Annotated in this window: 103 protein-coding genes (1 of these 103 cut by a window edge); 62 read left to right on the plus strand and 41 right to left on the minus strand. The window is 73.3% G+C overall.

What is annotated here, in order from left to right; genetic code table 11:
* Positions 1-130 precede the first annotated feature (130 nt).
* The 3 genes from LP52_RS08305 to LP52_RS08315 form a co-directional block, all read right to left on the minus strand.
* The gene (locus tag LP52_RS08305) at positions 131-2,032 is read right to left on the minus strand and encodes a glycosyl hydrolase family 18 protein (RefSeq protein WP_084723039.1); all 1,902 of its coding nucleotides are present in this window, start codon (positions 2,030-2,032) and stop codon (positions 131-133) included.
* 542 nt (positions 2,033-2,574) lie between these two features.
* Positions 2,575-3,240 carry a dienelactone hydrolase family protein gene (locus LP52_RS08310; protein WP_040272203.1) on the minus strand — a complete coding sequence of 222 codons (666 nt, stop codon included), beginning with the start codon at positions 3,238-3,240 and terminating at the stop codon, positions 2,575-2,577.
* Between the two features lie 112 nt (positions 3,241-3,352).
* Complete coding sequence (locus tag LP52_RS08315; protein ID WP_084723040.1) at positions 3,353-3,724, minus strand: DUF3140 domain-containing protein; 372 nt, start codon at positions 3,722-3,724, stop codon at positions 3,353-3,355.
* Positions 3,725-3,934: 210 nt separating this feature from the next.
* On the opposite strand from LP52_RS08315, the gene LP52_RS08320 reads away from it, so the two are divergent.
* Both LP52_RS08320 and LP52_RS08325 read left to right on the plus strand, forming a co-directional pair.
* Positions 3,935-4,357 (plus strand): four-helix bundle copper-binding protein, encoded by a 423-nt coding sequence (locus LP52_RS08320; protein ID WP_040272207.1) that lies wholly within the window; start codon positions 3,935-3,937, stop codon positions 4,355-4,357.
* Between the two features lie 56 nt (positions 4,358-4,413).
* Positions 4,414-4,827 (plus strand): ChaB family protein, encoded by a 414-nt coding sequence (locus LP52_RS08325; RefSeq protein WP_040272209.1) that lies wholly within the window; start codon positions 4,414-4,416, stop codon positions 4,825-4,827.
* 282 nt (positions 4,828-5,109) lie between these two features.
* Here the strand turns inward: LP52_RS08325 and LP52_RS08330 are convergent, their stop codons facing one another.
* Both LP52_RS08330 and LP52_RS08335 read right to left on the minus strand, forming a co-directional pair.
* Positions 5,110-6,213: a glycosyltransferase family 9 protein gene (locus LP52_RS08330; RefSeq protein ID WP_084723022.1), complete on the minus strand. Its 1,104-nt coding sequence runs from the start codon at positions 6,211-6,213 to the stop codon at positions 5,110-5,112.
* A gap of 66 nt (positions 6,214-6,279) precedes the next feature.
* Entirely contained in the window at positions 6,280-6,699 is a 420-nt protein-coding gene (locus tag LP52_RS08335) for a CBS domain-containing protein (protein WP_040272210.1), read from the minus strand.
* A gap of 338 nt (positions 6,700-7,037) precedes the next feature.
* On the opposite strand from LP52_RS08335, the gene LP52_RS08340 reads away from it, so the two are divergent.
* Both LP52_RS08340 and ctaD read left to right on the plus strand, forming a co-directional pair.
* Positions 7,038-7,265 (plus strand): DUF3040 domain-containing protein, encoded by a 228-nt coding sequence (locus LP52_RS08340; protein WP_040272211.1) that lies wholly within the window; start codon positions 7,038-7,040, stop codon positions 7,263-7,265.
* A 67-nt stretch (positions 7,266-7,332) separates the two neighbouring features.
* Complete coding sequence (ctaD, locus tag LP52_RS08345) at positions 7,333-9,009, plus strand: aa3-type cytochrome oxidase subunit I (RefSeq protein WP_040272212.1); 1,677 nt, start codon at positions 7,333-7,335, stop codon at positions 9,007-9,009.
* 499 nt (positions 9,010-9,508) lie between these two features.
* Here ctaD and LP52_RS08350 read toward each other — a convergent pair whose 3' ends face one another.
* The gene (locus LP52_RS08350) at positions 9,509-9,901 is read right to left on the minus strand and encodes a PPOX class F420-dependent oxidoreductase (RefSeq protein WP_040272213.1); all 393 of its coding nucleotides are present in this window, start codon (positions 9,899-9,901) and stop codon (positions 9,509-9,511) included.
* Positions 9,902-10,162: 261 nt separating this feature from the next.
* On the opposite strand from LP52_RS08350, the gene LP52_RS08355 reads away from it, so the two are divergent.
* The 11 genes from LP52_RS08355 (at position 10,163) to LP52_RS08405 (ending at position 24,986) form a co-directional block, all read left to right on the plus strand.
* Complete coding sequence (locus LP52_RS08355) at positions 10,163-10,531, plus strand: hypothetical protein (protein ID WP_040272214.1); 369 nt, start codon at positions 10,163-10,165, stop codon at positions 10,529-10,531.
* Positions 10,532-10,601: 70 nt separating this feature from the next.
* Positions 10,602-13,175 (plus strand): ATP-dependent Clp protease ATP-binding subunit, encoded by a 2,574-nt coding sequence (locus LP52_RS08360; RefSeq protein WP_040272216.1) that lies wholly within the window; start codon positions 10,602-10,604, stop codon positions 13,173-13,175.
* A 1,201-nt stretch (positions 13,176-14,376) separates the two neighbouring features.
* Positions 14,377-16,035, plus strand: a complete 1,659-nt coding sequence (locus tag LP52_RS08365; protein WP_040272377.1) for a carbamoyltransferase family protein — start codon at positions 14,377-14,379, stop codon at positions 16,033-16,035.
* Between the two features lie 3 nt (positions 16,036-16,038).
* A complete protein-coding gene (locus LP52_RS28325; protein WP_040272218.1) occupies positions 16,039-17,811 on the plus strand; it encodes an HAD-IIIA family hydrolase in 1,773 nt (590 codons plus the stop codon).
* Positions 17,808-18,854, plus strand: coding sequence for a glycosyltransferase family 9 protein (locus tag LP52_RS08375; RefSeq protein ID WP_052809600.1), 1,047 nt, complete (start codon positions 17,808-17,810; stop codon positions 18,852-18,854). Before LP52_RS28325 ends, LP52_RS08375 begins: the two co-directional genes overlap by 4 nt.
* Positions 18,851-19,876, plus strand: coding sequence for a glycosyltransferase (locus tag LP52_RS08380; RefSeq protein WP_238580795.1), 1,026 nt, complete (start codon positions 18,851-18,853; stop codon positions 19,874-19,876). The genes LP52_RS08375 and LP52_RS08380 overlap by 4 nt, the downstream gene beginning before the upstream one ends.
* Positions 19,873-21,117: a glycosyltransferase gene (locus tag LP52_RS08385; RefSeq protein WP_040272219.1), complete on the plus strand. Its 1,245-nt coding sequence runs from the start codon at positions 19,873-19,875 to the stop codon at positions 21,115-21,117. Before LP52_RS08380 ends, LP52_RS08385 begins: the two co-directional genes overlap by 4 nt.
* Positions 21,117-21,713, plus strand: coding sequence for a D-sedoheptulose-7-phosphate isomerase (locus LP52_RS08390; RefSeq protein ID WP_040272220.1), 597 nt, complete (start codon positions 21,117-21,119; stop codon positions 21,711-21,713). Before LP52_RS08385 ends, LP52_RS08390 begins: the two co-directional genes overlap by 1 nt.
* Positions 21,710-23,083 (plus strand): PfkB family carbohydrate kinase, encoded by a 1,374-nt coding sequence (locus LP52_RS08395; RefSeq protein ID WP_040272222.1) that lies wholly within the window; start codon positions 21,710-21,712, stop codon positions 23,081-23,083. The genes LP52_RS08390 and LP52_RS08395 overlap by 4 nt, the downstream gene beginning before the upstream one ends.
* 170 nt (positions 23,084-23,253) lie before the next feature.
* Positions 23,254-23,940 carry an SDR family oxidoreductase gene (locus LP52_RS08400; protein WP_040272223.1) on the plus strand — a complete coding sequence of 229 codons (687 nt, stop codon included), beginning with the start codon at positions 23,254-23,256 and terminating at the stop codon, positions 23,938-23,940.
* 53 nt (positions 23,941-23,993) lie between these two features.
* Complete coding sequence (locus LP52_RS08405; protein ID WP_040272225.1) at positions 23,994-24,986, plus strand: UDP-glucuronic acid decarboxylase family protein; 993 nt, start codon at positions 23,994-23,996, stop codon at positions 24,984-24,986.
* A gap of 147 nt (positions 24,987-25,133) precedes the next feature.
* Here the strand turns inward: LP52_RS08405 and LP52_RS08410 are convergent, their stop codons facing one another.
* A complete protein-coding gene (locus tag LP52_RS08410; RefSeq protein ID WP_084723023.1) occupies positions 25,134-25,973 on the minus strand; it encodes a SigB/SigF/SigG family RNA polymerase sigma factor in 840 nt (279 codons plus the stop codon).
* A 578-nt stretch (positions 25,974-26,551) separates the two neighbouring features.
* Between LP52_RS08410 and LP52_RS08415 the strand changes: the two genes are divergently transcribed.
* Positions 26,552-27,403 carry a glycosyltransferase family 2 protein gene (locus tag LP52_RS08415; RefSeq protein ID WP_040272383.1) on the plus strand — a complete coding sequence of 284 codons (852 nt, stop codon included), beginning with the start codon at positions 26,552-26,554 and terminating at the stop codon, positions 27,401-27,403.
* Positions 27,400-28,311 carry a glycosyltransferase family 2 protein gene (locus LP52_RS08420; RefSeq protein ID WP_040272227.1) on the plus strand — a complete coding sequence of 304 codons (912 nt, stop codon included), beginning with the start codon at positions 27,400-27,402 and terminating at the stop codon, positions 28,309-28,311. Before LP52_RS08415 ends, LP52_RS08420 begins: the two co-directional genes overlap by 4 nt.
* 35 nt (positions 28,312-28,346) lie before the next feature.
* On the opposite strand, the gene LP52_RS08425 is transcribed toward LP52_RS08420, so the two are convergent.
* The 7 genes from LP52_RS08425 to LP52_RS08455 all read right to left on the minus strand — a co-directional run bounded on the left by LP52_RS08425 (position 28,347) and on the right by LP52_RS08455 (position 37,709).
* Positions 28,347-29,051 carry a GAF and ANTAR domain-containing protein gene (locus tag LP52_RS08425; RefSeq protein WP_040272229.1) on the minus strand — a complete coding sequence of 235 codons (705 nt, stop codon included), beginning with the start codon at positions 29,049-29,051 and terminating at the stop codon, positions 28,347-28,349.
* A 640-nt stretch (positions 29,052-29,691) separates the two neighbouring features.
* A complete protein-coding gene (locus LP52_RS08430; RefSeq protein WP_040272230.1) occupies positions 29,692-31,014 on the minus strand; it encodes an ABC transporter substrate-binding protein in 1,323 nt (440 codons plus the stop codon).
* A gap of 58 nt (positions 31,015-31,072) precedes the next feature.
* Positions 31,073-32,155 (minus strand): branched-chain amino acid ABC transporter permease, encoded by a 1,083-nt coding sequence (locus LP52_RS08435; RefSeq protein ID WP_040272232.1) that lies wholly within the window; start codon positions 32,153-32,155, stop codon positions 31,073-31,075.
* Between the two features lie 2 nt (positions 32,156-32,157).
* Entirely contained in the window at positions 32,158-33,009 is an 852-nt protein-coding gene (locus LP52_RS08440) for a branched-chain amino acid ABC transporter permease (RefSeq protein WP_040272233.1), read from the minus strand.
* Between the two features lie 11 nt (positions 33,010-33,020).
* Entirely contained in the window at positions 33,021-33,743 is a 723-nt protein-coding gene (locus LP52_RS08445) for an ABC transporter ATP-binding protein (RefSeq protein WP_040272235.1), read from the minus strand.
* Entirely contained in the window at positions 33,736-34,530 is a 795-nt protein-coding gene (locus LP52_RS08450) for an ABC transporter ATP-binding protein (protein WP_040272236.1), read from the minus strand. Before LP52_RS08450 ends, LP52_RS08445 begins: the two co-directional genes overlap by 8 nt.
* 170 nt (positions 34,531-34,700) lie before the next feature.
* Positions 34,701-37,709, minus strand: a complete 3,009-nt coding sequence (locus tag LP52_RS08455; protein WP_394298193.1) for a helix-turn-helix transcriptional regulator — start codon at positions 37,707-37,709, stop codon at positions 34,701-34,703.
* Positions 37,710-37,986: 277 nt separating this feature from the next.
* On the opposite strand from LP52_RS08455, the gene LP52_RS08460 reads away from it, so the two are divergent.
* Positions 37,987-39,090, plus strand: a complete 1,104-nt coding sequence (locus tag LP52_RS08460; RefSeq protein ID WP_040272240.1) for a WD40/YVTN/BNR-like repeat-containing protein — start codon at positions 37,987-37,989, stop codon at positions 39,088-39,090.
* A 4-nt stretch (positions 39,091-39,094) separates the two neighbouring features.
* Entirely contained in the window at positions 39,095-39,424 is a 330-nt protein-coding gene (locus LP52_RS08465) for a MoaD/ThiS family protein (protein WP_040272242.1), read from the plus strand.
* 73 nt (positions 39,425-39,497) lie between these two features.
* On the opposite strand, the gene LP52_RS08470 is transcribed toward LP52_RS08465, so the two are convergent.
* A complete protein-coding gene (locus tag LP52_RS08470; protein WP_040272244.1) occupies positions 39,498-40,136 on the minus strand; it encodes a TetR/AcrR family transcriptional regulator in 639 nt (212 codons plus the stop codon).
* 84 nt (positions 40,137-40,220) lie between these two features.
* Between LP52_RS08470 and LP52_RS08475 the strand changes: the two genes are divergently transcribed.
* The 3 genes from LP52_RS08475 (at position 40,221) to LP52_RS08485 (ending at position 41,726) form a co-directional block, all read left to right on the plus strand.
* Complete coding sequence (locus LP52_RS08475; protein ID WP_040272246.1) at positions 40,221-40,961, plus strand: SDR family NAD(P)-dependent oxidoreductase; 741 nt, start codon at positions 40,221-40,223, stop codon at positions 40,959-40,961.
* 64 nt (positions 40,962-41,025) lie between these two features.
* Positions 41,026-41,391, plus strand: a complete 366-nt coding sequence (locus LP52_RS08480; protein WP_052809601.1) for a DMT family transporter — start codon at positions 41,026-41,028, stop codon at positions 41,389-41,391.
* Complete coding sequence (locus LP52_RS08485; RefSeq protein WP_040272247.1) at positions 41,388-41,726, plus strand: DMT family transporter; 339 nt, start codon at positions 41,388-41,390, stop codon at positions 41,724-41,726. The genes LP52_RS08480 and LP52_RS08485 overlap by 4 nt, the downstream gene beginning before the upstream one ends.
* A gap of 144 nt (positions 41,727-41,870) precedes the next feature.
* On the opposite strand, the gene LP52_RS08490 is transcribed toward LP52_RS08485, so the two are convergent.
* Positions 41,871-42,338 carry an NUDIX domain-containing protein gene (locus LP52_RS08490; RefSeq protein WP_040272386.1) on the minus strand — a complete coding sequence of 156 codons (468 nt, stop codon included), beginning with the start codon at positions 42,336-42,338 and terminating at the stop codon, positions 41,871-41,873.
* 350 nt (positions 42,339-42,688) lie between these two features.
* On the opposite strand from LP52_RS08490, the gene LP52_RS08495 reads away from it, so the two are divergent.
* Positions 42,689-44,449 (plus strand): serine/threonine protein kinase, encoded by a 1,761-nt coding sequence (locus tag LP52_RS08495; RefSeq protein ID WP_040272249.1) that lies wholly within the window; start codon positions 42,689-42,691, stop codon positions 44,447-44,449.
* Between the two features lie 106 nt (positions 44,450-44,555).
* Here LP52_RS08495 and LP52_RS08500 read toward each other — a convergent pair whose 3' ends face one another.
* The 3 genes from LP52_RS08500 to LP52_RS08510 all read right to left on the minus strand — a co-directional run bounded on the left by LP52_RS08500 (position 44,556) and on the right by LP52_RS08510 (position 49,526).
* Complete coding sequence (locus LP52_RS08500) at positions 44,556-45,566, minus strand: helix-turn-helix transcriptional regulator (protein WP_040272251.1); 1,011 nt, start codon at positions 45,564-45,566, stop codon at positions 44,556-44,558.
* Between the two features lie 54 nt (positions 45,567-45,620).
* Positions 45,621-46,694 carry an endo-1,4-beta-xylanase gene (locus LP52_RS08505; RefSeq protein WP_040272253.1) on the minus strand — a complete coding sequence of 358 codons (1,074 nt, stop codon included), beginning with the start codon at positions 46,692-46,694 and terminating at the stop codon, positions 45,621-45,623.
* A 1,833-nt stretch (positions 46,695-48,527) separates the two neighbouring features.
* Positions 48,528-49,526 (minus strand): LacI family DNA-binding transcriptional regulator, encoded by a 999-nt coding sequence (locus LP52_RS08510; RefSeq protein ID WP_052809602.1) that lies wholly within the window; start codon positions 49,524-49,526, stop codon positions 48,528-48,530.
* Positions 49,527-49,729: 203 nt separating this feature from the next.
* On the opposite strand from LP52_RS08510, the gene LP52_RS08515 reads away from it, so the two are divergent.
* From LP52_RS08515 to LP52_RS08535, 5 genes are all read left to right on the plus strand, one after another.
* The gene (locus tag LP52_RS08515) at positions 49,730-51,019 is read left to right on the plus strand and encodes an ABC transporter substrate-binding protein (RefSeq protein WP_040272254.1); all 1,290 of its coding nucleotides are present in this window, start codon (positions 49,730-49,732) and stop codon (positions 51,017-51,019) included.
* A complete protein-coding gene (locus LP52_RS08520; protein WP_040272256.1) occupies positions 51,016-51,984 on the plus strand; it encodes a carbohydrate ABC transporter permease in 969 nt (322 codons plus the stop codon). The genes LP52_RS08515 and LP52_RS08520 overlap by 4 nt, the downstream gene beginning before the upstream one ends.
* The gene (locus LP52_RS08525) at positions 51,981-52,892 is read left to right on the plus strand and encodes a carbohydrate ABC transporter permease (RefSeq protein WP_040272257.1); all 912 of its coding nucleotides are present in this window, start codon (positions 51,981-51,983) and stop codon (positions 52,890-52,892) included. Before LP52_RS08520 ends, LP52_RS08525 begins: the two co-directional genes overlap by 4 nt.
* Before the next feature lie 82 nt (positions 52,893-52,974).
* Entirely contained in the window at positions 52,975-55,347 is a 2,373-nt protein-coding gene (locus LP52_RS08530) for a beta-xylosidase/alpha-l-arabinosidase (RefSeq protein WP_052809603.1), read from the plus strand.
* Between the two features lie 406 nt (positions 55,348-55,753).
* A complete protein-coding gene (locus LP52_RS08535) occupies positions 55,754-56,701 on the plus strand; it encodes a threonine ammonia-lyase (protein ID WP_040272259.1) in 948 nt (315 codons plus the stop codon).
* Positions 56,702-56,761: 60 nt separating this feature from the next.
* Here LP52_RS08535 and LP52_RS08540 read toward each other — a convergent pair whose 3' ends face one another.
* Positions 56,762-56,998 (minus strand): hypothetical protein, encoded by a 237-nt coding sequence (locus LP52_RS08540; protein ID WP_052809604.1) that lies wholly within the window; start codon positions 56,996-56,998, stop codon positions 56,762-56,764.
* Between the two features lie 265 nt (positions 56,999-57,263).
* Between LP52_RS08540 and LP52_RS08545 the strand changes: the two genes are divergently transcribed.
* The gene (locus LP52_RS08545; RefSeq protein WP_040272261.1) at positions 57,264-57,704 is read left to right on the plus strand and encodes a TIGR03618 family F420-dependent PPOX class oxidoreductase; all 441 of its coding nucleotides are present in this window, start codon (positions 57,264-57,266) and stop codon (positions 57,702-57,704) included.
* A 108-nt stretch (positions 57,705-57,812) separates the two neighbouring features.
* Positions 57,813-58,829 carry a nitronate monooxygenase gene (locus LP52_RS08550; protein ID WP_040272263.1) on the plus strand — a complete coding sequence of 339 codons (1,017 nt, stop codon included), beginning with the start codon at positions 57,813-57,815 and terminating at the stop codon, positions 58,827-58,829.
* A 51-nt stretch (positions 58,830-58,880) separates the two neighbouring features.
* On the opposite strand, the gene LP52_RS08555 is transcribed toward LP52_RS08550, so the two are convergent.
* The gene (locus LP52_RS08555; protein WP_040272264.1) at positions 58,881-59,753 is read right to left on the minus strand and encodes an alpha/beta fold hydrolase; all 873 of its coding nucleotides are present in this window, start codon (positions 59,751-59,753) and stop codon (positions 58,881-58,883) included.
* Between the two features lie 164 nt (positions 59,754-59,917).
* Between LP52_RS08555 and LP52_RS08560 the strand changes: the two genes are divergently transcribed.
* From LP52_RS08560 to LP52_RS08570, 3 genes are all read left to right on the plus strand, one after another.
* Positions 59,918-60,838, plus strand: coding sequence for an oxygenase MpaB family protein (locus LP52_RS08560; protein ID WP_052809606.1), 921 nt, complete (start codon positions 59,918-59,920; stop codon positions 60,836-60,838).
* A gap of 16 nt (positions 60,839-60,854) precedes the next feature.
* Positions 60,855-61,076, plus strand: coding sequence for a DUF3099 domain-containing protein (locus tag LP52_RS08565; RefSeq protein ID WP_040272266.1), 222 nt, complete (start codon positions 60,855-60,857; stop codon positions 61,074-61,076).
* A 124-nt stretch (positions 61,077-61,200) separates the two neighbouring features.
* Positions 61,201-62,706, plus strand: coding sequence for an aminopeptidase P family protein (locus LP52_RS08570; RefSeq protein WP_052809607.1), 1,506 nt, complete (start codon positions 61,201-61,203; stop codon positions 62,704-62,706).
* Positions 62,707-62,856: 150 nt separating this feature from the next.
* On the opposite strand, the gene LP52_RS08575 is transcribed toward LP52_RS08570, so the two are convergent.
* Both LP52_RS08575 and LP52_RS28740 read right to left on the minus strand, forming a co-directional pair.
* On the minus strand, positions 62,857-63,525 hold the full coding sequence (locus LP52_RS08575) for a lysophospholipid acyltransferase family protein (protein WP_040272268.1): 669 nt from the start codon (positions 63,523-63,525) through the stop codon (positions 62,857-62,859).
* Positions 63,526-63,720: 195 nt separating this feature from the next.
* Positions 63,721-63,852 carry a hypothetical protein gene (locus LP52_RS28740; protein ID WP_274518795.1) on the minus strand — a complete coding sequence of 44 codons (132 nt, stop codon included), beginning with the start codon at positions 63,850-63,852 and terminating at the stop codon, positions 63,721-63,723.
* 104 nt (positions 63,853-63,956) lie between these two features.
* Between LP52_RS28740 and LP52_RS08580 the strand changes: the two genes are divergently transcribed.
* A complete protein-coding gene (locus LP52_RS08580) occupies positions 63,957-64,484 on the plus strand; it encodes an IclR family transcriptional regulator (RefSeq protein WP_449336607.1) in 528 nt (175 codons plus the stop codon).
* A gap of 226 nt (positions 64,485-64,710) precedes the next feature.
* Here LP52_RS08580 and LP52_RS08585 read toward each other — a convergent pair whose 3' ends face one another.
* Positions 64,711-65,640, minus strand: a complete 930-nt coding sequence (locus tag LP52_RS08585) for a serine/threonine dehydratase (RefSeq protein WP_040272269.1) — start codon at positions 65,638-65,640, stop codon at positions 64,711-64,713.
* A gap of 98 nt (positions 65,641-65,738) precedes the next feature.
* Between LP52_RS08585 and LP52_RS08590 the strand changes: the two genes are divergently transcribed.
* Positions 65,739-66,641 carry a LysR substrate-binding domain-containing protein gene (locus LP52_RS08590; RefSeq protein ID WP_040272270.1) on the plus strand — a complete coding sequence of 301 codons (903 nt, stop codon included), beginning with the start codon at positions 65,739-65,741 and terminating at the stop codon, positions 66,639-66,641.
* A 16-nt stretch (positions 66,642-66,657) separates the two neighbouring features.
* Here the strand turns inward: LP52_RS08590 and LP52_RS08595 are convergent, their stop codons facing one another.
* The 5 genes from LP52_RS08595 to LP52_RS08615 all read right to left on the minus strand — a co-directional run bounded on the left by LP52_RS08595 (position 66,658) and on the right by LP52_RS08615 (position 72,051).
* Positions 66,658-67,581: a Gfo/Idh/MocA family protein gene (locus tag LP52_RS08595; RefSeq protein WP_040272271.1), complete on the minus strand. Its 924-nt coding sequence runs from the start codon at positions 67,579-67,581 to the stop codon at positions 66,658-66,660.
* 169 nt (positions 67,582-67,750) lie between these two features.
* Positions 67,751-68,638 carry a carbohydrate ABC transporter permease gene (locus LP52_RS08600; protein WP_040272273.1) on the minus strand — a complete coding sequence of 296 codons (888 nt, stop codon included), beginning with the start codon at positions 68,636-68,638 and terminating at the stop codon, positions 67,751-67,753.
* Positions 68,635-69,585: a carbohydrate ABC transporter permease gene (locus tag LP52_RS08605; RefSeq protein WP_040272274.1), complete on the minus strand. Its 951-nt coding sequence runs from the start codon at positions 69,583-69,585 to the stop codon at positions 68,635-68,637. The genes LP52_RS08600 and LP52_RS08605 overlap by 4 nt, the downstream gene beginning before the upstream one ends.
* 58 nt (positions 69,586-69,643) lie before the next feature.
* On the minus strand, positions 69,644-70,975 hold the full coding sequence (locus LP52_RS08610; RefSeq protein WP_040272397.1) for an ABC transporter substrate-binding protein: 1,332 nt from the start codon (positions 70,973-70,975) through the stop codon (positions 69,644-69,646).
* A gap of 74 nt (positions 70,976-71,049) precedes the next feature.
* On the minus strand, positions 71,050-72,051 hold the full coding sequence (locus LP52_RS08615) for a zinc-dependent alcohol dehydrogenase family protein (protein ID WP_040272276.1): 1,002 nt from the start codon (positions 72,049-72,051) through the stop codon (positions 71,050-71,052).
* Positions 72,052-72,303: 252 nt separating this feature from the next.
* On the opposite strand from LP52_RS08615, the gene LP52_RS08620 reads away from it, so the two are divergent.
* From LP52_RS08620 to LP52_RS08630, 3 genes are all read left to right on the plus strand, one after another.
* Positions 72,304-73,227: a sugar-binding transcriptional regulator gene (locus tag LP52_RS08620; RefSeq protein ID WP_040272399.1), complete on the plus strand. Its 924-nt coding sequence runs from the start codon at positions 72,304-72,306 to the stop codon at positions 73,225-73,227.
* Positions 73,228-73,375: 148 nt separating this feature from the next.
* The gene (locus LP52_RS08625; RefSeq protein ID WP_040272278.1) at positions 73,376-74,872 is read left to right on the plus strand and encodes an acetyl-coenzyme A carboxylase carboxyl transferase subunits beta/alpha; all 1,497 of its coding nucleotides are present in this window, start codon (positions 73,376-73,378) and stop codon (positions 74,870-74,872) included.
* 163 nt (positions 74,873-75,035) lie between these two features.
* Positions 75,036-76,244 (plus strand): CaiB/BaiF CoA transferase family protein, encoded by a 1,209-nt coding sequence (locus LP52_RS08630; RefSeq protein WP_040272279.1) that lies wholly within the window; start codon positions 75,036-75,038, stop codon positions 76,242-76,244.
* Positions 76,245-76,313: 69 nt separating this feature from the next.
* Here LP52_RS08630 and LP52_RS08635 read toward each other — a convergent pair whose 3' ends face one another.
* Positions 76,314-76,763: an SPW repeat protein gene (locus LP52_RS08635; protein WP_040272281.1), complete on the minus strand. Its 450-nt coding sequence runs from the start codon at positions 76,761-76,763 to the stop codon at positions 76,314-76,316.
* Between the two features lie 218 nt (positions 76,764-76,981).
* Between LP52_RS08635 and LP52_RS08640 the strand changes: the two genes are divergently transcribed.
* From LP52_RS08640 to mmuM, 3 genes are all read left to right on the plus strand, one after another.
* Positions 76,982-77,638 carry a ThuA domain-containing protein gene (locus tag LP52_RS08640; protein ID WP_040272282.1) on the plus strand — a complete coding sequence of 219 codons (657 nt, stop codon included), beginning with the start codon at positions 76,982-76,984 and terminating at the stop codon, positions 77,636-77,638.
* Between the two features lie 52 nt (positions 77,639-77,690).
* Positions 77,691-78,542 (plus strand): urea carboxylase-associated family protein, encoded by an 852-nt coding sequence (locus tag LP52_RS08645; RefSeq protein WP_040272284.1) that lies wholly within the window; start codon positions 77,691-77,693, stop codon positions 78,540-78,542.
* A 95-nt stretch (positions 78,543-78,637) separates the two neighbouring features.
* Positions 78,638-79,528, plus strand: coding sequence for a homocysteine S-methyltransferase (gene mmuM / locus LP52_RS08650; RefSeq protein ID WP_040272286.1), 891 nt, complete (start codon positions 78,638-78,640; stop codon positions 79,526-79,528).
* Between the two features lie 10 nt (positions 79,529-79,538).
* Here mmuM and LP52_RS08655 read toward each other — a convergent pair whose 3' ends face one another.
* Entirely contained in the window at positions 79,539-80,222 is a 684-nt protein-coding gene (locus LP52_RS08655; protein WP_040272287.1) for a sulfotransferase family protein, read from the minus strand.
* A gap of 346 nt (positions 80,223-80,568) precedes the next feature.
* On the opposite strand from LP52_RS08655, the gene LP52_RS08660 reads away from it, so the two are divergent.
* From LP52_RS08660 to LP52_RS08670, 3 genes are all read left to right on the plus strand, one after another.
* Positions 80,569-81,216: an NAD(P)-dependent oxidoreductase gene (locus LP52_RS08660; RefSeq protein WP_040272289.1), complete on the plus strand. Its 648-nt coding sequence runs from the start codon at positions 80,569-80,571 to the stop codon at positions 81,214-81,216.
* A gap of 83 nt (positions 81,217-81,299) precedes the next feature.
* The gene (locus tag LP52_RS08665) at positions 81,300-81,953 is read left to right on the plus strand and encodes an HhH-GDP family DNA glycosylase (protein WP_040272290.1); all 654 of its coding nucleotides are present in this window, start codon (positions 81,300-81,302) and stop codon (positions 81,951-81,953) included.
* A gap of 53 nt (positions 81,954-82,006) precedes the next feature.
* On the plus strand, positions 82,007-82,291 hold the full coding sequence (locus tag LP52_RS08670) for a DUF2277 domain-containing protein (RefSeq protein ID WP_040272292.1): 285 nt from the start codon (positions 82,007-82,009) through the stop codon (positions 82,289-82,291).
* 135 nt (positions 82,292-82,426) lie between these two features.
* Here LP52_RS08670 and LP52_RS08675 read toward each other — a convergent pair whose 3' ends face one another.
* Positions 82,427-83,638, minus strand: coding sequence for a cytochrome P450 (locus LP52_RS08675; RefSeq protein ID WP_040272294.1), 1,212 nt, complete (start codon positions 83,636-83,638; stop codon positions 82,427-82,429).
* Between the two features lie 211 nt (positions 83,639-83,849).
* On the opposite strand from LP52_RS08675, the gene LP52_RS08680 reads away from it, so the two are divergent.
* From LP52_RS08680 to LP52_RS08695, 4 genes are all read left to right on the plus strand, one after another.
* Complete coding sequence (locus tag LP52_RS08680) at positions 83,850-84,821, plus strand: ABC transporter ATP-binding protein (protein ID WP_040272295.1); 972 nt, start codon at positions 83,850-83,852, stop codon at positions 84,819-84,821.
* Positions 84,818-85,672: an ABC transporter permease gene (locus LP52_RS08685; protein ID WP_040272297.1), complete on the plus strand. Its 855-nt coding sequence runs from the start codon at positions 84,818-84,820 to the stop codon at positions 85,670-85,672. The genes LP52_RS08680 and LP52_RS08685 overlap by 4 nt, the downstream gene beginning before the upstream one ends.
* Before the next feature lie 124 nt (positions 85,673-85,796).
* On the plus strand, positions 85,797-86,009 hold the full coding sequence (locus LP52_RS28025) for a helix-turn-helix transcriptional regulator (RefSeq protein ID WP_052809629.1): 213 nt from the start codon (positions 85,797-85,799) through the stop codon (positions 86,007-86,009).
* A gap of 330 nt (positions 86,010-86,339) precedes the next feature.
* Positions 86,340-87,341 (plus strand): DUF418 domain-containing protein, encoded by a 1,002-nt coding sequence (locus LP52_RS08695; protein ID WP_052809630.1) that lies wholly within the window; start codon positions 86,340-86,342, stop codon positions 87,339-87,341.
* A 40-nt stretch (positions 87,342-87,381) separates the two neighbouring features.
* On the opposite strand, the gene LP52_RS08700 is transcribed toward LP52_RS08695, so the two are convergent.
* The 5 genes from LP52_RS08700 to LP52_RS08720 form a co-directional block, all read right to left on the minus strand.
* The gene (locus LP52_RS08700; protein ID WP_052809608.1) at positions 87,382-88,713 is read right to left on the minus strand and encodes a Dyp-type peroxidase; all 1,332 of its coding nucleotides are present in this window, start codon (positions 88,711-88,713) and stop codon (positions 87,382-87,384) included.
* 86 nt (positions 88,714-88,799) lie between these two features.
* Entirely contained in the window at positions 88,800-89,342 is a 543-nt protein-coding gene (locus LP52_RS08705; RefSeq protein WP_040272299.1) for a copper chaperone PCu(A)C, read from the minus strand.
* A complete protein-coding gene (locus LP52_RS08710) occupies positions 89,339-89,983 on the minus strand; it encodes an SCO family protein (protein WP_052809609.1) in 645 nt (214 codons plus the stop codon). Before LP52_RS08710 ends, LP52_RS08705 begins: the two co-directional genes overlap by 4 nt.
* 260 nt (positions 89,984-90,243) lie before the next feature.
* The gene (locus LP52_RS08715; protein WP_157036269.1) at positions 90,244-91,329 is read right to left on the minus strand and encodes a sulfotransferase family protein; all 1,086 of its coding nucleotides are present in this window, start codon (positions 91,327-91,329) and stop codon (positions 90,244-90,246) included.
* Between the two features lie 16 nt (positions 91,330-91,345).
* Positions 91,346-92,002, minus strand: coding sequence for a DedA family protein (locus LP52_RS08720; RefSeq protein WP_169775355.1), 657 nt, complete (start codon positions 92,000-92,002; stop codon positions 91,346-91,348).
* A gap of 313 nt (positions 92,003-92,315) precedes the next feature.
* Here LP52_RS08720 and LP52_RS08725 point away from each other — a divergent pair, with 313 nt between their 5' ends.
* The 12 genes from LP52_RS08725 (at position 92,316) to LP52_RS08780 (ending at position 106,713) form a co-directional block, all read left to right on the plus strand.
* Complete coding sequence (locus tag LP52_RS08725) at positions 92,316-94,079, plus strand: fatty acyl-AMP ligase (protein WP_052809612.1); 1,764 nt, start codon at positions 92,316-92,318, stop codon at positions 94,077-94,079.
* Between the two features lies 1 nt (position 94,080).
* Positions 94,081-95,829 (plus strand): acyl-CoA dehydrogenase family protein, encoded by a 1,749-nt coding sequence (locus LP52_RS08730; protein WP_052809613.1) that lies wholly within the window; start codon positions 94,081-94,083, stop codon positions 95,827-95,829.
* A complete protein-coding gene (locus tag LP52_RS08735; RefSeq protein ID WP_040272300.1) occupies positions 95,826-96,962 on the plus strand; it encodes an acyl-CoA dehydrogenase family protein in 1,137 nt (378 codons plus the stop codon). Before LP52_RS08730 ends, LP52_RS08735 begins: the two co-directional genes overlap by 4 nt.
* A gap of 37 nt (positions 96,963-96,999) precedes the next feature.
* Entirely contained in the window at positions 97,000-97,284 is a 285-nt protein-coding gene (locus tag LP52_RS08740; protein WP_040272302.1) for an acyl carrier protein, read from the plus strand.
* Entirely contained in the window at positions 97,281-100,289 is a 3,009-nt protein-coding gene (locus LP52_RS08745) for a type I polyketide synthase (RefSeq protein WP_040272304.1), read from the plus strand. The genes LP52_RS08740 and LP52_RS08745 overlap by 4 nt, the downstream gene beginning before the upstream one ends.
* A 1-nt stretch (position 100,290) precedes the next feature.
* Positions 100,291-100,620 (plus strand): hypothetical protein, encoded by a 330-nt coding sequence (locus LP52_RS08750; protein WP_040272305.1) that lies wholly within the window; start codon positions 100,291-100,293, stop codon positions 100,618-100,620.
* Positions 100,608-101,648: a 3-oxoacyl-ACP synthase III family protein gene (locus LP52_RS08755; protein ID WP_040272307.1), complete on the plus strand. Its 1,041-nt coding sequence runs from the start codon at positions 100,608-100,610 to the stop codon at positions 101,646-101,648. Before LP52_RS08750 ends, LP52_RS08755 begins: the two co-directional genes overlap by 13 nt.
* Before the next feature lie 5 nt (positions 101,649-101,653).
* The gene (locus tag LP52_RS08760) at positions 101,654-103,594 is read left to right on the plus strand and encodes an HAD-IIIC family phosphatase (protein WP_157036271.1); all 1,941 of its coding nucleotides are present in this window, start codon (positions 101,654-101,656) and stop codon (positions 103,592-103,594) included.
* Between the two features lie 148 nt (positions 103,595-103,742).
* Entirely contained in the window at positions 103,743-103,982 is a 240-nt protein-coding gene (locus LP52_RS08765) for an acyl carrier protein (protein ID WP_040272310.1), read from the plus strand.
* A 1-nt stretch (position 103,983) separates the two neighbouring features.
* Entirely contained in the window at positions 103,984-104,760 is a 777-nt protein-coding gene (locus LP52_RS08770) for a 2-oxo acid dehydrogenase subunit E2 (protein ID WP_040272311.1), read from the plus strand.
* The gene (locus LP52_RS08775) at positions 104,747-105,883 is read left to right on the plus strand and encodes an alpha/beta fold hydrolase (protein ID WP_052809614.1); all 1,137 of its coding nucleotides are present in this window, start codon (positions 104,747-104,749) and stop codon (positions 105,881-105,883) included. Before LP52_RS08770 ends, LP52_RS08775 begins: the two co-directional genes overlap by 14 nt.
* Positions 105,880-106,713 (plus strand): thioesterase II family protein, encoded by an 834-nt coding sequence (locus LP52_RS08780; protein ID WP_052809615.1) that lies wholly within the window; start codon positions 105,880-105,882, stop codon positions 106,711-106,713. Before LP52_RS08775 ends, LP52_RS08780 begins: the two co-directional genes overlap by 4 nt.
* Before the next feature lie 127 nt (positions 106,714-106,840).
* Here LP52_RS08780 and LP52_RS08785 read toward each other — a convergent pair whose 3' ends face one another.
* The 3 genes from LP52_RS08785 to LP52_RS08795 all read right to left on the minus strand — a co-directional run bounded on the left by LP52_RS08785 (position 106,841) and on the right by LP52_RS08795 (position 110,159).
* Entirely contained in the window at positions 106,841-108,037 is a 1,197-nt protein-coding gene (locus tag LP52_RS08785) for a cytochrome P450 (RefSeq protein WP_040272312.1), read from the minus strand.
* A 13-nt stretch (positions 108,038-108,050) separates the two neighbouring features.
* The gene (locus LP52_RS08790) at positions 108,051-109,283 is read right to left on the minus strand and encodes an FAD-dependent oxidoreductase (RefSeq protein WP_084723031.1); all 1,233 of its coding nucleotides are present in this window, start codon (positions 109,281-109,283) and stop codon (positions 108,051-108,053) included.
* A gap of 156 nt (positions 109,284-109,439) precedes the next feature.
* A complete protein-coding gene (locus tag LP52_RS08795; protein WP_169775356.1) occupies positions 109,440-110,159 on the minus strand; it encodes an AfsR/SARP family transcriptional regulator in 720 nt (239 codons plus the stop codon).
* Positions 110,160-110,518: 359 nt separating this feature from the next.
* On the opposite strand from LP52_RS08795, the gene LP52_RS08800 reads away from it, so the two are divergent.
* Complete coding sequence (locus tag LP52_RS08800; protein WP_157036272.1) at positions 110,519-110,974, plus strand: hypothetical protein; 456 nt, start codon at positions 110,519-110,521, stop codon at positions 110,972-110,974.
* A gap of 177 nt (positions 110,975-111,151) precedes the next feature.
* Positions 111,152-112,336, plus strand: a complete 1,185-nt coding sequence (locus LP52_RS08805; RefSeq protein WP_040272314.1) for a low temperature requirement protein A — start codon at positions 111,152-111,154, stop codon at positions 112,334-112,336.
* A gap of 123 nt (positions 112,337-112,459) precedes the next feature.
* Here the strand turns inward: LP52_RS08805 and LP52_RS08810 are convergent, their stop codons facing one another.
* Positions 112,460-112,507 carry the 3' portion of a DUF1697 domain-containing protein gene (locus LP52_RS08810; RefSeq protein WP_040272315.1) on the minus strand. It continues 492 nt past the right edge of the window, so only the last 48 of its 540 coding nucleotides appear in the window; its start codon lies off the right edge, out of view; it ends in the stop codon at positions 112,460-112,462.

Consider the following 112,507-nt stretch of genomic DNA (forward strand, 5'->3'; position numbering starts at 1 on the left):
GCGGCGGGCGGGCCACGACGGATCCGCGCGAACGCAAAAGGGCGTGCGGCCGCCGCTGACCTCGGCGGTCGCACGCCCGAACGGGGACCGGGCCGGGAGGAGCGCCCGGGCCCCGGGGGAAGGCGGTCCGTCAGGAGCCGTCGAGGGCGCCGTCGATGGCCGCCATCAGGCTGCCTTGAGCGTCGTCGCCGTCCAGGGACCAGGCCATGATTCCGCCCAAGCCCTGCTCCTGGGCCCAGGCGACCTTCTGCCGCATGGCGGCGGGGTCGTCGTAGGTCCACCAGGTCGAACCGTCGTAGAGCCAGGCGGTGCCCGCCTCCTCGTCGCGGTGGAGCGTGAAGCCGCTCAGGTCCTTGAGGTTCTTGTAGTCGTCGATTCCGTTCTCGAAGGGGCCCTGCGCCGCGCCGTCGGCGGGCTGGTGCAGGCCGTCGCCGTCGGGGCCGGGGGATACGCCGGTCCAGCCGCGGCCGTAGAAGGGCACGCCCATCACCAGATCGGCCGGGTCGGCGCCGCGGTCGACGTAGGCCTGGACGGTCTCCTGCATGCTGTAGATGTCCGGTCCGGGGTCGCCGGGGATCGGCGTGAGGTTGGACTGGTGGTTGGCGGTGTCCTCCCAGCCGCCGTGGAAGTCGTAGCCCTGCACGGTGACGAAGTCGAAGTCCTCCATCAGCGGGCCGACCTCGTAGCCGGCCTCGATCTTCCCGGGGTCGGCGGCCATGAAGGAGCTCAGCTCGTACTCGCGGCCGTTCTCGGCCCCGAGGGCGTCCAGCTGGTCGCGGAACTCCTGCACGAGGGCGGTGAAGTTCTCCTTATCCTGCGGGCGGAAGGTGTTGTCGGGGTGGCCCGCCGAGGCCGGCCACTCCCAGTCCAGGTCGATGCCGTCGAACACGCCCGCGGCGGAACCGGTGCCCCCGGCGCCGTCGATCACCGGCAGGTTGCCGCGCAGGTACATGTCGACGCAGGAGCTGGCCAGCCGCTCGCGCGACTCGGCGGTCAGCGCGGCGTCGGAGAGGTTCTTCGACCAGGTCCAGCCGCCCAGCGAGATGAGCACCTTGAGGCCGGGATGCTCGTCCTTGAGCTCGCGCAGCTGGTTGAAGTTGCCGCGCAGCGGCTGGTCCCAGGTGTCGCCCTCGCCGTCGACGCTGTCGGCGGCGCCGAAGGAGCGGCCGTAGTCGGCGTAGGCGTCGCCCTCGCCCGGCTGGTTGGCCATGAAGCACTGGCCGTCTGCGGAGACGTTGGCGAAGGCGTAGTTGACGTGGGTCAGCTTCTCGGCGGTACCGCTGGTGTCCATGTCTTGGACCAGGTAGTCGCGGGCGTAGACGCCCCACTGGGTGAAGTAGCCGACCCGGCGGTCACCGCCCGGCCCGGGGTCCGTGCCGCCGTCGTCGGCCGGAGTCCGCACGGTCACCGGGTCGCCGGCGGTCGAGCGGTTGCCTGCGGCGTCGTAGGCGCGCACGGAGAACGCGTATTCGGTGTCGGCCTGCAGCCCGCCGACGGTGGTGGTCGTCGCGGTGCCGGTGGTGGAGGTCGCGACCTCGCCGTCGCGCAGCACCTCGTATCCGGCGACGCCGACGTCGTCGTCGGCGGCGTCCCAGCTCAGCGTGACGCTGCCGGAGGTCTGGTCGGTGGCGCGCAGCCCGGCGGGGGCCGAGGGCGCCTCGGTGTCCTCGGAGGGCGGGCCGCCCGAGCACGGGGCTCCGTCGAGAGTGCAGCTCTCGGGTTCGGTCGCGGTCACGCCGGCGGAGAAGGAGCCGTTGAATCCGACGCCGTAGCTGCCTCCGGCCGGTACCGGGGCGCCCCAGGCCGGCGGGGTGACCGTGTAGGCGCCGCCGGATTCGTCCATCTCGGCGTTCCAGATGCTGCTCAGGGAGGCGCCGTCGGGGAGGCTGAACTCCAGTGTCCAGTCCTGCAGGGCGCTGTCGCCCTCGTTGACGATGGTGAACTGGCCGCTGTACCCGGTCTCCCAGGTCTGGCCCTCGGTGTAGACGACGGTGATGTCGGCGGCGTCGGCGGCGGCCGGTGCGGCGAACATCGGGGTCGCCGCGAGCGCGGCGGCGAGGACGGCCGCGGCCGCTGGTCTGATGCGGGGGATCTGCACGTGCGTTCGCTCCTACTTCGTCGAACGGGGCGGGGGATGGGGTCCGGATGCCGAGCGGCTCCGAGGCCGCTCGCCGGACTGTGCGCCGGTGCGCCGGGCAGGGGCCGGGGTCGGGTGACGGCGCGTTGGCGTACGAGGGCGGCCGGTGCGGGAGGAAGGTTCGCTCATCGGGACTCCCGTCGATTCCGCTTTATTTTTAGGAAACTTAACTATTAGTTTTTGTCCATGGCAATGGTCGCGATCGGCGGAAACGATCGCGGAGCGCGTTCGGAAAGCGACCGGACCGGTCGATGATCAGCTCAGGTACGGGCCGCTGCGCACCGGTCGACGGTGGTGGCCGAATCCGGCCACGGCTGTTCCTTGACGGATCCGCCGTTGTGGGGACGCTCAGGCCGCCGAGCGCGGGGAGGGGGAGGGGCACGGGCGGCGGCCGCGCGCAGGCGCGCGGCCGCCGCCCCCGGGAAACGTGATGGGGCTCAGGCCTGCCCGTCGGCGCGTGTCCCCAGGTGGTCGCGGAACCAGGCCATCGCCGCGCCGGCCACCTGCTCCAGCGCGCCCGGTTCCTCGAAGAGGTGGGTGGCGTCGGGGATCAGGTGGACGTCGTTGAGCACGTGGAGGCTCTCCGCCGCCTGGAAGGAGACCCGCACGATGGGCTCGTCGGCGCTGCCCGCGATCATCAGCACCGGAGCGTCCACCTCGGCGAGCCGGTCCTCGGCCAGGTCCACCCGGCCGCCCCGGGAGACCACCGCGCCGACGCGCTGCGGGCGCTCGGCCGCCGCCCGCAGCGCCGCCGCGGCACCCGTGCTCGCCCCGAACAGGCCCACGTTCAGCCCGGCCGTCTGGGCGTCTTCGCTCAGCCAGTCGATCGCCGCCGTCAGCCGCCGCGTCAGCAGACCGATGTCGAAGCGCAGTTCCCGCGTCACCTGGTCGACGCGGTCCTCGTCCTCGGTGAGCAGATCGATGAGCAGGGTGGCGAAGCCCGCCTTGTTCAGCGCGTCGGCGACCTCCTTGTTGCGAGGGCTGTGCCGCGAGCTCCCGCTGCCGTGGGCGAACAGCACCACGCCGGCGGCCTCCGGCGTGGTCGCCAGATCACCCGGCAGCTCGGCCTCGCCGTCACGCACCGCAACACTTCGCACGTCCATGTCCCGTCCTTCCCCGGTTTCGTCGAGCGGGGCCGCTACCGATCGGCAGCGGCCCGAAACACGCGGTGCCGCGCACCGGCGCTCTCAGCTCGGCGCGCGGCTACTGCGGGCCCTAGGCCCCGGGCCCTTCCTCCGGGCTCGTGGGATCGGGGCGCAGCGGATCGTGCCCCAGCGTCATCAGCTCGTGGCGCCAGCGCTCGTCGTGCTTGTCGACGGGCTCGGCCAGCAGCCGGCCGGCCCGCTGTACGACCTGGCGCATCGTGTCGACGTCGTCGCCGGTGAGATCGACCTGCCGCTTGTCCAGGATCTCAACGATGCGCCGCCCGATCGGGGAGACGTCCATGGACGGATCGGCGGAGAAGCGGTCGGGCCCCGAAGCGTCGGTAAGCAGCCACCGGCGCAGCTCCTCACTGCTCATGTTCACCGTGCCGTGGAACTCCTGCCACAGTTCCGCCGTCTCGGGATCGAGGTGTTCACGGGCCACGTCGACCTCCTCGGATCGCGTCATCGACCGCGCGCGGGGCGCGCGTATCGATGGCCCGCTACCTGGAGGGGCCGTGCCCCAAACCCCCGCGCAGGGATGTGGCGGGCGGCGGCGCGCCCCTGCCGCGGGGTTTGCCGCCCGCCGATCTCGGTAGCGGCCGGACCAGACCAGGCCCCGCCACCGCGAGAGAGTGGAAGAGGTGCTGTGACTATGCCGACCCAGACCGAAGAGTTCCTGCGCAGTCATCCGCGTGACGTCGGCGTGGCCGACGTGGACCTGCTCAAGACCACGGTGGAGCGGCTGACCGCGTGCTCCCAGTCCTGCACGGCGTGCGCCGACGCGTGCCTGGGCGAGTCCGACGTAGCCGGACTCGTGGCCTGCGTGCGGCTCAACCTCGATTGCGCCGACGTCTGCTCCGCCGCTGAGCGGGTGCTCACCCGGCGCACCGAGCCCGACCCCGAGCTGCACCGCGGCCTGCTGGAGACCGCGATCCTCTACACCCGGGCCTGCGCCCGCGAGTGCGAACGCCACGCCGACAAGCACGAGCACTGCCGCCTGTGCGCCGACCGGTGCCGGCTGGCCGAGGACGCCTGCCGGCAGATCCTCGCCCACGTCCAGGAACAGGCGCGGTAGCGGCCGACGAGCGGGGCCCGCCCGGCCCCGGCGCGACCACGGGAAGGAGACCCGACATGCCTGCGCGAGACGAGCTTCCGGGCACCCTGCAGCGTTCGCCGCGTGGGGCCCAGGAGACCTGGATCAAGGCCCACGATTCGGCCGTCGACACCTACGGGGAGGGCGAGCGGGCCCACCGCGTCGCCTTCGCGGCGCTCAAGCACGAGTACGAGAAGGTGGGCGACCGCTGGAAGCCGAAGGAGGACCGGGGCCCCTCCGACAAGCAGGCGGCCAACCCCAAGGCCCCCAAGCAGCGGGGCGGCGACGAGCCCACCGCCGGAGGCGTCGACGCCAACGCCAGCAAGGAGCACCTCTACGAGCGTGCGCGCGAGGTCGGCGTCGAAGGCCGCTCCAAGATGAACAAGCGCCAGCTGGTCGAGGCACTGCAGAAGGCCAGCCGCAGCAAGACCCGCGAGGCCCGCCGATCCTGAGTGACGGCCGAAGGCCTGGACGCCCCCGCCACGCGGCCGCTCGATCCGGCGCCGTCCGGGGCCGCAGCGGACCGGACGGCGCCTCGGCGCGCGCCCGACGCGGCGTCCGGGCGAGCGCGCGGGCCCCGCACCTCCGCGCGCCGCCCGCGGTGCCGCCGGGCTCTGCGGGTCGGCCGGGCGGCTCCTCCTGCCCCCGAGGTCCTACGACCAGAAGGACCCGCCCCGCTTCGCCGGTACCACGGCACCCGTGCGACCCGATGAAGGCCCGGCTACCGCAGCCGGTCATCGGTGAAACGTGGCGGGTCCCGCTTTCCGCGTCTCGGCTGAGCCCGGCGCCGGTCGACGCGCCTGGGGCACCGGGGCCGGGCGGGGCCCTGGCCCGGCGGCGGGTCCGCTGAACGGCCGGTTCTCCGCCAGAGTCCGCTCGGCGGCCGCCACGACCTCGGAGACGCCGATGCGCAGCAGTCCGGGATCGCAGGTGCCGCCGTGCGGGTCGCCGCCCTCGCCGTACCACAGGACCGCGTGCCGGGAGGTGTCGATGCGCGGTCCCCACAATCCCGGATCGACGGGCCCGAACAGCACGACCGAGGGCGTGGAGTAGGCGGTGGCCAGGTGGGCCGTGCCGGTGTCGCCGCAGACCACCAGCGCGGCTCGGGCGACCAGGGCCGCCAGCTCCGGCAGCGCGGTCCGCCCGGCCAGCACCCGCTCCCGCCCGATCCCGGCCTCCTGTGCGACCTCCAGCGCCAGCGGCCGCTCGTCGGCCGACCCGGTCACCACCACCTCCAGGCCGCGGTCGGCGAGGTGGCGCGCCACAGCGGCGAACCGCTCGGGCGGCCAGCGCCGCGCGGGAAAGGCCGCCCCCGGATGTACGACGACGGCGCCGGCAGGCTCGGCCCGGGCGCGGGGAAGGGGCAGCCGCAGGTCGCCGGGATCGGCGCTGACGCCGTAGTAGGCGAGCAGGCCGCACCACAGGTCGACGTCGTGCGTCCCCTCCGGCCACGGGGGGCCGGGGTGGCCGCCCGCCTCGGGGTGGGCGTGGGTCCACAGCCGCCGAGGGGCCAGAGCGCGCAGCGCCCGCACCGACTCGGGGCCGCTGCCGTGCAGGTTGACCGCGGTATCGGGCGGGCGCGCATAGGGCCATGAGGGTGTGGCGGGCCCCTGGGTGGGCAGCAGCGCCCACTCCAGGCCCGCCAGAGCCAGCAAGTCGGCGTGTGCGGACGGCGCGGCCACGTGCGCGCGCCATCCGGGATGGGCGCGTTCCAGGGCCCGCAGCGCGGGAACGGCGGTGAGGAAATCACCCAGTCCCAGCGCTCGCAGCACAAGCAGGCGCGGCCGCGCTCCTTCGCCGCTCGGCCGTGTTTCCGCGGCCGGTGCCGGATCGCTCATGGGCGCGCCGCTACCGCAGCGCACGCGGCGCAAACACGGCGGGCGCGGCGCGCCCCCAGAGCGCGCTCAGGTGTTGGCCCGGCTCCCGCTGATCACGGCGAGGACCGAGGCGGGGTCGCGCTCCACCGCCAGGTCGCCCAGGGACACCACGCCCACGGGGCGGCCGCCGTCGATCACCGGCAGGCGGCGTACCGCGTTGTCCCGCATGGTGCGCACGGCGTCGTCGATGCTGTCGCGCGGCCCGACGACCGCCAGCCGGTCGCTCACGGCGTTGCGGGCGGTGGCGCGCGTGCAGTCGGCGGCGTCGGCGACGCAGCGCACCACGATGTCGCGGTCGGTCAGCACGCCCAGCACCGAGTCGTTCTCGGTCACCACGACGTCGCCGATGTCCTTGTCGCGCATGATCACGGCGACCTCGTGCAGGGTCGTATCCGGGGAGACGGTATAGGGCGGCTGGGTCATGATCTCGTGGACCTGCTCGGCCATCGGAACCTCCTGCGTCGGCTGTCGGGACACGAGTCCGCATCCGGCGGCCCGCGGGAGCCGGGCGCTGCCCGACCGGCCGACTCGGCGGCCGTGCGCACGGGCCGCTGCTTGCCTCGCCTTCGCCACTACCGAGGCCCCCTCCCTTCAAACCCGCCCGTGCCGTTCCCGGACCGGCGGCCGGGGGGCTGCAAGAATCCCGATCCGGGGACCATGCGCACAGTGGCGCTGCGCGGGTCGGCCGGATCCGGCGTTAAGCCCGCGGGGGCGCGGGTAGCGGCGCGCCCGCCGGTCTCGTACGGGCTCGGCGGCATCCCCGGAGACGACGCGCAGGAGGAGCGATGGCCCTCGACCCCAGCGAGAGGGCGAGACTGCAGCGGATCCAGCGGCAGCTCGTACGGGAGGACCCCGAGTGCGGGCGGCGCCTGCGCGACTACTCCGCCCGGCTCGCCGACAACGCCGGACCCGCCGGACCCGAACCGGTCCCCTGGGCCGGTGTCCTGCTGGTGTGGGCGGCCGTTCTGGCGGCGGCGGTGATCCTCGTCGCGGCCACGGCCGCCGGCGTCTGAGCACCCGTGCGGCCGCTGCCGCACCCGAGCCCCCGCCCCCGTGCCCGCACCGACGAACGGAGCCCGCATGACCCAGACCGAGCCGGAGCGCGAGGCCTCGGCGCAGCACGGTCCGATCGCCGCCGGATCCACTCTGGTCGGCTGGATCTCCTCCACCGACCACAAGGTGATCGGCAAGATGTACCTCATCACCTCGTTCGGGTTCTTCGTCCTGGCGGGGATCATGGCGATGCTGATCCGGGCCGAGCTGCTGTGGCCGGGGATGCAGGTGATGAGCCACGAAGGCTACAACCAGCTGTTCACGATGCACGGCACGCTCATGCTGCTGCTGTTCGCGACACCGCTGTTCGTCGGGTTCGCCAACGTGATCGTGCCGCTGCAGATCGGCGCTCCCGACGTCGCCTTCCCCCGGCTGAACGCCTTCAGCTACTGGCTGTTCCTCTTCGGCGGCCTGATGGTCGTCGGCGGGTTCCTCACGCCCGGCGGCGCCGCCAGCTTCGGCTGGTTCGCCTACACCCCGCTGTCGGACGCGGTGCGCTCGCCGGGCCTGGGCGGAGACCTGTGGGTGATGGGCCTGCTGGTCTCGGGCCTGGGCACGATCCTGGGGTCGGTCAACTTCATGACGACCGTCGCGGTTATGCGCGCACCGGGCGTGACGATGTTCCGGCTGCCGCTGTTCACGTGGAACACCGTGTTCACCGGGGTGCTCGTGCTGCTGGCGTTTCCGGTGCTGACCGCCGCGCTGGCCGCCCTGGCCGCCGACCGCATCCTGGGCGCCCAGGTCTACTCCAGCGAACACGGCGGGGCGATCCTGTGGCAGCACCTGTTCTGGTTCTTCGGCCATCCCGAGGTCTACATCGTCGCCCTGCCGTTCTTCGGGATCATCACCGAGGTGATCCCGGTCTTCTCGCGCAAGCCGCTGTTCGGCTACCTGGGCATGGTCGCCGCCACCATCGCGATCACCGGACTGTCGATGACGGTGTGGGCCCACCACATGTTCGCCACCGGCGCGGTGCTGCTGCCGTTCTTCTCGTTCATGTCCTTCCTCATCGCCGTGCCGACCGGCATCAAGTTCTTCAACTGGATCGGCACCATGTGGCGCGGGCAGCTGACCTTTCCCACGCCGATGCTGTTCGCGGTGGGCTTCCTGGTGACGTTTCTGTTCGGCGGGCTCACCGGCGTCATCCTCGCCTCGCCCCCGCTGGACTTCCACGTCACCGACTCCTACTTCGTCGTCGGCCACTTCCACTACGTGCTTTTCGGCACCGTGGTCTTCGCGATGTTCTCCGGCTTCTACTTCTGGTGGCCCAAGATCACCGGCAAGCTGCTGCACGAAGGGCTGGGCAAGGCGCACTTCTGGTCGCTGTTCGTCGGATTCCACGCCACGTTCCTGGTGCAGCACTGGCTGGGCGTGGAGGGGATGCCCCGCCGCTACGCCGACTACCTGCCCTCCGACGGGTTCACCTGGCTCAACGTGATCTCCAGCGTCGGCTCTTTCGTCCTGGGCGCCTCGACGCTGTTCTTCCTGTGGAACGTCTGGCGCACGGAACGCACGGCGCCCATGGTCGGCGTCGACGACCCCTGGGGCTACGGCGGTTCGCTGGAGTGGGCCACCGGCAGTCCGCCGCCGCGCCACAACTTCACCGCCCTGCCCAGGATCCGCAGTGAACGTCCGGCCTTCGACCTGAAGTTCCCGCACGCCGACCGCTCATCGCAGGGGCAGGGCGATGCGCCCCGAAGCTGAGGCCGTGCGGCGCGGTCGCGAGTCGGTGCCGGGAGGACCGGGGGAGTCGTCTGCGGCTAGAATCGGCGTGGCCGCCGACCCGACCCGCGCGCCCAGCACCGCCGGTGCGAACAGGGGCGCGCCCGCGAGACCGGGACGGACGGTCTCGCGGGCGCGGTCGTGGCGCCCGGGGGCCGGTCGGCGGCGCCCCCGCGCAGGGTACCGGGGGAGCCCTGACCCTGCTCCGCGCTCGGCTGGGGAGCCGGCGCGGCCTACGGGCCGACGCAGTGCCGCGCCGGTAGGAGCCACGTGGGACGCCTACCGACGCGCTCGGACTCTCCGGCGCAGGACCGCTCGCCCTCATTTGGTTGAGGATTTAACGACCCGCGCGTGGTGGCCATTCTAGCGGCGCAGAACCCCGGCTTCAGCCATGGGGCGGCACTTCGGCGACCGTGCCCGAAACGCGCCGAGCGGGCCGGGACGGCTGCGCCGCAGCGCGTCGGCGCCCCTCGGGGCGCGGTCACTGCTTGGTCGCGTGCTCCGGCCGCACCGAGATCACGATCCGCTCCTCGCCCGGGACCGCCCAGGGGTAGTGGTCCTCGTCGAGGTAGCGCTTGGCCAGATGGTCGATGAAGGCGTTGCCGTCGTCCTCCTCGATCGACTCCACCCGGCCGCGGACCTCGACGTAGCGGTAGGGGTCCTCGGGGTCCTGCACCGACATCGAGATGCGGTCGTCGCGCAGTACGTTTCGGTACTTCTGCCGGGTGCGGGTCTGGCTGAAGCGGACGTGTGCACCGTCCCAGTCGATCCACACCGGATTGGCCTGCGGCTCGCCGCGGGGACCCAGCGTCGCCACGTGCGCGAAGCTGGGCTTGTGGAGGATGTCCTCGCGGTCGGCGGGGATTGTGCCCATGCGGCTCCTTTCAGAGACGGGTTCACGCTTTTACCCGCTAACACACTAGGCCCGGCGCAAACGTCGCGGCGCTCCGGGCGTGTGCAGCCGGATCGCGCTTTTCGCGGGGCCCCGCGGAGCGTGCTCCGCCCCACGCCCGCCCCGCTGTTTCGCCGCCAGGGCACCGGGTAGCGGCGGCCGCGAGGCAACCGCGGCGCTGCGGAGCATCGCCGCAGCGCGACCGCCGCCGAGAAGAGAACGCGGGGAACGGAGTGATGTTCCATGTCCGCTGAGCGGAACACGCCGCCGATCGAGGGTTACGAGGGCTTGCCGATCGGAACCCTGCAGCACCGTGTCCGCGCACTGACAGAGGAGCAGATGCGCGATCTCATCGCCTACGAGGAGCAGCACGCCGACCGGCCCAACGTGCTGGAGATCCTCAAGTCGCGACTGACCGAGCTGGAGAACGGCGCCGAGCCCACAGAGGGGGACCAGAGCTTCCATCCGGAGACCCCGCAGGCGCCCCGCGGCGGCTCGCAGGTCAGCACCGGCGGCCAGGCACCCGTGGGCAACCCGCCCCCGCACGGCGTCCCCGCCCAGCCGGCCAAACCCAAGGGCGACAACCCGCCCGGTCCGGGAAACAACAGATGAGGAGTTTCCCGACCGATTCCCACCGGGGCGCCCGCAGGCTGGGCGTCCCGTTCCATGAGGAGGTCCATCGATGACACACGACTTTCCTCCGGGAGGCGGAGGCGGCTACGATCCGCGCTCCTTCGAGGAGTTCCTCGCGCGTTTCTTCGGTCCCGGGGGCCAGCGCCGCGCCTCGCACCGCGTCGACCTGTCGAAGCTGATGGACACGCCGTCCCGGGAGGTCGTGTCCGAGGCGATCGCCCGTGCGTCCCAAAGCGACGGGACCGACCTGGACGCCGCGCACCTGCTGTGGGCGGTTCTGCGCTACGAGCCGGCCCGTGAGCTGGTCCAGCGCGCCGGCGCCGACCCCGACGCCCTGGCCAAGGGCGCCGAGAGCGAGGCCCAGCGGGCTCCCCAGGCCGGACCGGGCATCCCGGCGCTGACGCCGGCGGCCAAGCGGACGCTGCTGGACGCCCACCAGATCGCCCGGGCGATGGGCCGGCCCTTCATCGCGCCCGAGCACATGCTCTTCGCGCTTGCCGTCAACGGCGAGTCGCGTATGGGCCGGATGCTGGGCGAGGCCGGTGTCACCCCCGATTCGCTGCAGGCCGCGGCGAGTTCGGGCCCCACGTCCGCCGCCGCGAGCGGGCAGGGCGCCACCTCCGCCCAACAGCAGCAGGAGAGCACGACACCCAACCTCGACGAGTTCGGCACCGACGTCACCGCCCTGGCCTCCGAAGGCCGCCTGGACCCGGTGATGGGCCGCGAGTCGGAGGTCGAGCAGACCATCGAGGTGCTGGCACGCCGCCGCAAGAACAACCCCGTGCTCCTCGGCGACCCCGGCGTGGGCAAGACCGCCATCGTCGAGGGCATCGCCCAGCGCATCTCCGACAACGACGTCCCCGACACCCTCAGCGGGCGCAGGCTCGTCCAGCTCGACCTGGCCGGCGTGGTGGCGGGCACCCGCTACCGCGGCGACTTCGAGGAGCGGGTCCGCAACATCGTGGAGGAGATCCGCAACGACGACAAGCTGCTGATCTTCATCGACGAGCTGCACACCGTCGTCGGCGCGGGCGGCGCGGAGGGCGCCATGAGCGCGGGCAACATGCTCAAGCCCGCGCTGGCCCGCGGCGAGCTGCACATGATCGGCGCCACCACGCTGGACGAATACCGGCAGAACATCGAGAAGGACGCGGCACTGGAGCGCCGCTTCCAGCCGGTGCTGGTCTCCGAGCCCAGCGTCGAGGACACCGTGGAGATCCTGCGCGGCCTGCGCGACCGCTACGAGGCCCACCACCAGGTCCGCTTCAGCGACCACGGACTGGTGGCCGCGGCCCAGCTCTCCGACCGCTACGTCTCCGACCGGTTCCTGCCCGACAAGGCGATCGACCTCGTCGACCAGGCGGGCGCCCGGGTGCGGCTGCGCCACAAGCGGCCCAGCGTCGACGTCCAGGAGCTGGAGGAGCGGCTGCGCGAGCTCGACGCGCGCAAGGAGCAGGCCGTCCGCGAGGAGGACTACGAAGCCGCCTCCCAGGCCCGCGACGAGATCAACCGGACGCGCGAGTCCATCGCCCAGGCCCGCGACACCGGCCCCGAGCAGGTGCCCGTGGTCACCGTAGAGGACGTCGCCGAGGTGGTCTCGCGCATCACCTCGATCCCGGTCTCCCAGCTCACTCAGGAGGAGCGCGAGCGGCTGACCGGGCTGGAGGAGCGCCTGCACGCCCGCGTCGTCGGCCAGGACGAGGCCGTCACCGCGGTCGCCGAGGCGGTGCGGCGCTCACGCGCCGGGCTGGCCTCGCCCGACCGGCCGATCGGCAGCTTCCTGTTCCTGGGGCCCACCGGCGTGGGCAAGACCGAGCTGGCGCGGGGGCTGGCCGAGGCGCTGTTCGGGTCGCAGGAGCAGATGATCCGGTTCGACATGAGCGAGTTCCAGGAGCGCCACACCTCCGCCCGCCTGGTGGGGGCGCCTCCGGGCTACGTCGGCTACGAGGAGGCCGGCCAGCTCACCGAGGCCGTGCGGCGCGCGCCCTACTCGGTCATCCTCCTCGACGAGATCGAGAAGGCCCACCCCGACATCTTCAACCTGCTGCTGCAGATGCTCGACGACGGCCGGCTGACCGACGGCCAGGGCCGCACGGTCGACTTCCGCAACACCGTGGTCATCATGACCAGCAACCTGGGATCGGAGTTCATCACGGGCGGCGGTCCCATCGGGTTCGTCGGCGCCGAGGAGGCCGAGCGCGACCGCGCCACCCGTGAGCGGATCATGGCGCGGCTGCGGGACGAGTTCCGGCCCGAGTTCCTCAACCGCGTCGACGAGATCATCGTGTTCTCCCAACTCACCGACGAACAGCTGGCGAAGATCACCCGGCTGCTGCTGGAGGAGACGTCGCGTCGGCTCCACGCCCAGGACATCGGCATCGAATTCGGCGACGACGCCGTCCACTGGCTGGCCTCCACCGGTCACCAGCCCGAGTTCGGCGCCCGTCCGCTGGCGCGCACCATCCAGCGCAGCGTCGGCAACCCGCTCTCGTCCAAGCTCCTGAGCGGAGCGCTCGCCCCGGGCGACCACATCACCGTGGGGGTCGGAGACGAGGGCCTGGCCTTCAGCATCGACACCAGCTCCCGCAGGGAGGCGTCGAGCACGGAGTCCGGTACGGGCTGAGTGCCCGGCAGGTTCGGGGCGTTCGGCAAGGGCACGATGCCCGGTCGGGCTGACGGCGTCCGTTACGGGGGCGACGGCGCCGGTGGGTCCGAACGGGTGCACCTCCTCGGATCGCCGGGGTGAGCGGTGGCCTGTCCGCACGGAAGCGGGCGGGCCACCGCTGTCATGCGCCGGGGCTGATGGGAGGGGACTGCCTGTGGGTTTCGCGCGGTGGTCGGTGCGGTGGGGCCAAGGCGCGCGCCCGACGACGGCGGCGGACGGTTCGGACCGGCGTCGGCCGGTGCGGTCTGCGTCGGTTGCGCGTCCGACGCCGGGGGTGACGACAGCGGACGGCCGGCGGCGTATTCGCCGCCCCGAGCTGGGAACGACCGCGGTCCTGCAACCGACCTCGGTGGCACTGCGTCCGGTGACGGGGGGAGGCCTCGGGTAATCCGCAGCTCAGGCGGCCGGTGGGGCGGCGGGAGTGCGTCCGTACATGCGGTATGCCGATGCGGGCGGCGCAGGAGCCCGCCCGGCGGATTATTTCGCCCGGTTGTGTCTGGATTCTTGGCGTGTCCCGAGGTTCCGAACGGGCTCCGGTGGCGTCGCCCGCAGGCGCTTCGCTTCCCTCGGTGCCTCGTCGGGTGCGCAGCCATCCACCCGCCGCAGCCGGTGTATGCCGACTCCGGCCGTCCGCCGCCGGCGCCGCCTCGGTTCGAGCCGCGACGCTGCGCCTACCGCTCCGACCGAAGCCGCCTCCGCCCCGCGGCCGGCGCTGCCGCCCTCGTCGGGTGCTCGACGCCGTGCCGACGGCATCGACGCTCGCGGCCCGGCCCGGGTGCTGCGACGGTATGTGATGATCGGATTCCGCCGTGCGGCGGATGACGCGCTTGCCCGGGGGCGCGCGCGGCCGCCCGATTCCTCGGCGCCTGCGTTGAACGAGACTGCCGGCGTCACCTCGGCCCACCCGCTCGGCGCCGCGTCCGGCGGCCCGCATCCGCACGGCCGCCGGTTTGTCCCCGCCTCGAATTCGCAGCTCAACGCCGCGGTGGCGCTGGACCGCACTGCTACCGGTCCATATTACTGAGAGTGACTATGGTGCCCATGAATACACGGACGGTTGTTTCAGGTCGGCTGCGATTGGTAGTCGACTGACCGTGCCCGCACCGGTGTGCGGACCCCGCGCAGGACGCGGGAAGTACGGGGGGAGGTGTACCGGGCCATGCGATTCCTCGGTGTCAACGCCGTGTTTCACGACCCGGCCGCCGCACTCGTCGTCGACGGCTCCACCGTGGCCGCGGCCGAGGAAGAGCGATTCAGTCGGCGCAAGCACGGCAAGCGGCCCGTGCCGTTCTCCGCGTGGGAACTGCCCGAACAAGCCATGCGCTGGTGTCTGGAGACCGCGGGGCTCACCTCCGCCGACCTCGACGGGGTCGCCTACTCCTACGATCCGTCTCTGGTGAAGCCGGAGCAGGAGCGGCTGGACCCTGCATGGGAGGACCTGCGCACCCTCTACGCGCAGCGTGCGCCCAACTTCCTGGCCACGGCGCTGCCGGGCCTCGATCCCGACCGGGTGCGCCACGTGCCCCACCACGTCGCCCACGCGGCCTCGGCCGGGCTGGCGGCTCCGCCGGCCGGCGGCGAACGCGACTGCGCCGTCTTCACCGCCGACGGCCGCGGCGAGGACGCCGCCCACCTGGCCGGCGCCTACCGCGGGGGAGAGCTGGAGGTCTTGGCGCGCCAGGCGCTGCCGCACTCGCTCGGCCTGGTCTACGAAGACCTCACCGACCACCTCGGTTTCCAGCGTTCCAGCGACGAGTACAAGGTTATGGCGCTTGCCTCGTCGGGAACGCCGCGCTTCATCGGCGCGATGCGCGAGCTGATCGCCCCCACCGGGGACGGCGGCGTCCGCGTCGAGCCCGTCGACTTCGCCGCCTTCGCCAAGCGGCGCGACCGCGACGCAGAGGTGACCGGCGCACACGCCGATCTCGCCGCCAGTATGCAGCAGCGCCTGGAGGAGGTGCTGCTGGACCTGGTCGCCTGGCTGCACCGCGAGACCGGCCTGCGGCGGCTGGCCATGGCCGGGGGAGTCGCACTGAACTGCGTCGCCAACACCCGCATCGCGGCCGAGGGGCCGTTCGAGGACGTGTGGGTGCAGCCGGCGGCCGGCGACGCCGGCACCGCGCTGGGCGGGGCGCTGCACCTGGCGCAGGAGGCCGGCGAGGACGTCTCGCCCATGACGGGCGCCGACCTGGGGCGCGGCTGGAGCGAGGAGGAGTTGGCCGCCGCGCTGGAGGAGGCCCGCCTCGACTACGAGCGTCCCGCCGACATCGCCGACACCGTCGCGGCCGCGCTCGCGCGCGACGAACTCGTCGCCTGGTTCCAGGGCCGCAGCGAGTACGGCCCCCGCGCGCTGGGCCGCCGCTCCCTGCTGGCCAATCCGACCAACGCGGACAACCTCGACCGCATCAACGGGGTGAAGGGCCGCGAGAGCTTCCGGCCCGTGGCACCGATCGTGCCGGCCGACCGCGCCGGCGAGATCTTCACCCGCGGGCCGCTGCCCAGCCCCTACATGCTGTTCGTGCACGACGTGGCCGAGCGGTGGCGCGGCCGCATCCCCGCGGCCGTGCACACCGACGGCACCGCCCGCGTGCAGACCGTCGAGGAGGGCGATGAGCTCCTGAGCCGGCTGCTGCGCCGATTCGAGGCCCGCACCTCGGTCCCGGTCCTGATCAACACCAGCCTCAACACCGCCGGACGTCCCATGGTCGACAGCCCTCGCGACGCGCTGGAGTGCTTCGGGTCCTCTCCGGTGGACCTGCTCGCCATCGGCCCCTTCGTGGTGAGGCGCTCCCGGCTGAGCGGCGAGGGAAGGGACTGACCCGTGGACCGACGCGCATCCGCGACCGTCGAGCAGGCGCCGACGTACTCCGTCGTGGTGCCCACGGTGGGTCGGCCCGGACTCGCGAGCACGCTGAGCCCGCTGCTGCGCGGCGGCCCCGGCGCGCCCGCCGAGGTGGTCGTCGTGGACGATCGCCCCGATCCGCAGGGGCCGCCCGCCGGGGCCGAGGCCGCCGGCATCACGCTGCTGCGCTCGGGCGGGCGCGGCCCGGCGTGCGCCCGCGACGTCGGCTGGCGCCGCACCGCCACGCCCTGGGTGGTCTTCCTGGACGACGACGTACTTCCCGGCGTGGACTGGATCGCCGAGCTGGCGGCCGACCTCGCCGCCTGCGGCCCGGGTGTGGGCGGCAGCCAGGGCCGCATCGAGGTCCCGCCACCGGTCGGCCGGCGGCCCACCGACGCCGAGCGCGGCACGCTGGCGCTGGCCCACGCGTGCTGGATCACCGCCGACATGGCCTACCGCCGCGCGGCACTGGAGGCCGTCGACGGATTCGACCGCCGATTCACCCGCGCCTACCGCGAAGACACCGACATCGCGCTGCGGGTGCTCGGCGCCGGCTACGAGCTTGTCGCCGGCGCCCGGCGCAGCGTGCATCCGATGGTGGCGGACACGCGGCTGTGGCGCAGCGTCGCGGCCCAGGCGGGCAACGCCGACGACGCGCTCATGCGCCGGGTACACGGACCCCGCTGGCGAAAGCGCGTAGCCGAGCCCCCGGGCCGGCTGCGCCGCCACGTCCTGACCACCGCCGCACTCGCCGGCGCGGCCGCCTGCGGCGCCGCGGCGCTCGGGGTGCGCGCCCGTTCCCGCCGCGCGCTCGGCGCCGCCGCCGGCGCTTCCTCGGCCGCATCGGCGGGTGCGTCCGAACGGATCGCCCGCACGGCCGCGGCGACCGTGACCTCCCGGTGGTCCGATGAGCCGGCTTCTGCGCCGTCCGTACGACGGGCCCGGCTCGCCGGGTTCGGTCGGAGGGGCGCCCGAGCCGTGCCTGCCGCGGCCGGAGCCAACTCGTCGCAGCGGACGCGGCGCATCGCCGGCGCCGCCGCCGGCGGACTCGTCGCTCTGTGGACCGCCTCCACCGCCGAGTTCGCCTGGCGGCGGATCGCCCCGGGACCGCGCACAGCCCGCGAGGCCCTGCGGATGGCGGTCACCAGCGCCCTCATCCCGCCCGCGGCCTGCGCGCAGCGGCTGCGGGGGGAGTGGCGCCACCGCGGTGCCCGCCCGCACGGCGCGGGCGCGGTCAAGGCCGTCCTGTTCGACCGCGACGGCACCCTCGTCCACGACGTCCCCTACAACGCCGACCCCGAGCAGGTCCTGCCCACGCCCGACGCGCGCGCGGCGCTGGACCGCGTGCGCTCGGCAGGACTGCGGCTGGGCGTGGTGAGCAACCAGTCGGGCGTCGCCCGCGGCCTCATCACCCCCGACGAGCTGGAGGCCGTCAACGCCGCCGTCGAGGACCGCCTGGGCCCCTTCGACGTGTGGCGGGTCTGCGTCCACGGCGAGGACGACGGCTGCGCCTGCCGCAAACCGCGCCCCGGCCTCATCCGGGAGGCGGCCGCCGAGCTGGGCGTCCGGCCGCAGGAATGCGCGGTCATCGGAGACATCGGCGCCGACGTCGAGGCCGCGCGCGCCGCCGGCGCCCGCCCCATCCTCGTGCCCGGCCCGGCGACCCGCGCCGAGGAGGTCGCGGCGGCTCCCGAGACGGCCGCGCGGCTGACCGCCGCGGTGCGCCGTGTCCTGCGGGGGAACGCCTCGTGACCGCCCACGAGGGACGGCCGGCGCCCCGCGGGGGCACTGTGCTCGTAGCGCGCACGGACAACGTCGGCGACGTGCTGCTGTCGGGTCCGGCCGTGCGCGCCGCCGCCGCGGGCGCCGACCGCCTCGTGCTGCTCGCCGGCCCCCGCGGGCGCGCCGCCGCCGACCTCCTGCCCGGGGTGGACCGTGTCCTCCAGTGGTGCGCGCCCTGGATCGATCCCGAACCGCCCGAGCTGACCCGCGAAAGCGCCGAGGAGCTCATCGCCGCCGTGCGGGCCGAGGCGCCCGCGGCCGCGCTCATCCTCACCTCGTTCCACCAGTCGCCGCTGCCGCTGGCGGCGCTGCTGCGGCTGGCCGGGGTGGGCTGGATCGGGGCGGCCAGCGAGGACTACCCCGGCTCCCTGCTCGACCTGCGCCACCGCACCGACCACACCCGGCCCGAGGCGGCCCGCATGCTGCGCCTGGCCGAGGCCGCCGGATTCCGGCTGCCGCCCGGCGACGACGGCGCTCCCCGCATCCGCCGACCGCTTCCCGACACCGTGCACCTGGCCGGCGGCCCCGGCTACGTCGCCGTGCACACCGGCGCCTCGGCCTCGGCCCGCGCGATTCCGCAGCCGCTGGCGGCCCAGACCGTGGCCAAGCTGGCGGCCCAGGGCAGGCGGGTGGTGGTCACCGGAACCGAGCAGGAGCGCGAGGAGACCGCCGCCGTCGCCGGCGACGCCGCCGTGGACCTGGGCGGGCGTACCGGCCTGGCCGAGCTCGCCGGCGTGCTGGCGTCGGCATCGGTCCTGATCAGCGGTAACACCGGCGCCGCCCACCTGGCCGCAGCCGTGGGCACACCGGTGGTCTCGCTGTTCGCTCCCGTCGTTTCGGCCTCCTCCTGGGCGCCCCAGGGCAGCCCCGTGCGGCTGCTCGGCGACCAGCACGCCCCCTGCCGCGACACCCGTGCCCGCACCTGCCCCGTGCCCGGCCACCCCTGCCTGAACCGACTCACGCCCGACGACCTCCTCAGCGCCGTCGACGACCTCGTGCAAGGAGCGCCGTGACACTGCAGCAGCCCCGCACCGCCGAGTACGGCGAACCGTACGGCACCGCGACGCTGCGCGTGCTCATCTGGCACGTGCACGGCTCCTGGACGACCTCGTTCGTGCACGGCAGGCACCGGTTCCTGCTGCCCGTCGACGCCGACCGCGGCGCCGACGGCCGCGGCCGCGCCCGCACCTGGGACTGGCCCGACAACGCCGTCGAGGTCACCGCGGAACACCTGGCCGACGAGCCCGTCGACGTCGTCGTGCTGCAGCGCCCCCACGAGCTGGAGCTGGCCGAGCGGTGGCTGGGCGGGCGCAAGCCCGGACGCGACGTGCCCGCCGTCTACGTCGAGCACAACACCCCCCGCGGCGGCGTGCCCGAGACCCGCCACCCCCTCGCCGACCGCTCCGACATCCCCCTGGTGCACGTCACCCACTTCAACGAGCTGTTCTGGGACAGCGGCCGCGCACCCACGACCGTCGTCGAGCACGGCGTTGTCGACCCCGGTTACCGCTACACCGGCCAGATCGAACGCGCCGGCGTGGTGATCAACGAACCTCTGCGCCGCGGCCGCATCACCGGGACCGACCTGCTGCCCGATTTCTCCCGCGCCGCCGCCCTCGACCTGTTCGGCATGGGCGTGGCCGGCGCTCCCGCCTCCCTCGGCCTGTCCCCCGAGCGGCTTCGCGCCTACGAGGACCTGCCCCAGCAGCGCCTCCACACCGAACTCGCCCGCAGGCGGGTCTACCTGCACCCCCTCCGCTGGACCTCGCTGGGCCTGTCGCTGATCGAGGCGATGCTGCTGGGCATGCCCGTCCTCGCTCTGGCCACCACCGAGGCCAGCGAGGCGATCCCCCCGGATGCAGGGCTGGCCACCACCCGCGCCGGCGAACTGCACCGGGAGCTGCGCGACCTGCTCAACGACCCGGACCGCGCCGCCGAACAGGGTCGCGCCGCTCGCAGAGCAGCTCAGCACCGATATTCCGTCGACCGGTTCCTCGACGACTGGGACCGGCTACTGCAGGAGGTGACACGGTGAGGATCGCCATGGTCTCCGAGCACGCGAGCCCGTTGGCAGCCCTCGGCGAGGAGGACACCGGAGGACAGAACGTCCACGTCGCCGGGCTGGCCACGGCACTGGCCGCCCGCGGTCACGAGGTGGTCGTCCACACCCGCCGGAGCTCGTCCGAGGACCCCGAGACGGTGGAGTACGCGCCCGGCGTGCACGTCCACCACGTCGACGCCGGGCCGCCGCTGCCGCTGAGCAAGGACGAACTCCCCCCGTACATGGGGGAGTTCGCCGACCACCTCATCCGGGAGTGGACACGCTGGGCGCCCGACGTCGTCCACGCCCACTTCTGGATGAGCGGACGCGCCGCCGTGGACGCCGCCGCCGCGACCGGCGTCCCCGTCGTGCAGACCTTCCATGCTCTGGGCACCGAGAAGCGCCGCCACCAGGGAGCCGAGGACACCAGCCCCCGCGAGCGCGAGCGGACCGAGCGCGAGATCGCCCACCGGGTCGACCGGGTCGTCGCCACCTCCAGCCAGGAGAAGCGCGAACTGCGCACCTGGAACGTCGCCCAGGGGCGCATCACCGTGGTGCCCTGTGCCGTCGACACCGAGCGGTTCCGCCCCGAAGGGCCCGCCGCCGAGCGCGGAGAGCGCCCCCGCATCATCAGCCTGGGCCGACTGGTGCCCCGCAAGGGCATCCGCACCGCCATCGGCGCGCTGGCCGGGGTGCCCGACGCCGAACTCGTCGTCGCCGGCGGCGCTCCGCCCGAGCGGATGGACGAGGACCCCCGGATAAACGCGCTGCGCGCGGCCGCTGAGGAGGCCGGCGTCGCCGACCGGGTCGTCTTCACCGGCGGCGTGCCCCGCTCGCGGGTGCCCGAGCTGCTGCGTTCGGCCGACCTCGCCGTCAGCGTGCCCTGGTACGAGCCGTTCGGCATGAGCACCGTGGAGGCGATGGCCTGCGGCGTGCCCGTGATCGCCTCCCACGTCGGCGGCCACCTCGACACCCTCATCCAAGGGGTCACCGGACGGCTGGTGCCGCCGCGCGACGCCCACACGCTGGCCTACTGGATGCGGGTGCTGCTCGCCGACCCCGTCACGCGGGAGAGCCTGGGCATCGCGGCCGGAGACCGCGTGGCGGCGCGTTACACGTGGCCGCTGGTGGCCCGCCAGACCGAGGAGTGCTACGAGAGCGTCCTGCGCGAACGCGGGCGCGCCGTGCCCGAATCGGGGGCCGCGTCCGCGGACATGGCTCCGGGAGGTGTGTGATGCATCCGCGGCTGAAGCGACTGAGCAGCGTACTCGAGGGAGTCGACGGAGAGCGGGCCAAGGGCTGGGGCCGCATCCTCGGCGAGGAACTGCCGCGCGGACGGCGGCTGTTCGCGTGCGGCAACGGCGGCAGCGCCGCCGAGGCCCAGCACCTGACCGCCGAGCTGACCGGCAGGTTCCGCGCCGAGCGGATGCCGCTCTCGGCGATCTGCCTGCACGCCGACACCTCCAGCCTCACTGCCATCGCCAACGACTACGGCTACAGCGAGGTGTTCGCGCGCCAACTGCGCGCCCACGCCCGCCCCGGGGACATCCTCGTGTGCTTGTCCACCAGCGGCACCAGCGAGAACGTCGTCGCCGCCGCCGCGACCGCGCGCGAGATGAAAGTTCGTACCTGGGCCCTGGCCGGCGCGTCTGCCGGCGCGCTGCACGCGGCCTGCGACGAGACCCTGCTGGTGCCCTCGCCCGACTCCGCCACCGTCCAGGAGGTCCACCTCTCGCTCATCCACCTGATCTGCGAGGAGGTCGACGCCGTTTGCGGCGCGCCCGCCATGGCGCCCGCCCAAGCCCGGCTGGCCCCGGAGGGGGCGCCGTGAGCCGCGCGCAGGGGCCGCTGGTCGTGGTGGGCGACGCGTTTCTGGACGTCGACGTCACCGGGGCGAGTCGCACCGCCGGGCACGGCGGCGACGCACCGGTGCTGGACGCCACCAGCGCCTGGCACCGCCCCGGCGGCGCCGCACTCGCCGCGTGGCTCGCCGCACGCGACGGCCACCCCGTCGCGTTGGTGTGCGCCCTCGCCCGCGACGACGCCGGCGACCGCGTCGCCGCACTGCTGCAGGACTCGCCGACGCTGGTGCGCCTGGAGCTGGCCGGGGCCACCCCCGTCAAATCGCGCGTCAGGGTGGGCGAGCAGACGTCGGTGCGCATCGACCACGGCGAAGGACGCCCCGACCCCGCGGGCTCCCTGGAGCGCGCGGCCGCCGCGATCGACGGGGCCGGCGCCGTGCTCGTCTCCGACTACGGCCGCGGCGTGGCCGTGCTTCCCGCGGTACGCGAGGCGCTGGACCGCGCCGCAGCCGAGGTGCCCGTGGTGTGGGATCCCCATCCCCGCGGCCCCGCACCCGTGCCCGGCGCCGCGCTGGTCACACCCAACGCGGCCGAGGCCGGTACCGTCGACCCCGACCGGGCCGGCGAGGCCGCCGCGCGGCTGGCCGCGACCTGGCGGGCGGAGTCGGTCGCGGTGACCCTGGGCTGCCACGGCGCGGTGTGGGCGCCGCCGGAAGGCCCCGGCCGCTTCTACCCGGCACCCGTGCGCCTGCCCGATGCCGACGCCTGCGGCGCCGGCGACCGCTTCTGCGGAGCCGCGGCCGCAGCGCTGCGCAGGGGCGCCGACGTGGACGCGGCCGTGGCCGAGAGCGTCCAGGCGGCCTCCCGCTTCGTCGGCAACGGTGCGGCGGGCGCCGCGGCGGCGTCAGGCCCGATGGCCGGGGCGCTCCCGCTGGGCCTGGGGGAGAGCGCCGAGGCGCTGGCCGAGCGCGTGCGCCGCAGCGGCGGAACGGTCGTGGCCGCCGGCGGCTGCTTCGACGTGCTGCACGCCGGACACGTCAGCCTGCTGCGCCGCGCCCGCTCGCTGGGCGACTGCCTGATCGTGTGCATCAACAGCGACGCCGCCGTACGGGCGCAGAAGGGCTCCGATCGCCCCGTCACCTCGGCCGAGGACCGCGTGCGCGTTCTGTCGGCGCTGGAGTGCGTCGACGCCGTCACCGTCTTCGACGAGCCCACACCCGTGCGCGCCGTCGAGCGGCTGCGCCCCGACGTGTGGGTCAAGGGCGGCGACTACACCGCCTCCGAACTGCCCGAGCTGCCCGCCGTGGCCGCGGGCGGCGGCCGGGCGGTCATCCTGCCGCTGCTGCCGGGCCGCTCCACCAGCCGGATGGTGGCCGCGCGCGACCGCTTGCCCCCCTGACGGCGGCGGGCCGCCCGCGCGTCGGCCCGGCCCGCAGACGCGAGCCCGCACGAAGGCCCGGCACGCCTGCGGCTTCCCGGAGCCGCAGGATTCGGACCCGCGCCCGGCCGGCCGCACCGGCAGCGCCGCGTACCCCACGCACATCCGACGAACACAGCAAGGAGGACGCCATGCGCCCACTGGGCAACACGCTGATCACCGGCGGCGCCTCGGGACTCGGCGCCGCCGTGGCCCAGGCCGTGGCCTCCGAAGGAGGCCGGCCGCTCATCCTCGACCGCGCACAGCCGCAGACCGACGCCGACTTCGAACGCGCCGACCTCGCCGACCGCGTCGCCACCGAGGACGCCGTCGAGCGCCTCGCCCAGCGCGCCGGGGGCCTGCACGCGGTCGTCAACGCCGCCGGCATCGACGCCTGCGGTGCGCTGGACAAGGTCGACGCCGACGACTGGGAGCGCGTCATCCGGGTCAACCTCCTGGGCACCGCCTCGGTGGTCCGGGCCGCACTGCCCCACCTGGAGGCCTCCCACGGCACCGTCGTCGACTGCGCCTCCACCCTGGGCGTGCGCGCCGTCCCCGACGCCACCGCCTACTGCGCATCCAAGGCCGGGGTCATGGGGTTCACCCGCGCCCTGGCCGCCGAGACCGCCGGACGCATCGGCGTCACACTGCTGGTGCCCGGCGGCATGGACACCGCGTTCTTCGACGACCGGCCCGACGCCTACCGGCCCGGCCCCGACGCCCGCCTCAACCCGCCCGAGTACGTCGCGCGGGCCGTCGTCTTCGCCCTCGGCCAACCCCTGGGGTGCGAGGTGCGCGAACTCGTCGTCTGCCCCTCCGAGGAGACGTCGTGGCCCTGAATGGGTCCGATCACGGCGCAGCCCGATAGGGGCGCAGCGAACAAGGGGGGATCATGAGTCAGGCAGCGATCGGCCGTGCAGTCGTCACCGGCGGCGCCGGATTCGTCGGCTCGCACCTGTGCGGGCACCTGCTGGACGCCGGCGCCGAGGTGGTGTGCATCGACAACTTCGCCACGGGCTCCGCCGAGAACGTGCGCCACCTCGCCGGCCGCACCGGTTTCAGGACGTTGGAGGCCGACGTCACGCATCCGCTGCACGTGCCCGGGCGCGTCGACACCGTCTTCCACCTGGCCTCGGCCGCGTCGCCGCGCGACTACCTGCGCCTGCCGGTGGAGACGCTGGAAGCCGGAAGCCGGGGCACCCGCAACGTGCTGGACCTGGCCGCCGAGCACGGCGCCCGCACGGTGCTGGCCTCCACCAGCGAGGTCTACGGCGACCCGCTGCACCACCCCCAGCACGAGAGCTACTGGGGCAACGTCAACCCGGTGGGACCGCGCAGCGTCTACGACGAGGCCAAGCGCTACGCCGAGGCGCTGACCATGGCCTATCACCGCGCCCACGGCGCCGACGTCGGCATCGCCCGGATCTTCAACAGCTACGGGCCCGGGATGCGGCCCGACGACGGCAGGGCGATCCCCACATTCATCAGGCAGGCCCTGGCGGGCGAGCCCATCACCGTCTGCGGCGACGGCATGCAGACCCGCTCGGTCTGCTACGTGGACGACACGGTCCGCGGGCTGATCGCACTGGCCGCCGCCGATATCACCGGGCCGGTCAACATCGGCAGCCAGCACGAACTGTCCATGCACGCACTCGCCGAGCTCGTGCGCGCCGTCTGCGGCTCGGACTCGCCCGTCGTGCACGTGGGCCGGCCCCAGGACGACCCTCGGTTCCGCCGCCCCGACATCGCGCTGGCGGCGCGCGCCCTGGGCTGGTGGCCGCTGGTGCCGATGGAGGAAGGGCTGCGGCGCACTGTCGAGTGGTTCGCCCGTGCTCGCACGGAGCCCGAGGACCGCTCGGCCGAGCCGACCGCCGGACGGGCCTGAGCGAGCCGTTCCGGTCGGCCGGTGACGCGGCGGGCCGGGCCTGACCGGAAGGCGGCCGAGAAGCATGGAGCCCCGGGGCGCCGTCAGGCGCCCCGGGGCTCCACGTGTGCGACAGCGAAACCGTCGTCACCGGGCCCTTAGGCTTCCTCAGACCTCGGGCACAAGCTGCTTGCGCAGTTTGGCCAGAGACGCCGAGAGGGTCCGCGATACGTGCATCTGCGACAGGCCGACGATCTGGGCGATCTCGGCTTGGGTCTTGTTGCCCGCGAAACGCAGGAGCACGATCCTTCGATCACGCGCGGAGAGAGTGGCCAGAGCCGGGCGCAGCGACGCCCGGTCGGCGACGCTCTCCAGGTCGTGGTCCTCCTCGCCGAGCGTGTCGCCCAGCGTCTTGTCCTCTTCCTCGGTCCCGTAGGGCACGTCGAGGGAGAGCGCGCTGTAGGCCGAAGAGGCGTCGATCAGCTCGAGCGTGTCGTCGACACTCATCTCCAGCCGCTCGGCGATTTCGGCGACCGTGGGCGAGCGGCCGTGCTCCTGGGCGAACGACGAGGTCACCCTGTTGAGTTCGGGCCGCTTCTCCTGGTACTTGCGAGGCACCCTGATCGCCCATGTGCGGTCCCGGAAGTGGCGCTTGACCTCTCCGGTCATCATGGGCAGGGCATAGGAGATGAACTCCTTGCCGTAGTCGGGCTTGAAATCGCGGATCGCCTGAACCAGGCCGACTGTCACAACCTGGCGCAGGTCTTCCTCCGGCTCGCCGCGGTTGCGGTAGCGGCGAGCGATGCGGCGCACGACCGGGGCATGCAGATCCACCAGGTTCCGATAGATCTCGTCGCGCTCGGCCGGTGCCGTCTCAGCGCTCTTGAGCTGGTCGAACAGCTCGCGAGTACGGGCGTAGTACGTTTCGTCGGTCTTGCTGTTTCCACTTGCACTGCGCGGACGCGGAACTGCGGTCTCTCGTTCGCGGAGCGTGCTCGATGCGTTCATCGCTAACGTTCCTTGCTGCGATCGAAGTGGACCGCCGACCACTTGCCCCCGGATCGCTCGGCGCGTTGTGCACCGCGCCGACGATGTGGCTTCCCCCGTGGTGTGCGGTGGTGCACCGCACAGCGGGGGCCAGGACGCATGTGATGGCGTCATCAGGCCGCGCTGTCGGACCTCCTGCACAACACGTTGACCATATCGAGATATGCGCCGTTAAGCCACCCCGGGGGCGCCCGGATCCGCCCAGTTTTGCAGTGAATTAACACGTGAGATTACAAACATGCAGGGTAGACGGGGGGCGACTGTCGCTTCCTTGGTAATAGGAAATCTCTCACACGGTGTCCCGCGCCACTGCCCGTCGCCTTTTATAAGGACGGGATAAGGAGGCGCGCCGCGTCGCTCCCCGGCTCCTGGGCCGCCCGTGAACGGAGGCGCGGAGCCGCGACGGACGCCGCGGACGCGGCAGGGCGGCCGGGTTTCGGACGACGACGGCAGGGGGTGTACCGGCGGTGCGCGAGAAGGCGGATGCGGCCGAGCGGCCGCAGACCGGCGGCCCGGGCACGGGCGCCGGAACCGACAGGGTGGGGATCGTCGTGGCCACGCGCGACCGCCGCGACGAGCTTGCCCGGACTTTGCGGCGGCTTGCCGCTGTACACGGGCGGGCGCCGGTCACCGTGGTCGACAACGCCTCGACCGACGGCACAGCCGAATCCGTGCGCAGGACCTTTCCCGACGTCGGCGTGGTGGAACTCACCCGCAACGAGGGCGCGGCGGCCCGCAACGCCGGCGTCGCCGCCAACCCCGCCCCCTACCTCGCCTTCTGCGACGACGACTCCTGGTGGGCGCCGGGGTCCCTGGAGCGCGCCGCCGCGGCCTTCGACGCCCACCCGCGCCTGGGGCTCATCGCCGCGGCCACCCTGGTCGGCGAGTCCGAGTGCCCCGACCCGATCAACGAGGAGCTGGCGACCGGGCTGGGCCCGGCACCGTCCGGCCTGCCCGGTCCCCGCGTGCTGGGGTTCCTCGCCTGCGCATCGATCGTGCGGCGCGAAGCGTTCCTGGAGGCCGGCGGGTTCAGCAGCCTGCTGTTCTTCACCCACGAGGAGGCGCTGCTGGCCCAGGATCTGGCAGCCGAGGGCTGGGAGGCCTGCTACGTGCCCCAGGTGTGCGCACACCACCATCCCTCCGCCAACCGGCCGCCCAGCGCCTGGCGGCGGCGCCTGGACCTGCGGAACCGGGCGCTGATGTGCTGGCTGCGGCGGCCCGCCGGGCGCGCCCTGGGCGAGACCGCGCGGCTCGCCCGCGCCTGCTGGAACGTGCCCGAGGCCCGAGGCGCCCTCGCCGACCTCGCGGGCGACGTGCCCCGCGCACTGGCGCAGAGGCGCCGGCTGCCGCCCCGCGTGGAGCGCGACCTGCGACTGCTGGAGCGGCGTTGAGCCGCCCCCGGGGACGCGAGACGCGCGTGGGTGTGGCGGTGATCACGCACAACCGCCGCAGGGAGCTGATGGGTGTTCTGGAGCGGCTCACGGCCCTGCCCGAGCGTCCGGCGGTCGTGGTGGTCGACAACGGCTCCGACGACGGCAGCGCGGACGCCGTCGCCGCGTCCTTCCCCGGAGTGGCGCTGCTGCGCGCGGGGGCCAATCTCGGGGCGGTGGGGCGCAACCTCGCCGTCGAGGCGCTGGGCACCCCCTATGTTGCCTTCTGCGACGACGACACCTGGTGGGAGCCGGGATCGCTGTCGCTGGCGGCCGACCTGCTCGACGCCCACCCCGACGTGGCGTCGCTGACCGCCAGGATCCTGGTGGAGCCGAGCCTGCGAGACGACCCCATCACCCCCGAACTGCGCAACTCGCCGGTGCCCGCCCCCGCCCGGCTGCCCGGGCCCGCCCTGCTGAGCATCCTGGCCGGCGCCTCGGTGCTGCGGTCCTCGGCCTTCACCCGGGCGGGCGGGTTCCACGAGCGGCTGTGGCTGGGCGGGGAGGAGGAGCTGCTGTCGCTGGATCTGGCCGCGGCCGGGTGGTGGATGTGCTGGATCGAGGAGATGCGCGTGCACCACGCCCCCTCCCGCGGCAGGGACAGCACAGGGCGCCGCCGCCTGGGCATCCGCAACACTCTGTGGACGGCATGGCTGCGCCGCCCCGCAGTCGCGGCGCTGCGGCGCACGGGGGCGGTGCTGGCATCGGTGCCCGCAGACAGGGTCAGCGCCGCGGCCGTGGGCGAGGCGCTGGCGGGGCTGCCCTGGGTGCTGGCCCAGCGCCGGCCGGTGCCGTCCCGGGTGGAGGAGGGCCTGCGGCTGCTGGAAGAGCCGCAGCGGCGTTCGGGGGCGCGGCGCTACGTCGGTTGAGGGGCGGGCTTTCGAATCGGCGGGCGGCCGAGCCTTCAGACGGGCGGAGCGGTGGGGTCCTCGCCGGAGTGGGCGATCTTCTCGGCGAGCTCGGCGAGCTTGACGTTGAGGTTCTGCGAGGCTTCGCGCAGCCGCTCCCAGGCCTGCTCGGCGGTCATGTGATGGCGCTCCATCAGGATCCCCTGCGCCTGGCCGATGGTCTCGCGGGTGTCCAGGGCCCGGCTGAGGTGGGCGATGTGCCGGTTGGCGGCCAGCGCCGACGCGGCCTGGGCGGAGTAGATCACCCCGACTTCGTGGGAGTCCTGGTTGAAGGCCTGAGGGCGGGCCGCGTACAGGATCAGCACGCCCAGCGTCTCGCGGGCGGTGAACAGCCGGAAGCTCAGCAGGCTTCCTATGGGCAGTTCGGCGGCCTCGGCGGCGTAGTTCGGCCAGCGCGCGGAGGCGGTGAGGTCGGGCAGATAGACATAGGTGCCCTTCCACATCGAGTCCAGGGAGGGGCCCTCGCCCAGTTGCAACTGCAGTGCGTCGCTGCGGCGGACGATGTCATGGGTGCACACAGGAGTCTGCAGCTTGGTGCGCGACTCCAGCAGACTCACCCCCGCGTAGTCGCACCCGGGCACTGTCGTCACCGCGAGGTCGACGATCCGCTGCAGGGTCGCACGCAGATCGGGCTCGGCGAACAGTGACCGCACAACCTCCGCGAACCCCTCAGGTGAGGGAGAGTGGTCCTTGTCGAGCATCGCACGCCCTCCTGTGCCGTTATTACGAGTGCCGACTCGCATCGCCCTCGCCGACGCGAAGCCCGCGCACAGCACAAGGCGCCCGGTCAGGTGACCGAATGACTTCGCAGTGTGAGAATCGAGGTGCGACCGATGTGGTGGTGGAGACTTCCCAGTGGAACGCGAGTATCGCCCGCGTCCCTTGCCTGTGTCAACGACTGTACCCGACATGCGGGCTCGGCCCGGTTTCGGGGGTGCGGCTCGGAGTGAACCGCGTGACCGCAACTCGTCGGCACTGAGCCGCGCGAAACTGCGGTCCGAATTGTACCCGAACACGGCATCAGGCTCCCGCGGCCTGTAACCGCACTATGCGGCGCCGCGGTGATGCGTAACGCGCATGAGTTCGCTGCTACCACTGATTCAGGACTTTCGCCTCGGGCGTGCGGTCCGGGTAAAGAATTCATCGGCGGCGGTTCAATCCGCGGCAACCGGAAAGCGGGCCACAAGAATGTGCCGGGAGTGTCGCGTCGGGAACCGGGGGCGGAACTCCGTGCGAATACCCGTTCCGCGATCGGACCGGCGCAGGCGCGGCGGGCCCGCGACGGCGCCCGGTCCGCGCGGACCGGGCGCCGGGATTCGCGGCGGCCGAGGCCGCGGCGGATCACTCGTCGTGGAAGCCGAACTCGTCGGGGCCGGGCCGATCGACCTCGGCCTCGGTGATCTCGCCGCCGGCGTTGTCGGTGACCTGGGCGTCCTGCAGAACCTCGGGCTCCTTGCCGGCCCGGTACTGCAGAACCTGCGCGCCGGAGTAGCCGCCGTGGTCGTCCTCGCCCGATGCGAAGGGCACCAGACCCGGACCGGTCAGGTCCTGCTCGTGCACGGCGTCGATCAGGGACTGGCGGGTGGGGTCGTCACCGGCCTCCATCAGGGCCTTGCCCATGAGGGTCGCCTGCACCATCCCGTAGATGGTGGTGTTGGTCATCGGGCTGTCGCCCTCGGCGTGGTCCTCGTAGATCTGCGAGAACAGCTGGACCCACGGGTCGTTCTGCATCGTGACCGAGGGGAAGTAGCCGGTGTAGATCATGCCGTCCAGCATCTGCTCGGCCGGGAGGTCGTCCTGGCCGGCCTCGGCGGCGAACTCCGACAGCAGCCCCTGCAGCGTCGCGCTGTCGGCGCCGATGGTGCTCACCACGAACTGCGGCTCGTAGCCGATGCTGGCCGCCTCCAGCATCGCCAGCGCGCTGAAGGCCGGGATGCACGAGCAGACCACGACGTCGGCGTCGGCTTCCTTCAGCGCCGAGACCTGCGGGCCGACGTCGGTGTTGCCGGAGTCGTAGGACTCCACCGCCACCCGCTGCTCGGCCACGTACTGCTCCAGGCCGTTCTCGGAGTCGGTGCCCACGTCGTCGTTCTGGTGCAGGTAGCCGACCTTGGCGTCGGGCATGTTCTCGGCGATGTACTGCCCCTGGATCTTGGCCTCCTTGGTGTAGTCCACCTGGAAGCCGTAGGTCAGGGGGTTCTTGTCGGGCTGGTTCCACATCAGCGCGCCCGAGGAGACGAACAGGTCGGGCACGCCCTCGTCGTTGAGGAAGTCGACGACCTTGGAGTGGGTGGGCGTGCCCAGCCCGCCCAGCATGGCGAAGATCTCCTCGTCGTGCACGAGCTCGCGGGTGACCTCGATGGTGCGCGCCGGGTCGTAGGCGTCGTCCTTGACCACGTAGTCGATCTGGCGGCCGTTGATGCCGCCGTTGTCGTTGATGTAGTCGAACACGGCCGCGGCGCCGGTGGAGATGTGGACGTAGCCGGGGGCGGCCGGCCCGGTCAGCGGCTGATGCGAGCCGATCTTGATGCTGTCCTCGGTGACACCGGGCGCGACGTCCAGGTCGGCGGCCGCGCCCTCCTGGGTCTCGCCGGCGCCTCCGCAGGAGGTGGCCAACAGGGCCGCCGCCATGAGGGCGGCGGCCGGGGCGATACGTGATCTCATGCTCTCTCCCGGGCGATGGATCGGGGATGGGGATGCGGGCGATTAGCGGGGTGGATGGTCAGCGCCCGCGGCGGACCAGATCGGCGAGGCTGCTCGCCATCCCGTGCAGGCCGCGCGGCCAGACGAGGATGACCAGGATCAGCAGTACGCCGAAGAACACGATCGGCAGGTTGTTGGCGACGTTGGAGTCCAGCGCCAGGGCGTGGGCGAGCTCCTCGCCCCAGACCTCGACGTAGACCAGGGCGACGGCGCCGAAGAACGCGCCCCACATGCTGCCCAGGCCGCCCAGCACAAGCGCCGCGAGCAGACTCAGGGACAGCGTCACGGTGAAGGAGCTGGGCGTCGCGGTGCCGAGCAGATAGGCCTGGCACGCGCCCGCCAGCCCGCCGGCGCCCGCGCTGATGACGAAGGCGATCACCTTGGTGCGGCCCACCGGGATCCCGGCCAGGCCCGCGGCCGCCTCGTCGTCGCGCAGGGCACGCATCCGCCGGCCCAGGCGACCCGCGCTGATCGTGGCCAGCACGACCAGTCCGATCAGCGTCGTCCCCCACACAGCGGCGGCCTGCCACTGGGTGTTGGTGATGACGCCCGCCAGCGAGGCGGGCGCGCCGCGGGTGGAGAACGCCAGCCCGTTGCTGCCGCCGAGCAGCTCGGGGTAGCGCACCGTCAGCGCGGGAAGCCCCACGGCCAGCGCCAGCGTGGCGCCCGCGAGGTAGGGCCCGTGCAGCCGCGCCGTGGCCGCGCCCACCAGGACTCCGGCCGTGCAGCTGAGCACGACCGTGATGATCATGTTCAGCCACAGCGGAAGGGCCGGCTGGTTCAGCACGAGCAGGGCCATGGTGTAGGCGCCGATGAACATGAACGCGCCGTGGCCCAGCGATATCTGCCCGCTGTAGCCGATGAGCAGCTGCAGGCCGGCGATGGCCAGCATGTAGTAGCCCACGCTGCCGATGCGCAGGTCGCCGGTGGGCCCCGTGACGGAGGTCAGGGCGAGGATCGCGGCGAAGGCGGCGAGGGCGGCCAGCGGGAACCGCACCAGCGCCGGCAGCGCCCGCCAGCGGTCGCCGACCGTGGGCGCGGGGGCGGTGCTTTCGGGCTGCTTGTCCCGGCTCGTGGACTCGTGGTCGCTCAGCGAGACCATCACTACACCTTTCGCGCGGTCGGGCGGGAGAACAGGCCGTCCGGGCGGATGCTCAGCACCACGACGAGGATGGCCAGTGCCGCCAGCGTGGTCAGTTCCGGCCCGGCGTAGCCGGAGACGTAGGACATGCCCAGGCCCAGGAGCACACCGCCGGCCAGCGCGCCGAACGGGTTCTCCAGACCGCCCACGACCGCGGCGGCGATCGCGAAGATGAACACCTCGTCGAGCACGTTGGGGAAGATGAACGGGGGCGCCGCCAGCATCCCGGCCAGCGCGCCGATCACCGAGGCGATGGCCCAGCCGGCGGTGAGCATGAGCCCCACCCGCACGCCGCTCAGCCGCGCCGCCTCCGGGCGGAAGGCCGCGGCGCGCATCCGCAGCCCCAGCGGAGTGAAGCGGTAGAGCGCGAACAGCATCAGCGCAGCGGCGCCCACCGAGCCCAGCGCGAACCAGTCCGAGGGGGAGAACCGGCCGCGGTAGTCCATCGGGTAGGCGAAGGAGTGCGGCTCGTTGCTCCAGATCATGCCCGCCAGGCCCTGCAGCACGAGCAGCAGGCCCAGGGTGATGATGATGGCGTTGAGCGGGGAGCGCCCGTGCACCGGGCGGATCAGCAGCCGCTCGGTGGCCGCGCCCAGCACCAGGCCGGTCAGCAGTGCGGCGCCGAACCCCAGCCAGTAGCTGCCGGTGGCCTGCGACACCGTGTAGGCGATGTAGACCGAGATCAGCGCCAGCGCCGGCTGCGCGAAGTTCACGACGCGGGTGGCCTGGTAGATGATGACCAGCGACAGCGCCAGCGCCGCATAGACCGCCCCCTGGGACAGTCCGTTGAGTGTCAGGTTGATGAATTGGTCCACGGTTTCCCCTCTTAGAAGCCCAGGTAGGCGTGGCGCATGCGGTCGTCGGCCAGCAGTCGCCGGGAGGAGTCCTCCATGACGACCTCACCCTGGTTGAGCACGAAGCCGTGGTCGGTGATCGACAGCGCGCTGCGGGCGTTCTGCTCCACCAGCACGACCGTCAGGTCCCGGTCGGCGCGCAGTTGCAGCAGCATGTCCATGATCTGGCGGGTGACCAGCGGCGCCAGGCCCAGCGAGGGCTCGTCCAGCAGCAGCACGCGCGGTCCGGCCATCAGCGCCCGGCCGATCGCCAGCATCTGGCGCTCGCCGCCCGAGAGCGTGGCCGCCGGTCGCGAGAGCCGCTCGCGCAGCGGCGGGAACAGCTCGACCACCTCGGCCATGCGTGCCGCGCGCTCGCGCCGGCCCGCGCGCCAGAGCCCGCCCAGGCGCAGGTTCTCCTCGACGGTCAGTTCGACGATCACGCCGCCGCCCTCGGGGACGTGCACCAGGCCGTGGTGGACATGGCGCTCGGCGGGGATCCGGGTGATGTCGGCACCCTCCAGCAGGACGCGGCCTGCTTCAGCGCGCTTGAGCCCGCTGAGAGTGCGCAGCAGCGTCGTCTTGCCGGCCCCGTTGGCGCCCAGCACCGCGCAGATGCCGCCCCGGGGCACGGTCATGTTCACCTTGTTCAGCGCGGTCACGGCGCCGTAGGCGGCGGTGAGCCCCTCCACGGTGAGAATCGGCTGCTCAGCCATCGGCGCCCACCTCCTCGGTATCGCCCAGGTAGGCCTCGGCGACCGCGGGGTCGGACTGGATGCGCTCGGGCGGCCCGGTGGCGATGACCTCGCCGAAGTTGAGGACCACGATGTGGTCGCAGACGGCCATCACCAGGTCCATGTGGTGTTCGACCAGCAGGACGCCCATGCGGGAGCGGAAGGACCTGATCGCCGCGGCGAGGGCGTCCATGTCCTCGCCGGACAGGCCGCTGGCGGGCTCGTCGAGCAGCAGCAGCTCGGGTTCGGCGACCACCGCGCGGGCCAGGGCCACGCGCTTCTGCACGCCGAAGGGCAGGGTGCCCGGCATCGCGCGGGCGGCGTGGGCGGCGCCGAACTCCTCAAGCGCCGCCATCGCCCGCTCGCGCAGCCGGCGCTCGTCTGAGTGGTAGCGGCCCAGGCCGGTGAGCATGGCCAGCGGACCGCCGCGGGCCAGCCGGTCGGCCCCGACCATGACGTTGTCCAGCGCCGAAAGGCCGGGGAAGAGGTTGAGGCCCTGCAGCGTGCGGGCGATGCCCAGGTCGGCGAGGTGGTGAGGGCGGTGCCTGCGCAGGACGCGGCCCTTCCAGGAGACGGTGCCGCGCTGCGGGCGGATGACCCCGGAGACGGCGTTGAACAGCGTCGTCTTCCCGGCGCCGTTGGGCCCGATGAGCCCGACGACGCTGCCGGGAGTCACCGACAGTCCCACGTCCTCGAGCGCGGTCAGGCCGCCGAAGCGCACGGTGATCCCCTCGGCGGCGAGTAAGGGGGCCGGCGTTGTGGTGGTCATCTGATCTGCTTTCCGTGCCGGGCCGGTCTCGGCTGCGTCGATACCGACCAGTTGGCATGTAGGGGGCATTCTTCGGCCGTCATCGGAGGCGACGGCGGGTCGCAGGGTCGGGGACGGGGTTCGCCGGTGCTCCCCCGAAGGGGTGCGCCGCTTGGGAGGGCCGCGGGTCCTCAGCGGAACATGCGGGCCAGATCCACTCGGGAGCGGATGTTGAGCTTGCGGAATATCCCGCGTAAGTGGTGCTCGACGGTGCGCGGGCTGATGAACATGTGCGCCGCCACCTCGCGGTTGGTGGCCCCTTCGGCGACCAGCAGCGCGATCTGGTGCTGCTGGGCGGTCAGTCCGTGGTCGCCGGAGTCGGCGCGGTCCTGCTGCTCGGCCGCGGGCTCGGGATCGCCGATCGCCCGCAGTTCCCCGCGCGCCTGCTCCACCCACAGCCGCGCGCCGATCCACTCGAAGGTCTCCAGCGCCTCGCGCAGGTGCTCGCGAGCGCGCCCGGGGAAGCGGTTGCGGCGCAGCGTCGTGCCGTAGAGCAGGGCCGTGCGAGCCCGCTCGACGTCGTCGTCGCCGCAGGCCCGGTGCAGCCGCAGCGCCTCCTCGAATTGTTCGGCCGCGTCGTCGGACGCGGCCAGCAGCCCCCGGCAGCGCGCCGTGATCGCCAGGCTGCTCAGGCTTCCGGTGGCCTCGGCCCACGCCTCGTAGGGCGCCAGCGCGGTCTCGGCGCGCCCGTACTCGCCGGTGCGCGCGCAGGCCTCCACGAAGATCGGGGCCGTCATCAGCCGCATCGTGGGGTGTCCGTAGCCCGGTCCGGCGTGATTGAGCACCCGCAGTCGGGAGAACGCGCCGTGCGCGTCGCCCTGGGCGAGTTCCAGCAGGGCCAGCGCCCACGAGCTCAGCGCGATCGGCAGTCCCAGGCTGTTCTCGCAGGACTGCTCGGCCACAGCGCGGGCGCGTTCGTGGCAGGTCTCGGCGTCGCCCTGGATGGCGGCGAGCAGGCTCAGCGCGGCCAGGTGATGGGTGGCGCAATTGGGCTGGTCGGTCTCGCGGGCCAGCCGCAGCCCCGTCATGCAGTTGCCGATGCCCGAGGGGAAGCGGCCGCTCCAGAACTCCGAGTAGACCAGGAACTCCAGCGCCTGGGGCACCGCCGCCAGCGCACCGCGGCGCCGGGCGACCGACACCGCGCGTGTGGCCAGGGCGTGCACCAGCGGGGCGTCGCCCAGCCGCAGGCCGGCGATGCTCGCCCAGATCAGCTCGGCCGGGGTGTCGACCTCCTCGGCCAGGTCGACCGCCTGCCGCAGCGGGGCCGCCGCGGCCGCGTAGTCCCCGGCGAACGAGAGCGCGCACCCGTCCATGAATGCGAACGCCAGGCGCATGGCCGGCGGGTCGTTGTCGCGGGCCAGCGGGGCCAGGCGGCGCGCGGCCGCGGCGTGGCGCACCGGGTCGCCGGCGAAGGACGCGGCGTCGGCGGCGCGCATCAGCGAGCGCACGGCCAGCTCGCGGTCGTGGGGCACCAGCTGTTCGGCCGTGGCCAGCAGCGAGTCGGCGGTGTCGATCGCGTTGCCCTCGCGCAGCCGGATCTGGCCGCGGATCAGTTCCAGCACTCCGGCCTGGCGCGGGGTCACGGCGTCGGGCTCGGCCCGCTCCAGCAGCTCCGAGGCCCGTTCGGGCATCCCGGACAGCCACGCGTCCTGGGCGGCGGTGGACAGCCGACAGGCCCGCAGCCGGGGGATCGGGGTCAGCTCGGCGGCCTGCTCAAGCGCTGCCGAGGCCACCGAATGGCCGTTGAGCTCCTTGGCGGTGTCGGCGGCCGCGGCCAGCTCGGCCGCCAGCTCGGAGTCGGGGCCCTCGGCCGCCGCGGCGCGGTGGCCCGCGTACCGCGAGGGATCGCGCTTGGGGTCCAGCACGCGTGCCAGCCGTGCGTGCGCGGCCCGCCGCCGCACAACGGGGGCGGACTGGTAGACGGCGGTCTGCAGCAGGGGGTCGGTGAACACCACCTGAGCGCCGTCGATGCGCACCAGCCCCGCGTTCTCGGCCGGCTCCAGATCGCCCACGGTCACCTCCGGCCGCCCCGCCGCACGCACCAGCTCGTCGGCGCCGCACTCGGGATCGGCCGCGGCCAGCAGCAGCAGGTGGCGCGCGGGCTCGGGCAGTGCCTCCACGCGCGGGGCGTAGGCGCTGCGCAGCTGGGCGGGCAGCGCGAGCGTGCGCGGCAGCGGCCGGGCGCCCGACAGCTGGTCGCGCGACAGCGCCGCGGTGAAGCCGCGTGCGGCCAGCGGGTTGCCGTGGGCGGCGCGCACCAGTTCGGCGCGCACCCCCGCGGCGATCCCGCCGGGCGCGGCGTCGCCGAGCACCTCGCTGACGGCCGCGTCGGGCAGAGGGCTCAGCGTGACGGAGGGGATGCCGGGCACTGCGGGCTTGGGAGAGTCGTCGCGGGCGGCGAAGACCATCGCCACAGGGTCGGTGCCCAGTCGGCGCGCGGCGAAGGCCAGCGCGTCCAACGAGGCCGAGTCCATCAGGTGCGCATCGTCGACGCAGACCAGCAGGGGAGCGGAGTGGCCCAGCAGGCACAGCAGCCGCAGCACGCCGATGGAGAGGGGGAAGCGGTCGCTCTCGGCGACCTGGCCGCTCTCCATCGCCTGCTCGATGGCCGCTTCCTGCTGGGCGGGCAGGTCGCCGACGCGGTCGGCCACCGGGCGAAGCAGGCGCTGCAGACCGGCGAAGGGCATGGCCGACTCGGGCTCGGCGCCGGCCGAGCTGAGCACCATGGCGCCCTTGAGCACCATGGCGTCCTGGGGACGCGAGCGGTGGACCTCCGGGGTGCGCGCGACCTCGCACGCGTGCTCCACCAGGGCCGTCTTGCCGATGCCCGGGCCTCCGCAGACCAGCAGTGCGGTGCCCTGGCCGGCGCGCGCGCCGGCCAGGGCGTCGGTGAGCATCCGCTGCTCCGTCTCGCGGCCCCGGAGACGGATCCCGGGGGGCGGCGAGGGGGTTCCACTGGGCACGCACTCAACGTACACAGGACCTGGATCACGCCGACAGGTGGTGCGGGCCACACTGGTGATTTCCCTGATACCCCGTTGCGTGATGCGAGCGGCGCCGCTGGTAGCGGCGGCGCGCACCAGGGTACGCAGGCGGCGGAGCCGCGGGCGCCGGCCGTGCCGCGCACTACGGCGGACCACCTGCGCACGGGTGAGACCGACCGGTCGGTCTCACCCGTGCGGGAGCAGGATGAAGCCGCTCGGACATGCGGCCCGCGGACTACCCGTCTCCCGCATCGCGAACGCGTATCGAACTGACGTACGAAAGTCCCGGCGGTTCCGGTATGCTCTGAGTCACACCGGCCGCCCCGGGATGAAGTCCCGCGGCGCGCATCGCGACATTTCCTACGGGCGACCCGTTCGGTGCGCCCTTCACCGCTTCGACCTGCCTTCCGGGCACTCATCTCATGGGGCGATCATGACGTATCTCCTGGTCATCGGGACACGAAAAGGACTGTTCACCGCCACCGGCGACGACGAGCGCCGCACTTGGCGGGTGCGCGGACCGCACCGCCTGGACAGTGAGGACTACGCCAACATGGCCGGCGTCTACGCGGTGGGCATCGATCCCCGCACGCGCCGGATCCTGGCCGGAGCCGAGAGCTCCCACTTCGGGCCCAGCGTCTGGTACAGCGACGACCTCGGCGGGAGCTGGCACGAGCCGGAGCGGACGCCGATCGCCTTCCCCGAAGACGTCGACGCCTCCTTCGCCCGGGCCTGGCACTTCGCCTTCGGTGACGAGCCCGGCACGGTCTACGCCGGCGTCGAGCCCACCGCCCTGTTCCGCTCCGGCGACGGCGGCGAGAGTTTCGAACTCGTGCGCGGGCTGTGGGACCACCCCCACCGCGGCGACTGGTGGCCCGGAGCGGGCGGCGCCGCCATCCACACGGTGATCCCCGGCCGGGTCGGCGCCGAGGGAACCGATCCCCGTTCCATGACCGTGGCCATGTCCACCGGCGGCGTTTACCAGACGCGCGACGGCGGGGCCTCCTGGAAGCCGGCCAACCGCGGCATCAGCGCCGTCTTCCTGCCCGAGGACGACCCCGAGTACGGCCAGTGCGTACACAAGGTCGCCATCGGCAGCGACGGCGAGTTCTACGCCCAGAACCATCACGGCGTCTACCGCAGCACCGATCCCGCCGCCGGGTGGACCTCCATCGCCGAGGGCCTGCCTACCGACTTCGGGTTCTCGTATGTGACCCACCCGCACGTGCCCGGTACCGGATACGTGTTCCCCGTGGTCAGCCAGGTCTGCCATCTGCCGCCCGACGGCCACCTGGCCGTCTACCGCACCGAGGACGCGGGCGCGAGCTGGCATCCGGCCGTCAAAGGGCTGCCCGAGGACCCCTACTACGGGATCGTGCTGCGCGACGGCGCCTGCACCGACGGCGCCGCCGACCCCGGCTTCTACTTCGGCACCCGCACCGGCGACGTCTTCTGCGCCACCGACTCCGGCGGCGAATGGACCCGGGTGGCCGCCCACCTGCCCGACGTGCTGTGCGTGCGCGCGCTGGAGGTGTGAGTCGATGAGTGTGACGGTTCTGCTGCCGCAAGTCCTGCAGTCCGATGCGGGGGGAGCCTCCCGGGTCGACATCGCCCTCGTCGCCGCGGCACCCGCGGGAGGTCCGCCTCCCGCGGAGGGAGGCCGCGAGCACGCCACGCTGCGCGCCGTCCTGGACGAACTCGCCCGCCGCCATCCCGGCCTCGACCGGCGCATCCGCGACGATCAGGGCCGACTGCGCCGCTACGTCAACGTCTTCGTCGACTCCGACGAGTGCCGCGCCGTCGGCGGCCTCGACACTCCGGTTCCCGACGGAGCCGAGGTCCGCGTCCTGCCGTCGGTCGCCGGCGGCTGACCGCGCAAGCCGCATGCGACGCGGGCGGCGGTTCCGGCACCGGAACCGCCGCCCGCCGCCGTGAGCGAGCCCCTCATACCTGCTCGTGTCCCGAGGCCGCCGCGCCGCCGCGGCCTCCGGCGAAGGAGCCCCAGGCGGCCATCGCGGTGTCGACGACCGCGTTCGCCTGATCCAGCGTGAACCCGTCGCGGGCCTGGACCGACAGCCCGTGCAGCACGGTCAGGTAGTAGTCCGCCACGGCCTCAAGGTCGGTCGACGGCGCCAGCTCGCCTTCGGCCGCGCCGCGCCGGAGCCGGGCGAGGAGGTTGGCGCGGTCGCCCGCCCGGCACGCCGCGAGGTAGCGGCCGACCCCCTCGTTGGCCGCAGTGAGGTTCATGCCCGCCAAGACCACCATGCATCCGCGCGGTGTGGCGGGATCGACGTAGGCGGCGGCGTTCTCCCGCAGCATCGTCTCGACCGCCTGCCGCGCCGTGGGACTGGCGGCCAGAGCCTCTTCGCCGGTCGCGCTGTCGGAGCTGTAGAGCTCGACGGCCTCGCGGAAGACCTGCTCCTTCGAGCCGAACGCCGCGTACAGGCTCGTCGAGGTGATCCCCATCGCCGAGGTGAGCGCGCTGAGCGAGGTGCCCTCGTAGCCGTGTTCCCAGAAGAGCACCATCGCCATGCGCAGCGCCGCCGTCCTGTCGAACTGGCGCGGGCGTCCCCGTGCCGGCATCGCGCTCCCTCCAGGCTCGGTTGACGCTCTCGTGGCGCCCATGCTAGCAATTATGTAGCAATCGATACATAAAAAGGAGTGATCGTGGGCGTCCTGGGCGGAAAATCAGCGCTGGTCACCGGCGGCGGCAGGGGAATCGGTGCGGCGATCGCCGAGCGGCTGGCGAACGAGGGAGCCGACGTGGCGCTCACCTTCCACACCTCGAGCGCCCGCGCGCAGGAGGTGGTCGCCCGCGTCGAGGCGGCGGGCCGCGCGGGTGTGGCACTCCACGCCGATATGACCGACCCCTCCGCCGTGAGCGCGGCCGTCGACGGGGCGGCCGCAGCGCTGGGGCGCGTCGACATCCTGGTCAACAACGCCGGCGTCTTCCCCTACGGCGGGATCGACGAGCTGACCCTCGATGACTACGAGGCCACCACGGCCGTGCACTTGCGTGCCGTCTTCGTCGCGGTCAAGCGGGTGCTGGGCCACATGCCCGACGGCGGCAGGATCATCAGCATCGGCAGCAACCTGGCCGAGCACGTCCCCGCTCCCGGGATCAGCCTCTACTCACTGAGCAAGTCCGGGCTCATCGGCTTCACGAAGGGCCTGGCCCGCGACCTCGGCCCGCGGGGCATCACCGCCAACGTCGTCCACCCCGGATCGACCGACACCGACATGAACCCCGCCGACGGCGAGGGTGCCGAGCAGCAGCGCGCCCAGACAGCGCTGGGCCGATACGGGAGGGCCGCCGAAATCGCCGGGGCCGTCGCGTACCTGGCGGCCCCCGAATCCGGATTCGTCACCGGCACCCCGATCACCGTGGACGGCGGCGCCAACGCCTAGTGCTCGGCCACTACGGGAGCGGCAACAGGCGGGCCGCGCGGCGGACCCGCGGGAGAGGACGGATATGGCCTGGGGAGTTCTGGTCGTGGCCGGTCTGCTGGAGATCGTGTGGTCGGTCGCGCTCGACGAGGCGCACGGGCTGACCGAACCGGGGCCTTCGATCATCGGTATCGGCACCGCGCTGATCAGTCTCGCCCTGCTCAGCCGTGCGCTGCGCAGCCTTCCGGTCGGCACGGCCTACGCCGCGTGGGTCGGCATCGGCGCCGTGGGCGTGGCGGCGGTGGGCACGCTCGCGCTGGGGGAGCCGTTCACCTGGACCAGAGCGTTCTGCATCGGCCTCATCATCGCGGGTGTCGTCGGATTGAACACGGACGGCAGGGCGTCGCCGCGGTCGGAGCGGGCCGGCGACGGGGCGGGGGGAACCGCATGAACCCGGAGGCGTTCACCGCGTGGTCGGTGCTCGTCGTCGCCGGCCTGCTGGAGGCGGTCTGGGCACTGGCACTCAAGCGGGCCCAGGGGTTCACGCGGCCGCTGTGGGCGGTGTCGGGCGTCGCGGTGGCGGCACTGAGCCTGGGGCTGCTGAGCCACGCGCTGCGCACGCTGCCCGTGGGGACCGCCTATGCGGTGTGGGTCGGAATCGGAGCCCTGAGCGTGGCCGCAAGCGGAATGGCCTTCCTCGGTGAGCCCGTCTCGCGGCGCCGGGTGACATGCCTGGGGCTGATCCTCGCCGGTGTCGCGGGGCTCAACCTCGCCGGGCACGGCTGACGCCGCCCCGGCACGCCGGAGTCCCCTGGAGGGGCTCGGCGAGGCGGCTGCACCGCCTGCGGGCAGGAAGGCGCACAGCCGGTGCCCGGCGCCCCTCCGGTAGCGATCGCCGCCCCGGCCGACGCGGGACGCGGTCCGCACCGGTCAGGGCACGTACACCGTGGCGCCTTCGGAGCGGGCCCGCAGGGCGCCCGTGAGTCGGGGGGCGAGGGCGGGGTGGAGCATGCCGGCCGCGGAGTCGGGCTCGACGAACGCGTAGTCGTCGAGTTCCTCTTCCTGCAGCGTGATCGCTGCACCCGAGTCGATCGTGCCGCAGTCGAAGACGAAGGACAGGAACGGCTTGGGGCGTACGCCGCGCGGCGCGCTCCACTGCAGGGCGAGCAGTGTCCCGGCGGTGCGGCGCAGCCCCACCTCCTCGGCGACCTCGCGCTCGCAGGCCAGGTGCGGCGCCTCCCCGTCCTCGACGACGCCGCCGGGCAGGGTCCAGTGCTCCCGGTAGTTGGGATCGACCAGCAGCACGCGTCCGGCCTCGTCGGTGATGAGCCCGAATGCGGCCAGGTAGGCCGTGGGCAACGAGGCGAACCACTGCTCAGGAGGGAGGAATCGCGCCATACCCGCAGCGTAGGACGTGGCGGTGCACAGGGCGACGCCGCCCCGGGGCACCGGTGGAAACGCCGGAGGCCCCGCCGGCGGGTGCATCGGACCCCGCGTCCCCAGGGACACGATTTAATCTACGTTGTAAAGGTGATGGTTCGGATGCATCCACCCCCTAGACTGATCGCCGACCACGGCGCGGGTGCGGGCCGTTCTCCCACAGCAGCGGCTCCACCCTGCCAGCGGTGCCGCGATCGGCGGCGCGCCGGCGGAGCGCGGCTTCGACGCGGCCGAGAACCGCACCGGTGTGGCTACGATCGCAAGGGTCGGGCCACTCATCGACACAGCGGGAATGCGGAGGTACGGACGTGGGTCCGTTGGAGCGCGGCGATCCGGAGCGCATCGGCCGGTATCGGCTGATCGGTCGATTGGGCGCCGGAGGCATGGGTCAGGTGTACTTCGGGCGCTCGGCGGGTGGCCGACCGGTCGCGGTGAAGCGCATCCACCCCCACTTGGCCACCGACACCTCCTTTCGTGAGCGCTTCGCCCGCGAAGTCACGGCCGCGCGCCAGGTCAGCGGCGCCTTCACCGCCCCGGTCATCGACGCCGACCCCGAGGACGACGTGCCGTGGCTGGTCACCTCCTATGTGCCCTCGCTGCCGCTGGACGAGGCCGTTCGCGCCCACGGCGGCCTGCCTGAGCACACCCTGCGCGTGCTGGCCGCCGGCCTTGCCGAGGCGCTGACCGAGATCCACCGTGTCGGGCTGATCCACCGCGACCTCAAGCCCGGCAACGTGCTGCTGGCCGAGGAAGGCCCGCGCGTCATCGACTTCGGGATCGCCCGAGCGACCGAGGGCACCGCCGCCACCCAGTCCATCATCGGCACCCCCGGGTTCATGTCGCCCGAGCAGATCCAGGGTGAGTACCTCACCGGCGGAAGCGACATGTTCGCCTTCGGCGCGGTGCTGGTCTACGCGGCCGGCGGCGTCGGGCCCTTCGGCGAGGGCGCCATGCCCACTCTGGTCATGCGCGTCATGCAGCACGAGCCCGACCTCTCGGCGGTCCCCGCCCAACTGCAGCGCCTCGTCGCGGCCTGCCTGGCCAAGGACGCGCGCTACCGGCCCTCGCCCGGCCAGCTCCTCGACGCGCTCGGCGACATCCCCATCGGGGAGTCCTGGCTGCCGCCCCAGGTCATGCGCGGAGTGCGCGAGCAGGTCGCCAAAACCAACGCCGCGCTCAGCGGCGCGAACACGACCGAGGGCGCCGATGCGAGCGGCGCGACGTCCGTGCTCGGCGGCGCCGCGGCCGGAGCGGCCGCCGGCGCGGCGGCGGGCGCGGCGTTCGGCGACCACGACCCCACGCGGGTGGCCGGGCAGGGCGGCGCCGACGCCACCTCGGTGATGGGATCCGGCTCCGGTGAGGCCGCAAGCACCTCCCAGTATCCGCCGCCTTACCACCCCGAGGGCGGGCAGGAGCCCCAGGACGGCGCGACACGCGCCTACGGTCCGCAGGGCCCCGCCCCCACCGCCGCCTACGGCTCGCCGCCCCAGCAGACGCCGCCGACCGCTGCGATGCCTCCGGCCCGGGACGACTCCTACGAGGGCATGTACCGCGGTTCCGGCGGTGCCCCCGACGCCGATCGGCGCCGCAAGGAGGAGTTGCGCCGGCAGCAGGAGGAACAGCAGCAGCGCGAGGAGCAGCGCCGCAGGCAGGAGGCCGAACGCGTGCACCGCGAGCGGGTGCGCGCCGAGCAGGAGGCGGCCCGGCGGGCCCAGGCCAGCGCCCGCCAGGCCAACCAGCCCGGCCTGTGGAGCTTCGTCAAGCTGCTGCCGCTGCTGATCATCCCGATCATCCAGATCCCGCTGGGCACCGGCGTTTCCTACGCCTGGCAGTGGTTCACGACCGAGTCGGGCGTGTGGAACGGCACCGCGTGGTACTACTCGGGGATCTTCACCCTCGACGGGTTCTTCCACGCGATGTATCTGGGGTATTTCCTGCTGAACAACGTCGTGGGCGCGGAGTTCCTGATCCGCTCGCTGCGCACCGGCTACGTGGTCGGCGCGATGCTGGCGGTCGCCGTCATCGCCGGAACCAACGGGATGCTCTTCTACTACGGCTTCTGGGGCTGAGCGGGGAGGACGCCGGGCGCGCGGCGCGCCCTGTGCCGCGGCGGAGGTGGCGGTCGCCGTGCAGGCGGCGTCGCCTGCGGCGCTCCGGTCCGCCGGAGTCGCAGGATCATCCCGAGCGGTACCGCGCCGCGGCGGCACTCAGGTAGTCGGCCAGCGACGCACGCAGCTCCGCGGGCTCCAGCACCTCGATCTCGGGGCCGTAGGCGGCGAACTCCGTCGTGGCCACGGCCACCGACTCGACGTAGAGTTCGGCCTCGCACCAGCCGTCGGCGCCGGGCCGCAGACCGTCGGCGCCGGCAGCGGTGATGGGGGAGGAGAGCGCGTGCACCAGTTCCAGGCCGCGGCGGCTCAGCCGCACCCGTGTGCACAGCCGGTGCCGGCTCTGCTCGAACTCCCGCGACCACTCCGCCCAGCAGGCGGCGAGGTCGAAGTCGGCGGGCCGCTCGAAGACCTCCTCGCGCACCTCCAACTCGCGTATGCGTGAGACGCGGAAGGTGCGGGGGCGCGCAGGTGAGGGGGCCGCGGGGGGTGCGGAGCGCCCCGGGCCGGGGTGGGGCAGCGCGAGGAAGTACCAGCTGCCGCCTTTGAGCACGATTCCCAGCGGGTCGAGTCGCCGCCGAACGTCGGCGCCGTCCCATCGGCGGTAGGAGATCTCGACGGTGTGCTGGTCCCACACCGCCGCGGCGACCGCGCTCAGGTGCGGGGTCTCGTCCGGGGAGCGCCACCAGCCCGGCGCGTCCAGGTGGAAGCGCGCCCGTACGCGCTCGGCGCGCTCGCGCAGCTCCTCGGGAAGCGCTGCCAGCAGCTTCCGGTCGGCCGCGGCCATCTCGGCGCCCAGCCCCAACTGGGCGGCGGCGTCGGGCAGGCCGGACAGGAACAGCGACCCGGCCTCCCCCGAGGTCAAGCCGGTCAGCCGGGTCCGGTAGCCGTCGACGAGCCGGTAGCCGCCGCCGGCCCCGCGGTCGGCGTACAGCGGGATGCCGGCCCCGCTGAGCGCCTCGGCGTCGCGGTAGATCGTCCGCTCGGAGACCTCCAGCGCCGAAGCGAGTTCCGCCGCCGTCATCCGCCCGCGGTTCTGCAGGAGCAGCAACAGCGAGACCAGTCGGCTCGCACGCATGCTCCGAGTATGCCCCACGGGGGCCGATGGGCCGTTTCGGGACGGCGGGGCGACTCAGCCGCCCAGGGCCTCCTGCAGGGATCCGTAGGCGGGCTTGGGCGCGTAGTCCTCGTCGAAGGGCAGCGCCGCACCCCGGCCCGGGAACCACGACGGGATCCAGGAGTCCGCGTCGCCGATGCCCCAGACGGTGACTCCCGTGCAGCCGCCGACCTCCAGGCAGTTCTCCACCACCGCGCGGTAGTCCCGGGCCTGAGTGCGCAGCTCCTCCGCGCTCGCGGGCATCTTGATACTCACGTCGAGCTCGGTGACGGTCACCTCCAGGCCCAGGTCCGTGAACCGGCGCATGTTCTCCGCCATGTCCTCAGGCACACCGCCCGCGTGGAAGTGGCCCTGGAAGCCGATGCCGTGCAGCGGAGCGCCCTCCTCCAGCAGCGACTCCGCCAGGTCGTACAGGGCGTCGCTCTTGGGATTGCGGCCCTCGATGTTGAAGTCGTTGATGTAGAGCCGTGCATCCGGGTCGGCCTCGTGGGCCATATGCAGCGCCTCGGCGATGTAGCCCCGGCCCAGCGTGTTCAGCCACAGGTTGGGGCGAAGCTCGCCGCTGCCGTCGCGGAAGGGCTCGTTGATCACGTCCCAGGCATACACCCGCCCCGCGAAGTGCTCGCCGACCACCGTGTCGATGTGGTCGCGCATGATCGAACGCAGTTCCTCGGGGCCGAACTCGCCCTGGTCCAGCCACTCCGGGTTCTGGTTGTGCCACAGCACGGTGTGGCCGCGCATCTGCTGGTCGTGCTCATCGGCGAACGCGGTGAGGACGTCGGCGGTGGAGAAGTCGTAGACGCCGCGCTCGGGCTGCAGCGAGTCCCACTTCATCACGTTCTCCGCCGTCATGGAGCCGTACTGCTCGGCGAGCAGCGCCCGGTAGTCGGGCTCGCGCTCCAGCAGGTAGGGATTGGCGGCCGCGCCGATGCGGATGCCGCGCTCGGCGGCGAGATCGCGAAGGGGGACGCCGCCCGCCTGGGTGGGACCGGCGGCCGCCCGGACGGCGACCACGGCCAGCACGGTGACGAGCAGCAGGCTGCCGCTGATCGCCAGAACGCGTCGGCGCCGGGAGTGCGACTTCGCCATGGGGCCGCCTCTTTCGGTCCGATAACGCACAACGTCGGCGCGTCCGGCCCCCGGCCTTCCGGCTCGCGCCGGCGCCGGCGGGCGATCCCGGCGCGCGTACCGATGATTCCAGCCGAGCCCTGCCACGGTAGCCGCCGTGGCCGGTTGCGGTCGCGTCGGCGCGCCCGCCCGCCGCCCGAAGGGGCTTCACCGCCGCGTGTTCGTTCGCGCAGACCACCCGTGAGCCGCTCGGCGGTGTCGAGTCGCCGACCGCGCTGATCGACGACGTCCTCATGGCGGTCGCGGGCCTGGGACCGGTCCAGGAGCCGGGGTTCGTCGTCCCGGACCACCGGTCCGTGGCGGCCTGGGGCGGACTGGCCCCTGTGCCGGGCGGCGCGGCCCGCGCTCACGGCCGTGTGCCGCGATGTACCCGAGCGCGGCCGCCCGGCGGAACCGCCTCTACCGGAAGCGGTCGCCGGGGCAGTGCCCGGAACGTGCCGACGCCGCGGGGCGCACCGGCCGCCCGCACCGGTACGGCGCAGACGCCGAAGGGCCGGGCCCTCGGGCGAGGTTCCCCGCGCGGCCCGACGCGGTGCGCCGGCGCAGGGATCAGAGCTTGTGCGGTGCGGTTTTCGCTTTTCGGGATAGTTTCGGTGTGTGACCTATTGGTGTCCCAAGGCGACCGTGTTACATTCGTCACTGCATGGGAGCGCTCCCAACATGCGGGGGCGCGGGTGGCCGCCAGTGGACGTGTACGACCCGAAGGGAGCACACCCCATGGGCCGAGGACCCCGACTGAGCAGCCGCCGGGCCGCTCCAGCCGCATCCCCCGGAGCGGCCCCCGCCGAAAGCTCCGCGACCGCGCCGCCGACCCCGCACGGCGCCCGAACGCCGGGCGATGCCGTGCCGCGACCCCGGTAGAGGGCGTCGCTTCGCCGCACCGACGCGGCGTACCGCCGCACCTCCGCCCGCATCCGGGCCCGGCCGCGCGCATGCGCGGGGCCGGATAGCCCGGCCCCCGATCCGCGACTGCGAGGAAGCGCCATGACCGACCCGAGCCGCGCACGGCTCCGCCGATCGGCCCGCCCCAGCGGCGGCGCGGTCGCCGCGGGCGCGCCCGCGGCGGTCGGGACGTGGGCCTCGGCGCAGGGGCGAGCGATCGCGGCATCCCATGCCGACGCCCTCGGGCGGCCCCCTGTCGAAACCCTCGCGGCGCACCGTCCGCGCGGGGGCGACGGCCGACGGTACGAGCGCCGGACCTCGTGCCGGCACTCCAGCCCGCCGCCGACAGGCGGTTCCGGGCGGGTCCCCTGCGCCCGGAACCGCCTGTGCCCCCGCGCCCCGGAGCGCCGCACCCCGCCGCCGCGCACGCTGCGGGCGGCGACCGACGCCCTGGTGCGTCACCCCGATCCCTGGAACCGGCCGCATCACTACCACTGCGGCCTCGTGCGGCCGGTTCCAGGCCCCCGCCGGGCGGCGGCCCCGGCGCCGCCGCGATACGACTTTCCCCGGATACGGCGCCCTTTCGCCCCTTAAGGGCGCCGCTGCGACGAGGGGCGGGACGGCTGCGGTCCCGCCCCTCGTCCGCGACATGGCACGGGCACGCGGGCTTGCGGCCCGCGGTCGGGCAGCACACGGCGGATCGGTCGCGGTTTCGGCGGAGCGGGTTTCGACAGTACCGAGGGCGAGCAGGGCGCGGCGCTGCGGCCTGGGCCGCGCAGCGGTGGCGGGCGGGCCCGCGTCCCTGCAGGCGCGCAGGTCGAAGCCCTCAGCGCGCAGTCCTTACCCCGCCCGCGTCCGCGGGTGGGCCCCAGCGGCCGCCGGCGCGCGCACGTCCGCGTTCGGCAGGCGCCCTCAGCGGTGCTTCGGAGGGGCCGTGCTGTGCCGGACCACTAGGTTGGTGGCCAGGTCCAGGCGCAGGTTGGGCGGCTGCTGGCCACGACTGAGCATCAGCGCCAGCCGGGTGGCCTCCTCGGCCATTTCGGTCAAGGGCTGGCGCACCGTCGTCAGCGGCGGGCCGACCCAGCGCGCCACGGGCAGGTCGTCGTAACCCACCACGCTGAGGTCCTCGGGGATGCGCACGCCCAGTTCGCGCGCGGCCTCGTACAGACCCATGGCCTGCAGGTCGCTGCCGGCGAAGATGGCGGTGGGCGGATCCGGCGAGGTGAGCAGGTCGCGGCCGTGGCCGTGGCCGCCCTCGATGTGGAAGTCGCCCGATCGGATCAGATCGTGGTCCACCGGAAGTCCGGCCGAGTCCAGCGCCGAGCGGTAGCCGTCGATGCGCGCCCGGCTGCACAGCACGTCGGTGGGGCCGCCGATCACCGCGATGCGCTCGTGGCCCAGCTCGATGAGGTGCCGGGTGGCCACCAGGCCCCCGTTCCAGTTGGCCGAGCCGATCGAGGGCACGTCCTCTTCGGTGTCACCGGTGGGGTCGACGACCACGAACGGGATGCTGCGCGCGGTCAGCCGCGCCTGCTGTTCGGGCGCCAGGTCGGAGAAGACCAGGATCGCGGCCGTGGACTGGCGGCCCAGCACCGCCTCGACCCAGGCGTCCCGCGGTGTCTGCTCACCGCCGGACTCGGAGAGCACGACGCTGAGCCCTTCGTGGCGGGCGATGCGCTCCACGCCGCGGATGACCTCTATGGCCCACGCGCTGTCCAGCTCGTGGAAGACCAGGTCGATGGTAGGCGAACGGCCCGCGCCGGGCCCGCGGCGCCGGCGGTAGCCGTGCCGGTGGATGAGCTCCTCGACGCGCGCGCGGGTTTCGGGCGCGACGTCGGCGCGTCCGTTGAGGACCTTGGAGACCGTCGGCACGGACACCCCTGCGGCCTCCGCAATTTTCGAGATCGTCACGGGTTCGGATCCGGCGGGGCCCTGGGGAATCGGGGCGGGTTCTGCTGTCACAAGCACGCATTTTACTGGGCCTCCCGCCGCGGCGGCGCGGGGGGAGGGTGACGAACTTCTCCTGGAGTATTGACGGTCTTTGTGGCAGGCCCGTAAATTCTGGCAGCACGCGTTGCGATAACGTATCCGATAGTTTCGATAAGGACGTGGCCATGATTCCCCACAGGGCCGGCGCCGCTGGCGCTTTCGCGCTGCTCCTGTTCGCCACCACCGCTTGCGGAGGCTCCGGAGGTTCCGGAGGCTCCGGCGGCGACGGCGAGCTGACCGTGATGATGTACCAGGACTCGCTCGCGGTGGTGCAGAAGGACGCCGCCAAGCGGTTCAACGAGGACCATGACGCCAAGGCTGTGATCAACGAGGTCCCCGCCGACGGCTACGAGGACAAGCTGCGCACGGTCATGGGCTCGGGCCAGTCTCCCGACGTGTTCTTCAACTGGGGCGGCGGCAGCATCGAGCCCTACGTCGAGCAGGAGATGCTGCTGCCCCTGGGCGCCACGCTGCAGGAGAACCCGGAGATGGAGGAGGCCTTCATCCCCTCCATCCTCGAAGCCGGCAAGGTCAACGACACCCAGTACGGCATCCCCCTGCGCGGAACCCAGCCGGTCATGCTCTTCTACAACGAGCAGGTGTTCGAGGACGCCGGCGCCGAGCCCCCGGAGTCCTGGGACGACCTCCTCGACCTGATCGACACCTTCAAGGACGAGGGCGTCACCCCCTTCGCGCTCGGCGGGGCCACTCCCTGGACCGAGCAGATGTGGATGCAGTACCTGGTCGACCGCAAGGGCGGCCACTCGGTCTTCCAGCGCATCCAGAACGGCGACCCCGAGGGCTGGCGCGACCCCGCCGTGCTGGATGCGGCCGAGACGGTTCAGGACCTGGTCGAGCGCGGCGCCTTCGGCGACAACTTCGCCTCCGTGAGCTACGACGAGGGCGCGGCTTCGGCCCTGCTGTCCGAGGGCAAGGCCGCGATGCACCTCATGGGTTCCTGGGAGTACTCCACGCATCTGGCCGACGCCGAGGAGTTCGCCAAGGGGGACCTGGGCTACACCACCTTCCCCGCGCTGCCCGACGGCGAAGGCAACCCCCAGGCCGTCGTGGGCAACCCGACCAACTTCTTCTCCGTGACCGACGACGGGGAGACCGAAGCCGAGGTCGACTTCCTGAAGCAGACCTACAGCGAGGCCTACGTCCAGGACATGGTCGAGAACGGCGAGGTGCCCACGACCACCAACTCCGAAGAGATGATCGAGAAGCACGCGCCCAACCCCGACTTCGCCACCTTCCAATACGAGATGGTCCGCGACGCGCCCACCTTCCAGCTCTCCTGGGACCAGGCGCTGCCCCGGTCGGTGGCCCAGCCGATGGTGACCGAGATCGAGAAGCTGTTCAACGAGCAGGTCACCCCCGAGGAGTTCGTCGACAACGTGGCGGCCCTCCAGTGAGTGTTCTTTCACCCAACCGAGACGGACGCCACGCGTCGGCTCGGGCCCGGGCGCGCACCGCCGCCGGCGGTGCGCGCCCGGGCGCGCCGCGCGCCGGGCGTCCCAGTGCCTGGTGGGGACTTCCCGCGCTGCTGTTCTTCTCGCTGTTCGCAGTGCTGCCCATGGGGCTGGTCATCTACCTGTCGCTGACCGACTGGGGCGGACTGGGCTCCCCTCAGTTCATCGGGTTCGAGAACTGGACCCGACTGGCGGGCGACCCCGTGATGCACCAGGCGATCCTGCTGACCCTGCTGCTGACCGCCGGCAGCTGGGCGATGCAGACGCCGATCGCGATGCTGCTCGGTGTGTGGGCCGCGGGCCGTCAACGCAACCGGGCGGTGCTCTCGGCGATCTTCTTCGTGCCGCTGCTGCTGTCCTCGGCCGCCATCGCCATCATCTGGCGCGCGCTGCTGGATCCCAACTTCGGCCCGCTCGCCCAGATCGGTCCGATGATCGGGGTGCCCGGCCTGGACATCCTCAGCAGCGAGTCCGGGGCGTTCCTGGTGATCCTGTTCGTCAGCGGGTGGCAGTTCATCCCGCTGCACACCCTGCTGTACCAGGGCGGAGCCCGCCAGATCCCCGAGTCGCTCTACCAGGCCGCCGAGATCGACGGCGCCGGCCGCTACCGCTCGTTCTGGCACATCACGCTGCCCCAGTTGCGCAACACGATCACCACATCGTCGGTGCTGATGATCGTGGGGTCGCTGACCTACTTCGACACGGTCCTGATCATCACCGGCGGCGGCCCGGGGCACGCGACGACGATCGTGCCGTACCTGATGTACGAAGCCGGATTCGAGAACTACGAGTACGGCTACGCCAGCGCAGTGGCCTGCGTGCTGGTGGCCGTGGCCACCCTCGCTTCGCTGCTGATGGTGCGCTTCACCGGATTCGGCTCTATGCGCAGCACCCGGGAGGGGATGTGACCGCGACCTCTCCGGCACCCGCCGGCCAGCAGATCCGGAGCACGGGACCGCGCTCCGGCGCCCCCGGCCCCCGCAAGCGCCTGCGCAGCTGGCGCCAGCGCCCCAACCCGGTCGCCGGGCTGGGCGCCTTCGCCTGGCTGCTGGTGGTGGGCGTACCGCTGTACGCCCTGCTGGTGGCCACGTTCCAGGAGACCTCGGAATACCGGTCCGCAGGGCCGCTCGGCATTCCCTCCGATCCGACCCTGGACAACTACGCCAAGGCGATCGACAACGGGCTCGTGGGCTTCGTGCTCAACACGCTCGTGGTGACCGCGGCGGTGGTCGCCATCGTCGTCGCCCTTGCGGTCACGGCCGGCTACGCCATCGTGCGCACCCGGTCCCTGCTGACCAACTCGCTGTTCCGGGCGTTCCTGCTGGGGCTGGCCATCCCCAACCAGGCGGTGATCATCCCGGTCTATCTGATCATCATCGAGATGGGCCTGTACGACTCGCTGATCGCCATCATGCTGCCTACCGCGGCCTTCGCGCTGCCGGTGTGCATCCTGATCCTGACCGGGTCCATGCGCGACATCTCCGACGACCTCTACGAGGCCATGGAGCTGGACGGCGCGGGGTCGGTGCGCATGTTCTTCCGCCTGGTCGTGCCGCTCTCGCGGTCGGGCATCAGCACCATCGCGGTCTACGCCGCGCTGCAGGCCTGGAACGGGTTCCTGTTCCCGCTGATCCTGACCCAGTCGGCGAACAAGCGGGTGATCACGCTGGGCCTGTTCGAGTTCCAGGGGCAGTACCGGGTCGACATCCCCGGGCTTCTGGCCGCCGTCGTGCTGGCGACGGTCCCCCTGTTCATCGTCTATCTGATCGCTCGCCGGTCCCTGGTCAGCGGAATGATGGGCGTCGGCGGCAAGTAGTCGGCGCGCCTGCCCCCCACCGGCACCGACAGCCACTGAAAGCCCCGCGTGCGCGGGGCTCCGTAATGAAGAAGGACGGTATATGTCGCCCCATTCCAACCCCGCCCCCTGGCAGGACGCCGAGCGTCCGGCCGCTGAACGGGCGGGCGAGGTTCTCCGGCTCATGACCTTAGAGGAGAAGGTCGCCCAGCTCTACGGGGTCTGGGTGGGCGCCGACGGATCCGGTGAGGGCGTCGCCCCCCACCAGCACGACCTGGCCGAGGAACCACCCGACTGGGAGGGCGTCATCTCCCACGGGCTCGGCCAGCTCACCCGGCCGTTCGGCACCGCTCCCGTCGACCCGGCCATGGGGGTGCAGGCGCTGGCCAACTCGCAGAAGGAGATCGCCGCCGCCAACCGCTTCAGCATCCCCGCCATCGCGCACGAGGAGTGCCTCTCGGGCTTCGCCGCGTGGAAGGCCACCGTCTATCCCACGCCGCTGGCCTGGGGCGCCTCCTTCGACCCCGACCTCGTGGAGCGGATGGCGGTCCAGATCGGCTCCTCGATGCGGCGCGTCGGCGTGCACCAGGGGCTGTCACCGGTCCTGGACGTCTCCCGCGACTCCCGCTGGGGCCGCACCGAGGAGACGATCGGCGAGGACCCCTACCTCGTCGGCACCGTGGCCACCGCCTACGTGCGCGGGCTGCAGTCGGCGGGCGTCGTCGCGACTCTCAAGCACTTCGCCGGGTACTCGGCGTCGCGGGCCGGGCGCAACCTCGCCCCGGTCTCGGCGGGCCCGCGGGAGTTCGCCGACCTGCTGCTTCCCCCCTTCGAGATGGCGGTGGCACTCGGCGGCGCCAAGTCGGTCATGCCCTCCTACACGGCCAACGACGGCGTGCCCGCCACCGCCGACCCCGGGCTGCTCACCTATCTGCTGCGCGAGGAGTGGGGCTTCTCCGGGACCGTGGTCTCCGACTACTTCGCGGTGACGTTCCTGGAGACCCTGCACGGCACCGCGGGCTCGGCGGGCGATGCCGCGGTCGCGGCGCTGGAGGCAGGTGTCGACATCGAGCTGCCGACGCTGCGCTCCTACGGCGCGCCGCTGGTGGAGGCGGTGCGCCAGGAGCGGATCTCCGAGGAGCTCGTGGACCGCGCCGCGCTGCGCGTGCTCACCCAGAAGTGCGAACTGGGCCTGCTCGACGCCGACTGGACGCCGTTCCCCGCCGAAGGCTCCAACGGGGCCGAGGCGGCGCCCGACGTCGACATCGACCTGGACCCCGCCGAGCACCGCGACCTGGCCCGCCGCCTGGCCGAGGAGTCGGTGGTGCTGCTGGCCAACCCCGGCGGCGCGCTGCCGCTGGCGGGCGGGCGCCGGACGGCCGTGGTGGGGCCGCTGGCCGGCTCCACCGAGGGCATGCTGGGCTGCTACTCCTTCCCCGCCCACGTCGGCCCCTCCCACCCCGACACCGACATCGGCATCGACGTGCCCACGCTGCTGGATGCGCTGCGCGCCGAACTGCCCGGCACCGAACTGGAGCACCGGCGCGGATGCGGCGTCGACGACCCGGACACCTCCGGCATCGCCGAGGCCGTCGCCGCCGCCGAGGCCGCCGAGGTGTGCGTGGCCGTGGTGGGCGACAGGGCCGGGCTCTTCGGTCGCGGCACGTCCGGCGAGGGCTGCGACGTCGCCGACCTGCGCCTGCCCGGCGTCCAGCGGCAGCTGGTGGATGCGCTGCTGGAGACCGGCACTCCCGTGGTGCTGGTAGTGATGAGCGGGCGCCCCTACGGGCTGGAGGATCTGGCCGAGAGGTCGGCGGCCGCGGTGCAGGCGTTCTTCCCCGGCGAGGAGGGCGGTCCGGCGGTCGCCGGCGTGCTGGCGGGGCGGGTCAACCCGAGCGGCCGGCTGCCCGTGGGGGTGCCGCGGGAGATCGGCGCGCAGCCCGTGTCCTACCTGGCCCCCTCCCTGGGGCGGCGCAGCGAGGTCAGCTCGGTCGACCCCACGGCGCTCTACCCCTTCGGCCACGGCCTGTCCTACACCTCCTTCGCGTGGACGGACTTCCGCGTCGACGCCCGCCCCGCGGTCGCCGGCGATCCGTCCGCGACCACCACCGACGGCTCCTTCACCGTGGGCTGCACGGTGCGCAACACGGGAGCGCGCGCCGGCGCCGAGGTCGTCCAGCTCTACCTGGGCGACCCGGTGGCCCGGGTGAGCCGGCCGGTGCGCAGCCTGATCGGCTACGCGCGGGTGGAGCTGCAACCGGGCCAGGAGCGGCGGGTGGAGTTCGCCGTCGCGGCCGACCTCGCGGCCTACACCGGGCCCGACGGGCGGCGCGTCGTCGATGCCGGCGATCTGGACCTGTCCCTGGCCGCCTCCAGCGAGGACATCCGCCACACCGCGCGGGTGCGCCTGGAGGGGGAGACCCGGGAGGTCGACCACACCCGCCATCTGGTGAGCGAGGCGGTCGTGGGCGAGTAGCCCGCGGACCACGCTGGATCCGGGCCGGATCCGGGCGGCGGCGGTGCACGGACCGCCGCCGCGCCGGGTCCGGCCCGTTCGCGTTCTGCCCGACTGTCGGCGCGACCGCCGCAGGCCCGGCGAAACGAACGAATGCGGGCGAATCCCCGCGTGCGGCGCCGCCGGAACGGACGCGCGCCGGGACGGCGGGGGCGGCCGATGGCATCGGCCGCCCCCGCCGCTTTCCGCGCCGTCGGCCGGCCCAGGGGAGGGGAGTGCCGGGCCGGATCCGGGCGGCGAACGGGGAAACCGTCCGCAACGCTCTGGGAGCGCTCCCATCAACGTAAGCGGGGGTGTGCGAGCTGTCAACGGGGGTGAAGGACACCGGTGCCGGGACGCGCGGCGCACACGCGGGCATACTGCGGTCATGGAGCTGATCACGTCCGCTGATGTCGCCGCCGCAGAGGAGCGCCTGGCCGGAGCCGCCGTGCGCACCACGCTTGTGCCCTGCGAATGGGCGCCGGGGGAGCTGTGGGTGAAGCCGGAGAACCTGCAGCCGGTAGGCGCCTTCAAGATCCGCGGGGCCGGCAACGCCCTCGCCCGCCTCGACCCGCAGCGGCGCCGCGCCGGGGTGATCACGCATTCCTCGGGCAACCACGGCCAGGCCCTGGCCTATGCCGCCCGCATGCACGGCGTCCGCTGCGTGGTGGTGGTGCCCGAGGGGGCGCCGCGCGTCAAGGTGGCGGCCATGCACGGCTTCGGCGCCGAAACCGTGAGCGTGGAGCCGGTCCGCCGCGTCGAGAAGGCCCGGGAACTCGCCGAGGAGCAGGGACTGACGCTCGTGCCGCCCTTCGACCACCTCGACGTGATCGCGGGACAGGGCACCGTCGGCAGCGAAATCGCCGCCGATCTGCCCGGCGTCGAAACGGTGCTGGTCCCGGTGGGCGGGGGCGGACTGGCCGCGGGCGTGGCCACAGCGGTCAAGGCCCGCTGCCCGCAGGCCCGCGTGGTGGGCGTCGAACCCGAACTGGCCGCCGACGCCAAGCAGAGCCTGGAACGCGGCAGGCTCACCCCCTGGCCGGCCGAGCGCACCCAGCGCACCATGGCCGACGGCGTGCGGGTGGGGCCTTCGGAGCTGACGTTCGCTCACCTGCGCGCGCGCCTCGACGGCATCGTCGCGGTCAGCGAGGAGGAGATCTTCGCGGCGATGGGTGCGCTGGCCCTCAGCGCCCGCCTGGTCGCCGAGCCCAGCGGGGCGGTGGCCGCCGCGGCCCATCTGGCCGGACGCGCCCCCGGCGGACGCACCGTCGCGGTGGTCTCGGGCGGCAACGTGGTGCCCGACCTGCTGGCGCGGGCGGTCACGGCCGAAGGGTGAGGCCGGGCCGCCGGAGAGGTGTCCGCCGATCCGGCCCGGGGGGAAGACGGGCCGCGCGGTTCAGGCGGGCTGGTGCTCGCGCCGCCGCTCGCCGGCCTCGCGGTCCGTGCCCTCCGATGAGGCGCTCGGCGCGTCCGCCGGCCGCGGCGCCTCGTGGGGCGTGGGAATCCCGGCCCGCTCGTCCAAGCGGTTCTCCAACGCCTGGTAGGCGATGTAGGCGGCTCCGCCGAGCAGGATCAGACCGATCCCGCCCAGGATGACGACGAGCCCCGTCGTCATCAGCCCGGTGTCGATCATCCGGATCACCTCCGCTGCTCGATGGGTGGGAACCGTTCCCGGCGTCGATCGTAATCGGTGTTAACCCGAGTTGTCGGTGTTTGCGACCGTGAGCCCGGCCATAGGTCCGCCCCGCTCCGCCGTCCTCCGCAGCAGAGCCCGCCGGATCGCGTGTCCGCCGCGCCCTTCCCCGTTCCGCGGTGTCGGGGGGTGATCCGGAGGGAAGACACCTTCGACGGGAACCGCGGTCGTACCCGCCGCCGGCGGCACTACCGGGAGGAGGCCCATGGCCACGATCGAGGACGTCATGGCCGTCATGGAGCAGTGTGGGCACCTGGGGATCGTCTCGACCACCCGCTCCGACGGCTCGATCCAGTCCACCGTCGTCACGGCCGGCGTCGTCGCCCACCCCCTCTCGGGTGAGCGCGTCGTCGGCTTCACCACCGCCGGGACCGGCGCCAAGCTCCGCTTCCTGCGCCGCCGCCCGCAGGCCACGATCGTCTTCCAGCCCGGCTTCCACTGGGCCTCCGTCGAGGGCACGGCCGACCTCGTCGGCTACGACGATCCACGCGAGGGCGTCGACGCCGAAGGCCTCCGGCAGCTGCTGCGCGACGTCTTCACCGCGGCGGGCGGCACCCATGAGGACTTCGACGCCTACGACCGCGCGATGGCCGAGGAGCGCCGCAGCGCCGTGCTGATCCGGCCCGTGCGGATCCTGTCCCTGTGACCGTGCCCCGGAGCCCTGCGCCCGGCGCGGCGCGCCCCGGCATCCCGCGGCGCACGGCGGCATGCGAAGCTGACATCCGTTTGGCTGCTTTTGTCGGAAGGATGTGGATTGGGGATTCTTCGGGAGCTCGACGTCGGCGTCATCGCGGCACCGATGGCCGGGGGAGCGAGCACCCCTGAGCTCGCCGCAGCCGTCGGCGCCGCCGGCGGACTGGGATTCCTCGCCGCCGGCTATCTCACGGCGGAGGCGATGGGCGAGCGGATCGGCCGGCTGCGTGCGCTCACCGACCGCCCGTTCGGCGTCAACCTCTTCGTCCCCGCTCGGGACACGGCCGACCCCCAGGCGCTGGCCGCCTACCGGGAGCGGATGGAACGCGAGGCCGCGCGCCTGGGGGTGGAGCCCGGAGCGGCGGTGTGGGGCGACGACGACTACCCGGCCAAACTCGCCGCGTTGCGCGCCGACCCGGTCCCGCTGGTGAGTTTCACCTTCGGCTGTCCCGCCCCCGCCGACATCGCGTCCCTGCGGCGCGCGGGCACCGAGGTGATGGTCACCGTCACCACCTCCGCGGAGGCCGAGGCCGCGGCCGATGCCGGCGCGGACGCGTTGTGCGTCCAGGGGGCCGAGGCGGGCGGCCACCAGGCCTCCTTCGAGGACGCCTACGAGCGCACGATCCCGCTGGCGCAGCTCCTGGCCGAGGTGCGCGCCCGGGTCCGGCTCCCTGTGGTGGCAGCGGGCGGGATCGGCGACGCGGCCGAGGCGCGGCGCGCCCTGACGGGCGGCGCGGTGGCCGTGCAGCTGGGCACCGCGCTGCTGTGCACTCCCGAAAGCGGTGCCGCCCAGGTGCACAAGGACGCCCTGCTCCGGCAGCGCTTCGCCCGCACGGCGGTCACGCGCGCCTTCAGCGGGCGCCGGGCGCGCGCCCTGGCGAACCGGTTTCTCGCCGAGCACGACGGGTCGGCCCCCGCCGCCTATCCGCACATCCACCACATGACCGCCCCCCTCCGGGCGGCGGCGGCCCGGGCCGCCGCCGCCGACACGGTGCACCTGTGGGCCGGGACCGCCTTCCGCGCGGTCCGGGAGCGCCCGGCCGCCGAGGTCGTCGCCGACATCGCCGCGGACCTCTAGACGGCGCCACCGTGCAACGGGCGTGCCGCGGCCGCGCGGCGCCGGCGCGCGTCAGCCCTGCTCGGCTGCGGCCAGGTGCTCCAGCAGCGGCTCCACCGTCTGGTCGGGCGCCTCCTCGGGGAGCCAGTGCGAGAACCCCTGCAGTTCGACGAAGCGGTACGGGGCCGAGACCCGTTCGCCGGTGCCGTGGGCGGCCGCGGCCAGGAAGGCCACGTCCTCGGTGCCCCACACGTACAGCGTGGGCACGCTGATGTCCGGGGCGTCGGTGGAACCGGTGTCCAGCTCCAGTGCGCGGTACCAGTTCAGCGCCGCGGTGAGCGCGCCGGCCTGGGACAGGCGGCGGACGTTGTCGGCGACGAGGTCTTCGGGCACCCGGTCCTCGAAGAGGTCGGCGAGGGCGGTGGCGGCGTTGTCGAGCAGGGATTCCTCGGCGGCGCCGGGAGTCTGGAACAGCCGGATGTAGGACATCGCCTTGCGCTGTTCGGGCGAGGAGGCCAGCGCGTCGGCGAGCGCGGCCGGGTGCGGCGTGGACAGCACCGTCAGGCTCGCGACCCGATCGGCGTGCTCCGCGGCCGTGGGCCAGGCGACCACGCCGCCCCAGTCGTGGCCGACCAGGTGGAAGCGCTCGGCGCCGAGTTCGTCGGCGAAGGCCGTCACGTCGCCGACCAGTTCCGGCACCGCGTAGTCCGCGGTGTTCAGCGGTCGCGCTCCCGGCGAGTAGCCGCGCTGGTCGACCGCCACCGCGCGATAGCCCGCCCGGCCGACCGCGGCCAGGTGCCGCCGCCAGCACGTGGCGAACTCGGGGAAGCCGTGCAGGAAAAGGACCAGCGGACCGTCGGCCGGTCCGGTCGCCAGGGCGTCGAACTCCAGGTCGCCGCGGCGCAGGGTCAGCGTCTCGGTGTCGGGGGCGAGGGTTTCCGCCATGTCTTCCTCCAGCTGGTGCGTGGGTGCCGCTCGGGCAAGGCTACTCGGCCCCCTGCGCCGGGTCGGGGCGGTGGTTAGACTCGGTGGCGTCGTCGCGGTGAACGCCCCGGACACCGGCTGGTCGGTCAGCCCGGCTGCCGGGGCGGTCGAGGAAGCGGGACAGGATGCAGCCGACCGTCGCCTCACCCTCCGGTGCCGTCTGGCGCGTGCAGATCGACCGCGCCATGTGGGTGGCCGGCGTGCGCGCGCTCATGCTTCAGGCGCTTCACCCGCTGGCCATGCAGGGCGTCTGGCAGCGCTCGGATTTCATGGAGGACCCCACCGGGCGGCTCACGCGCACCGCCGACTTCGTCGCCGCCACCACCTACGGCAGCCCGCAGGAGGCCGCCGAACTGGGTCGGCGGGTCCGGGCCGTGCACGCCCGCCTGGCCTTCACCGATCCCGCCACCGGCCGCCGGCACCGCGTCGACGAACCCGAGCTGCTGCTGTGGGTGCACTGCGCCGAAGTGGTCTCCTACCTGGAGGTCGTCACGCGCGCGGGCGTGCGGATGAATCGGCGCGGGGCCGACGCCTACTTCGCCGAGCAGACCCGCACCGCCGCCCTGGTGGGACTGGATCCCGCCGAGGTCCCCGCCTCGGTCGCGCAGATGCGCGCCTATCTCGCCCGGATGCGCCCGCGGCTGGCGGCCACCCCCGAGGCCGCCGCGGCCGTGCGGTTCCTGCTGTGGCCCAAGGCGCCCGAGCGGCTCAAGGCCCTGGCGTGGCTGAAACCGCTGTGGTTGCCGGTGGGCGCGTTGTCGTACTACACGCTGCCGGACTGGGCGCGGCGCGCCTACGGGACCCTGCCCGAGCCCCCGGGCACCCAGGCGGCGGTCACCGCCGCCCTGCGCGGGGTGCGCGCCGGCCTCAACGCCGCCCCCGCCTCCCTCTATCTGCGCCTGTTCGACGACGCCACCGTCGAGCGCGCCCACCGCGCCCGCGAACGCCTCGCGGCCGCCGGCTACGACGTGCGCGGCGGCCTCGCGGCCCTCACCGACCCCGCCACCTGGCCGCGTCCGCAGCGGGCGACCGAGGCCGCCGACTGAGGACTAGCCTGGAGGAATGCAGCGGCGAAAGCGCAGGTACGTCTGGCTCATGACCACCTGCCTGGTGCTGTTCGGCGGTTCGCTGCCGGTGTATCACCTGGCGGGCACCGGCTGGGCGCTGGCGATGTGCGCGGTGGCCATGGTCCTGCCGCCCGTCGCCGTGGTCATCGGCAACACGCCCGACCCCGACGACCCGCAGGACCGCGGCACCGGATACGGGCCCGACGCCCCGCGCTGAGACCCTCGCCTGCGGCCCGGAGCGGCGCATCGGCGCCTGTGCGCAGCGGTGGGCGCCCGTAGGATGGAAGGTGAGCGGCCATAAGCGGTCCATCAACGTCGAGCCATGTCCGGGAGGCATCACCGTGAGTGAACACCACAGCAGCAGGCCCCAGGCGGAGGGGGACGGCGCCGCCGAGGCGCCGGTGTTCACCGCCCGCAAGAACGGCCAGGAGCAGACCGTCTCCGAGGAGCTGGCCGACTGGATGCGCACCGGCTGGGCCGACACCGAGAGCCGCGACCCCCAGCCGATCGAGCAGGCCGCCTACACCGCCAAGCGCCGCGAGGCGCTGAGCGCGCGCTTCCCCGGCGAGCGCCTGGTCGTGCCCGCCGGCAACCTCAAGACCCGATCCAACGACACCGAGTATCCGTTCCGGCCCTCCTGCGACTACGTCTACCTCAGCGGCGACCAGTCCGACGACGGCTGCCTGGTGCTGGAGCCGCGCTCCGGCGGCGGCCACGACGCCACGGTCTACCTGCGTCCCCGCTCCAACCGCGACAACGGCGAGTTCTGGCTCGACGGGCACGGCGAGTTGTGGAGCGGGCGGCGCCACAGCCTCGCGGAGTCCGCGCAGCGGCTGGGACTGCAGGCCCACGACGTGCGCCGGCTGCCGGAGGTGCTGAGCGAAGCGCCGGAGGTTCCCGTGCGCATCCTGCGCGGCCACGACGCCTCCCTGGAGGAGGTGGTCGGCGGACTGCGCGCGCAGTCCGCCGACAGCGCCGAGACCGCAGCCGAGCGCGACGAGGAGCTGGCCGTGGCGCTGCACGACCAGCGTCTGGTCAAGGACGAGTGGGAGGTCGCCCAGCTGCAGAGCGCCGTCGACGCCACGGTGCTGGGCTTCGGCGACGTCGCCGAAGCGCTGCCCCAGGCCCGGGCCACCTCCGAGCGCTACATCGAGGGCACGTTCTTCCTGCGCGCCCGCGTCGAGGGCAACGACGTCGGCTACGGCACCATCGCCGCCTCCGGGCCCAACTCCACGACGCTGCACTGGATGCGCAACGACGGCCCGGTGCGCGAGGGCGAGTTGCTGCTGCTGGACGCCGGCGTCGAGACCACCACCCTTTACACCGCCGACGTCACCCGGACCCTGCCGGTCTCGGGGCGCTTCACCCCCCTTCAGCGCCGCGTCTACGACCTGGTCTACGCCGCCCAGGAGGCCGCGATCGCCGCACTCGCGCCGGGGCGGCCCTTCACCGAGTACCACCGGGTCGCCCAGCGCACGCTGGCCGAGGGGCTGGTCGAGTGGGGCCTGCTGGAGGGCCCGGTCGACCGGGTCGTCGAACTCGGCCTGCAGCGCCGCTACACCCTGCACGGGACCGGGCACATGCTGGGCCTGGACGTCCACGACTGCGCCAAGGCGCGCACCGAGACCCACCTCTACGGCGACCTGCGGCCGGGCATGGTGCTGACCGTGGAACCCGGCCTGTACTTCCAGCCCGACGACCTCACCGTGCCCGAGGAACTGCGCGGCATCGGCGTGCGCATCGAGGACGACGTCCTCGTCACGTCCGAGGGCAACCGCGTGCTCTCGGCGGGCCTGCCGCGCACCGCCGACGACGTCGAGGCCTGGCTGGCCCAGCGCCTGCCGTGACCGCAGCCGCCGGCACCCGCACACGCCGGGTGCCGGGGGCGGGACGCGCGGCGCCGCCGCCTCCGTGTGCTCGCCGGCCGCCCGCCGACCGGGGCCGTACCGCGACAGCGGCGGTGTCGGCACCCGGTCGGCCGGGTGCGGAGCCCCTGCTCACTCGTCGACGGCGCGGTCGTTGTAGACCCCGGCCTCCTCCTGGCCCGTCAGGCGCTGGATGGCGGCCATGACCTCATCGGTGACCAACCGGCGCGCGCGGCCGGTCTTGAGGTGGTCGTAGCCGATCGAGAAGTCCAGCGGGGCGCCGAAGCGCACCGTGATGGGGGCGATGCGCGGCACGCGCGCGCCGATGGGCTGGATGCGCTCGGTGCCGGTGAGCCCCACCGGAACCACGGGCGCGCCCGAGGCGAGGGCGAGGTGCGCCACGCCGGTGCGGCCGCGGTAGAGCCGCCCGTCCGGCGAGCGGGTGCCCTCGGGGTAGACGGAGAACACGCCGCCGTCCTTGAGCCAGCGCAGCCCGATGTCGAGCGCCTCCAGCGCCCCGCCGCCGCTGCCGCGCTCCACCGGGACCGCGCCCAGCGCGGTGAAGGTCGCACGCGACATCCGGCCCTTGGCGCCCGAGCCGGTGAAGTACTCCGCCTTGGCCAGGAACCGGATGCGGCGCGGCACGACCAGCGGGATCACCACGCTGTCGCAGAAGGAGAGGTGGTTGGCGGCGAGGATGACCGGACCCGCGGCCGGGATCCGCTCCACCCCTTCGATGCGGGGCCGGTACAGGCCCCGTCCCAGCTGCCTGCCCATCGTGCGCACCGCGTCATAGAGCACGATCCACCCCGCCCGCGCGCCGACACCGTTTCCACGCCAATCTAGCGCTTCGCTGTGCCGTCGGCGTGTGCGGGGTCACGCTCGACGCGGGAGGCGGCGCCGCGGGAGTGCTTGGAGGCTGCCTCGTGCGCGGCGCCGTCCTCCCGCCCGTCCGTTCGGCCGGGACGCCTGCCGGCAGATTCCGGTCGGCGGACCTCAGGCGCTCTCGGTCTTCGCGGCGGCCGGGGCGGGTCGCTGTCGGCCTGCGCCGACCCGGAGGTTGCCTACGACCAGGCCTCCCAGCAGCAGAACGCCGGCGACGAGCAGGAACAGACCCCGGGCGTCCATCCCGCGTCCAGCAGCCACCCTGCGGCCAGCGGCGAGATGACGGCCCCGATCCGCCCGACGCCGATGCCCCATCCGACGCCGGTCGCCCGCACCGACGGCTCGCCCTGGCCCACATGGGCGACCTGCAGTCGGTGGCGGGCCACTCGACCCAGTTGGGCGTGCTGGAGGAAGACGAGGTGCTGTTCGTGGAGCGGCTCACCGCGCCCGGATCGGTCGTCAACATCACCAAGATCGCGGGGCGCCTGCCGTTGCACGCCTCGTCGGCGGGTCCGGTCCTGCTGGCCCACGCACCGAGCGGGCCGCGCGAACGCGTGCTCCAGGGCCCCTTCGCCTCCTACACCGAGCACACCATCAGCGACGAACGTGCTTTGCGCGCCGAACTGGCGGAGGTCCGGCAGCGCGGATTCGCCTTCTGCCGAGGCCACATCCACCCCGACGCGGCGGGGGTGGCGGTGCCGGTACGCAAGGACCGCCGCGTGGTCGCCGCGATGGGCCTGGTCGTCCCCAACGACGACGGCGCGTGGTCCTTCGCCCGGCCGCTCATGCTCGCCGGCCTGTCCTTGAGCCGTGCCCTCAGCGGCACCGCCGAATCGACGACGGAGGAAGCGCCCCGCTCGGGCACCGGCGAGTGATCCGGCACGGCGGCCCGGGTCGACGGGCGCGGGCGCTGCGGCGGGCCGGGCGGTCTCGGCGCCCGCCGCCCGGGTCAGCTCACTGGCATGCCGGCGACCCGGGCGCCGACGCGGCACCGTTCGGCGGCGACCAGGTACGACAAGCGGGCCGCGCTCTTCGACGGGACGGTCCACGTCGCCGCGATCCGGATCCGGCTGCGCGATCTCACCCGTTCGAAAGCAGAACCTAGCCCTGCGGGGTCCAGGAGGCGTTGGCCCCGCAGACGACCAGGCAGGGGTGGTCGCCGGGCACCCGGCCGGACAGCCAGGCCGCGAAGGGGACGGCCGCCGCGGGCTCCGCTGCGATGCGGAACTCCTCCCACAGCCGGTCGCGGGCCGCGGTGATCTCGGCGTCGGTGACCAGCGCGGTGTCGACGGGGTACTCGCGCAGCACCCCGAAGGGCACGTCGCCCACACGTGTCGCGCCCAGCGCCGAGGAGGCCACCGAGTCCACCGGCGCGTCCACCGGCCCGCCCGCGGCCAGGGCGGCGTGCAGGCTCTGGCAGCCCTCGGGCTCCGCACCCAGCACACGGCGTCCGCCCGCTCCCAGGCGCACACCGGCCACCAGTCCGCCGCCGCCCACGGCCACCGCGACGCAGTCGCACTCGGGCGCGTCCTCGGCGATCTCGCGGCCGATCGTGCCCTGGCCGGCCACGACGTCGGGGTCGTCGTAGGCGTGCAGGTAGCGCAGCCCTTCGCTGTCGGCGCGGGAGCGGGCGGCCTGGGCCGCCTCGGCGTAGTGGGCTCCGATGCGGATCAGTTCGGCCCCCGACTCCTCCAGCCGGCGCGCCTTGACCTCGGGCACCGTCTCGGGCACGTAGACCAGCGCTTCGGTGCCCAGCATCCGCGCCGCCGCGGCCACACCCAGTCCGTGGTTTCCTCCCGAGGCCGTCACCACGCGCCGCGGCGCGCCCGCGGCCACCATCGCGTTGAGCGCGCCGCGCAGCTTGAACGCGCCCGTTCGCTGCAGGTGCTCCAACTTGAGCGTCAGCGGGCGCCCGTCGACGCGCACGGTCAGCACCGGAGTGCGGCGGGCGTAGGGGGCGATGCGCTCGGCGGCGGCCGTGACGTCGGCGGGCGTGGGCAGGGAGGTCGTGGCTGTCGGCGCGGGTGTCATGCCTCCACACTGCCTTGCCCGATGCTTAAGTTAAAGTTGCGGTTGCTAAGTATGATTAAGCATCGCTTTGGTCGGGTGCGTGCGGGAGGTGGCTCCGGGTGCTGGATGCGGACCGGGTGCGTGTGCTCGTGGAGGTCGCCCACGCCGGATCGATCGCCGCGGCCGCCGAGAACATGGCCTTCACCGCCCCGGCGCTGTCCCAGCAGCTGACCAAACTGGAGCGGGAACTGGGGTGTGCGCTGGTGGAGCGCTCACGCACCGGCGTACGGCTGACGCGGGCGGGCCGGGTGCTGCTGGCCTACGGCGAACGGGTCGTGGGCGAGTTGCACGACGCGGAGTCCGCGGTGCGCGCCGCCGCCGGCGAGGCGCCGGTGCGGCTGTCGCTGGGCGCCTTCGCCAGCGCCGGCAAGCTGCTGGTGCCCCAAGCACTGGCCGCGTTCGGGCAGGCCCACCCCCAGGTGCGGCTGTCGCTGTCGGACGTGGAGCCGCCCGACGGCTACGGGCAGGTCACCTCCGGCGAGCTCGACCTGCTCATCACGCACCGCTATCCCGGCGTGCAGGTGCCCGCCGCCGCCGGGCTGCACCGCGAACGCATCCTGGTCGACCCGCTGCTGCTGGTGCTGCCCGAAGGCCATCCGGCCGCGGGGACCGCGCCGCGCCTGGCCGACCTCGCCGAGCAGGAGTGGATCTGCGGCGCCCCCGGCATCTCCAACCGCATCGCGCTGGAGTCGGCCGCGGCCGCCGAGGGCGTGCGGCCGGCGGTGGCCTACGAGACCCGCGACTACGAGGTGATGCTGGCGCTGATCCGCGCGGGCGTGGGCATCGGACTGGTCCCGCGGATGATCCTGGACGCCGCGCCCGCGGAGGGCTGGGTCGCCGAGCCGCCCGGCGGAGCGGCGCCGGCGCGCGAGATCTCCATCGTGCACCGGCGCAGGCCGCCCGCGCCGGTGCCGGCCATGGTGGACATGCTGCGCCGCTCCGCCCGGTGCCCGCCGTACTGAGGCCCGCGGCGGGTGCTCAGCCGTCGGAGGCGCCCACGGGCACCGTCGCGCGGCGTTCGAGCGCGAGCGCCGCGGCTTCCAGGACCTCGACGACCTCGTGTCCGAATCCGGTGCCGCACTCATCGGCGACGGCGTCGGCGCCCTTCCCGGCTTGGGCCAGCAGCCGGTCGATCGCCGCCGAGAACGCGGTCACCGGGTCCTGGCCGGCGTCGGGCAGGCAGGCCACGCCGTTCTCGCCGTGGAAGAGGAACTCGCGGCGAGACCCCGCGGGCGGCGCCTCCAGCGTCAGCGCGAGTGAACTCACGGCGCCCCCGCGGTGGCTCAGCAGCAGATGGGTGGTCTTGTGCGGCCCCGCCACCGCGGTGACCTCCTCGACCCGCCCCAGGACCGGCAGCAGCACCGACAGGGCGTGCGGGCCGGCGTCCCACAGCCCGCCCCGCTCGCGGCGCCACGGGGACTGGGCGTAGGGGCTGTCGGTGCTCAGCGCGGAGCCGAGCATGGCCGCCTGCGCACCGTCCCATCCCCCGGCCGCAGCGGTTTCGCGCAGGAACTCCCGGATGCGCGGGGAGAAGCGCATGGTGAAGAAGACGACGCCGGCCAGGCCCCGGCGCCGGACCTCGGCGGCGATGGCGCCGGAGGCCTCGGTGGTGAAGGCCACCGGCTTGTCCAGCAGCAGGTGCCGCCCGGCCCGCGCGGCGCGCAGCGCGGCTTCGGCCTGCACATCGGGCGGCAGCGCGATCGCCACGGCGTCGACGTCGGCGATGAGGGCGTCGGAGTCGGAGTAGGCGGCCACTCCGTAGAGGTCGGCCAGCGCCCGGGTGCGCTCGGCGTTGCGTCCCCACACGCCGACGAACTCGGCGTCGGGGTGCGCGGCCAGCGCCGCCCCCTGGGTTTCGCGGGCCCAGTAGCCCGTTCCCAGCAGTCCGATCCTCAAGCCCATGCGGCGTCTCCTCTCCGGCGGCGCGGCCCCGTGCCCCGTCCTGCGCCATTCTGCCCGGCGGACGCGTGCGGGCGCACAGTGGGGCGGCCGGGTCCGCGCGGCCCTGCCGACCGGCCGCGCGGCTCCCGGCCGCCCCGTCCCCTGGGGAAGGGCCCCGCGGGGCCCGCGCCTACTTGACCGCGCCCATCGACAGCCCGCGGACCAACTGGCGCTGGGCCATCCAGCCGATGACCACGATCGGCAGCGACGCCAGCGTGGCCGCGGCGGCCAGCTGCGCCCAGTACAGCCCTTCGCTGGTGATGAACCCGACCAGGTACACCGGCACGGTGGCCGCCTGCGACGCCGTCAGGTTCACCGCGAAGAAGAACTCGTTCCACGAGAAGATCATGCAGATCAGCGCCGTCGCGGCGACGCCGGGCGCCATGATCGGCAGCATCACCGACCACAGGACCCGCGGCAGGCTCGCGCCCTCCATCTGCGCGGCCTCGACGACGCCCGCGGGAACCTCCAGGAAGAACGAGCGCAGCATCCACACCGCGATCGGCAGGTTCATCGCCGTGTAGAGCACGACCAGCGTCCAGATGTTGTCCAGCATGCCCACCTCGGCCGCCGCGACGTAGATCGGCACGACCACCGCCACCAGCGGCAGCATCTTGGTGGAGATGAAGAAGAACAGCACGTCCTTGGTGCGTTTGACGGGCCGGATCGACAGCGCGTAGGCGGCGGGGGTGCCCAGCACCAGCACCAGGGCGGTCGAGGCCAGGGTGGCGATCAGCGAGTTGCCGACATAGGGCATGAAGTCCGCGCCGACGACGTTGCGGAACTGATCCAGTGTCGGCTGGAACAGCAGCGTGGGCGGATCGGTCTGGGCGATGCCCTCGGTTTTGAAGGCCGTCAGCACCATCCACAGCGCAGGCGAGACGAACACCAGCGCGATCGCCCAGGTCAGCACGGTCAGGGCGGTCCCGCCCACGCTGCCGCGGCGGCGGCGCGGGGCGGGGCGCGGGGTGGGGACCGCGGCCGGGCGTGTACGGGGGGCAGGGGCGGTGGCGGTCACGACTTCGCCTCCTGGTCGGACATGAAGGTGCGGAAGATCAGCCGCAGCGCCAGTGTCGCCACGACGATGGTGCCGATGACCACGATGACGCCCATGGCCGCCGACTGGCCGATGTCGAACCCGAGGAAGGTCCGCTGGTAGATGTAGAACGGCAGGTTGGAGCTGGCGGTGCCGGGCCCGCCCTGGGTCATCATGTAGATCGTGTCGAAGGTGTTGACCACGTAGATCGACCCCAGCAGCACGCCCAGCTCGATGTAGCGGCGCAGGTGGGGCAGCGTGACGTTGGTGAACATCTGCCACCGGTTGGCGCCGTCGACCTGGCCGGCCTCGACCACGTCGCGGCTCTGGCTCTGCAGCCCGGCCAGTACCAGCAGCATCATGAACGGGCTCCACTGCCACACCAGCGCGGTCACCACCGAGACGACCGGGTACTGCGAGACCCAGTTCACGTCGCCCAGCCCGAAGGGGGTGAGCACGAACCCGAGCAGCCCGAAGACCGGGTCGAACATGGTCGTCTTCCACAGCAGCGCGGTGGCCACCGGGATGATCAGGAACGGTGTGATCAGCAGGGTGCGCACCACCCCGCGCCCCAGGAACTTGCGGTCGAGCAGCATCGCGAGCCCGATTCCGACCGCCATCGAGATCAGCACGCACGAGGCCGTGATGACGACGGTGTTCAGCGCCGCCCCCAGGAACTGGGCGTCGGTGAGCACGTAGGCGTAGTTGTCCAGCCCGGCGAAGGTGCCCGAGTCCGGGCGCAGCAGGTTCCACGACCGCAGCGAGTAGAAGATCGTGAAGAGGAACGGCAGCTGCGTGACCAGGATCGTGAAGATCAGCGCCGGCAGCAGCGGGGCGCGCAGTGACCAGCCGTGGGCGCGCCGTCGGGCCCGCGGCGTGCGGGCGGGAGCCGCCGGGCGCTCCGCGGGGGCGGTGGCGGTCGCGCTCATCGCGGCACCCTCCCCACCGCGGGGGCGGCCGTGCAGGGGCGGCCGCGTCGTCGAGTGCTCATCGTGTCTCCTTGTAGCTGTCGCCCACCGACTGCGCGTACTGCTGACTCTGCTCCAGGGCCTCGTCGACGCTGATCTGCCCGGCGACGGCGGCGCTGAGCTGCTGGCTGACCCGGGTGCCCAGGTCCTGGAACTCGGGGATGGCCAGGAACTGGACGCCGGTGTAGGGCACGGGGCGCATGCCCGGGTCCTTCGGGTCGGCGTCGGCGATGCCCTCGCGCATCGGCTCGGCGTAGGCCGACGCGACGTCCTGGTACTGCGGGTTCTCGAAGGTGGAGATGCGGTTTCCGGGCGGTACGCGCTCCCAGCCGTACTCCTCGGCGACCTTCTCCGTGTATTCCTTGTCGGTCATCCACGACAGGAACCGCCAGGCCTCGTCCTTGTGCTCGGAGGTCTCCGGGATGGCCAGCGACCAGGTGTAGAGCCAGCCGCCGTAGTCGGTCTCGGAAACCGGCGCGGGCGCATAGCCGCTCTTGCCGGCGACCTTGCTGGAGTCGGGGTCCTCGACCGTGCTGACCATCGCCGTCGCGTCGTAGAACATGGCGGTGTTGCCCTGGCTGTAGCGGGTCAGGCAGTCGCCGAAGCCGCTGTTGGCGGCCCCGGGCTGGCCGTGCTCGCGCACCAGGTTCACGTAGAACTCCGCGGTGCGGCGGAACTCGGGCGAGGTGAGCTGGGCGTTCCACTGCTGGTCGTACCAGCGGCCCCCGAAGGTGTTGAGCATGCTGTTGAAGGGGGCCAGCACCTCGCCCCAGCCCGGCAGACCCCGCAGGCAGATGCCGGCCGTGCCCGACTCGGGATCGTGCAGTTCGGCCGCGAGGTCGGCGACCTCGGCCCAGGTGGGGTCGGCCGGCATCTCCAGACCGGCCTGGTCGAACAGGTCCTTGCGGTAGGCCAGGAACGACGACTCCCCGTAGAACGGCACGGAGTACATGTCGCCCCGGTAGGAGAGGGACTCGCGGATGGGCTGCAGGAAGTCGCCCGCATCGTAGCCCTCGGTGGCGTCGATGTGGGGCTGCAGGTTCTCCAGCCACCCGTTCTCGGCCCACATCCGGGTCTCGTAATTGCTGATCATGACCGCGTCGAACTCGCCGCCGCCGGTGGCGATGGACGTGGTGATCTTGGCGCGGGCCTCGTTCTCGGGAAGTGTGACGAAGCGCAGGTCGATGCCCGGGTACTCCTCCTCGAAGTCCGAGCGCAGCGAGATGGCGTCCTCCATCTGGGGGTTGGACACGATGGCGACCACCAGCGTCGTGCCGTCGCCGCCCGCGGCGACGCCGCCCGCGCCCGCGCAGCCCGACACCAGTGACACTGCGGCGCCCAGTGCGCCCAGCGCCGCGAACCGCCCGGGGCGGCCTTTCGTCCTCGGCAACGGGTTCTCCTCCTCGACGGTCGTGCTGTGCGGCCTCAGGCCGCGTCGGTGGGTAGGACCTGCACCTTCACGCCGGTTCCGGCGCGCATCGCCTCCAGGGCGCCGGGGAACTCCGCCAGCGCGAAGGCGTGGGTGAGCAGGTCGTCGGTGCGCACCCGGCCCGCAGCCAGCAGGTCCAGGGCGGCGCCGTAGCTGTTCAACACGGCCATGGAGCCGACGACGGTGATCTCGTCGTTGTAGATGCGAAACGGTGACAGCGCGACGCGGGCGTCGTCGGGTGCGACGCCGAAGACCAGCAGCCGCCCGCCGCGGCGCAGCGCGCCGAAGGCCGCCTCGATGGCCGGGGGCGCGCCCGTGGCGTCGGCGGCGGCGTCGAAGCGCTCGTCGTCGAGTTCGGCCGCGTCGGCGGCGGTGGCTGCGGCGCCCAGCGCCTTGGCCAGCTCCAGGCGTTCGGTGTTGCGGTCGACCACGGTGACCTCGGCGCCGTTCTGCTGCAGGAGCTGCTGCAGCAGCAGGCCCATGGTCCCGGCGCCCATGAGCAGGAAGCGCTCGGCGGCGTGCACGCCGATGCGGCGTACACCGTGCACCGCGCAGGAGAGCGGTTCGACCACGGCGGCCTCGCGGTAGCCCACGTGCTCGGGCAGGCGGTGGCAGTTGACGGCAGGGGCGGCGACGTAATCGGCGAAGGCGCCGTCGACGGTGTCGCCGATGGCGCCCCAGTTGGCGCACAGGTTGCCGCGGCCGGCGCGGCAGTAGGTGCAGTGGCCGCAGAACAGGGAGGGGTCCACGGCCACCCGGTCGCCCTCGCGCAGCCCGCCGGGGGCGTCGGAGCCCACAGCCACCACCTCCCCGGCGAATTCGTGGCCGGGCACCAGCGGGTAGGGGCTGGGAGGGAACTCTCCGTCGGCGATGTGCAGGTCGGTGCCGCAGACGCCGCAGGCGCCCACGCGCACCACCACGCCGTCGGCGGCGGGAGCGGGATCGGGACGGTCTCCCACCGTGACGGTTCCGGGACGTTCGATGATCGCTGCGCGCACGGCCGCTCCTTGCTCCTCATACGGGTGCCCCTGTACGCGAGCGCACAGGCATTGGTGCTCGATTGATGCTCAGATGAGCGGTTCGTCGCTCATGTGATGCGTCACATTCAAACCCCGCGGAAACGTGCTGTCAACGTATGATTCACGTATGAGCGGAACGGTGATCAGATGAGCAGAACGGACGGGGTTCCGCAGGAGGCCCCCGACGCAGCGGCACCACAGCACAGGCCCCCGTTCAAGGGGCCCGCGGAGCTGGTGCTGGTCTCGACCGTCGCGCGCCGGTTCTACCTGGACGGGCGCTCCAAGGTGGAGATCGCCGACGAATTCGGCATCAGCCGCTTCAAAGTCGCCCGCGCGCTGGAGACCGCGCGGGAGAGCGGGATCGTGCGGATCTCCATCCGGGTGCCCGCGCGCATCGACCCCGACCTCTCCGACCGGCTGCGCGCGGCCTTCGGCCTGGAGCGCGCCATCGTCGTCGACGGCTCCGAGGACTCCGCCCAGACCCACCGCCACCTGGGGTCGGTGGCCGCCGACCTGCTCTCCGAGATCGTCGAGGACGGCGACGTGCTCGGCCTGGCCTGGGGGCGCACCGTCAACGCCGTCGGCGCCGAACTGACCCGGCTGGCGCGCTGCACCACCGTGCAGCTGGGCGGCGTGGTCTCCCACCGCACCTACGGCGAAGACGCCAGCGAGGGGTCGGTGGAGTCGGTGCAGCGCGCCGCCCAGCTCTCCGGCGGAGCGGCCTATCCCATCTACGCGCCGCTGATTCTGCCCGACGCCACCACGGCCCGCGCGCTGCGCAGCGATCCCGGCATCGCCGGCGCCCTGTCGCGCTTCGACCGGCTGACCAAAGCCGTGGTCTCCATCGGCGGCTGGGACGAGCAGAGCTCCACCGTCTACGCCTGCCTGGACGCCCGGGCGCGCGCGGAGCTGCGCACCAAGGGGGTGCGCGCCGAGATCTCCGCACAGCTGTTCGACTCCGCGGGAACCCGCGTGCACAGCGATCTCGACGAACGCGTGCTGGCCATCACCGACCTCCAGCTGGCGCGGGTGCCCGACGTGATCGCGGTGGCCGGCGGGCCCGGCAAGGCCGAGGCCATCGGCGTGGTCCTGCGCAGCGGCCTGATATCCACCCTGGTCACCGACGCGGCCACGGCCACGGAGCTGCTGGGCTGAGGGCGCGGGCCCCGGCCGCCGGGCGACCGCCGCGCGGGCCCCGACCCCGGCGCCGACGCCCTGGTCGGGCGCGGGTTACAGTCTGTGCCCTGGCCGTACGCGGCGCCGGGCCGCGCGCGGCCCGGCGACTGCCGACGGAGGGGGTGCGATGGGCCGCAGGTACGGTGCCCACGAGCTGCTCGACAAGACGCTGGACGCGGGCTCGTTCAGCTCCTGGGACAGTGAACCGCTGGACGTCGCGGCCGATCCCGGCTACGCCGCCGAACTGGCCGCCGCGCGCGAGCGCAGCGGCTGCGACGAGGCCGTCGTCACCGGTGAAGGCCTGCTGCGCGGCCGCCGCGTGGCCGTGCTCGCCTGCGAATTCGGTTTCCTCGCCGGGTCGGTCGGGGTGGCCGCCGCCGAACGCCTGACCGCAGCCGTCGAACGCGCAACGGCCGAGCGCCTGCCCCTGCTGGCCGCCCCCGCATCCGGCGGAACCCGCATGCAGGAGGGCACCGTCGCCTTCCTGACCATGGTCAAGATCTCCGCCGCCATCGCCGCGCACAAGGCGGCGGGTCTGCCCTATCTCGTCTACCTGCGCCACCCCACCACCGGCGGCGTCCTGGCCTCCTGGGGCTCCCAAGGCCACGTCACCGTCGCCGAACCCGGCGCGCTCATCGGATTCCTCGGCCCCCGCGTCTACGAGCAGCTCTACGGCCGGCCCTTCCCCGAGGGAGTGCAGTCGGCGGAGAACCTCTACCGGCGCGGCCTCGTCGACGCCGTACTCGGCGTCGAGGACCTGCCCGCCACCGCCGAGCGGGCCCTCAACGTGCTGCTGGCCCGTGCCGACACGCTGCCCGCGGTCCCCGCGCCGGTCGAGGAGCCCCTGGGCGAGGTCTCCGCCTGGGAGTCGATCACCCGCTCGCGGCGCCGCGACCGCCCCGGCGTGCGCGACCTGCTGCGGCGCGCCGCCGGCGACGTCGTGCCCCTCAAGGGCACCGGCGAGGGCGAGGCCGACCCCGGGCTGCTGCTCGCCCTGGCCCGCTTCGGCGGTGCCCCCTGCGTGCTGCTGGGCCAGGACCGCTCCCGTCAGACCAGCGAGCACCCTCTGGGCCCCGCCGCGCTGCGCGAGGCCCGCCGCGGCATGCGCATCGCCGAGGAACTGAACCTGCCCCTGGTCACCGTCATCGACACCCCCGGTGCCGCGCTCTCGCGGGAAGCCGAGGAGCAGGGCATGGCCGGCCAGATCTCCCGCTGCCTGACCGAGCTGGTCACACTGCGCGCCCCGACCCTGGCGGTGCTGCTGGGCCAGGGCACCGGGGGAGGGGCGCTCGCGCTGATTCCGGGCGACCGCGTCGTCGCCGCCGAGCACGCGTGGCTGTCGCCGCTACCGCCCGAGGGCGCCAGCGCCATCGTGCACCGCACCACCGACCGCGCCGCCGAACTGGCCGAGCTGCAAGGCGTGCGCTCGGCGCGGCTGCGCGAGGACGGCATCGTCGACAGGATCGTGGCCGAGCGCGGCGACGCCGCAGACGAGCCCGAAGCCTTCTGCGCCCGCATGGGCGCCGCCCTGCGCCACGAACTCGCCGCCCTGCTGCACACCGACCCCGAGCGGCGCCTGGGCAGCCGCCACGACCGCTATAGGCGTCTGGGCCTGCCCGGATGAGCGGCGCACACCGCCGCGCACGCGTGAAGGCGGGGCCGCCGCAGCAGCGCATCCACCGCATCGGCACAATGTCGAAACATCCAACCCCACGACATCGGACGGCGCCGGGGACACCGGAGTCGACGGCACGGTCGGCGAAGAGCGAACCAAGGGGGCTCCTCACGTGGCGGAGCAAGCGAGCAGTTCCGAAGGGCCGTTGAGCGGCATCGTCGTCGTCGACCTGTCACGCGCGCTGGCGGGGCCGCACGCCGCCATGCTGCTGGGCGACCTCGGCGCGCGGGTGATCAAGGTCGAGCAGCCCGGCACCGGCGACGACACCCGCAGCTGGGGGCCGCCGTTCGTCGGCCCCGAAGACGAGCGGATCAGCACCTACTTCCTCTCCTGCAACCGCAACAAGGAGTCCGTCGAACTCGATCTGAAGTCCCCGGAGGGGGCCGCGGTGCTCACCCGCCTGGTGCGGGCCGCCGACGTGCTCGTGGAGAACTTCCGCCCCGGCGTGCTGGACCGCCTCGGCTTCACCGCCGAGCGCATGGCCGAACTCAACCCGCGCCTGGTGCAGTGCTCCATCAGCGGCTTCGGCCACGACGGTCCCGAGGGCGGCCGCGCCGGCTACGACCAGATCGCCCAGGGCGAGGCCGGGCTGATGAGTCTCACCGGGCCCGACCACGAGACCCCCACCAAGGTGGGCGTGCCCATCGGCGACCTTCTCGCGGGGATGAACGCCGCCTACGGCGCGCTCAGCGCCCTCTACGAGCGCCAGCGCACCGGCCGCGGCCGGGTGGTGCGCACCTCGCTGCTGTCCTCCATCGTGGGGGTGCACGCCTTCCAGGGCACCCGCTGGACCGTGGCCGGGGAGGTACCCGGGGCCATCGGCAACCACCATCCCTCCATCGCCCCGTACGGCTCCTACACCTGCGCCGACGGCATGCTGCAGGTCGCCGTCGCCAGCCAGGGCCAGTGGCAGAAGTTCGCCGGTCTGCTGGGCATCGATGCCGACGACCCCCGCTTCGCCGACAACGCCGCGCGGGTGGCCAACCGGCCCGCGCTCAACGAGGCGATCGAAGCGGCACTGGCGGAGGACGGACGCGAGGCCTGGCTGGAGCGCATCGGCGCGGTCGGAGTCCCCTGCGGCGCCGTCCGCACGCTCGACCAGGTCTATGAGTCCGACCAGGTCCGCTCCCAGGGCCTGCTCGCCGAGGTCGACCACCCGGTCCTGGGCGGCATCGAACTGCCCGGATCGGCCGTGCGCTTCAGCGACCCCGCCGACCCCGACTCGGAAACCCCGCCCGACCACCGCCCCCCGCCCCGCCTCGGCGAACACAACGACACGGTCCGGGCCTGGCTGGACACCCTCGACGAGTCCGGCTCCTGAGCCGGGCACACGAAAGGGGCCGGGCCCTCGTGCGAGCCCGGCCCCTGCTCGGTCGCGGGGAGGGATGCCTCAGCCGCGGGATCCGAAGCGGCTCGGGCTCTTGCCCATGCCCAGGCTCGTGATGAACAGGGCCAGGAGCGCGGCAAGCGCGCCGGCGACGACGTTGCTGACGACGGTGCCGCCGGCCGCCGGCGGGCCCACGACCGCCCAGGGCGCGATGACCGTCCACACCCCGATGCCGACCGCCGCCCAGCTCATGCCGTGGGTCCGCTCGAATGCGGAACCGAAGTCCACCAGCATGACCATGAAGGCCGGGCCGACGATCAGGTTGGTGATCGCCAGGTTGGTGCTGAGGCCGAACCCGACGATCCAGGGAGACGCGGCGATGTAGAGGCCGGTGAGAAGGGCCGGCCCTTCGGCGGCCTGGGCCGCGGGGTTGGTCAGGGCGGCCTCCGAACCGGCACGCATGGCCGCGATGTCCGGGTGCTGCTCGATGGTGGAGTTGGCCGACTCGACCATGGTTAGCACCTCCTACGAGACGGTGTTCGTCTTCGCGGAGTCCGCTAGCCCGCCGCGCGGGTACGCGTGCACCTAAAGCAGAAATACAATCCTCGGACTCGGGGCGAGCGCGGCGATCGCGTCCACGCGTGGTGCCCGGCGGCGGGCGGGACCCCGCACCGCCCGCCGCCGGGCCGTCGGGCCGCCCCGCGGGCGCCCGCCGGTTAGGGTGCTGTCGCATGGAACGTGTACTCGTGTTCAGCCGCACCACCGGATACCGCCACGACTCCATCCCCGCGGGCGTCGCCGCGCTGGAGGAGCTGGGCCGCCGCCACGGGTTCGAGGCCGAGGCCACCGAGGACCCCGCCGTCCTGAGCGGCGGCGCGCTCGGCCGATACAGCGCCGTGGTCTTCCTGAGCACCTCCGGCCAGGTCCTCGACGGCGCCGGACGGGCCGCGCTGGCCGACTACGTCACCTCCGGCGGCGGCTTCTGCGGCATCCACGCCGCCTCCACCGCCGAGCCCGACTGGCCCTTCTACGCCGAGCTGGTCGGCGCCCGGTTCACCCGCCACCCCGAGGTCCAGCAGGCGAGGGTGCGCGTGGAGGACGGCGTCCATCCCGCCACCGCCCACCTGGGCGAGTCCTGGACGCTCACCGACGAGTGGTACGACTTCGACCGCGATCCCCGCGGCGGCGGCGCCCGCGTTCTGCTCTCGGTCGAGGAGGACACCTACAACGGCGGCGGCATGGGCCCCGACCATCCCCTCGCCTGGTGCCGCGACGTGGGGGCCGGCCGCTGCTTCTACACCGCCCTGGGCCACCCTTCCTCCGCCTATTCCGACCCGGACTTCCGCTCCCACCTGCTCGGCGGTATACGCTATGCCGCCGCGTGGTAGCCGCCGACACCCGCAGCCGCACGGCACAGCGCCGGACGAGGGGAGCGCACCGATGGCATCACCGCCCGCCGCCTACCAGGCCGGCCCCGGAGGCGCACTGGATGTGGACCGCGCCTTCTACGCGCGCCTCGCCCGGGCCGCCGGCGGCCGCGAGACCGTCGAGGCCTTCACCGTGCCCATCCGCTCGGGCCGCGCCTGGGAGGTGCCCGTCGGCCACCTGTGCCGGATCGGCACCCCCGAGGGGCCGCAGGTGGGCGATCTCAACATCTGGAACCGGCACGACCCCCGCGAGCGCCTCTGGGCATCGCGCACCCGCCAGTTGCAGGCCGCGCACGTCACCACCTACGACCGCCTCTGGTCGACGCTGCCCTTCCTGCGCCCGCTGGCCACCGTCACCGCCGACACCCTCGCCGACTACGGCACCGACGCCGAGGGAGGCCGTGTCCACGACCTGCTGGGCACCCGCTGCGACCCCTACGTCAACCGCATGCTCACCGGCGAGGACTTCGACTTCCACTGCCACTCCAACCTCACCCGCGCGGTCATGGGCTACGGGCTCACCGAGTTCGACGTGCACGACGTCCTCAACGTCTTCCAATGCACCGGGCTCAACGACGAGGACCGGTACTTCATGAAGGCCAGTCCCGCCCGCGCCGGCGACCACATCGAGTTCTTCGCCGAGACCGACCTGCTGATGGCGCTGTCGACGTGCCCGGGCGGTGACCTGTCGGTGGACCTGTGGGGGCCCGAGGCCGGCGACCCGCTCGCGGTGTGCCGTCCCCTGTCCGTGGAGGTGCTGCGCCCGCCCCGGGACGTGCTCGAGGGCTGGTCGCCGCCGCAGACGGCCGCCTACGCCGGGATGCACGGCCTGCGCCGCCCCCAGTGGGGCGAGGACGCCTTCTAGGCGACCGGGCTTTCCCCCGTTGACCGTAGGTACAAGATCAACGCTGATGCGTAGCGCCGCCGGGAGCGGGCTGGGCGGCCGCATAGGCTGGGGCCATGGACGCCGTGCGCGAAGAGGGCCCCACCCTCGTGCTGGACGGCGGGCTGGCCACCCGGCTGGAGGAGCTCGGCTGCGACCTCAGCGACGAGCTGTGGTCGGCGCGGCTGCTGCACGAGGACCCCGACATGATCCGCCGGGCCCACCGCGACTTCTTCGCCGCCGGTGCCGACGTGGCCATCACCGCCTCCTACCAGGCCTCCGTCGACGGGTTCACCGCCCGCGGCCTGACCCGCGCCCAGGCCCGCACCCTGATCGCCTCCTCGGTGGGCCTGGCCGCCCAGGCCCGCGACGAGTCCGGCGGCGGGATCGTCGCCGCCGGCATCGGCCCCTACGGTGCGGCCCTGGCCGACGGCTCGGAGTACACCGGCGACTACGGCCCCGGCATCGGCGCCGACGCCCTGGCCGACTGGCACCGGCAACGCTGGCACCTGCTCGCCGAAAGCGGCGCCGACCTGCTGGCCTGCGAGACCATCCCCTCCTACACCGAGGCGCAGGCCCTGGTCCGGCTGCTGGAGGAGACTCCCGGCGTGCGGGCCTGGTTCAGCTTCAGCTGCGCCGACGCCGAGCACATCAGCGACGGCACCCCGCTGGCGCGCTGCGCCGAGTTGCTGGCCGACCGCGAACAGGTGGTGGCCGTGGGCGCCAACTGCACCGCCCCGAGCCGCATCGGCGGCCTCATCGCCCGGGTGCGGGGCGCACCCGCGGTGGTCTACCCCAACTCCGGCGAGACCTGGGACGCCGCCGCGGGCACCTGGCGCGGCAGCAGCGACCCCGAGGCCTTCGGCGCGGCCGCACGGCGATGGCAGCAGGCCGGAGCGCGCTTGATCGGCGGCTGCTGCCGCACCACCCCCGAGCACATCCGGCGGATCCGCGCTCACCTGGACTGACGCCCGCACCTCAGGAGAACGGCGTCGTCACCTTGCGCCCGGCCGCGAGGTCGGCCACGACCCCGTGCATCGCCTCGGTGTCGTTGAGGTGCGGAAAAGCCGTGTCGGGCTCGGCCGCACCCAGGAATTCGCACAGCGGCCCCCAGCCCTGGCCGAGCTCGTAGACCAGCAGCCGCTCGGCCGGCACGGCCTCGACGACCGCGGCGCGGTGCCGCCGGAACGCCGTGACGGCCTCCTGCTCGTCGGGCTCGTGGTCGCACTGGCCGAACAGCGACGTCCACAGAATGCGCATCATCGCGATCATGCGGTCCATGTCCATCCACCCCTCGTCGGGCGAGGGCATCGCGACGTCGCCGCGCAGCGTGGCGACGAAGCCGAACATGGTGCTGGACATGCTGGTGTACCAGCTGTGCGGGTCGCGGTCGTTGAGCACGACCTTCGCCTGCGGATAGGCGGCGGCGAGTTCGCGCCAGAAGTAGGAGAAGGGCCAGTCGACGCCCGAGCCGTAGCCCTGCAGGACGTAGTCCCAGTCGACGGGGTCGTCGTAGACCGCGTGGCTCCACCGGGGCATGTGCTCGGGATGGGAGAGGAACTCGAACATGTGGTAGGTGGGGCCGAAGCCCAGTCGCTCCAGCGCCGCCTTCATCGAGCTCGTGCCGGTGCGCGGCAGCCCCGCGCCGATGACCTGGACCATGCGATCCGCCTTCCGTTGTGCGCTCGGACTCGTGGCCTTCCTCGGGTTCGCGCCGACCGCGATTCTCGCCCCGCACCGCGCGCTCGGCCAGAGCCGCCGCGGGACCGGATCGGGCCACCCGCGCGCGGTGGAGCGCATCCGGGCCCCTCCACGCCTGCCGCCTGCGGCAACCCGCGGTGGATCCCGATCAGGTCCAAATGCACACGCGATCCGCGCGCCCGACTGGGTAGCGGGACGGTGACACGAGCGGCACCGCCCGCACGCCCACGGCGGGACCCGCGCGGCGGCACGGCCGGCGCGTCCCCGCCCGCCGGCGGCCGGCGACACACGGAAAGGCAGAGGCGCTATGGCCGACATCGCCGTCTTCGGCGGCAGCGGAATGATCGGATCCCGCATCGTCGACGAGGCGCTCCACCGCGGACACACTGTCACCGCTCTGGCCCGCGACCGCACGCGGCTGCCCCACGAAGACGAGCGGCTGCGGGTGGCCGACGCCGACGTGCTCGACCCCAGCGCCGTCACCGCCGCCGCACGCGGCCGGGACGTACTGGTCAGCGCGGTCGGCGGCGGCGACGGCAGCGGCCACCGCAGACTCGTCGAGCCCTCGGCCCGCACGATCGTGGCGGCGCTGCGCGACCTTCGGGAGCCGCCCCGCTTCATCATGGTCGGCGGCGCCGGAAGCCTGGAGACGGTCCCGGGCAAGCAGGTGTGGGACACCCCCGGGCTGCCCGAGGACGTCCTCGAGACCATGCACGCCCACGGCGACGCGCTGGAGTTCCTGCGCGGCGTCACCGACCTCGACTGGACCAACCTCAGCCCGCCGGCGGTGATCGAGCCGGGCGAGCGCACCGGCGGCTACCGCACCGACACCGACCGGCTCGTCGCCGACGGCCGGGGAAACAGCCGCATCAGCGCCGAGGACTACGCGGTGGCGCTGGTCGACGAGATCGAGTCGCCGCGCCACCGCAACGAGCGCTTCACCGTGGGGGACTAGCACGCGGGACCGCCCGGCCCGCGGGCCCGGCGCGGTCCGCGCTCGGCAGGACGCACAGCACAGCAGTCAGGGAGGAGGCCGCCATGGCCGCCGAACGCGAGAAGGACATCGCCCAGCAGGTGCTCAGCGAGGTCGGGGGAACGATGGCCCGGGAGGCGGGCATCGGTCTGGCCGACCGGCCCGCGCCGCTGTGGCAGCTGCTGGTCCTGGTCAACCTGGTCTCGACACGCATCTCCGCCGACATCGCCGTCGCCGCCGCGCGCGAGCTGAACGAGGCCGGCGGCACCACGCCCCAGGGGATGGCGGAGCTGACCTGGCAGCAGCGCGTGGACGCGCTGGGGCGCGGACACTACGTCCGCTACGACGAGAGCACCGCGACCAGGCTGGGCGAGTGTGCCGAGTTCGCCCGCGAGCGCTACGGGGGAGACCTGCGCCGGCTCGCCGAGGAGGCCGAGGGCAAACGCACCGCCCTGACCAAGGCCCTGCAGGAGTTCACGGGCGTGGGGCCCACCGGAGCCGACATCTTCTGCCGCGAGGTCCAAGAGGTCTGGCCGTGGCTGCGGCCCTACGTGGACAAGCTCGCCCGCAAGGGCGCCGACCGGGTGGGCCTGCCGGCCTCCCGGGACAAGCTGGCCGCGCTGGTCGACGGCGACGACCTGGCCGCCTTCTGCGGCGGGCTGGTGCGTGTCGCCCGCCAGCGGGAGCTGGCCGAGAAGGTGACCGCTCAGGCGGCCTGATCGGCGGGAACGCCCACGCGCAGGATGTCGGCGGTGCGGCGTAGCGTAGAGCCATGTGCCGAAACATCCGCCGCCTGCACAACTACGAACCGCCCACCACCGAGGCCGAGATCCGCGAGGCCGCCCTGCAGTACGTCCGGAAGGTCAGCGGCAGCACGCATCCCTCGGCAGCCAACAGCGAGGCCTTCGACCGCGCGGTCGAGGCGGTGGCCGCCGCGACCGGCGAGTTGCTGGACTCCCTGGTCACCTCGGCGCCGCCGCGTTCGCGCGAGCAGGACGCCGCCCGCGCGAAGGAGCGCGCCCGCATACGCTACGAGAACGCTCCGCCGCCCGCCTGACCCGACGGTCCCCGAGCCCCGGTGCGCCCGCCGGTCGCGGACGGCGCCCCGCACGCCGCCGCCGGTGTGGCCGGCATGGGCGCCGGTAACCGGCGCCGGCGCGCGGGCCGACCTGCCGCCGCGGTGCCGCGCCGCTCACCACCGCACGTCCAGGCGCTCGGGGGAGCGGTGGATCATGGTGGGCAGCATGCGCACGCGGGCCTCCGGGGCCAGGCGGGCGCCCGGCAGGCGCCGTGTCAGTTCGTGCAGCACCGTCGTCAGCTGTGCACGGGCCAGGCGCGCCCCCGGGCAGGCGTGCACCCCGTGCCCGAACCCGAGGTGGCCCCGTGGGCGGCGGGTGACGTCGAGGCGATCGGGCCGGGCGAACCGCGCGGGGGCGCGGTTGGCGGCGCCGAAGGAGACGAACACGACGGCGCCTTGCGGCAGCCGCGTGCCGCCCAGGGAGGTGTCGGCGGCGGCCCGGCGGCGGAAGCCCTGGATGGGGGAGTCGAACCGGGCGCACTCCTCCACGGCGTCGGGGATCAGCTCGGGGCGCGCGCACAGCGCCTCCCACTGCTCGCGGTGGCGCAGCAGGTGCAGCAGCATCGAGGCCATCAGCGCGCTGGTGGTCAGGTGTCCGGCCAGCAGCAGGTTCTGCAGCGAGGAGACGCACTCGCCGCGCTGCTCGCGGGTGAGCTCCCGGGCGCCGGCGGGGGCCAGCGCACTCACGAACTCGGTGATCAGGTCGTCGCGCGGCTCGGCGTGGCGGCTGCGCACGTAGTCGTCCATCCGGTGCTGAAGCCGCGCGATCTCCCGCGCGGCCGCGACCTGGTCCTCGGCCTCCATCGGGCGAAACGCCAGTTCGGTGGCACGGTAGCCGCCGCGTACCACCGCCGGCACGTCCTGGGCCTCCAGCCCCAGCAGACGCCCGATCACCTCCCCGGGAAGCCGCCGCGCCAGGTTCTCCACCAGGTCGGCACCGTCCTCGGCGGCCAGGCCGTCGACGATGCGCGCCGTGCGCTCGCCGATGAAGTCCTGCACCGACGCGACGCGGGCCGCCGAGAGGCCGCGGGTGTGGGGCGCGCGGTAGCGGTGGTGGGCCTCGCCGTCGGAGGACAGGACGACGCCGCCCCCGCCCACGCCCTTGGCCATCTCCGCCCGGGCTCGGGGCACCGGGGTCGCGTCGGGCCGCAGGGCTCCGGCCGAGGACAGGTCCTCAGGGCGGGACAGCGCTTCGCGGACGTCGGAGTAGCGCGTCACCAGCCACGCGTCCAGCTCCGCGGAGAATACGAGCCCCGGTTCGCGGCGCGCCCGCGCGTAGTGGGGATACGGGTCGCGCTGGAAGGCGTCGAGCGCGGCGAGGTCCATGCGGCTCCCTGCGGCTGTGGCGGCGTGCGGGTGGTTACCTGCGGTGATGATGGCCGAGCCGGCGCCGGGCGGACAAGGCTCGGTGCCGGTTGTGGCCAGCGGCCTCCGCGGGGTCGCACCCCCGTGGTCTGCGCGTTCTCGTACGTGTTGGCAAGAATGTAGTAGGAGTGCTATAAAAAATAGTGTCCGCAATACGGAAGGTAGGAAGGTTATGGCATTGGTGGAGGAGGACACGCACGCGCCGGCCGCGCACGGCGGCGCCGACGGGCCCGGCGCCGCCGTCGAGGTCTCGGGGCTGCGGATGCGCTACGGCGACAGCGAGGTGCTCGCCGGGGTCGACCTGCACGTCCGCTCCGGCGAGGTCGTGGTGCTGCTGGGGCCCAACGGCGCCGGCAAGACCACCACCGTGGAGATCCTCGAGGGGTTCCGGGCACGCTCGGCCGGCGACGTCCGCGTGCTGGGCGCCGACCCCGCCACGGCCGACGAGCGCTGGCGGGCGCGGCTGGGCGTGGTCATGCAGTCCTGGCGCGACCACGGCCGCTGGCGCGTCGAGGAGTTGCTGTCCCACCTCGCCGGCTTCTACGCCCCCTACGCCGAACCGGGGCGGCCCAAGCCGCGGGCCGTGCCCGAACTGCTGGAGACCGTGGGGCTGAGCGACTACGCCCGCCGCAGGATCAACACCCTCTCCGGCGGGCAGCGGCGCCGGCTCGACGTCGCCATCGGCATCGTCGGCAGGCCCGAGGTGCTGTTTCTGGACGAGCCCACGGCCGGCTTCGACCCCGAGGCGCGCCGCGGCTTCCACGACCTCGTGCACGGCCTGGCCGACGAGAACACCGCGATCCTGCTGACCACCCACGACCTCGACGAGGCGGAGAAGCTCGCCGATCGCATCCTCATCCTCGCCGGCGGCCGTGTGGCGGCCGAAGGCAGCGCCGAGCAGCTGGCCGGGCGGGTGTCCGCCGACGCCGAGGTCAAGTGGACCCGCGGCGGGCAGCGGTTCGTGCACTCCACGCCCGACGCCACCGCCTTCCTGCGCGGGCTGTTCGCCGACTACGGCGACGAGGTCGCCGACCTGGAGGTGCGCCGCGCCGGCCTCGAAGACGCCTACATCAGCCTGGTGAACCGCTACGAGGCGGGCGGCGCCCACGAGGCCGCGTCCGCCTTCGCCGAGGAGATCCGATGAACGCCCCGTCCATGACCGCCCTGCGCGCCGGCTTCAGCCGGGGCCTGATCGAGTACCGCCACACGCTCTCCAGCAAAGGCGATCTCTTCGCCCACTTCGGCACGATCACCGTCTTCATCGTCGTCTCGCTGATCATGAGCGGCCAGGACATCGACGGCACCGACGTGCCCATCGCCAACATGTGGATGCCGGGACTGATGGGCCTCACCGTGTGCATGAGCGGGCTGTTGACCGTCGCCTCCACCCTGGCCACCGACCGCGAGGACGGGACCCTGCTGCGGGCCAAGGCGGTGCCCGATGGGATGATCGGCTACCTCATCGGCAAGGCCGTGCACATCGCACTCGTCACCGCCTCGGTCGTCGCCGTGCTGATCGTCGCGGCCACGCTGCTGCTCGACGGTTTCGACCCGGGAGGTCCGGCCGACTGGGCGACGGTCGCCTGGGTGCTGGTCCTGGGGCTCCTCGCGACAGCGCCGCTGGGCGCGATCGCGGGCTCGCTCATCTCCAGCCCGCGCGCGGTGATGGCCGTGCTGGTCCTGCCGTTCATGGCGGTGATGGGCGTGTCCGGCATCTTCTATCAAGCCGGCGCCCTGCCCGAATGGATGCAGTGGATCGCCCAGGCTCTGCCCCTGTACTGGATCGGGCTGGGCATGCGTTCGGCGTTCCTGCCCGATACGTTGCTGGCCGTGGAGATCACCGAATCCTGGCGCCTGGACCAGGCAGCCCTGGTGCTCACCGCGTGGGCCGTCGTCGGCTTCCTGGTGGCGGTGCCCATCCTGCGGCGCATGGCCCGGCGCGAGTCCGGAGCCCGGGTCGAGGCCGGCCGCCGGAGGGCGATGCAGCGTGGCTAAGGCACGGCACGAGGACGAGCGGACGGCGTCGGCGGGAGAGGACGGTCCCGCCGAGGCCGCCGACGGCTCCGGCACCGGGCACAAGGGCGGCACCCGCGGCGGTGCGGCAGCCGACGCCGAGCGCATCCACAACCGGATCGCGGTGCTGCGCGCCGAACGCGGCGTATCCCGCCGCCAGCTCGCCCAGGCGCTGGGAGTGCACTATCAGACCGTGGGCTACCTGGAGCGCGGCGAGTACAACCCCAGCCTGCACCTGGCGCTGCGCATCGCGAAGTACTTCGAGGTCCCCGTCGAGATCGTCTTCTCCACCGAGCCCTTCCCCAGAATCGGCGGCTGACCGCCCCGGCGGGTACGGGCTCCGCTCCTGCGGTTCAGCGCCCGTGCTTTGCACGCAGGCGGCGTCGGCGTCGAAGCCGTAGGCGTTGGGCTCGCACGGGTCGAGCCCGGGCGGCCGGTGGAACGGGTCCGTCGGCTGAGCGGCCGGGCCGTCTGCGGGCGGCGGGTCGGGTGGGAGCAGCGGTTGGGACACGGTGGCGGCTGAGGAGCTTCTGGCGTTCGGCGTCCGGCCGCGCGACCGGGGGACGGCGCCGATCGTGTTGCGGCCCCTGTCAGCGTGTGCGGGGAGGCCGAGGTCGGTGCTGCGGTAGGTGTGCGCAAGACTGCGGGCATGCGACGCGACACAGCAGAGGCCGGGACCGCCGAGCCGCTCACGCCCCGCAGCCCCGACCGCATCACCGCCCTGGACGCCCTGCGGGGCTTCGCGCTGTGCGGGATCGTGTTCATCAACATCCCGCAGACCATGGAGATGTACGCCCACGCCGGGCAGATGCCCTTCGAGCTCCGGTTCTTCGTGTTCGGACGCTTCTACCCGATCTTCTACCTCCTCTTCGGCCTGGGCTTCGGCATCTTCCTGCGCTCGGCCGAGCGCCGCTGGGACAAACCGCGGCTGCTGCTCGTGCGCCGCTTCACCGCGCTGGCGGTGCTGGGCGGGCTCCTGCACCTGATCCAGCCCGGTGAGGTGCTGCTGCCCTTCGCCGTGGCGGGTTTCCTCGTCCTGCTGCCGGTGAGCTACCTGCCCCGGCGCGGTGTCGTGGCCGCCGGCCTGGTACTGACGACGGTTGGCGTCCTCGCCGGCGTGGGCGGCTTCGGGCTGCTTCCGGGGCTGTTCGCGCTCGGGTTCGCACTGGCGGAGCTGCGCGTCGCTCAGACCCTGCACCGGCGCGCGGCGCAGTCGGCCGTACTGGCGGCGGCGGCCGCCGCCGCGGCCGCCGCGTCCGTGGGCCTGGTCGCACTGGAACTGCCCGCACCGGCCCAGCCCCGAATCGGGCTGCTGCTGTCGGTGTCGATGGCTGCCTGCTACGTAGGACTGTTCCTGCTGCTGATGCGCACCCCGGCCGCGCGGCCGCTGGACGCGGTCCTTGGACCGATGGGGCGGATGGCGCTGACCAACTACGTCACCGCGGCGCTGCTGTTCGTCCCGATCGGACTCGCGATGGGACTGCACGGCTCCTCGCTGTGGGCGCAGGCGGCGGCGCTGGGTGCGGGCATTCTCCTGCTGCAGGCGGTGTGGAGCGCGCTGTGGCTGCGGGCGTTCGCCTACGGCCCGCTGGAGTGGCTGTGGCGATGCGTCACCTACGGAAAGCTCCTTCCGATCAAGGAGCGCGCCTAGCCGACCCGCACGGGCAACCCGGCCGCCGCCACCGGCCGCCCTAACCCTCCAGCAGTGCCCGGCCGATGTAGTCCCCCTCGGACGCGGCCCGAGGGACGGCGAACAGAGCACTGCCCTCGTGGCGGGTGTACTCGTTGAGCGCGTCGCCGCTGTCGGCGAGGTTCTGCTGGACCGGCACGAAGCCCCGGGCCGGGTCGGCCTGCCAGGCCATGAACAGAAGCCCCGCATCACGGGTGCCGTCGCCGCGCCAGCCCTCGTCGAAGCTGTAGCCGCGGCGCAGCATGCGGGCGCCGAGGTTGTTCTGCGGACCGGCCAGGCGGATGTGGGCGTGGTCGGGAACGGCCGGGCGGCCGTCGGCGCCCGTGGCGCCCAGGTCGACCTCGGCATCAGGGCCGTGCCGGCCGAGCGGGGCCCCGGTGGCCAGGTCGCGTCCGATCACGCGCTCCCGGTGGTCCACACCGGTGTCGAACCAGTCCTCCAGCAGCATCCGGATGCGTCGGACGACCACGTAGCTGCCGCCCGCCATCCAGTCCGGCCCGGCGCCCGGCCGCGCCTGCACGGTGCGCGCCAGCAGCGAGGAGCCCGCCGCCGGGTTGTTCGTGCCGTCGATCTGGCCCATCAGGTTGCGCGGCGTGGCCGCGGGATCCTCGGCCGCCGCCGAGGTGCGCCGGAATCCCCGCACCGACCAGCGCACACGCGTATGCTCGCGCGCCCGGGCGAGCAGGTGCTGCACGGCCGCGGCCGCGACCATGGGATCCTCCGCGCCGACCTGCACCAGCAGGTCCCCGCCGCACCACTGCTCGCGCAGCGCATCGGTGGCGAACTCCGGCAGGTCGGCCATCGCCTCGGGGCGCGCGTCGCGGCGGCCGACCGCTTCCAGCAGCGAAGCCCCCACGCCGACGGTGACCCCCAGTGAGGCGGGCAGCAGATCGGCCGAAGCGGCGCCGGGCACGACGGCGGCGGGCCCCTCCCGGTGCAGCCGGTCGGCGGCCGCCGACCACTCCCGCAGCACGGCCGCCGCCCGCTCGCGGGCACCCTCGGCCGAGTCGCCGCCTCCTCCGCCTGAACCGGATCCGGCAAGGTCCAGCGCGACGACGTGAGCGAAGGCCGGCGGGGGGCCGGTGATCCCGGGCTGCAACCGGTCGGGCCCGCCCCGCGGCGCGTGCGCGCCGGCCATCCGCAGCCGCGGCGGCGCGGCGGTGTCGGCGGCGGTGTCGGTGGGCGGCGACAGCGCCTCGCCCGCCCCGAGGCCGGTGCCCGCACCGATGAGCGCCGCTGCGCCCACCCGGGCCAGCAGCCCGCGCCGCGACACGCCGCCGCCGAATCGCTGTTGCTGCGGGCCGTCGTCGGGCCCCGGCCTGCCGTGGGTCATCGCTCGTGCATACTCCTCGTTCCCGCCGCACTCCGCGCCGGCCCCTCCCCGCACCGCCCGATGCGGGGAGGGGCGGTGGCCCAGGATCAGCGGGTGTCGTTTCGCTTCAGAACCGGGGCCCGGACCTCGACCTCGGTGCCGCTGCCGAATTCCAGGGTCAGCTCCACGGCCTCGCCCGCGGTCGGCGCCTCGGGGATGTCCATGAGCATCAGGTGGTAGCCGCCGGACTCCAGGCGCGCGCTGCCGCCGGCGGGCACCGGCACCTCGTCGGCCTCCTTCATCACCTGGGCACCGCTGTCGGAGGCCTCGGTGATGTGGATGCCGGTCTCGGAGGAGACGCTGCTGGAGGCCGCGACCAGCGCGTCGTCCTCCTCGCCGCTGTTGCGGACGGTCATGTAGGCGGCGCCCACGTCGGGCCGGGCAGGTTCGGGCACCCATGCGCCGACGACGCTGATGTCGCCGCTGGAGGCGCTGCCCTTGTCGCGGCCGGCGGCTGCACCGTCGGCGGTCGCGGCGGTCGCGGACGGTGCAGCCGCGCCACCCGAGCCGCCGCCGCACCCGGCCAGGGCGGCGACGGCCAGCGCGGCGGCGCCGAGCGCGAACCCGCGGCGCGCGGCCGCCGGACTCACAGCCGCTCCTCGGCGAGCTGCGCGAGCACCCCGCCCATCTCCTCCGGCGCGGTCCCCTCGTCGAAGAAGCCCACGGCGGCGCCGTCGCCGTCGAGCACGGCCACCCGCTCGCCGTGGCTGACCTGGTAGTCGCCTTCGGTCTTCTTGGACTTCTCGATCGGGATGCCGTAGGCCTCTGCCGCCGTGACGACGTCGTCGATCGGCCCGCGCACGCCGGTGAACTCCGGGTCGAACGAGTCGAGCCAGCCGCGCAGCTGCTCGGCGGTGTCGCGCTCGGGGTCGGTGCTGACCATGACCACGTCGAAGTCGTCCGCTGCGGCGCCGGTGCCCTGAAGCGCGGCGGCCACGTCGGCCATGGTGGTCGGGCATACGTCCGGGCAGCTGGTGTATCCGAAGTACAGCAGCGTCAGCTTGTCGTCGGCGACGTCGCCGAAGGCCCACGGCTTCCCCCGGGCCGTGGAGAACTCGAAGGGCGGCGCGGGCATCGCGCTCGCCGAGACCTCCATGAAAGGGCCCTCGCGCTGCTGGGGCTCCTGCGACTGGCCGGTGCCGCCGCATCCGGCCAGGGCCGCCGCGGCTGCGGCCGCGAGCCCCGTCGCAAGGAGCCTGCCGCGCAGGGCTCCGCTGTGCCGCTCACTCATCGTCGAGCGCCTCTCCTCACCACATCCGACCCCGGTGCGAACAGGACGCGCTTTCGCCGACGCCCGGCCGCGCCGAGCGCGCCCGTGCTCGATCGGGCGGAGTCCCGCGGGGGAGGCGGGCGGCAAGCGGCGCGGTCGCAGCGCCGTCCCGGCAGCGCAGCGCGTTCCAGCTGCGCTGCGCCGCGATGCGCGCGGCCCGGTGCCGACGCTACCCCCGGCCTGCGGCACCGGTGATCGGGGGTCGCCTCAGCCGCCCGCGGCTATCCGCCGGCCGCATCGGGCGCGGTGCGCGCCGCACCCGCGCCGGCGCGGGTGCCGGCGGGGAAACCGATCCGCTGCAAGGCGCGGCGCCCCGGTTCGCAGGCCTGTTCCAGTTCCCGCCGTTCGGCCCCGTCCAGGGCTTCCGATGCGGTCGCGCGGCGCTGGATGAGGGCGGTCGCGCCCTCCAGCCACAGCGGCTCGGCGGCCACTCCGGTGAACCGTGCTATGCGGGCGAGTTCGGGGGCCGGATCGCTCAGCACGTCCTCGTAGCGCACGTGCAGCAGCCGGTCGGAGGGAAGCGCGCTCAGGGAGGGGACCGCGTTCTCGATCATCGACGACCACGCCATGGCGAAGGCGGCCGCGGGGATGGGCTCCTCCATCAGCGCTCGGGCGTCGAACTCCTCGGGCAGGTAGCGGCGCAGGTGCTCCGGCAACCGCTCGGCGTCGCCGGGCTCGGGCGCGTCGAAGGGGTCGTGCCCGAGGACGCCTTGCATCTCCAGGGAACGGAACACGAGCCGGAAGGAGGGGTGGCGGCTCATCGACAGGGCGCAGTCCACGCCGTCGCGGTAGAGGTGGACGAACCTGGCCTCGGGGAAGGAGGAGACGAGCTCGTCGGCCAGCATCAGCGAGGCGCCCGACCGCTCGAAGACCGCGGTGCGCTCCCACATGCGGGCGAGGGAGGAGAACAGGGCGCGGTAATGCTCGGCGATCGGACGCCGCGGCCAGACGCTGACGAGGTCGCGGACCTCGTCGTGGAGGCTGTCGGGGTCGCCGCTCAAGTGCGGCAGGCAGATGAAGGAGATCGCGGGGATCCCCGTCTCGGCGGTGAAGGCTCCCCGCCCGAGCGGGTAGCCGAACTCCGGCGAGGGGATGCCGTTGCGCACCAGGAGGTTGGGTTTGGGGCGCGGGGTGCTGAGGATCTCCCAGAACTCCGCGCCGGTCAGCGGGGCCTGCGGGAACGCGTCGGGAACCAGCGAGCGGAACAGTTCGCTGAGGCTGAGGACCTCGGGATGGCGGACCATGATGCGCGAGAGCATCGTGGAACCGCAGCGTCCCGTCCCCAAGACGATCGTCGTTTCCGGCACGGTCGGTCTCCCTCTGTCAGTTCGGTTGCCGGGCGGGTGCGGGCGGCTCGGCGCGGCGCTTGGCGCGCGATGCGCGCAGCCGGAGGCAGACGACCGCGATCATCACCGCGACGACGGCCAGTGGAAGGAGCGTGATCCAGTCGGTGACGTATGCGTAGGACAGTCCCGCCAGATATCCGGCGGTGGCCAGGACCGCCGCCCAGACGAGCGCGCCGGCGGCGTTGTAGAGGAGGAACCGCGCGAGGCTGATCCGCGACATTCCCGCGAGCAGCGGCACCGCGGAGCGGAAGAACGCCGTCCAGCGGAGCAGGAATATCGCCCAGACGCCCTTGTCGTCCATGAATTTCCGCGCCGCCTCGATCCGTTCCGCGCGCCGCTGCGCGAATGTGCTCCGCAGCACCCTGTCGCCGACGGCCCGGCCGAGAAGGAAACCGAAAGTGTCACCGGTGAACGATCCGGTGAACGCGGCGGCGATCATCAACGGCAGGCTGCCCGGTCCGATCTGCGCCAGAACTCCGCCGAGAACGACGGAGACTTCGCCCGGTAGCAGGAATCCGACGAGTACCGCCGACTCCGCGAATGTCATCAGGCCCACGCACAGGTAGCCGTAGGCCGCGTCCAGGCCCAGCACGAAGTCGTTGAACCCGGACAGCGGATTCTGAATCCCAGCCACGTCCATAGGCTCAGTCTGCACGGAGCAAGGGGAGAAGTCGACGCCGCCGGCGGGTTCGTGCGGACGCGCTTAAGGTCGGATATGGCTGCACTCTTGGATTTTCCGTTCCGGGTGTTCTCCGTTTCCGTGGAAGACACCGGTTCCGGGTGCGGCCTGGCTATGACCTGCGAATTTAGGTCGGCTTCAGTCCGCCCGGGGGGCACGGGAAAGCCTTTATACAGGATCCGCTGCCATTGTTGGCGACGGATTCGGAGGACGTGGTGGCACATCCTGGTAGCCACCGCGGCGGCGGGCCCCGGCGAAAGGGATTTCGGTGGCTGGAGAGCTGACTTTCTCGGCACTTCTACAAGACCGCCTGGCGGTCTTCGGCGATACGGGGAGATTCGTCTTCGCGGGCCGGGACCGGGACGGGGGCGACGACACCGTCGTCGGCTACGCGGCGCTGGACCGCAAAGCGCGCGCGATCGCGCACCTGCTGCTGGAACGCGGCCTCACCGGAAGATCGGTACTCCTCAGCTATCCCGGCGCCCAGGAGTTCCTGCCCGCCTTCATCGGCTGCCTCTTTGCGGGCGCCGTCGCGGTCCCCACGCCCCTTCCGGACCGCTCGCCGGACAGCCTGGAGCGCATCACCCGGATCGCCGACGACGCGCCGGCTCTGGGCGCCGTGCTCACCGGCGGCGCCGATGCCGACTTCTTCCGCTCCCGGCTGGAGGGCGGCCGCCTGCCCGCAGGCGTGGAGTGCCTGGCCACCGACACCGGGCTCCAAACCGCACCGGCGGCCGCACCTTTGCCCGAAGTCCGGCCCGAGGACACGGCCCTGCTGCAGTACACCTCGGGATCGACAAGCGAGCCCAAGGGGGTGCGCATCACCCAGGCCAACCTCCTGCACAACCACCGCGACATCGTCGAGCGCACCGGCGTCAGCCCGGACTCCGTAGGGGTGGGGTGGCTGCCCTACTACCACGACATGGGCCTGGTGGGGCTGCTGCTGACGCCCTTCCACTACGGCACGCCCTGCGTGGTGCTGGACCCCATGGCCTTCCTCAAGCGCCCGCGCCGGTGGCTGGAGCTGATCACCCGCCACCGCGCAACCCACACTGTGGCCCCCAACTTCGGCTATGAGCTGTGCCTGCGGCGCGTGGGCGAGAACGACCTCGACGGCCTTGACCTCAGCAGCTGGCGCGTGGCGCTCAACGGCGCCGAGTTCGTCAGCGCCGAGGTCGTCGAAGGCTTCACCGAGCGATTCGGCCGTGCGGGGTTCCGCCCCGAAACCTTCACCCCCTGCTACGGCATGGCCGAGACCACCCTGCTGGTCACCTGCTCGCCGCCGGAGGATCCGCCCACGGTCCTGGACGTCGATCCCGCGGCCCTGGAACGCCACGAGTTCCGCCCGCCGCAGGAGCCGCGGCAGGCCCGCAGGCTCGTGGGCTGCGGCACGGCGGTCTCCCTGGACGTGCGTGTCGTCGGCGGCGGTTCCGCCGACCCGCGACCGGAGGGCGCCGTCGGCGAAGTATGGGTGCGCGGCGCGAGCGTCGCGGCAGGCTACAGCGGCCGACGCAGCGCCACGGCCGAGACGTTCGAGGCCTACACCACCGGTGGGGAGGGTCCGTTCCTGCGCACCGGCGATCTCGGTTTCCTGCATGCCGGGGAACTCTTCATCACCGGGCGGGCCAAGGAGGTCGTCATCCAGAACGGCCGCAACCTCTACCCGCAGGACCTGGAGGCCGACGTCCGCCGGGCGCTGCCCGAGCGTGCCTGCGGCACGTGCGCGGTCTTCGGCACCGGCCCGCACGGCGACGACGTCGTCGTGGTCCAGGAAGTGCGCGCGGCGGCCCTGGGCGAGATGTCGCTGGAGGAGGCCTCGCGCGACATCCGCTCGGCGCTGGCCCGGTTTCACCGCCTCACGCCCGCTCACGTGGTGCTGGTGCCCTTCTCCCAGGTGCCGCGGACGACCAGCGGCAAGGTGCGGCGCGGCGACACCCGCTCGCTGCACGGCAGCGGCGGCTTGAGCGTGCTGCACGCCTGGCCGCCGGCGGCCGCCGAACCCCTCGCCCGGACCGCGCCGGCGGAGGCCTGAGATGCGCTACCCGCCGCTGGCCCTGGCCGAGGAGCTGGAGGCCCGCATGGGGCCCGCCCAGGCTCCCGGCTCGCCGCTCTCCTACAGGGCCGCCTGCGACCACGACGACCGCGGTGCCTACCCGTGGCAGGCCTCGGAGCGGCTTGAGGAATGGGGGCTGGCCGACTACGCGGTGCCCGCCGCTCACGGCGGCCGCCTTGAGGGCATCGACCGGGCGACCCACATGATGCGGGCCGTGGCCAGGCGCGATCTGACCCTGGCGATCGGCCACGGACGCACCTTCCTCGGCGCGGTGTCGGTGTGGCTGGACGGCCGGCCCGAGCAGGCGCGCGACCTGGCGAAGCGGCTGGCGGCCGGCGAGCGGATCTGCTGGGGACTGACCGAGCGGGCCCACGGCAGCGACCTGCTCAGCGGCGAGCTGTCCGCCACCGCCGAAGGCTCCGGCTACGTCCTCGACGGTGAGAAATGGCTGATCAACGGCGCCACCGACAGCGGTCTGGCATGCGTGTTGGCGCGCACCGCGCCTGAGGCGGGCCCGCGCGGGTTCGGCGCGTTCCTCGTGGACAAGGCCGAGTTGGGCGCCGGGGAGTACCGGTGCCTGCCCAAGGTGCCCACCTACGGGATCCGCGGCGCCGACATCAGCGGAATCGCCTTCCACCGGGCCCGCCTCCCGCGGACCGCGGTCATCGGGTCGCCCGACCGGGGTGTCGAAACCGTGCTCAAGGGCCTGCAGCTGACCCGCACGCTGTGCACGGCGCTGTCCCTGGGCGCGGGCGACAGCGCCCTGCGGTTGGCCGCGCACGCGATCCGCGGGAGCGGCCGCGCGCCGGGCCCGCCCCACGAGGCGGGGTTGCGCCTGGCCCTGGCCCGCGCCTACGCCGACCACCTCCTCGGCGAAGCGGTGTCCATCGCCGCGGCACGCGCCGTCACCGTGCTGCCCGGCGAGTCCAGCATCACCTCCGCGGTGGCCAAGTTCCTCGTCCCGCACACCGCCGATACCGCTGTCGCCCGGCTGGCCCCGGTCGTGGACTGGTGCGCGCCGCCCGAGGACACCGCCCGCGCCTTCGCCAAGACCCGGCGCGACAACCGCATCGTCGGCCTGTTCGACGGCAACAGCGTGATCAACCAGCACGCCGTGATCAACCAGTTCCCCACACTGGCACGCGCCGAGACCAAGCAGCGGGTGAGCCCCGACGCCGGGGACGTCTTCGCCCTGAGCACACCGGCCCCGCCCATCGCGCCCGAGCGGATGAGCCTGGCGGCGCTGCACGGCAGCAGCGTGGTGCAGGCCCTGCCGACCCTGGTGGAGCGGGTCGGCGCCGTCACCGCCGAGGGAGCCCGGCCGGGCGCCGGCGCGGTGGCCGAGGCCGCGCGGCGCCTGGGGCGGGCGCACGAGCGGGTGCGCGTCGAGCTGGCCGCCTACCGCCCGGTGGCCCTGCACGCCCCGCCCGAGGCCTTCGACCTGGCCCGCCGCTACGCCCTGTGCTTCGCCGGAGCCGCGTGCCTGTGGCTGTGGCTGGACAACTCCGACGGCACCGGCACGGCCGGCGCCGACAGCGTCGACCGCGCCGAGGCGCTGTGGGCCGACGCGCTGTGGGCGCGCGCCGCGCTGGCGCGGGTCCTGGAGCGCCTGGGCGACCCGGTGCCGGAGGACCCCGCGGCCGGAGACGCCCTCGCGGGCGCGATGTGGGAGCAGTTCGCCGGCGGACGGCTCTTCTCCCTGCTGGAGTGCCGAGTGGAGGACGAGTGAACGCACCGACGACCGGCGCGGCCGCCGCGGCGCCCCGCGCAGAGGCGACGCGCGTGGAGCGCATGGAGCGCCTGCTGGGCGCCCCGCACGACCCCGCCAACCCGTTGGGTTTCCCGGCGATCGCCGCCGCCGGGCCCGGCTCGCCGGCCCAGGGCTGGGAGACCGTCCTCGACCCCGCCGAGCGCGTCGCGCTGTTCGTGCCCCCTGACCTGGGAGGCGGGTTCTGCGGAGTCGCGGAGCTGATAGCGCGGCTGCGGCCCGTCTACCGCCGCGACCCCGCCACCGGCCGGGCCTTCGCCGGCCCCGCCCTCGCCCGAGCGCCCCTGTTGTGGGACGAGGCGGCACCCCGCGAGAGCCGGCTGCAGGCGGCCCGGGAACTGCGCTCCGAGCGGCCGGCACCCCAAGAACCGCCTCGGACGGGACCGGGGCATCCCGCGGGTCTGGTGCGCGCCGCTATGGCGATGGCGGCCATGGACACAGCCCTGCGCCTGACCCTCGACTTCGCGCGTGACCGGCGCCTCTACCATGGCACGGTCACCGACCTGCCGCACGCGCGCGCGGCCCTGGCCGACGCCTTCGCCCGCCTGCTGCGCGCCGACGCCCTGGTCGCCGCGGCCGCCCGCGCCCGCCCCGAGGGGAACGCAGCCCCGACCGCCTGCGCCGATGCGGCCGCCCTGACCGACGCCGCGCAGACGGCGGTCTCCACCGTGCTGCGCCCGGCCGTGGAGGACCTCGGCGTCGTCTTGGGCGCGCGCTCCTACCTGCACGAAGGACGCCACGCCGCCTTCGCCCGCATCTACGCCGAGGTGGACGCCCTGGACCCCGGACGCGACCCCTCCGTCGGCCGCCTGCTGCTCCGGCGTCTGCAGACCACCGACGCACAGGCGCCGGTCGGCGGTGCACTCTCCGCCCTCGCCGACGCCCCGCTGTGGGTCGGCGATCCACAGGCGGACCGCGCCGTGCGCGCCTGTGCCGGCCTGATGGCGCGAACCGCCGCCGCGGCCCGCCCCGTCACCGAGGCGGCGCCGGCGGGGGCCGCCGCTGAGGAGCGCGAAGCGTTCTTCACCGAACTCGCCGACCGATTCGCCGACTCCCGGAGCTTCACCACCGAGCGCAGCCCGCTGCTGTGGTGACCCGCCGCGATCCGAAGCCGAGGAAAGGGACTGGACTATGACCGCTGGATCGGGCCTGCCCGAACAGTCCGAGATCGAGCTGTGGCTTCTGGGCCGCCTCGCGTTCTACCTGCAATGCTCCGAAGACGACATCGACCCCGGTGCGCCGCTGGCCGAAATGGGGATGGACTCCGTCTACGCGGTCACGCTCGCCGGCGACATCGAGGACGCCTACTCCCTCGAAGTCGACCCGACCCTGGCCTGGGACTACCCCACCGCGCGCGCCATCGCCGGGTTCCTGCACGGGAACCTGACCGCAGCCGCGGTCGAGGACGTCCGATGAGCGGCCGGGACCCGATCGCCGTCGTCGGAATGGACCTGCGGTTTCCCGGTGCCGAAGGCAAGGACGCCTTCTTCGACCTCCTGCTGTCCTCGGGAGACGGCATCGGCCCCGTCCCGGCCGACCGGTGGGACCCCGCCGAGTTCACCCGCGAACACGACGGCGCGGCCCGGATGAACACCGCCGACGGCGGATTCCTCGCCGACGTCTCCTCCTTCGACAACGCCTTCTTCGGCGTCTCGCCGGCCGAGGCCGCCCAACTCGACCCCCAGCAGCGCCAGCTGCTGCAGAGTACGTGGCGCGCCCTGGAGGACAGCGGACGCGACCCGGCCGCGATGGCGGGCTCGCGCACCGGCGTCTACGTCGGTGTGATGGGCAACGAATGGGCCCAGCTGCACCTGACCGACTACGCCAACATCACCGCTCAGGCGGCGTCGGGCAACGGCTACTACATGACCGCCAACCGGCTCTCCTACCAGTTCGACTTCACCGGCCCCAGCCAGGCGATCGACACCGCATGCTCCTCCTCGCTCGTGGCGCTGCACACCGCCTGCGGCGCGCTGCGGACAGGGGAGTGCGACACCGCGATCGCGGCGGGCGTGAACATCATCCTGGTCCCCACCTCGCACCTGTTCTACGCCCAGGCCGGCCTTTCCGCGCCGGACGGGCGCTGCAAGCCCTTCAGCGCAGACGCCGACGGCATCGGCCGCTCCGAGGGCGTGGCGGTGCTCGTACTGCGCCGCCTCGACGACGCCCTGGCCGAGGGCGCTCCCGTCTACGCCGTGGTGCGGGGCAGCGCAGTCAACCACGACGGCCGCAGCAACGGGCTGACGGCGCCCAACCGGTGGGCCCAGGAACGGGTACTGGCCGAGGCCTACCACAGAGCCGGCGTCGCCCCCGCCGAGGTGGACCTCGTCGAGGGGCACGGCACCGGCACCCTGCTCGGCGACATGATCGAGGTGCGCGCGCTGGGCACCCACTACGGCACCCGCGGACTCCCCAGCGCGTTCGGCTCGGTCAAGGGCAACGTCGGCCACTGCGAGGGCGCGGCCGGACTCGCCGGAGTGGCCAAGGCCGTGCTGGCGCTGAACCGCCGCGTCGCTCCGCCCAGCCGCTATTCCGAGTCCGAAAACCCCGAACTTGACCTGCACGCCGCTGGACTGCGCCTTCTGCGGGCACCCAGGCGGCTCGCCGACGGGGCGATCGCCGCGGTCAGCAGCTTCGGCCTGGGGGGCACCAACGCCCACGCGGTGTTGCAGGCGGCACCGGCCCCGCGCCGCGGCGGCCGCCGCGGCGCGGGGCCCGCCGACGGCTCCGTCGGCGTCTTCACCGCCTCGTCCGACTCCGCCGAAGGGCTGCGCCGCAATCTGGAGGGCCTGGCCGACTGGGTGTCGCGCAGCCGCGAGCATCCCGCCCGGCTCGCCTGGACCAGCAACCGCGTCAAGGCCGGGCTGCGCCACCGCTTCGCCGCGGTCGCTGACGACCGCGACATCCTGGCCGCCTCCCTGCGCGCCGCCGCCCGCGGCGAGCGGCCCACCGGGCGGCGCTCGGCCCGGGGCCCCCGCGTGGGGCTGCTGTTCCCCGGGCAGGGGGCGCAGTATCCCGCGATGACCCACCGGCTCTACCGGGCCTGTCCGCCCTACCGGGAGGCGCTCGACGAGGTCGACACGTGCCTGGAGCCCCACCTCGGCCGGTCCGTGCGGGCCGCGCTGGCAGAAGCCGACGAGGACGTGCACCACACCTCGTTGACCCAGCCGGCGCTGTTCGCCGTCGAGTACGCCATGGCCACCGTCCTCACCCGCACCGGAGTGCGCCCGGACTGGCTGATCGGCCACAGCGTCGGCGAGTACGCGGCCGCCTGCGTGGCCGAAGCGCTGAGCCTCGAAGACGCCTGCCGGCTGGTGGCCGCACGCGCCCGCCTCATCGGCTCCCTGCCCGAAGGCGGCGCCATGCTCAACGTCTCGGCGGGCCCCGACCTGCTGCGCGGCATCGCCGAGTCCGACCCGCGCGTCGACGTCGCCGCGATCAACGCGCCCCGCTCCGGAGTCCTCTCCGGCGACGCCGACGCCTTGCAGCGCCACGCCGCCGACCTGGCGGCCGCCGGCGTGGCCCACCGGTGGCTGAAGGTCTCGCACGCCTTCCACTCGGCGCGCATGGACCCGGTGCTGGAGGAGTTCGGCCGTATCGCCGACGAGGTCGCCCCCGCCCGGCCCGCGGTGCCGATCTACTCCACGCTGCTGGGGCGCCGGGTCGACGAGGACAAGCTCGACGGCGCCTACTGGCGCGACCAGATCCGCGGCACCGTCCGCTTCGCCGAAGCGGCCGAGGCCGCCCTGGCCGCCGCCCCCACGCACCTGGTCGAGGCCGGTCCCCGACCGGTGCTGACCGCCTTGTTCCAGCGCATCCGCCCCGGACTGGAGGCCAAGGCGCTCAGCCCGTGCCCCGGCCCCCGGGCCGACGGGAACGAACTCGCGGGGGCGCTGGCCGCCCTCTACAACGACGGCGCCGCTGTCGACCCCGAGCCGCTGTACGCGCCGGGCGGGCGCCGGACGGTGCGGCCGCACCCCTACGTCTTCGACACGTCGCGGCACTTCCCCGCCGCGGCCCGATACCGGCCGACCCTCGCCCCTCGGTCGCCGGGCGGCGGTTCCGGCGCGGCTGCGGCGGAACCCGCGACCGGTGCGGCCGAAGTGCCGGTGCCGAAGGCGTCGGGAACCGGCGCCGGGGCGGTGCGGGATGCGGCTCCCCACACCGACGAGATCGTGGAGCTGGTGGCCGAAGCCGGCGGATACGCCGCCGCCGAGGTCGACCGCGGAGCCCGGCTCTTCGAGGACCTGGGGTTCGACTCCATCGTGCTGGCGCGCGTCCTCAGCGAGGTCGAGCAGCGCTGGCCGCACCTGGCCCCGCTGCCGGTGGAGGACGTCCTGGCCAGCGCGACGAGCCTGAACACGCTCACCGACTACATGGCCCAGCGTCTCGGCGAGCCGCGGCGAAACGAGGAGGGCTGAGGTGGCCGCGACCGACTCCCCCTTCGCCGGGGCCCGCCGCGAGCCGCGGATCTGGGTGGGCAGCGTCTCCCGCCGCGAACTGCACACGATGATCGCCCGCGGCCGCACCGGCACCGTCGCGGCCCACACCCGCCTCGCCGACCTGGGGCTCGACAGCGCCGGAGTGCGGGAGCTGCTGGCAGACGTCGAGCGGCGCTGGCCGCACCTCGCTCCGCTGCCCCACCAGGCCGTCGCCGACCGCGCCGCCACGGTTTCCGAGCTCGTCGACTGCCTCGTCCGACTGGACTTCAGCACCCTCGACCTTTGGAGGACCGATACATGGCTGACGTGACCCCGCACGCCGCCGCGATCGCGGGCACCGGGGCCTCGCTGCCCGGGGAGCCGATCGACAACACCGCCCTGGGGGAGTTCCTCGGCGTCGCGCCGGAGTGGATCTCCCGGTTCGTCGGCACCGAGCAGCGCCACCTGGCCATGGACCTCAAGACCGGCGAGGTGTACCGGAGCCTGGCCGACATGGCCACCGACGCGGCGCTGGAGGCCCTGGACACGGCCGAGACGGCCCCCGGCGCCCTCGACTTCGTCGTAATGGGCACCGCCACCCCCGACGAGCTGATGCCGGCGACGGTCAACCACGTCGCCGACCGCCTCGGCGTCGAGCACATTCCCACCTACCAGGTCCAGTCGGGCTGCGCGGGTGCCGTGCAGGCGCTGAGCCTGGCCGAGCGCCTGCTGACGCTGCCCGGGCACACCACCGGCCTGGTGATCGGCGGCGAGACCTGCGTCAAGCACTGTGTCACCGGCCGTTCCCCCGGTGAGATCGGCTCCTCCGAGCTCGTCAACTACATGCTCTTCGGAGACGGTGCCGGCGCTGCTGTGCTCACCGGCCGCCCCGAGCCGGGTGACCTGCGCATACGCGCGATCCTCAACCAGTTCACCGGCGCGGGCAAACCGGCCGGTCAGACCGTGCGGTGGTTCGGCCAAGCCGACCGCGACTCCGGCGAACCCCCGTTCTCCGAGGATTACAAGGCCATCGAGGAGCGGGTACCCGAGATGGCCGCGGAGATCCTGTGGCAGTTGCTGGAGACCACCGGCTGGCGCCCCGAGGACGTCGGCCACGTCCTGCCCCCGCAGCTGTCGGGCCGGATGACGCCCCGGATCACCGAGCGCCTGGCCCTGCCCGCGGCCCGAGAGGTGAACTGCGTGCACCAGACGGGCAACAACGCCAACGCCCTGCCGTTCCTCCAGCTCGACCGGCTGATGCGCAAGGAGGACCCGGAGAGCATCGGCACGGTCGTGGGGATCGCGGTGGAGTCCAGCAAGTGGCTCAAGGCCGGGTTCGCACTGGAAAGGCAGGAGTGAGCACCGTGACCGCCACCGGTACCGAACGGGCCGCCGAACCCGCCGCCCCCGTCGAAAGGCTGCGTGCGCTGCACCGGGGCGGAGAGCTGGCGCGCTCCTTTCCCGCAGCGACCGATCTGCTGCGGCGGATCCCCATAGCCGAGCTGGACACCGTCGCCCGCCTCTTCGGCGGGCTCGACGCCGACGAGGTCGCCGAGCACCACCCCGCGACCCCGGCGGTGCGCGTCGACGTGTGCGCCAACGGGACCGCGGCGGAGCTGATCCCGCTGCTGGGCGCCCACCTCGCCCGCTCGGGGATGTCGATGCGGGCGCATTCGGCCCCCTACACCCGCGACCACACCCGCGTCCCCTGGTCGGAGCCGCCTGCCGAGGACGAGGGCCCTCGGCTGCGACTGCTCCTGCTCGACGCCCACGCCGTGGTCGAGGAGCTCGCCGTGCCCTGGGACGTAGCCGCGGTCGAGACCGCCCTCGGCGACCTGCTCGGGCGTATCGAGGCGCTCGCGGCCGCACAACGCGCGGCCGCGGGCTCCACGCTGGTGCTCAACACGCTCCCGCTGCCCGCGCGGTTGGTCGACCAGCTGGTGGACATCGGCTCCCGTACGCGGTTGGGCATCGCCTGGCGGGAGTTCAACACGGGGCTGCTGCGCATCGCCGAGGCCGAGCCGGGAACCGTCGCCGTCGACACCGCGCCCATCCTCGCCGAGACCGGACCGCTGTACGACGACCGGCTCGCCTGCTACGCCCGCGTGCACCTGGGCACGGAGTTCCTGTCCGGCTACGCGCGCGAGGTCGCCGCCACCGTGCGAGCGCTCAGCGGACGCGCCAGGAAGGCCCTCGCCCTGGACCTGGACGGCACCCTGTGGGGAGGCGTGCTCGGCGAGGACGGCCCCGAGGGCATCGAGGTCGCGGGCGGCTCGCGGGGCGTGGCCTACCAGGAGTTCCAGCGGGTCCTGGCCCAGCTGGGCGCCCAAGGCGTGCTGCTGACCGTGTGCAGCAGGAACGAGACGGAACCGGTCGAGCGGGCGCTGTCGGACCACCCCGAGATGGCCCTTCGGCGCGAGGACTTCGTCGCGCTGGCGGCCAACCGACGTCCCAAACCCGACAACGTCGCCGAGATCGCCCGCCTACTCGGTCTGGGCCGCGACGCCTTCGTCTTCGTCGACGACACCGCCACCGAGGCCGGTGCCATGCGCGACCTGCTGCCCGAGGTCGGCGTGGTGCACGTGGCCGGCGATCCCGCGCTGCACCCGAGGCGGCTGCTGGAAGAGGCGTGGTTCCGCACCCTGGAGACCACCGAAGAAGACCGGACGCGCCGGGAACGCTACCGCGGCGAGGCCCGCCGCGAGGAACTGCGCCAAGCCTCCGGGTCGACCGTCGACTACCTGCGCCACCTGGGGGTCGAGGTCGAGCTGCTGCGCCCCGCACCCGAGGCGGTTGCGCGGCTGGCCCAACTCACCCAGCGCACCAACCAGTTCAACCTCACCACCGAGCGGCTCGGCGCCGACGAGGTCCGCGACCGGCTCGCCGCCCCCGACCACTGGGTGGTGGCCGTGCGCTCGCGCGACCGCTTCGGCGAGCACGGCGTCGTCGGCGCCGTCTTCGCCCGCCGCGAGGAGGACCGGCTCACCGTCGACAACATGCTGCTCAGCTGCCGGGTGTTCGACCGCGGCATCGAGACCGCCTGCCTGAGGGCGCTGCTGGTGGAGGCGCGCGAGCAGGGATGCACCGAGGTCGTGGGCCGCTACCGGCCCAGCCCCCGCAACGGGCGCTTCGCCGCGCTCTACACCGACCACGGCTTCACCGAGCGGAACCCGGGCGGAACCGCGGACGGCGGCGCCGGCACCCGGGTGTTCGCCCACCGCCTGACCGCAGCCCAGGGGTGCGGACCCGACGCACTACCCGACCATCCCGACCACATCCGCCTGTTGAGCCCCTCCCGCGGCTGAAACCGGGGCGGGCCCACCCGGCCCCGGCGCTCGGACCGGGTGGGCCCCTCTCGCGGCCGCAGCCGGGGAGGCGACCGGGCCCGCGGCACAGGCCGAGGCCCCGCGCCGCGACAGAGCCGATCCCGCCCACGTCGAAAGGCACAGCACCGTGAACAGCAGAAACGAACTTCTCCGGATCATCGACACCGAACTAGCGCTTCCGCTGGCGCCGGAGCACCTCGACGTCGAGTTCGACCGCCTCGAAGGCTGGGACTCGGTGCACATGGTGCGGCTCATCTCGGCCGTGGAGCGCGCGACCGGCAGGCAGGTCGACGTCTCCGCGGCCCTGGAGAGCCGCAACCTCGCCGAGTTCCTCACCCTGGCCGCCGCCCTCGGCGAAACCGCCTGAGGTGGCCGCCGCCCTCGGCGCCCGCGTCACCGCACTCGAACCGCAGCGGCGCCACACCCTGCACTTCCTCGCGTTCGCCCGGCAGGCCAGCCCCGTCCACCTCGACACCGAGGTCGACATGCGCGCCGTGCTCGCCCATCGGGGCGGGAACGGCGCCGCCCTGCGCTACTCGGTGGTCAGCTACGTCATGCTCGCCGGAGCGCGTGCCCTCGCCCGCCACCCCGACGCCAACGCAGCCGTCACCGGGCGCCTGCGCCCGCGCGTCGCCCGCTACCCGGCCGTGGACGTCAAGCTGGCGCTGGACAAGCGGGTGGACGGCAGGCGGGTGGTGCTCACCGTGCCGATCCCCGGCGTCGATCGTCGGAGCCTGCCCGAACTGCAGGAGGCCGTGGACCGGCTGCGCGACACCGACGCCGCCGTCCTGCCCGAGGCGGACGGGGCGCGAACGCTGATGCGGCTGCCCTTCGCCCTCGGCGGCGCCGGATTCCGCCTGGCCCTGTCCCGGCTGCGCAACCGGCCCCGCTACATGGGCACCCTGGCCGTCTCCAGCCTCGGCCACCGTCCGGTCGACGGCTTCCATTCCTACGGCGGCACCGCGGTGACGCTCGGGGTGGGGCGCATCCGCGACCTGCCGCGCGCCGAGGCCGGCGCCGTGGCGATCGTGCCGACCATGCGCCTCAGCCTCACCTTCGACCACCGCGTGGTCGACGGGGCGACGGCGGCCGACGTCCTCGCCGACGTACGCGAGAACTTGGAGGACTGCCGTGGCATGGGATGACGCTCACCCCCCGGCCGACCCGGCTGCGCAGGACGACCCGCAGCGGCGCCTGGCCGAGCTGCGGGACTTCGCCCTGCTGCACGCCCGCGCCCAGGGCATCTCTCGGCGGGAGTGCCGTGATGTAGGGGCCGAAGCGGCCACCGAATCGGACTGGGTAGCCGGCTGGAGCGACCGCGCCCGCGCGCTGCGGCGGCGGGGCGACCCCCTGGGGGCCTGCCGCCGGTACGGCATGGCCCGGTTCCCCTACGTCGACGGCCCCGAGCGCGCCCGGGCGCTCGGCGAGTGCATCGCCTCCTTCGACGACTGGCGCTGCCGGCGCGGCATCGAGCGGTTGGAGGTCGAGGGAGCCGGCCGTCGCTTCGCCTGCTGGACCGCCGGACTGGGCGGGCGGCGCCCCCTCGTCGTCGTCCTCGGCGGAATCGTCAGCATCAAGGAGCAGTGGGCCCAGTTCATCCCCGCGGCGCGTCGGTTGGGTTACGCCGTGGCCGTGACCGAGATGCCCGGGGTGGGGGAGAACCCGCTGGACTACGGCCCCGGCAGCGAGGACGTGCTCACGGCCGTGCTCGACGCCTGCGCCCAGCGGATGGAGGTGCGCACCGCACACGTCGTCGGCATGAGCTTCGGCGGCCACCTGGCGCTGCGCTGCGCCTTGGGCGACGGACGCGTGCGAGGGCTGGTCACCGTCGGAGCGCCCGTCCGGGCGCCGTTCGAAGCCCTCGTCGATCGGCGAGGGCTTCCCGGGCTGACCGCGCGCACGCTCGCCCACGTCTGCGGCGCCGGCGACGACCGCCTCCCCGCCATCCTGGCGGGCATGGCGCTCGACGCCGACCGCCTCGCCCGCCTCGACCTGCCGCTCCACTACCTGGAGAGTCTGCGCGACGAGGTCATCCCGCGTTCCGACGTCGATCTCGTGCACCGGCACGTGCGCGGCCGACGCATCGTCAGCTGCGACGACGTGCACGGCTCGCCGGCCAACGTCAATCGCACGCGTGTGTGGATGTTCGGATCGCTGCTGGCGCTGCGCGGCGCCGGCACCCGGGCCCGCGCGCTGCACGCACTGTCGGGACTGCCCGTCCGCCCGGACGACGGCTCCGGACGGACCCGAACCGGGAGCACACGATGACCGAGAGGCGATCCGCGGCCATGCCGGAACCGGCCGCCGCGGTGGCAGAGCCCGCCGGAGTATCGCCGCGCCCGGCACACGGCGGCGCCTACCTCGGCCCCGAGGCCTACGAGGGCGGACTGCGGGTGGTCTGCTTCCACCACGCCGGCGGCGGCGCCTCGGGGTTTCGCGCCTGGCGCGGCGCTTTCGGCCCCGACGTCGCGGTCTGCCCCGTCCAGCTGCCGGGCCGGGAGAGCCGGCGCCGCGAGCGGCCCTTCACCGATATCGGCGCCCTCGTGGCCGAACTCGACCGTGAACTGGACGAGGTGCTGGAAGAACCGCACCTGCTCTTCGGCCACAGCATGGGGGCGCTGGTGGCCTACCGGCTCGCGCTGCGCCGTATGCGCCGCGGCGCCCGACCGGCCCTGGGGCTGGCGGCGGCCTGCTACCCCGCGCCGAGGCGGGCGGCCTCGGGCGGCATCGGTACCTGGGCCCTGGCCGACGACGAGACGCTGGCCGGCCTCCTCGCCGACGCGGGCGGTGTCCCCGCCGAGCTGCTCCGGCACCGTTCCCTGCTGCGCGCGCTACTCGGCGCGGTGCGCGCCGACCTTGGGGTGTGCACCACCCACCGGGCGCAGGACGCGGGGACGCTGGACATCCCCGTGCACGTGTTCGGAGGGCGCGGCGACAGGATCGTGGCTCCGGAAGCGCTGGCCGGATGGGCGCAGTGCACGGCGGACCGCTTCACCCTGCGGATGCTGGAGGGTGGCCACTTCTTCCCGGTCCGCACCCCGGGAGAGCTGCTCGCAGAGCTGGGGCCGGTGGTCGCCGCGGCACGCGCCCGGTCCTGACGGCGAGCCCCGGCGGTGAGCCCTGACGGCGCCGGAGCGTGGGCTCCGACGCCGCCGGCGCGCTGGGAAGAGGCCGCGTACCGTCCGGCGCCGCCGTTGTGTCAGCGGCGGCGCCGGACCGCGGCGGTCACCACGAGACCGGGAGTTCGCGCAGACTGTGCACCATCATCCCGCGGGTCATCTCCAGCTCGTCCGCCTCGGCGTCGAGTGCGAGCCCGGGGAAGCGGCGAAAGAGCGTGCTCAGCGAGATCTGCAGCTCGGCCCGCGCGAGGGCGGCCCCGATGCAGTAGTGCACGCCGTGGCCGAAGGCGATGTGCTGCTGGTCGGGCCGGTCGATGTCGAAGGAGTGGGGGTCGTCGAAACGCCGGTGGTCGTGGTTGGCCCCGGGGACCGAGGCGACGACGGCCGCCCCCGCGGGGATCGTGGTACCGGCGACCTCGACATCCTCCAGGGTGACCCGCAGCGGCCCGCCGTCGCCGATCGGGTTGACCCGCAGGATCTCCTCGACGATGTCGTCGATGCGCTCGGGCGACTCCTTCAGAGTCCGGACGGCGCCGGGGTGCAGCAGGAGGCTGAGGGCCCCGCTGCCGATGACCGTGGCCGTGGTCTCGTGCCCGGCGACCAGCAGCGTCATCCCCATCATCATGAGTTCGTGCTCGGAGAGCCGCTCCTCTTCCTCGGCCCGCACCAATGCGCTGATCAGGTCGTCCCCGGTACCGTCGGCGCGTTTGGCCGCGATGAGCTCCTGGAAATAGCCGGCCAGGCTGGCCATGTCGTGCAGCGCCTCGTCCTCGGTGTGCGAGGTGAGCGAGACGATGCCCTCGGACCACTTCTGGAACTTGTCGTGGTCGGCGAAGGGTACGCCCAGCAGTTCGCAGATGACCCGCACCGGCAGCGGGAACGCCAGGGATCCGATCAACTCGGCGGGCGGGCCCTGCTTCTCCATCGCGTCGAGGAGTTCGTCGGTGATGCGCTGGATGTGGGTGCGCAGGCCGTTGATGCGCCGGGCGGTGAACTCCTTGGCCACCAGGCGGCGCAGGCGCGTGTGCTCGGGGGGATCCATGGTGAACAGCCCGCCGCTGACCGGGCGCGCCGACGTGAGCCGGGGCGCGTCCGGCTCGGCCGTGGCGGCGCGGCTGAACCTCGGGTCGGCCAGCACGGAGTAGACGTCGTCGAACCGGCTGACCACCCAGCCCTCGTCGCCGCTGGGGAAGGCCGCGCGGGCGACCGGCTCCTTCTCGCGCAGGTGCCGGTAGATCGGAGGGATCTCGGTGACGGAGTACCGCGTGAAGGGGTAGGGGTGCGGTTTCTGCTCGTGTTCCATGCTGCCCTCCGAGTCAGGCGTGGACGGATCGGTGCTTGTGCTGGCGCTGGATCCGGAAGTAGATCCGGCGGAAGACGGCGTCGCGCAGTGCCGTCACCCGCTCGGCCGTGCGGTACAGGCGCTGGCGCAGCAGCACCAGGGCCGGATTGCCCAGCGTGAACGCCTTCTCTTGGCGCAGCTGGAGCGAGCGGGTGGTGCGTACCTCGGCTTCGCGGTCGCGCTGGAACGCGGCCGTGGCGTGGTCCGCGGCCTCGCGGGCGTCGGCCCCCCGCAGGGCCCGGGCGAGCCGCGGAGCGAGATCGACGGCGTCGACGATCGCGTGGTTGACGCCCTGGCCGAGGATCGGGGAGAAGGTGTGCGCCGCGTCGCCGACCACCGCGAACCCGGGGCGCTGCCACGTGGGCACGACGGTGGTGAAGATGTCGAGCACGCTGGTGGCCGACCACGAGTCGACCTCGGAGCGCACGATCGACTTCAACTCGGGCGCGAGCTCGTCGAGCCGTTCGTGCAGCCCGCCGATACCGCTGCGCCGGATCTCCTTCAGCCCGCCCTTGGGGATGTTGAAACCGACGCGCACCATGTCCGGGTAGGTCGGCAGGAACACGCCGTTGCGGTCGCCCCGCAGCCGGATCCGGTAGGTGCTGCGCTCCCACTCGTCGGGAAAGGGGGTCTTCAGCCAGACCACGTCGCGGTCCTGAGGGATCGTGCGGAAGTCGAGGCCGGCCATCGCGCGCAGCTTGCTGTAGCGGCCGTCGGCGGCCACGGTGAGCGTCGCGTCGATTTCGACCTCTGAATCCGGGCCCGTGGCCTGGACGCCGCTGACACGGTCGCCGGAATAGCGCAGGCCGGTCACGCGTGTGCGAGGCAGGAACGTGAAGGACTCGTGCTGTCGGGCCTCGCCCAGCATGGTCTCCAGCAGATTGTGTTGGGGGATCTCCAGCGGGTAGCGCTGGGGGTAGTCGAAGTCGCCGAAGTCGACGTTGAGAACGCGGCGCCCTCCGTCGTCGATCTCCATCCGGCGCACCTGCAGATATCCGCGATCGCGGGCCTGCTCGAGAACGCCCATTTCATTCAGCAGGTAGGCGCAGTCCGGCGAGATGGTTTCACCGCGGAACGAACGGTTGAAATGGCCGCTCTGCTCGACGACGGCCACGCGTATGCCGCTGCGGGCCAGCAGCAGGGCGAGTGAAAGACCTCCCGGGCCGCCGCCCACCACGCACACCTGAGTCGACACCGTCATCGTCATAGGGACCGGCCCTTTCGCAGCGAATGTCTGGTACCCGATGCTAGGAACGGCGCCTTGGGGCCCCCTTGCCCCACCCCTTGTGTCCGCCTTGCGGGGACCTTGCGGCGGAAGCGGCGGCCGTGTCACGGAGCGGGCCGGCCATGCGGCGAGGCCGGCTCATTCCCCCGCGAGAATCTTCTGCTGCATACCTTGCAACCGCTGCCCCGGGTCCAGTCCCAATTCATCTCGAAGCAACGATTGCGTGCGATGGTAAACGTCCAGCGCTTCGACCTGGCGTTCGGCCTTGTACAGCGCGAGCATGAGCTGGTATTGGAAGGTTTCGTGGAAGGGGTGCTCCTCGGACAGGGCGCGGAGCTCGCCGATGATCCTGCTGTAGCGGCCCAGCCGCATCTCCGCCTCGTTGCGAAGTTCGATCAGCGACAGGCGCGATTCGCGGATCCGGTTCTCCATACCCGAGAGGATGGGGCCGCGCGGAGCGTCGGAGAACGCGTCGTCCCGCCACACGGCCAGTGCGCCGTCGAACTGCCGGAGCGCCTCGCGGTAGGCCCCCTCCTCGAATTCAGCGCTGCCGGCGCGGTACATCCGCAGGAACTCATGGAAGTCGATGCTCTGCTGCCCGACCTTCAGCAGGTAGCCGGGATGGCGGGTCTCCAGTGGAAGGCCCCGGCCGCACAGCCGGTTCAATTCCTTGCGGAGTTGCGATACGTATACGTAGAGAGAGGAATGTGCGCTCTTGGGAGGTTCTTCGCCCCAGAGTTCGGTGACGAGCTGGTCGGTGCTCACCACCCTTCCGGGCAGGGCGAGAAGCGTAGCGAGAAGCGTCTTGATTTTGGCTGCCGAGGGGGTGTATGTTTCCCCGTCTGCATCGACCTGCACGTTCCCGAGTATCTTGAACCGCACTGAGCACTCCCGTCGGGTTGTGGGTTGCCATCCTCAGCCGCGACTGCACGGAGACCCGTCGTCGGCAGCATCGGCCATCCGGGTTAAGTGATTATTAATTCCGTGTTTCAGGCGGCATGGAAACGACCGCCCGACAAAAACAATTACATATTCGAACCGCGCGGGTACAGAGCGTGACGGTGCGTTGCTCGACTTAAGGATATTGTTTGGCGGGGGCCAAGACAAACCCCCGAATCCAGCTCTAGTATTCATTTGGCCGGTCTTAAGCACGGGAAACGGCCCGCAGCGGCGCCGGTGTTCACCGCATCTTTATTCAGTTTTTTCAGGGAGAGCGAATGAAAAATGAAACCCCTTCGCGTTCTTCGGTCGCACCGGCGGCGCGGCGCACGACCGCGGCGCGCGTGCTGATGGGGGTGGCGAGTGCGAGTGCCCTGGCGGCAGCGGCAGCGGCGGTGCCGGCCGTCTTCGAGGCGGGAGGCGACCGGCTGATGGCCGAGACCTGGCGCCTCTACGGCTTCCTCGTCTTCGCCGCCCTGTTCGCGCTGCTGGCATGGCGCCCGCTGCACTACCGGTGGGTGTGGGAGATCGTGATCGCCAACAAGGCGCTGCTGGCCCTGACGGCGACCGCGTTCGCCGCCGGGGCACTCGGCCCGGGCGAGGTCGCCGGGGCCGCCGCCGCAGCGATCGCCGACAGCGTCCTGGCCGTGGTCGCCGCCACCGCCTACGTCCTCTGCCGCGGCTGGCGGGCCGGTCCCCGCGGCACGGCCCCGGTCGGCGCACCGCCGGTCTGAGGCCGCCCGGCGCCGCGCCGGGCGGCCTCAGACCCTGTGCGGGAGCGGCGGCGGTGGGGGAGCGGTGCGCTGCACAGACGCAGGAAGGGCGCTACGATCGCCGCGCGGGAGCCCGGCGCCGCGCCGCGCCGCGCGCTCAACCGCGCACATCCGCCGCCGAGACCCCACGCTGATTCCATGACCACTGACTCCGCAGACGCTCCCTGGCGGGGGATCGCCCGCCCCGCCGACCGCCGCTCCGAGGTCGGACCGATCGAGCTCTTCTTCGACCTGGTCTACGTCTTCGCCATCATCCAGCTCTCGCACGTGCTCGTGGCCCATCTGAGCTGGCAGGGCTTCGCCGAGACCGCCGTCGTCTTCGCCGCCGTGTGGTGGGGGTGGAACTACACCGCGTGGGCGATGAACTGGCTGAACCCCTCCAACACCCGCGTCCAGCTACTCAACGCCGTGCTCATGCTGGCCGCGCTGGGCATGGCCGTGGCCATCCCCGGCGCCTTCGGCGACTCCGGTCTGCTGTTCGCCGGCTGCTTCGTCTTCATGGGGATCCTGCGGCCGGTCTTCATGATCGTCGGGTTCACGGGGCGCCGGCTCGCGTCGAACTACACCGCCCTGCTGGCCTTCTCCGCGCTGGCCGGCGCCGCCTGGATCGCCGGCGCACTTCTGCCGCCGGACGTACGGCTGTGGGTGTGGCTGCTGGCGGTCGCCATCGACTACGCGGGCCCGCTGGTCAACTTCCGCATCCCCGGTGTGGTCAGCGCGCCGATGGAGCGCTGGGACACCGATCCCGACCACCTCGCCGAGCGCAATCGGCTCGTGTTCATCATCGCCCTGGGCGAGTCGATTCTGATGATGGGCGGTGCCCTGGCCGACGAAGGGGTGCTGGAGGCGGGCAACCTGATCAGCCTGCTGCTGGGCTTCGCCGGGCTGACCGTGCTGTGGTGGAACTACTTCGCGCTGGCCGGGCACGAGGTCACCGGCCGCCACGGCGGGACGGGAGCGCTGCGCTTCGCCTTCGCCTATGCGCACGCGCTGATGGTCCTGGGCGCCATCGTGGTCGCGGTCTCCATGGAGCTGCGGCTCACCCACGACCACCTCACGCCCTCCCTTGTGCTCGTGGCGGTGGGCGGGCCGCTGATCTACCTGGCGGGCAACCTGCTGTTCCTGCGCTCGCGCTTCGGCCGGATGGCCCGCTCCCGCTTCGTCGCCGCCGCTTTGCTGGTCGTCATCGGCGCTGCCGGGATCATCTTCTACGAGGACCTGCCCGTCACGGCGGTCACCCTGCCGGTGCTGCTTGTGATGGCCTCCCTGGCGGTCCTCACGGCCCGCTCCCGCGCGGCGGGAGGCGGTGCGCCCTCGCATTGAAGCCGAAGCGGTCCCGGGACCGCGCGGCCGCGCGCCGTTAGCGGCGGGAGCGCTCAGCGCGAGGCCGCGGCCGGAAACCGTCCGCGGGCGCCCCGGTGGGACTCCGCCGGTGCGCCCGCGGATTCACGCCGACCGGCCGGCGACCAGCTCCAGCAGTCGGGTGACGGTGTT

The sequence above is a fragment of the Streptomonospora alba genome, from assembly GCF_000826685.1.
Classification (GTDB): Bacteria; Actinomycetota; Actinomycetes; order Streptosporangiales; family Streptosporangiaceae; genus Streptomonospora; species Streptomonospora alba.

What these genes read in the sequence shown, in the direction of transcription:
- LP52_RS08305 (WP_084723039.1), bottom strand. Translation starts at nt 2,032, where the DNA reads ATGTTCGCCGCACCGGCCGCCGCCGACGCCGCCGACATCACCGTCGTC.
- LP52_RS08310 (WP_040272203.1), bottom strand. Translation starts at nt 3,240, where the DNA reads ATGGACGTGCGAAGTGTTGCGGTGCGTGACGGCGAGGCCGAGCTGCCG.
- LP52_RS08320 (WP_040272207.1), top strand. Translation starts at nt 3,935, where the DNA reads ATGCCGACCCAGACCGAAGAGTTCCTGCGCAGTCATCCGCGTGACGTC.
- LP52_RS08325 (WP_040272209.1), top strand. Translation starts at nt 4,414, where the DNA reads ATGCCTGCGCGAGACGAGCTTCCGGGCACCCTGCAGCGTTCGCCGCGT.
- LP52_RS08330 (WP_084723022.1), bottom strand. Translation starts at nt 6,213, where the DNA reads ATGAGCGATCCGGCACCGGCCGCGGAAACACGGCCGAGCGGCGAAGGA.
- LP52_RS08335 (WP_040272210.1), bottom strand. Translation starts at nt 6,699, where the DNA reads ATGGCCGAGCAGGTCCACGAGATCATGACCCAGCCGCCCTATACCGTC.
- LP52_RS08340 (WP_040272211.1), top strand. Translation starts at nt 7,038, where the DNA reads ATGGCCCTCGACCCCAGCGAGAGGGCGAGACTGCAGCGGATCCAGCGG.
- ctaD (WP_040272212.1), top strand. Translation starts at nt 7,333, where the DNA reads ATGACCCAGACCGAGCCGGAGCGCGAGGCCTCGGCGCAGCACGGTCCG.
- LP52_RS08350 (WP_040272213.1), bottom strand. Translation starts at nt 9,901, where the DNA reads ATGGGCACAATCCCCGCCGACCGCGAGGACATCCTCCACAAGCCCAGC.
- LP52_RS08355 (WP_040272214.1), top strand. Translation starts at nt 10,163, where the DNA reads ATGTCCGCTGAGCGGAACACGCCGCCGATCGAGGGTTACGAGGGCTTG.
- LP52_RS08360 (WP_040272216.1), top strand. Translation starts at nt 10,602, where the DNA reads ATGACACACGACTTTCCTCCGGGAGGCGGAGGCGGCTACGATCCGCGC.
- LP52_RS08365 (WP_040272377.1), top strand. Translation starts at nt 14,377, where the DNA reads ATGCGATTCCTCGGTGTCAACGCCGTGTTTCACGACCCGGCCGCCGCA.
- LP52_RS08390 (WP_040272220.1), top strand. Translation starts at nt 21,117, where the DNA reads ATGCATCCGCGGCTGAAGCGACTGAGCAGCGTACTCGAGGGAGTCGAC.
- LP52_RS08400 (WP_040272223.1), top strand. Translation starts at nt 23,254, where the DNA reads ATGCGCCCACTGGGCAACACGCTGATCACCGGCGGCGCCTCGGGACTC.
- LP52_RS08405 (WP_040272225.1), top strand. Translation starts at nt 23,994, where the DNA reads ATGAGTCAGGCAGCGATCGGCCGTGCAGTCGTCACCGGCGGCGCCGGA.
- LP52_RS08410 (WP_084723023.1), bottom strand. Translation starts at nt 25,973, where the DNA reads ATGAACGCATCGAGCACGCTCCGCGAACGAGAGACCGCAGTTCCGCGT.
- LP52_RS08425 (WP_040272229.1), bottom strand. Translation starts at nt 29,051, where the DNA reads ATGCTCGACAAGGACCACTCTCCCTCACCTGAGGGGTTCGCGGAGGTT.
- LP52_RS08430 (WP_040272230.1), bottom strand. Translation starts at nt 31,014, where the DNA reads ATGAGATCACGTATCGCCCCGGCCGCCGCCCTCATGGCGGCGGCCCTG.
- LP52_RS08435 (WP_040272232.1), bottom strand. Translation starts at nt 32,155, where the DNA reads ATGGTCTCGCTGAGCGACCACGAGTCCACGAGCCGGGACAAGCAGCCC.
- LP52_RS08445 (WP_040272235.1), bottom strand. Translation starts at nt 33,743, where the DNA reads ATGGCTGAGCAGCCGATTCTCACCGTGGAGGGGCTCACCGCCGCCTAC.
- LP52_RS08450 (WP_040272236.1), bottom strand. Translation starts at nt 34,530, where the DNA reads ATGACCACCACAACGCCGGCCCCCTTACTCGCCGCCGAGGGGATCACC.
- LP52_RS08460 (WP_040272240.1), top strand. Translation starts at nt 37,987, where the DNA reads ATGACGTATCTCCTGGTCATCGGGACACGAAAAGGACTGTTCACCGCC.
- LP52_RS08465 (WP_040272242.1), top strand. Translation starts at nt 39,095, where the DNA reads ATGAGTGTGACGGTTCTGCTGCCGCAAGTCCTGCAGTCCGATGCGGGG.
- LP52_RS08470 (WP_040272244.1), bottom strand. Translation starts at nt 40,136, where the DNA reads ATGCCGGCACGGGGACGCCCGCGCCAGTTCGACAGGACGGCGGCGCTG.
- LP52_RS08480 (WP_052809601.1), top strand. Translation starts at nt 41,026, where the DNA reads ATGGCCTGGGGAGTTCTGGTCGTGGCCGGTCTGCTGGAGATCGTGTGG.
- LP52_RS08485 (WP_040272247.1), top strand. Translation starts at nt 41,388, where the DNA reads ATGAACCCGGAGGCGTTCACCGCGTGGTCGGTGCTCGTCGTCGCCGGC.
- LP52_RS08490 (WP_040272386.1), bottom strand. Translation starts at nt 42,338, where the DNA reads ATGGCGCGATTCCTCCCTCCTGAGCAGTGGTTCGCCTCGTTGCCCACG.
- LP52_RS08500 (WP_040272251.1), bottom strand. Translation starts at nt 45,566, where the DNA reads ATGCGTGCGAGCCGACTGGTCTCGCTGTTGCTGCTCCTGCAGAACCGC.
- LP52_RS08505 (WP_040272253.1), bottom strand. Translation starts at nt 46,694, where the DNA reads ATGGCGAAGTCGCACTCCCGGCGCCGACGCGTTCTGGCGATCAGCGGC.
- LP52_RS08515 (WP_040272254.1), top strand. Translation starts at nt 49,730, where the DNA reads ATGATTCCCCACAGGGCCGGCGCCGCTGGCGCTTTCGCGCTGCTCCTG.
- LP52_RS08530 (WP_052809603.1), top strand. Translation starts at nt 52,975, where the DNA reads ATGTCGCCCCATTCCAACCCCGCCCCCTGGCAGGACGCCGAGCGTCCG.
- LP52_RS08535 (WP_040272259.1), top strand. Translation starts at nt 55,754, where the DNA reads ATGGAGCTGATCACGTCCGCTGATGTCGCCGCCGCAGAGGAGCGCCTG.
- LP52_RS08540 (WP_052809604.1), bottom strand. Translation starts at nt 56,998, where the DNA reads ATGATCGACACCGGGCTGATGACGACGGGGCTCGTCGTCATCCTGGGC.
- LP52_RS08545 (WP_040272261.1), top strand. Translation starts at nt 57,264, where the DNA reads ATGGCCACGATCGAGGACGTCATGGCCGTCATGGAGCAGTGTGGGCAC.
- LP52_RS08555 (WP_040272264.1), bottom strand. Translation starts at nt 59,753, where the DNA reads ATGGCGGAAACCCTCGCCCCCGACACCGAGACGCTGACCCTGCGCCGC.
- LP52_RS08560 (WP_052809606.1), top strand. Translation starts at nt 59,918, where the DNA reads ATGCAGCCGACCGTCGCCTCACCCTCCGGTGCCGTCTGGCGCGTGCAG.
- LP52_RS08565 (WP_040272266.1), top strand. Translation starts at nt 60,855, where the DNA reads ATGCAGCGGCGAAAGCGCAGGTACGTCTGGCTCATGACCACCTGCCTG.
- LP52_RS28740 (WP_274518795.1), bottom strand. Translation starts at nt 63,852, where the DNA reads ATGGACGCCCGGGGTCTGTTCCTGCTCGTCGCCGGCGTTCTGCTGCTG.
- LP52_RS08585 (WP_040272269.1), bottom strand. Translation starts at nt 65,640, where the DNA reads ATGACACCCGCGCCGACAGCCACGACCTCCCTGCCCACGCCCGCCGAC.
- LP52_RS08595 (WP_040272271.1), bottom strand. Translation starts at nt 67,581, where the DNA reads ATGGGCTTGAGGATCGGACTGCTGGGAACGGGCTACTGGGCCCGCGAA.
- LP52_RS08605 (WP_040272274.1), bottom strand. Translation starts at nt 69,585, where the DNA reads ATGAGCGCGACCGCCACCGCCCCCGCGGAGCGCCCGGCGGCTCCCGCC.
- LP52_RS08625 (WP_040272278.1), top strand. Translation starts at nt 73,376, where the DNA reads ATGGGCCGCAGGTACGGTGCCCACGAGCTGCTCGACAAGACGCTGGAC.
- LP52_RS08635 (WP_040272281.1), bottom strand. Translation starts at nt 76,763, where the DNA reads ATGGTCGAGTCGGCCAACTCCACCATCGAGCAGCACCCGGACATCGCG.
- LP52_RS08640 (WP_040272282.1), top strand. Translation starts at nt 76,982, where the DNA reads ATGGAACGTGTACTCGTGTTCAGCCGCACCACCGGATACCGCCACGAC.
- LP52_RS08645 (WP_040272284.1), top strand. Translation starts at nt 77,691, where the DNA reads ATGGCATCACCGCCCGCCGCCTACCAGGCCGGCCCCGGAGGCGCACTG.
- mmuM (WP_040272286.1), top strand. Translation starts at nt 78,638, where the DNA reads ATGGACGCCGTGCGCGAAGAGGGCCCCACCCTCGTGCTGGACGGCGGG.
- LP52_RS08655 (WP_040272287.1), bottom strand. Translation starts at nt 80,222, where the DNA reads ATGGTCCAGGTCATCGGCGCGGGGCTGCCGCGCACCGGCACGAGCTCG.
- LP52_RS08660 (WP_040272289.1), top strand. Translation starts at nt 80,569, where the DNA reads ATGGCCGACATCGCCGTCTTCGGCGGCAGCGGAATGATCGGATCCCGC.
- LP52_RS08665 (WP_040272290.1), top strand. Translation starts at nt 81,300, where the DNA reads ATGGCCGCCGAACGCGAGAAGGACATCGCCCAGCAGGTGCTCAGCGAG.
- LP52_RS08670 (WP_040272292.1), top strand. Translation starts at nt 82,007, where the DNA reads ATGTGCCGAAACATCCGCCGCCTGCACAACTACGAACCGCCCACCACC.
- LP52_RS08675 (WP_040272294.1), bottom strand. Translation starts at nt 83,638, where the DNA reads ATGGACCTCGCCGCGCTCGACGCCTTCCAGCGCGACCCGTATCCCCAC.
- LP52_RS08680 (WP_040272295.1), top strand. Translation starts at nt 83,850, where the DNA reads ATGGCATTGGTGGAGGAGGACACGCACGCGCCGGCCGCGCACGGCGGC.
- LP52_RS08685 (WP_040272297.1), top strand. Translation starts at nt 84,818, where the DNA reads ATGAACGCCCCGTCCATGACCGCCCTGCGCGCCGGCTTCAGCCGGGGC.
- LP52_RS08695 (WP_052809630.1), top strand. Translation starts at nt 86,340, where the DNA reads ATGCGACGCGACACAGCAGAGGCCGGGACCGCCGAGCCGCTCACGCCC.
- LP52_RS08700 (WP_052809608.1), bottom strand. Translation starts at nt 88,713, where the DNA reads ATGACCCACGGCAGGCCGGGGCCCGACGACGGCCCGCAGCAACAGCGA.
- LP52_RS08710 (WP_052809609.1), bottom strand. Translation starts at nt 89,983, where the DNA reads ATGAGTGAGCGGCACAGCGGAGCCCTGCGCGGCAGGCTCCTTGCGACG.
- LP52_RS08730 (WP_052809613.1), top strand. Translation starts at nt 94,081, where the DNA reads ATGCGCTACCCGCCGCTGGCCCTGGCCGAGGAGCTGGAGGCCCGCATG.
- LP52_RS08740 (WP_040272302.1), top strand. Translation starts at nt 97,000, where the DNA reads ATGACCGCTGGATCGGGCCTGCCCGAACAGTCCGAGATCGAGCTGTGG.
- LP52_RS08745 (WP_040272304.1), top strand. Translation starts at nt 97,281, where the DNA reads ATGAGCGGCCGGGACCCGATCGCCGTCGTCGGAATGGACCTGCGGTTT.
- LP52_RS08755 (WP_040272307.1), top strand. Translation starts at nt 100,608, where the DNA reads ATGGCTGACGTGACCCCGCACGCCGCCGCGATCGCGGGCACCGGGGCC.
- LP52_RS08780 (WP_052809615.1), top strand. Translation starts at nt 105,880, where the DNA reads ATGACCGAGAGGCGATCCGCGGCCATGCCGGAACCGGCCGCCGCGGTG.
- LP52_RS08785 (WP_040272312.1), bottom strand. Translation starts at nt 108,037, where the DNA reads ATGGAACACGAGCAGAAACCGCACCCCTACCCCTTCACGCGGTACTCC.
- LP52_RS08790 (WP_084723031.1), bottom strand. Translation starts at nt 109,283, where the DNA reads ATGACGATGACGGTGTCGACTCAGGTGTGCGTGGTGGGCGGCGGCCCG.
- LP52_RS08800 (WP_157036272.1), top strand. Translation starts at nt 110,519, where the DNA reads ATGAAAAATGAAACCCCTTCGCGTTCTTCGGTCGCACCGGCGGCGCGG.
- LP52_RS08805 (WP_040272314.1), top strand. Translation starts at nt 111,152, where the DNA reads ATGACCACTGACTCCGCAGACGCTCCCTGGCGGGGGATCGCCCGCCCC.